The 93,460-nt window shown below is 57.5% G+C and carries 77 protein-coding genes, 1 tRNA gene and 4 pseudogenes (1 of these 82 only partly in view); 29 read left to right on the forward strand and 53 right to left on the reverse strand.

All coding sequences use genetic code 11. From position 1 onward, the window contains the following. Window positions 1–2,005, forward strand: the 3' portion of a protein-coding gene (locus tag JH25_RS0126795; protein WP_081883273.1) for a transporter substrate-binding domain-containing protein. Its footprint begins 1,628 nt before the window's first position; 2,005 of the gene's 3,633 nt are visible here — the last part of the coding sequence; the start codon falls outside the window, past its left edge; its stop codon occupies window positions 2,003–2,005. 11 nt (window positions 2,006–2,016) lie between these two features. On the opposite strand, the gene JH25_RS23180 is transcribed toward JH25_RS0126795, so the two are convergent. The 6 genes from JH25_RS23180 to JH25_RS23160 all read right to left on the reverse strand — a co-directional run bounded on the left by JH25_RS23180 (window position 2,017) and on the right by JH25_RS23160 (window position 9,821). Then, on the reverse strand, window positions 2,017–2,646 hold the full coding sequence (locus tag JH25_RS23180) for a response regulator transcription factor (protein WP_005787308.1): 630 nt from the start codon (window positions 2,644–2,646) through the stop codon (window positions 2,017–2,019). A gap of 148 nt (window positions 2,647–2,794) precedes the next feature. Then, window positions 2,795–3,787 carry a fimbrial protein gene (locus tag JH25_RS27810; RefSeq protein WP_164699492.1) on the reverse strand — a complete coding sequence of 331 codons (993 nt, stop codon included), beginning with the start codon at window positions 3,785–3,787 and terminating at the stop codon, window positions 2,795–2,797. A 111-nt stretch (window positions 3,788–3,898) separates the two neighbouring features. After that, the gene (locus JH25_RS23175; protein WP_081883275.1) at window positions 3,899–6,367 is read right to left on the reverse strand and encodes a fimbria/pilus outer membrane usher protein; all 2,469 of its coding nucleotides are present in this window, start codon (window positions 6,365–6,367) and stop codon (window positions 3,899–3,901) included. Window positions 6,368–6,466: 99 nt separating this feature from the next. After that, complete coding sequence (locus JH25_RS23170) at window positions 6,467–7,186, reverse strand: fimbrial biogenesis chaperone (RefSeq protein WP_032876658.1); 720 nt, start codon at window positions 7,184–7,186, stop codon at window positions 6,467–6,469. Between the two features lie 57 nt (window positions 7,187–7,243). Further along, the gene (locus JH25_RS23165) at window positions 7,244–7,831 is read right to left on the reverse strand and encodes a fimbrial protein (RefSeq protein ID WP_032876660.1); all 588 of its coding nucleotides are present in this window, start codon (window positions 7,829–7,831) and stop codon (window positions 7,244–7,246) included. Between the two features lie 514 nt (window positions 7,832–8,345). Beyond that, window positions 8,346–9,821, reverse strand: coding sequence for an aldehyde dehydrogenase family protein (locus JH25_RS23160; RefSeq protein WP_032876663.1), 1,476 nt, complete (start codon window positions 9,819–9,821; stop codon window positions 8,346–8,348). A gap of 86 nt (window positions 9,822–9,907) precedes the next feature. Here JH25_RS23160 and JH25_RS23155 point away from each other — a divergent pair, with 86 nt between their 5' ends. Next, on the forward strand, window positions 9,908–10,828 hold the full coding sequence (locus JH25_RS23155) for an AraC family transcriptional regulator (protein ID WP_032876666.1): 921 nt from the start codon (window positions 9,908–9,910) through the stop codon (window positions 10,826–10,828). On the opposite strand, the gene JH25_RS23150 is transcribed toward JH25_RS23155, so the two are convergent. From JH25_RS23150 to JH25_RS23135, 5 genes are all read right to left on the reverse strand, one after another. Beyond that, entirely contained in the window at window positions 10,825–11,574 is a 750-nt protein-coding gene (locus JH25_RS23150; protein WP_032876669.1) for an SDR family NAD(P)-dependent oxidoreductase, read from the reverse strand. The two genes, JH25_RS23155 and JH25_RS23150, sit on opposite strands and share 4 nt — an antisense overlap. Window positions 11,575–11,719: 145 nt before the next feature. After that, window positions 11,720–12,535 carry a fimbrial protein gene (locus JH25_RS23145; protein ID WP_164699493.1) on the reverse strand — a complete coding sequence of 272 codons (816 nt, stop codon included), beginning with the start codon at window positions 12,533–12,535 and terminating at the stop codon, window positions 11,720–11,722. A 217-nt stretch (window positions 12,536–12,752) separates the two neighbouring features. Then, window positions 12,753–14,528: a Gldg family protein gene (locus tag JH25_RS0126800; RefSeq protein ID WP_236648019.1), complete on the reverse strand. Its 1,776-nt coding sequence runs from the start codon at window positions 14,526–14,528 to the stop codon at window positions 12,753–12,755. Window positions 14,529–14,592: 64 nt separating this feature from the next. Beyond that, window positions 14,593–15,327 carry a heme exporter protein CcmB gene (locus JH25_RS23140; protein ID WP_032876678.1) on the reverse strand — a complete coding sequence of 245 codons (735 nt, stop codon included), beginning with the start codon at window positions 15,325–15,327 and terminating at the stop codon, window positions 14,593–14,595. Next, on the reverse strand, window positions 15,324–16,247 hold the full coding sequence (locus JH25_RS23135) for an ABC transporter ATP-binding protein (protein ID WP_032876681.1): 924 nt from the start codon (window positions 16,245–16,247) through the stop codon (window positions 15,324–15,326). Before JH25_RS23135 ends, JH25_RS23140 begins: the two co-directional genes overlap by 4 nt. A gap of 238 nt (window positions 16,248–16,485) precedes the next feature. Here JH25_RS23135 and JH25_RS23130 point away from each other — a divergent pair, with 238 nt between their 5' ends. Both JH25_RS23130 and JH25_RS27815 read left to right on the forward strand, forming a co-directional pair. Further along, window positions 16,486–17,232, forward strand: a complete 747-nt coding sequence (locus tag JH25_RS23130; protein WP_032876684.1) for a hypothetical protein — start codon at window positions 16,486–16,488, stop codon at window positions 17,230–17,232. Window positions 17,233–17,480: 248 nt separating this feature from the next. Beyond that, window positions 17,481–18,254, forward strand: a complete 774-nt coding sequence (locus JH25_RS27815) for a fimbrial protein (protein ID WP_164699494.1) — start codon at window positions 17,481–17,483, stop codon at window positions 18,252–18,254. A gap of 25 nt (window positions 18,255–18,279) precedes the next feature. Here JH25_RS27815 and JH25_RS23125 read toward each other — a convergent pair whose 3' ends face one another. The 7 genes from JH25_RS23125 to JH25_RS23105 all read right to left on the reverse strand — a co-directional run bounded on the left by JH25_RS23125 (window position 18,280) and on the right by JH25_RS23105 (window position 29,055). Beyond that, a complete protein-coding gene (locus JH25_RS23125) occupies window positions 18,280–19,272 on the reverse strand; it encodes a fimbrial protein (RefSeq protein ID WP_236648020.1) in 993 nt (330 codons plus the stop codon). 239 nt (window positions 19,273–19,511) lie between these two features. Further along, entirely contained in the window at window positions 19,512–22,529 is a 3,018-nt protein-coding gene (locus JH25_RS23120; protein WP_032876686.1) for a two-partner secretion domain-containing protein, read from the reverse strand. A 73-nt stretch (window positions 22,530–22,602) separates the two neighbouring features. Continuing rightward, window positions 22,603–24,279: a ShlB/FhaC/HecB family hemolysin secretion/activation protein gene (locus JH25_RS23115; protein ID WP_032880994.1), complete on the reverse strand. Its 1,677-nt coding sequence runs from the start codon at window positions 24,277–24,279 to the stop codon at window positions 22,603–22,605. After that, a complete protein-coding gene (locus tag JH25_RS0126805) occupies window positions 24,272–24,973 on the reverse strand; it encodes a fimbrial biogenesis chaperone (protein ID WP_050549307.1) in 702 nt (233 codons plus the stop codon). Before JH25_RS0126805 ends, JH25_RS23115 begins: the two co-directional genes overlap by 8 nt. Further along, window positions 24,970–27,462, reverse strand: a complete 2,493-nt coding sequence (locus tag JH25_RS0126810; RefSeq protein WP_268872675.1) for a fimbria/pilus outer membrane usher protein — start codon at window positions 27,460–27,462, stop codon at window positions 24,970–24,972. Before JH25_RS0126810 ends, JH25_RS0126805 begins: the two co-directional genes overlap by 4 nt. 260 nt (window positions 27,463–27,722) lie before the next feature. Next, window positions 27,723–28,469: a fimbrial biogenesis chaperone gene (locus JH25_RS23110; protein ID WP_032876689.1), complete on the reverse strand. Its 747-nt coding sequence runs from the start codon at window positions 28,467–28,469 to the stop codon at window positions 27,723–27,725. A gap of 25 nt (window positions 28,470–28,494) precedes the next feature. Beyond that, the gene (locus JH25_RS23105; RefSeq protein WP_032876692.1) at window positions 28,495–29,055 is read right to left on the reverse strand and encodes a fimbrial protein; all 561 of its coding nucleotides are present in this window, start codon (window positions 29,053–29,055) and stop codon (window positions 28,495–28,497) included. A gap of 311 nt (window positions 29,056–29,366) precedes the next feature. Here JH25_RS23105 and JH25_RS23100 point away from each other — a divergent pair, with 311 nt between their 5' ends. Further along, a complete protein-coding gene (locus JH25_RS23100) occupies window positions 29,367–30,017 on the forward strand; it encodes a response regulator transcription factor (protein ID WP_032876695.1) in 651 nt (216 codons plus the stop codon). A 132-nt stretch (window positions 30,018–30,149) separates the two neighbouring features. On the opposite strand, the gene JH25_RS23095 is transcribed toward JH25_RS23100, so the two are convergent. The 8 genes and pseudogenes from JH25_RS23095 to JH25_RS27820 all read right to left on the reverse strand — a co-directional run. Then, complete coding sequence (locus JH25_RS23095; RefSeq protein WP_081883280.1) at window positions 30,150–31,508, reverse strand: lytic polysaccharide monooxygenase; 1,359 nt, start codon at window positions 31,506–31,508, stop codon at window positions 30,150–30,152. Between the two features lie 48 nt (window positions 31,509–31,556). Beyond that, window positions 31,557–32,990 carry a carbohydrate-binding protein gene (locus tag JH25_RS23090; protein ID WP_032876698.1) on the reverse strand — a complete coding sequence of 478 codons (1,434 nt, stop codon included), beginning with the start codon at window positions 32,988–32,990 and terminating at the stop codon, window positions 31,557–31,559. A 278-nt stretch (window positions 32,991–33,268) separates the two neighbouring features. Continuing rightward, a complete protein-coding gene (locus tag JH25_RS23085; RefSeq protein ID WP_032876702.1) occupies window positions 33,269–34,924 on the reverse strand; it encodes a BBE domain-containing protein in 1,656 nt (551 codons plus the stop codon). 920 nt (window positions 34,925–35,844) lie between these two features. Further along, a tRNA-Gly gene (locus tag JH25_RS23080) sits at window positions 35,845–35,920 on the reverse strand. Between the two features lie 60 nt (window positions 35,921–35,980). Next, on the reverse strand, window positions 35,981–36,541 hold the full coding sequence (gene pgsA, locus JH25_RS23075) for a CDP-diacylglycerol--glycerol-3-phosphate 3-phosphatidyltransferase (RefSeq protein ID WP_003190391.1): 561 nt from the start codon (window positions 36,539–36,541) through the stop codon (window positions 35,981–35,983). A 32-nt stretch (window positions 36,542–36,573) separates the two neighbouring features. Further along, window positions 36,574–38,397, reverse strand: a complete 1,824-nt coding sequence (gene uvrC / locus JH25_RS23070; protein WP_032876705.1) for an excinuclease ABC subunit UvrC — start codon at window positions 38,395–38,397, stop codon at window positions 36,574–36,576. A 1-nt stretch (window position 38,398) separates the two neighbouring features. Then, window positions 38,399–39,040 carry a response regulator transcription factor GacA gene (gene gacA / locus JH25_RS23065; RefSeq protein ID WP_005786991.1) on the reverse strand — a complete coding sequence of 214 codons (642 nt, stop codon included), beginning with the start codon at window positions 39,038–39,040 and terminating at the stop codon, window positions 38,399–38,401. Between the two features lie 160 nt (window positions 39,041–39,200). Beyond that, window positions 39,201–39,332, reverse strand: a pseudogene (locus JH25_RS27820) (helix-turn-helix domain-containing protein); the annotation flags it as partial. Between the two features lie 82 nt (window positions 39,333–39,414). Between JH25_RS27820 and JH25_RS28565 the strand changes: the two are divergent. After that, a pseudogene (locus tag JH25_RS28565) lies at window positions 39,415–39,477 on the forward strand (DNA-binding protein); the annotation flags it as partial. 39 nt (window positions 39,478–39,516) lie between these two features. Here the strand turns inward: JH25_RS28565 and JH25_RS23060 are convergent. Together JH25_RS23060 and JH25_RS23055 are read right to left on the reverse strand one after the other, a co-directional pair. Beyond that, window positions 39,517–39,948: a GNAT family N-acetyltransferase gene (locus JH25_RS23060; RefSeq protein ID WP_032876708.1), complete on the reverse strand. Its 432-nt coding sequence runs from the start codon at window positions 39,946–39,948 to the stop codon at window positions 39,517–39,519. Then, the gene (locus JH25_RS23055) at window positions 39,949–40,698 is read right to left on the reverse strand and encodes a carbon-nitrogen hydrolase family protein (protein WP_032876711.1); all 750 of its coding nucleotides are present in this window, start codon (window positions 40,696–40,698) and stop codon (window positions 39,949–39,951) included. 619 nt (window positions 40,699–41,317) lie between these two features. Between JH25_RS23055 and JH25_RS23050 the strand changes: the two genes are divergently transcribed. Beyond that, entirely contained in the window at window positions 41,318–42,397 is a 1,080-nt protein-coding gene (locus JH25_RS23050; RefSeq protein WP_032876714.1) for a 3-deoxy-7-phosphoheptulonate synthase, read from the forward strand. A gap of 40 nt (window positions 42,398–42,437) precedes the next feature. On the opposite strand, the gene JH25_RS23045 is transcribed toward JH25_RS23050, so the two are convergent. The 7 genes from JH25_RS23045 to JH25_RS23015 all read right to left on the reverse strand — a co-directional run bounded on the left by JH25_RS23045 (window position 42,438) and on the right by JH25_RS23015 (window position 50,598). Continuing rightward, complete coding sequence (locus JH25_RS23045) at window positions 42,438–42,860, reverse strand: hypothetical protein (RefSeq protein ID WP_032876716.1); 423 nt, start codon at window positions 42,858–42,860, stop codon at window positions 42,438–42,440. A 135-nt stretch (window positions 42,861–42,995) separates the two neighbouring features. After that, window positions 42,996–46,610, reverse strand: coding sequence for a transporter substrate-binding domain-containing protein (locus JH25_RS23040; RefSeq protein ID WP_050549310.1), 3,615 nt, complete (start codon window positions 46,608–46,610; stop codon window positions 42,996–42,998). A gap of 7 nt (window positions 46,611–46,617) precedes the next feature. Further along, window positions 46,618–47,244 carry a response regulator transcription factor gene (locus tag JH25_RS23035; protein WP_032876719.1) on the reverse strand — a complete coding sequence of 209 codons (627 nt, stop codon included), beginning with the start codon at window positions 47,242–47,244 and terminating at the stop codon, window positions 46,618–46,620. A 290-nt stretch (window positions 47,245–47,534) separates the two neighbouring features. After that, on the reverse strand, window positions 47,535–48,251 hold the full coding sequence (locus JH25_RS23030) for an MgtC/SapB family protein (RefSeq protein WP_005786976.1): 717 nt from the start codon (window positions 48,249–48,251) through the stop codon (window positions 47,535–47,537). Window positions 48,252–48,417: 166 nt separating this feature from the next. Further along, window positions 48,418–48,588, reverse strand: a complete 171-nt coding sequence (locus JH25_RS23025) for a hypothetical protein (RefSeq protein ID WP_158254351.1) — start codon at window positions 48,586–48,588, stop codon at window positions 48,418–48,420. Window positions 48,589–49,096: 508 nt separating this feature from the next. Next, window positions 49,097–49,441, reverse strand: coding sequence for an antibiotic biosynthesis monooxygenase family protein (locus JH25_RS23020; RefSeq protein WP_032876723.1), 345 nt, complete (start codon window positions 49,439–49,441; stop codon window positions 49,097–49,099). Next, window positions 49,438–50,598 (reverse strand): cytochrome P450, encoded by a 1,161-nt coding sequence (locus tag JH25_RS23015; protein ID WP_032876726.1) that lies wholly within the window; start codon window positions 50,596–50,598, stop codon window positions 49,438–49,440. The genes JH25_RS23020 and JH25_RS23015 overlap by 4 nt, the downstream gene beginning before the upstream one ends. A gap of 74 nt (window positions 50,599–50,672) precedes the next feature. Here JH25_RS23015 and JH25_RS23010 point away from each other — a divergent pair, with 74 nt between their 5' ends. Beyond that, complete coding sequence (locus tag JH25_RS23010) at window positions 50,673–51,410, forward strand: ArsR/SmtB family transcription factor (RefSeq protein ID WP_032876730.1); 738 nt, start codon at window positions 50,673–50,675, stop codon at window positions 51,408–51,410. Window positions 51,411–51,422: 12 nt separating this feature from the next. On the opposite strand, the gene JH25_RS23005 is transcribed toward JH25_RS23010, so the two are convergent. From JH25_RS23005 to JH25_RS22990, 4 genes are all read right to left on the reverse strand, one after another. After that, window positions 51,423–52,022 carry a GNAT family N-acetyltransferase gene (locus tag JH25_RS23005; protein WP_032876732.1) on the reverse strand — a complete coding sequence of 200 codons (600 nt, stop codon included), beginning with the start codon at window positions 52,020–52,022 and terminating at the stop codon, window positions 51,423–51,425. Window positions 52,023–52,033: 11 nt separating this feature from the next. Further along, the gene (locus JH25_RS23000; RefSeq protein ID WP_032876735.1) at window positions 52,034–52,378 is read right to left on the reverse strand and encodes an FKBP-type peptidyl-prolyl cis-trans isomerase; all 345 of its coding nucleotides are present in this window, start codon (window positions 52,376–52,378) and stop codon (window positions 52,034–52,036) included. Window positions 52,379–52,736: 358 nt separating this feature from the next. Continuing rightward, a complete protein-coding gene (locus JH25_RS22995) occupies window positions 52,737–53,357 on the reverse strand; it encodes a transglycosylase SLT domain-containing protein (RefSeq protein WP_032876738.1) in 621 nt (206 codons plus the stop codon). A 78-nt stretch (window positions 53,358–53,435) separates the two neighbouring features. After that, a complete protein-coding gene (locus JH25_RS22990; RefSeq protein ID WP_032876740.1) occupies window positions 53,436–54,404 on the reverse strand; it encodes a hypothetical protein in 969 nt (322 codons plus the stop codon). A 203-nt stretch (window positions 54,405–54,607) separates the two neighbouring features. On the opposite strand from JH25_RS22990, the gene JH25_RS22985 reads away from it, so the two are divergent. Together JH25_RS22985 and JH25_RS22980 are read left to right on the forward strand one after the other, a co-directional pair. Further along, window positions 54,608–56,104 carry a PAS domain S-box protein gene (locus tag JH25_RS22985; RefSeq protein ID WP_032876741.1) on the forward strand — a complete coding sequence of 499 codons (1,497 nt, stop codon included), beginning with the start codon at window positions 54,608–54,610 and terminating at the stop codon, window positions 56,102–56,104. 103 nt (window positions 56,105–56,207) lie between these two features. After that, entirely contained in the window at window positions 56,208–56,480 is a 273-nt protein-coding gene (locus JH25_RS22980) for a DUF1652 domain-containing protein (protein WP_032876742.1), read from the forward strand. On the opposite strand, the gene JH25_RS22975 is transcribed toward JH25_RS22980, so the two are convergent. Continuing rightward, the gene (locus JH25_RS22975) at window positions 56,443–57,636 is read right to left on the reverse strand and encodes an MFS transporter (RefSeq protein ID WP_032876744.1); all 1,194 of its coding nucleotides are present in this window, start codon (window positions 57,634–57,636) and stop codon (window positions 56,443–56,445) included. The two genes, JH25_RS22980 and JH25_RS22975, sit on opposite strands and share 38 nt — an antisense overlap. 88 nt (window positions 57,637–57,724) lie before the next feature. Beyond that, window positions 57,725–58,033, reverse strand: coding sequence for an RcnB family protein (locus JH25_RS22970; RefSeq protein ID WP_005786954.1), 309 nt, complete (start codon window positions 58,031–58,033; stop codon window positions 57,725–57,727). A gap of 268 nt (window positions 58,034–58,301) precedes the next feature. Between JH25_RS22970 and JH25_RS22965 the strand changes: the two genes are divergently transcribed. The 3 genes from JH25_RS22965 to JH25_RS22955 all read left to right on the forward strand — a co-directional run bounded on the left by JH25_RS22965 (window position 58,302) and on the right by JH25_RS22955 (window position 62,254). Next, complete coding sequence (locus JH25_RS22965; RefSeq protein ID WP_032881000.1) at window positions 58,302–58,859, forward strand: helix-turn-helix domain-containing protein; 558 nt, start codon at window positions 58,302–58,304, stop codon at window positions 58,857–58,859. Between the two features lie 11 nt (window positions 58,860–58,870). Further along, window positions 58,871–60,217 (forward strand): glutamine synthetase family protein, encoded by a 1,347-nt coding sequence (locus tag JH25_RS22960; protein WP_032876747.1) that lies wholly within the window; start codon window positions 58,871–58,873, stop codon window positions 60,215–60,217. Between the two features lie 177 nt (window positions 60,218–60,394). Beyond that, window positions 60,395–62,254: a DUF3857 domain-containing transglutaminase family protein gene (locus JH25_RS22955; protein WP_032876750.1), complete on the forward strand. Its 1,860-nt coding sequence runs from the start codon at window positions 60,395–60,397 to the stop codon at window positions 62,252–62,254. A gap of 123 nt (window positions 62,255–62,377) precedes the next feature. Here JH25_RS22955 and JH25_RS22950 read toward each other — a convergent pair whose 3' ends face one another. Next, window positions 62,378–63,271, reverse strand: a complete 894-nt coding sequence (locus JH25_RS22950) for a LysR family transcriptional regulator (protein WP_032876753.1) — start codon at window positions 63,269–63,271, stop codon at window positions 62,378–62,380. 129 nt (window positions 63,272–63,400) lie between these two features. On the opposite strand from JH25_RS22950, the gene JH25_RS22945 reads away from it, so the two are divergent. The 6 genes from JH25_RS22945 (at window position 63,401) to JH25_RS22920 (ending at window position 71,127) form a co-directional block, all read left to right on the forward strand. After that, window positions 63,401–65,068: a GMC family oxidoreductase gene (locus JH25_RS22945; RefSeq protein ID WP_032876756.1), complete on the forward strand. Its 1,668-nt coding sequence runs from the start codon at window positions 63,401–63,403 to the stop codon at window positions 65,066–65,068. Between the two features lie 87 nt (window positions 65,069–65,155). Further along, window positions 65,156–66,778, forward strand: coding sequence for an MFS transporter (locus tag JH25_RS22940; RefSeq protein WP_032876758.1), 1,623 nt, complete (start codon window positions 65,156–65,158; stop codon window positions 66,776–66,778). 166 nt (window positions 66,779–66,944) lie between these two features. Further along, on the forward strand, window positions 66,945–68,894 hold the full coding sequence (locus JH25_RS22935; RefSeq protein WP_032881001.1) for a DNA topoisomerase III: 1,950 nt from the start codon (window positions 66,945–66,947) through the stop codon (window positions 68,892–68,894). 130 nt (window positions 68,895–69,024) lie between these two features. Beyond that, complete coding sequence (locus JH25_RS22930; RefSeq protein WP_005786938.1) at window positions 69,025–69,465, forward strand: CBS domain-containing protein; 441 nt, start codon at window positions 69,025–69,027, stop codon at window positions 69,463–69,465. 8 nt (window positions 69,466–69,473) lie between these two features. Then, entirely contained in the window at window positions 69,474–70,328 is an 855-nt protein-coding gene (locus JH25_RS22925) for an NAD-dependent protein deacetylase (RefSeq protein WP_032876761.1), read from the forward strand. Between the two features lie 469 nt (window positions 70,329–70,797). Beyond that, window positions 70,798–71,127, forward strand: coding sequence for a hypothetical protein (locus JH25_RS22920; protein WP_003190335.1), 330 nt, complete (start codon window positions 70,798–70,800; stop codon window positions 71,125–71,127). A 55-nt stretch (window positions 71,128–71,182) separates the two neighbouring features. Here the strand turns inward: JH25_RS22920 and JH25_RS22915 are convergent, their stop codons facing one another. Next, window positions 71,183–72,085 carry a LysR family transcriptional regulator gene (locus JH25_RS22915; RefSeq protein WP_032876764.1) on the reverse strand — a complete coding sequence of 301 codons (903 nt, stop codon included), beginning with the start codon at window positions 72,083–72,085 and terminating at the stop codon, window positions 71,183–71,185. 133 nt (window positions 72,086–72,218) lie between these two features. On the opposite strand from JH25_RS22915, the gene JH25_RS22910 reads away from it, so the two are divergent. Genes JH25_RS22910 through JH25_RS22900 form a run of 3 tightly spaced genes read left to right on the forward strand, consistent with a single transcriptional unit; the run spans window position 72,219 to window position 74,801 of the window. Then, complete coding sequence (locus JH25_RS22910) at window positions 72,219–72,917, forward strand: CoA transferase subunit A (protein ID WP_010211319.1); 699 nt, start codon at window positions 72,219–72,221, stop codon at window positions 72,915–72,917. A 31-nt stretch (window positions 72,918–72,948) separates the two neighbouring features. Continuing rightward, complete coding sequence (locus tag JH25_RS22905) at window positions 72,949–73,608, forward strand: CoA transferase subunit B (protein ID WP_005786928.1); 660 nt, start codon at window positions 72,949–72,951, stop codon at window positions 73,606–73,608. An 11-nt stretch (window positions 73,609–73,619) separates the two neighbouring features. After that, entirely contained in the window at window positions 73,620–74,801 is a 1,182-nt protein-coding gene (locus JH25_RS22900) for an acetyl-CoA C-acetyltransferase (RefSeq protein WP_032876767.1), read from the forward strand. Between the two features lie 245 nt (window positions 74,802–75,046). Here JH25_RS22900 and JH25_RS0126815 read toward each other — a convergent pair. Beyond that, window positions 75,047–75,292 (reverse strand): annotated as a pseudogene (locus JH25_RS0126815) (PaaI family thioesterase); the annotation flags it as partial. 85 nt (window positions 75,293–75,377) lie between these two features. On the opposite strand from JH25_RS0126815, the gene JH25_RS22895 reads away from it, so the two are divergent. After that, a complete protein-coding gene (locus JH25_RS22895; RefSeq protein WP_032876770.1) occupies window positions 75,378–76,172 on the forward strand; it encodes a DUF4349 domain-containing protein in 795 nt (264 codons plus the stop codon). Here the strand turns inward: JH25_RS22895 and JH25_RS22890 are convergent, their stop codons facing one another. Continuing rightward, window positions 76,173–77,258 (reverse strand): DUF1615 domain-containing protein, encoded by a 1,086-nt coding sequence (locus JH25_RS22890; protein WP_032876773.1) that lies wholly within the window; start codon window positions 77,256–77,258, stop codon window positions 76,173–76,175. Window positions 77,259–77,495: 237 nt separating this feature from the next. On the opposite strand from JH25_RS22890, the pseudogene JH25_RS0126820 reads away from it, so the two are divergent. Continuing rightward, window positions 77,496–81,306 (forward strand): annotated as a pseudogene (locus JH25_RS0126820) (RNase A-like domain-containing protein). Further along, complete coding sequence (locus tag JH25_RS22885) at window positions 81,303–81,605, forward strand: contact-dependent growth inhibition system immunity protein (protein ID WP_032876776.1); 303 nt, start codon at window positions 81,303–81,305, stop codon at window positions 81,603–81,605. Before JH25_RS0126820 ends, JH25_RS22885 begins: the two are co-directional and overlap by 4 nt. A 76-nt stretch (window positions 81,606–81,681) precedes the next feature. Here JH25_RS22885 and hemB read toward each other — a convergent pair whose 3' ends face one another. The 3 genes from hemB to JH25_RS22870 form a co-directional block, all read right to left on the reverse strand. After that, window positions 81,682–82,656: a porphobilinogen synthase gene (hemB, locus tag JH25_RS22880; protein ID WP_005786915.1), complete on the reverse strand. Its 975-nt coding sequence runs from the start codon at window positions 82,654–82,656 to the stop codon at window positions 81,682–81,684. Between the two features lie 116 nt (window positions 82,657–82,772). Beyond that, window positions 82,773–83,615 carry a PhzF family phenazine biosynthesis protein gene (locus JH25_RS22875; protein WP_032876779.1) on the reverse strand — a complete coding sequence of 281 codons (843 nt, stop codon included), beginning with the start codon at window positions 83,613–83,615 and terminating at the stop codon, window positions 82,773–82,775. A 3-nt stretch (window positions 83,616–83,618) separates the two neighbouring features. Further along, window positions 83,619–84,317, reverse strand: a complete 699-nt coding sequence (locus JH25_RS22870) for a glutathione S-transferase N-terminal domain-containing protein (protein ID WP_032876782.1) — start codon at window positions 84,315–84,317, stop codon at window positions 83,619–83,621. Window positions 84,318–84,569: 252 nt separating this feature from the next. Between JH25_RS22870 and JH25_RS22865 the strand changes: the two genes are divergently transcribed. Both JH25_RS22865 and JH25_RS22860 read left to right on the forward strand, forming a co-directional pair. Beyond that, window positions 84,570–85,271, forward strand: a complete 702-nt coding sequence (locus JH25_RS22865; protein ID WP_005786910.1) for a hypothetical protein — start codon at window positions 84,570–84,572, stop codon at window positions 85,269–85,271. Between the two features lie 58 nt (window positions 85,272–85,329). Continuing rightward, window positions 85,330–86,385, forward strand: a complete 1,056-nt coding sequence (locus tag JH25_RS22860) for a permease (RefSeq protein ID WP_032876785.1) — start codon at window positions 85,330–85,332, stop codon at window positions 86,383–86,385. Between the two features lie 109 nt (window positions 86,386–86,494). Here JH25_RS22860 and mnmH read toward each other — a convergent pair whose 3' ends face one another. From mnmH to JH25_RS22840, 4 genes are all read right to left on the reverse strand, one after another. Further along, entirely contained in the window at window positions 86,495–87,598 is a 1,104-nt protein-coding gene (mnmH, locus tag JH25_RS22855; RefSeq protein ID WP_032876788.1) for a tRNA 2-selenouridine(34) synthase MnmH, read from the reverse strand. Then, window positions 87,598–88,632, reverse strand: coding sequence for a selenide, water dikinase SelD (gene selD / locus JH25_RS22850; protein ID WP_032876791.1), 1,035 nt, complete (start codon window positions 88,630–88,632; stop codon window positions 87,598–87,600). The genes mnmH and selD overlap by 1 nt, the downstream gene beginning before the upstream one ends. A 93-nt stretch (window positions 88,633–88,725) precedes the next feature. Further along, a complete protein-coding gene (locus tag JH25_RS22845) occupies window positions 88,726–89,475 on the reverse strand; it encodes a TerC family protein (RefSeq protein ID WP_005786902.1) in 750 nt (249 codons plus the stop codon). 31 nt (window positions 89,476–89,506) lie between these two features. Further along, the gene (locus JH25_RS22840) at window positions 89,507–89,758 is read right to left on the reverse strand and encodes a hypothetical protein (RefSeq protein WP_005786899.1); all 252 of its coding nucleotides are present in this window, start codon (window positions 89,756–89,758) and stop codon (window positions 89,507–89,509) included. Window positions 89,759–89,892: 134 nt separating this feature from the next. On the opposite strand from JH25_RS22840, the gene nhaR reads away from it, so the two are divergent. Beyond that, complete coding sequence (gene nhaR, locus JH25_RS22835) at window positions 89,893–90,795, forward strand: transcriptional activator NhaR (RefSeq protein ID WP_032876794.1); 903 nt, start codon at window positions 89,893–89,895, stop codon at window positions 90,793–90,795. Between the two features lie 21 nt (window positions 90,796–90,816). On the opposite strand, the gene JH25_RS22830 is transcribed toward nhaR, so the two are convergent. Further along, window positions 90,817–91,971 (reverse strand): MFS transporter, encoded by a 1,155-nt coding sequence (locus tag JH25_RS22830; RefSeq protein ID WP_032876796.1) that lies wholly within the window; start codon window positions 91,969–91,971, stop codon window positions 90,817–90,819. Window positions 91,972–92,212: 241 nt separating this feature from the next. Between JH25_RS22830 and sstT the strand changes: the two genes are divergently transcribed. After that, window positions 92,213–93,433: a serine/threonine transporter SstT gene (gene sstT, locus JH25_RS22825; RefSeq protein WP_032876799.1), complete on the forward strand. Its 1,221-nt coding sequence runs from the start codon at window positions 92,213–92,215 to the stop codon at window positions 93,431–93,433. Window positions 93,434–93,460: the final 27 nt, after the last annotated feature.

Below are 93,460 nucleotides of genomic sequence, written 5' to 3' on the forward strand. Positions count from 1 at the left end.
GATCATCTGCTGCGCATTGCTGGTGCTGCTGATTTCGATCATCCGAATCGTGCAACTGCGCCGTCAGATCCGGCGCCGGGTCGCAGCTGAAAAAGCCCTGAATGATCAGCTGGAGTTTTTGCAAACCTTGAACCATGCCATGCCCGTTCCCGTGTATGTACGCGACCGCGAAGGACGCCTGCTGTCATGCAGCCGCAGCTATGAACACGTCATGAAACTGTGCCAATCCCAGGTGCTGGGTAAAACTGCTTTACAAACGAACCATGGCGATATCGAACTGGCGCCCTCGCTCCACCAGAGTTACCTGCAAGCCATGGAGGATGGCAATGCCATCGAACAGCAACTGCAGATCACCATCGAGGGACAATCCCACTTCATCGAGCATTGGATTCAGCCCTTTCGTGATTCTAATGGCACGATCGCCGGGGTGATCTGCGGCTGGCAAGACGTCTCGCAACATCATCACCTGATCGAACAACTGCAGCAGGCCAAAACCCAGGCTGACGAGGCCAGCCGCGCCAAAACCCAATTTCTTGCGACCATGAGCCACGAAATCCGCACCCCCATGAGCGCGGTAATCGGCACGTTGGAGTTGGCGCTCAAACGCGCCGATCACGGCGTACTGGATCGAGTGAACATCGACGTGGCCTACACGGCCGCCAAGAACCTGCTGGAGCTGTTGGGCAATACGCTGGACATCGTACGTATCGAATCCGGGCACTTGAGCTTCTCGCCACGCCGGGCCAACCTCAAGAACCTGGTGGAGATGGTGGCGCGAGTGTTCGAAGGGCTGGCGCGAAAGAAGAAACTGGACCTGATTCTCGAGATCGACGCCGGCACCACGCTTGATGTCTCCATCGACCCGCTGCGCTTCAAGCAGGTACTGTCCAACCTGGTGAGTAATGCGATCAAGTTTACCGAGCGCGGCCGTATCGTGATCCGTTTAGTTTGCCATGTGGTGGAAGGGCGTACGCTCAGCATGCATCTGCAAGTGCAGGACACGGGCATGGGCATCAGTGAGGCAGACCGGCAAACGCTGTTTCGCCCCTTTGCGCAAGTGACTCAGTCGGACCTCTCGGTCCATGGCGGCAGCGGCCTCGGGCTGGTGGTGTCGCGGTCGCTGTGCGAGATGATGGGTGGCCGCCTGGAGCTCACCAGCACGCTGGGGCAAGGCACAACGGTCAACGTAACCCTCAAGCTCAAGCTTCTGGAACCGCTGCCTGAAGAAGAACTGCCAATGCCCGCGTTTTGCGAGACCACTCCAAGCTGGTCGATGCGAGTGCTGATCGCAGACGACAATACCTTGAACCGTCAAATGTTGCGCGCACAGCTGGAGTACCTGGGCTGCAACGTGATTGAAGCCGGCAATGGGCTGGAGGCGTTGGAGGCGTGGCGTGCCTTCCCGGTGGACTGGCTTATCACGGATTACCACATGCCGGTCATGGACGGAGTAGCACTGACACTGGCGATCCGCAAGGAAGAACAGCAACGTAACGGCGGTGCATTGACGATTTTGGGACTGACAGCCGACGCCCAGCAGGAAGAAATGGACCGCTGTCTTAATGCGGGTATGGGCGACTGTCTGATCAAACCCATCAGCCTGGCCATCCTTGAACAGCGCCTGGCATCACTGGAGCCTGCGGATAAGCCGGCCTATAAAGGCACCAGACCGACGCTGCATCGGCCTGAATTCGACATGAATCTGCTCCAGCCGATTACCGGCGGCAACCCGGCAATCATTCAACAACTGCAAGCTGAATTGATGCGCAGCAATCAACAGGATATCGAGCAGTTGCGTGACTTCAGTGAGACACGGGATCTCGCAGGCATTGCGGAGCTGGCACACCGTTTGAGGGGCAGCGCGGCATTGATGCGCAATGACTATCTGCTTGGGCTGTGCAAAGAACTGGAGCATGGCTGCCGAACCGGCGCCGAGGACGTACCGGCGCAGGTCAGGCAGGTGAAGAAGGAGTTACGGCGCATTCAAAACATGCTCGAGCCCTAGGCTGTGAGCGACTACGCCAAGCCATTGCGCTTGGCCAACTCGCCCAGGGCAATCAGGTTTTCCACACTCAGCTTGCGTTGCAGACGGATTTTATAGGTGCTCACCGTCTTGTGGTTGATCATCAACTCATCGGCGATGGCCTGGTTGCCCATGCCGCGTGCCAGCAGTTTCAACACGGTGATCTCACGATCGGACAGTTGCGCAATCAGCTGGCTTTCCTCGCTGGCGGCCTGGGTATTGTCGCGTAACTGGTGGATGGTGTTGGCCGGGAAATAGCTGTAACCCGACAGCACCGCCTTCACTGCGCCTATCAGTTCGTCCAGATTGTCATCTTTGCAGACAAAACCTGCCGCACCGGCTTGTAACGAGCGCATGGCGAAGTTGCGAGTGTCACCAGAGGTGAGGATCAACACACGGGTGGAAATGCCGATAGCCTTCAAGTGCGCGATGACGGAGAGGCCATCCATTTTCGGAATACTCAGGTCAAGAACGATCAGATCTGGAAGCAATTTTCGGATAATTTCCACCGCGTCCACGCCGTTGTCGACTTCGGCGACAATCGAGTGGCCTTCTTGCTCGAGCATCACGCGCACAGCCATGCGCATCAGGGGGTGGTCGTCGACGATGACTATGTTGCCCATGGTCTGGTTATTCCTGAGGTAATATATTCATAGATAATGCCTTGCATGCAGAGCAAAACAAAGGATTATACGCACAAACGCAAAGAAAGCCTGCTGGCTCAACTTGAACTATTTAGGGAATAAAATAAAGCACACCCAAGAACAAGCATTATTTGTAGGACAACGTAACTGTCACACCTGCCCTCACTGAACCAGGGCGCGCCATGGTCGAGGTTCGTATATAGCGAACGCTCATGGATTTGCTTATCATGCCGCCGCCATTTGGCATACTCCCGAACAGGCGTTTCGACGTAGAACCGAAGTTAACTGGTGTCATGCCATCGACCACCTGTAATGAGACACCCGAGGCCTTTTTCGCCGCATCAGCTAATGTGAGCGTCGAGGAATGGTTGGCTGAATCGTTAACATCGCTCATCGAATAACTGACCTGATAAGCTGGCGTGCTACCGGCACAATTTAACCCCAGTTGAAAGTTGGCAGCCTCATTGCTATCCCCTGGCGTAGAAATTTCCGAGAGATTTACTGATTTCAACTTTAGTTCAGCAGGAATTGCCAATGTGCATGTAGGACCATTCACAAGAAATGAGAAGGCCGACAGGTTCATGCCTGATTCGGCAACGAATCCAGTAGGCCCAGCACTTGTAATCTTACCTTTGACTAACCCAGCGCCATTAATTGTGTATACACCGGGAGTCATGGATTTTAACGTGGAGTAAAACCTGACTTTTACAGTAGCGGGGAACTTGAACTCGATACCTACCGCGGGGAATAGAAAGTGGGAATATGATGTACCAAACGGGCGAAGGATTCCGTCTGGCCCTGCCACACCGCCAAAATAAAAAACATCACGCTCGCTCGTCGTGTATAGCCTGTAAGATACGCCCTCGAACAACTGTGTCTTGCCGGAATCGTTTCCCGCTGGCGTTATCTCATTGCTCATCGAATAAGAACCGCCCCAGCCACTGCAACTAACTTGAAGATCTGCAGTGTGCCATGACTTCGACAACATGCCTCCGGTATTATTGGCTATTGGTGGGAGCGATGGGGTCAGGCTGAATCCAGTCTGTTGAACACACCCAGCAGCTACGACAAGCGGGGTATAAGCAGCCAGCAATAAAATAATAGCTTTGAAAAACCTCACTCATTGATCCTCAACATAATGAATTGCCACGTAAAATTACACCATCCTCCTTAACTACAGCCCACCTGAAACACAAGCGCCACGTATAAAAGAACGTCAAGCCACTTTCGCTCACCGAGACAAACACACACCATTGTACTGCTCGTACATTAGATCCTTATTAACTGGTGGCAGGTCATATTTAACCTCACACGCCAAATCACCCCACTTGACTTTAAATTCACCCACATCCTTCAAGCCAAAAACAAGCAATTTCGAAGCATTATCCACTAATCCAAGAACCTTTCCATCAACGTCATATGCCCGGGCGCCAAATGGTAAATGCGCACCCTTGCTGTCCGTCAAGTTAAATTGAAGCCTACGCCCTGACTCGACCTCAAAGTGAGTTTTAACAACTGCGCCGCGAGTCGGCACTACTTTCCTTGAACTTTCCGCCACTTCGATACTGCTGCCCATTGTACTGGTATCCAAATTAATCCAGTTATAACGGTAGGGCTGCGCATAAGGCACAACTGCATATCCCTTGCTATCGGTTCTTACCGCAGTGGATGAATCAATACCGATACCTTTGGTATCAGGTATTTCGACCAAGGCAAATGTTTCACCCACGGGCTGCCCCAACGTGACACCACCGCTGTGAACGACAACCGAACCTGATGCGCCGACATCCAAATGCTTGTTATCCCGACCCTGCCCATAGTTACCACTGACTTTGGCAGTCGGCGTATCCCAGTTGACACCGAAACTGGCAGAGCTGCCACTGGTTTTACTATGGCTGCCTTGCGCTGAATAATTAAGAGTATTTTCATCATTCAAGTTACCGGACAGCCCTGTCTGAATCGCAGACTCACCCTGGTTTGAGGTGGTAACGCTTGTGTACAGACGCTGCGAGCGGCGAGTGTCGCCAAACGGAATGCTGAACGATGCCGTCATCTGATTATCGGCACCTTGGCTCCCGGCCTGCCCTTCTGTACGGGATACCGCAAAGCTGTAGCTGATATCTGAATAATTGCCGTTGTAGCCGAACTGCCAGCGTCGGGTACTGCCTTGCCTGTTCCAGTAACTGGTTTCGCCGAGGCTCAAAAACAATGAGCCACGACCGTCCAAAGATTGGTTGACGTTTACATCAAAGCGACTTTTCTGTCGGCCATAATAAGGTGTAGCGACCTGCTCTTGTTCTTCAACATGTTGACTGAAGGTGCGATAGGACTCAGTGGAGTAGCGATAACCGACCATCGTAAAGGTGGTATCGGTCTGGCTAAGCGTCTTGGAATAAAGGAATCGCGCACTCTGGCCGACGTTTTTACGCCCGGAACGCTCTTGCGAACTGCTATTGGTGACGTCAAAGGATAATCCACCCCACGGGGAGTTAACCCCGCCCCCCAGGTTCAACGCCTTATACGCCTGGGCCGCTATCAGGCCACCGTAGCCGGTGAAATTGTCCGTCACCCCGTACACCAAGGTACCCTGGGTGAACTTAGGCGCCGCTTGACCTTCATTGGAATACTCACCAGCCGCCAGACTGTAGCGCGTGTTTCCACGACGGGTCATGACAGGGAGATAAGAATAGGCCTGGGAGTATTGGCGCTCGCGCCCGTCAGCCTCAATGATCTTGATGCTCAGGTCACCGTTGGACCCACTGGGGTAGATATCGCTGATCTCGAAAGCGCCCGCAGGGACAGTGGCCGAGTAGATGACGTAGTTGTTCTGGCTGATTTCAACCGTCGCATTCGTTTCCGCAATACCTCGCACCACCGGAGCAAAGCCCACCTCATCATCGGTCAACATGCCCAATTCCGAGGATAGCTGCGCGCCTTTGAATCTCACGCTGTCAAAGATTTCACCCTGGCTGTACAACTCCCCCGCCGCGAGCTTCCCTTTAAGGCTGCGAATGTCGCGCTCTACATAAGTGCGGTTGCTGGTGAATTTGTCACGTACGCCCGTAGAGCCTGAAATCGACGACTCATTGCGCAGGCGCCATGCGCCAATATTAAAGCCGTTGCGCAGACCGACATAGCGGTAATCGCTATTGTAGCCTTGGTTGATATTGCGGCTGAAATTGGTCTGGTAATTTGAGTAGAACGCAGTAATACCGTCATCCCATAATGACGGATCAACATACCCACGAGCCTGGCGCTGGATATACGCTTGAGGCATGCTGATCTGCAAAGCCAATGCCGTGACGTCGAACTCCACACCCGCACCAGGCGCAAGCGACTCTACGTCAATCAATGCTTTATCATCTGCCTTCGCGGCAATCAGCTTTTCCTGCTCCAGGCGAACCACGTTGACGCCCACTGCTTTGAGCACCGAGAGAGGTATAAGCGGCTTGACCTCGTTGTCTTTACCATTGGTAGCAAACTCAATACGCTGGCGCAGTATCAATTGTTGGTTTAGATAGATATCGACATTGTAGTCACCAGGGGCAATCGAACTTCCCTGCTCGAAATACTTCAACTCAACCGGCGCACCCTGTTTATTCAGAAATGCACTATTGAACTCGACCGCAGACGCAACCGAAGGAACCGAGGCGCCGAGGGCAAAAAAACCCGTCGACCCAAGACTTCCGAGCAGTGTCATCGTACGCCGACTCCCCGATCGAAACACCCACATAAGATTATGCCTCACAACTATCAACGTTTGCTCTTAAACGGCAACCGACCAGAAAAACCTGAAAGATTAACCAGCAGCCCCTTCACCCACATAAGCTATTGGTGCGCCATAATCGTTAATCGCTTTGTACTCAACGCCAAACCGCTCTTTGGAGGCCAATGAGTCTCCCGAACCAACGAGGAACTTTAACGTTGCGCCAGGGCCAATCATTTCTGCTTGAACCGTGTAACGCTTGCCTGACTGTTTTAAATAAACCTCTCCAAATGAGATATAAAAGGGCGAAGAATTACTTGCGACAAGCCATGCCTTTCCGGACTCACGAATCAGCTGCCACTTCAGTTGCTTGGCGGCCTCCTCCTCCGAACCTATAAGGCCTGTAGGACGATAGAAAATCTTGATACGTTGGCGAATGGCGATCTGTAACGTATTATCCGATTCTGATTTTTGCGGTATTTCTTGTACGTTTAGCCAAAACACAGACTCTTTATTCGCTGGCAAGCCTTTGCCCGCATAAAAAATGCGCAAACTTTGTTGCTTATTGGCCCCGAGACGACTAAGTGCTGGGGTCAAAGCGAAAGGTACATCTTGTTCGGAAACATTGGTCGCTGGCTCTATCCATGACTGAACCATGATGTCTTTATCACCATCATTTTTGACCATGATTGAAGTTTCTTTAAGCTTCTCCTGATAAACAATACGTGTACCACCCAATGTAATACCCGCACTTGAAACACCACTGAACAGCAACACAAATCCCGTCAGAAAATATTTTGATAGCAGTTTCATTCTATTTGGCCTGTGCAGAAGTTGGAGAAGCACTTACGTGCCTCCCCAACAAATGACTTACTCGTAGGTCAGCGTAAACGGCAGGTTGCCATTGGCCGTACCCGGTACGACAACATCACCGTTGGCGACGTAAGAAGCACGCAAGTTCAAGTTAGCCGAGTACTTAATATCTGGATCAGCACCAGCTGGAATCAAGGGGGCGTCAAATGAACCGTTACCTGCCAAATTGATCAGATTATTGCTGGCGTCATACAGCCCGATCCCCACGCCAGTAGCAGTGCCAGTAGTTTTCAGCAAATTGTTATTCTTAATATCTACGCCGCTGCCCGAATTTGGATCAAACTTCACCCTAACCGTCTTCAAGCCAGCAGCAGTATTACCGCAATCAAGATTGATATTGATCGCCGCACCGGCAACGATTCCGGCCTGGCTATTTTTCAACGAGTCGATACTAACCTTACCCATTTTTACATCAATAACTTTCTGGGTGACACCTGTGACACCGGTGCCGGCACCGGCACTGATACCGCAAGAGGCAGCAGTCACTTCACCGGTAAAATTGATACTACCGTCAGCAGCCATAGCAGATGTAGCGAAAAGCCCAACGATGGACGACGCGAGAATTAGTTTTAATGGAATAGACACGATTGTGTACCTCTAGGTTGGCAACAACAAGTAGATAAGCTCACTCTGTTTAAGAGTTCCTGAATTCTACTCATCTCACATAAGCAGCCAACCGCAGGGATCTATACAAGGCAAAGATATATCTTCATATGCTGTAGGACTAATCCTACACAACGTAAATAATTTTTATCAGCCGACATCTACCCCAGGCGGAGGTAATGAATGAAAGGATACAAGATATGGAGTAGTCGATTAGGAGGGGATGCTGATAAAGAAAAACTGGGCACAGACCGAGAGGGGTCCATTGAATTTCTTCAGATGGTTCACATTCAACTACAAAGTGAGTCACATTAACAGCGGACAAAATACTCAAGCGCACCCGAGCCGAAAAAAATTGGCGCGCCTCAGTGAGGCAACGCCAACTTAAAGTCCTGCATTTTAATCTTGCATATTATCTATAGAATCTAAAGCGCCCGACGGGCTTCAATCACTGCTGAGCGCGAAAAAATTCACGATACAAATGAATCACCTATTTTTACTTTTCGGCAAACCATACGTTTGGCACCCTTGCTTGTAACGTCACAGTTTTGATTTGCGTATAGGCATTCAAGGTTTCCCGACAAAACTCTCGACCAATACCACTATTTTTATAGCCGCCGAAGGCGGTGCCATCGGTAATGTTCGAATAGCGATTGATCCACACCGATCCTGCCTCCAACCGCGCTGCGGTTTCCATAGCGTGCTGCAGGTTGCTGGTATAAATCCCGGACGCCAAGCCATATTCGGTGTCATTGGCCTGGGCAATCATCGTTTCATAATCATCCCACACGATCAGCGACAGTACCGGGCCAAAAATCTCTTCTTGGCAGATGCTCATGTCATTACGCGCAAGTAACAAGGTTGGCTGGATGAAGTAGCCGTGCTCACTACCTGGTACTACTGCGCGACCGCCACCCGCAAGCAGCTCGGCGCCCTCCTCCAAGCCCATAGTGATGTAACTCAACACACGCTCACCTTGTTGTGCGTTGACCAAACAACTGACCCGCGACTCTTCGGACAGCGGAGAACCCACTTTCACACGATTGAACGCGGCAATCAGTTTTTGCTTGAACACTTCAAAAATCGCGGCATGCACAAACAAGCGGGTGCCGGCCAGGCATGACTGTCCGTTATTATGAATAGCTGCGAAGGTGGCGTTATCGACCACCGCATCAATGTCGTCGATATCGGGGAACACAATATTGGCGCTCTTGCCCCCCAGTTCGAGTGTCGCGGGCACCAGACGCCGGGCGGCCACACCGGCCACAGTGCGACCAACTTGCGTACTGCCAGTAAATGAAAGCTTCCTGACCAGAGGATGCTCACTCAACGCCGCACCGACGACCTCCCCCAACCCGGTGACCATATTCACCACACCGGCAGGAAAGATTTTGTTAATCAGCTTGCCTAATTCAAGCGTCGATAAAGAAGCGTTTTCATCGGGCTTCAGGACAACGGTATTGCCGGCTACCAATGCCGGAGCGAGCTTGAACGCAGCCATAATCGCCGGCGCGTTCCAGGGAATGATCTGCCCGCACGCGCCCAAGGGTTCACGTTTGGCGATGGCGTAACCACCGTCGATTTCCCGACCAGTGTCTTCATGAGCCATGATCACTGAGGCGAAATAGCGATAGTGCCGAACGGCGGTAAGATAGTCCTTGCGCACTTCGCTGATGCAACGACCCACGTCATGGGCATCGATCATGGCCAGGCGCTCACTGTGCTCTTCTATCTCGTCCGCCAGCAGATTTACCAGACGTGCGCGCATCTGCTGGCCCAGGGCACGCCAGGCTGGAAACGCTGCATGCGCCGCATTGACGGCGCGGTCGACGTCCGTGGCATCGCAATAGCGGATATAGGCCAAGTGCCTGCCCGTGGCGGGATCGACCGCGGCAAACGAGCGCGACTTATCGTCAGTTTCAAACACCCCGTTGATCAGTGGACCATAAGACGTATCAAAATGGATGTGCATGGAGAACCTCATATTTAAAGGTGAAATCTGGATGAACCCTGATATAAAATTGCAATTACTTTATTTTTCGTCCAATCAGGTGCTGCATGGATCCTCTGTCCGACGTCCTTTCATTGTTGAGAATCCGTAATTACCACTCCGCCACGCTGTCCTTGGGCGGTGATTGGGCCTTCACCTTTCCTGAACGCGAAGGCATCAAGTTCACGGCGATGGTCAAGGGCAGTTGCTGGCTGCAAGTGGATGGCGAACAGCAACCACAGCGGCTGCATCAGGGCGATTGCTTTCTGATGACCAGAGGCATGCCTTTTTCGCTCTACAGCGATATGTCCCAGCCGGTTATGAATTCCGACGGTCACTTTCAAACCCTCGCGGCAGACGAACTGGCCCTGCATTACGGCGGCGATGAAACTCAGTTGGTCGGTGGCCGCTTTGACTTCAGCGGCGTCCCTACTCAATTGCTACTCAGCGGCCTGCCCTCGCTGATTCACGTGCAAGGCAATGAACCGCAGGCCTCGGTCCTGCGCTGGGCGCTGGAGCGCTTCACCTCGGAGTTGCAGCAGAAGCGCCCAGGCCGCTCGCTGATGAACGAACACTTGGCGCACCTGATGCTGGTCGAAGTTTTGCGCACTCACTTGGCAACCCTGGAAAGCAGCGGCATCGGCTGGTTTTACGGTTTGGCCGACCGCAACCTCAGTGTTGCCTTGAGCGCGATGCACGCCGACCCCGCCCATCGCTGGAGCGTCCAGGAACTGGCGCAACTGGCAACCATGTCGCGCTCGGCCTTCGCGTTGCGCTTCAAGCAGGTGGTCGGCGCAGCCCCCATGGAGTACCTGACGTACTGGCGCATGTTGCTGGCCAGTGATCGGTTGAAGAACTCCGATGACTCGGTGTCCACCATTGCATTCTCATTGGGTTATGAGTCCGAAAGCGCATTCAGTACGGCGTTCAAGCGTGTCATGTTGCAGTCGCCTCGCCACTATGTGCGCGAGCACACCGCCCAGGTTTAGTGCAGCCCGCCGCCGATTATCAGAGTTTCACCGGTGATCCAGCCTGCATCCGACGACGCCAGGAAGGCGACGGCGGGTGCAATATCCTCGGGCTGACCGATGCGCCCCAGCGGTGTAATAGCTTCAATTTTTTGCCGGAACGCCTCTTCGAAAAAGCCACTGGCGTGCACACCCTCGGTCACGACCAGCCCAGGATTGACCGAGTTAACGCGGATATTTCTAGGCCCTAACTCGTTTGCCAAAGTACGAGTGATAGCGTCAACCGCAGCCTTGGAGGCGGTGTACACCGCCGAGTTGGCAGGTGTGAACGAGGTGACGCTGGAGCTGATATTGACGATGCTGCCACCCTTAGGGTTGAACACTTCAACGGCTGCCTGGGTGCACTGGATCAGACCCAGGACATTGAGGTTGAACTGGCGATGAAACTCCGCCTCAGTAATGTCGGCCAAGGCGCTGGTCGAGTAGACACCGGCATTGTTGACCAAAATATCGAGGTGACCATGCTCATGCACAATGGTCTTGAACAGCGCCTTGAGGTCGGCGCTGCTGGAGACATCTGCCTGCACTGCATGTGCCCTGGCGCCGGTTTGCAGGATCTGTTCAACCACCCGGTCAGCGTCCTCGCGACTGTTGGCGTAGTTAACGATGACGGTGGCGCCATCCTGGGCCAATTGTTTGGCAATGGCCGCGCCAATGCCCTTGGAAGCGCCGGTCACCAGCGCGACTTTCTTGTGCAACCTTTTCATGTTCACTTCCTTTCTATTGCTGGCTGAAACTCAGTGAATCCAGCTTAAGAGGATGTCAGGAACCGGTTAATAGCCAATACTCCAGAAAAGCTTCTTGATCGTCCAGACGGCAAACTGCACACCGATAACTCGCGCGAGCGACTGACTAATCGTACGTAAATGTCACACTGACCGCCGCGGTTGTTTTTCCGGGCGTGGCGACTTTTTCCGTTCGAATGTACTGAACGCTCATTGCCTTACTGAGAGCTCCATGCGTCAAATTACCCATTGAAGATTTCACCGGTGAGGAAAAAATAACGGCCCGGCCCTCGTCCGATAATTGCAATGCTATGCCGTTCGCCTTCAAAGGTTCAGCAGCCAGGGTTAAGACAGTAGATGTATTCGCTGGATTATAAACGTCAGTCATCGCGTAACTGACCTTGAATGAGGGGGCACCCGCATTACAGGCTAAACTTAAGGTGAACGCCCCCCCTTCTACCGTTGAACCTATCGTAGGAATAGAAACGATGCTTACCTGTTTCAACTTGACGATGGCGGGCGTTGTCAGTACGCACGACGTACCTTTTGCCACAAACGAAAAGCCTTCACTTTGCATAATCCATTTACCAGAATAGACGCCGGGAATCGAATAGTTAATATCACCTCGAACAAGATCTAAAAGATCTATATTGCGCACACCGGAAGACAGGCTCTTGCTGGAGCTATAAAACCTTATTTTAACTAAAGCTTTCAGATCAAATGCCGAGGTCCCGGAACCGGGACCCGTTACTTCCTTGGAACTTACGTAGGTAGCCGAACCGAACTGCTGTTCTGCTCCATCATCTACTGCAAAAGTACCAAAATAGAAAACATCAACAACATTCGTTTTATAGAGCTTGTAACTAACCCCTTCAAACATCACTGAAGTGCCGGCAAAGGCACCCACCGTACTCATCTGGTTAGTATAGGTACCATTGAACATTCCAACACACTTGAGCATCATGGTACCCGTATGCCAAACACTAGATATCATACCCCCACTGTCGTACGGCACCTCCGTGATTTTTGGATATATCTTATTTCCGCTGATTACACAACCTGCCAATGCAGAGCCCGGCAATGCAATCAGTAGACCTACAACAACAACCCAGAGACTTCTTCTGCACCTGCGAAAACCCCACATATAGTTAGTGCCTTTATTAAATATTGCGCTGGCGTTGCGCTCGCTTTCTTAAGCAGGCCACACACAACAACAAACAAGTAATCACCACGGGGACAGATACAAGATTGAGCCATCTCATACGCACACCCAATTGCTCAATCTGAAAGTTAAGATGGCGCGCGACCTGACGCATCTCCTTGTCTATCGCATCTTTTTCATTACTGAACTGATCAAAAGTCGCTTGCTGCTCTGCCGTCCGAGGCGTATCGCGGCCCTGTTCAGCGGCCAACGCAGCGAGGCGCTTTTCAACCAGATCGAGCTTATCTTGCAGCTCGCGTCTCATGTCGCGATAACGCTCGCGGGCTTGCTGCTGCAACTGTTCGACCACAGTGAACGTTCGGCTGTAATGCCCCCGCGAGCGTAAGCTGATCAAGGCATCCGATCCGGACAGGCTGTCCAGCGCATTGAGCACCAACACCGCATTGTCGGCCCATGGCTCCGTGACTGGCCGCCCCCCTTGCTGCTGCACATCCGCCCACAGGTTGTCGCTCAATACGTCTGTATCCGCCACCACCACAACGTTGATATTCTGCGCCTCGGTAAGCGCTCCCGGAGAGTCCAGGAAAGCCGAGCGTGCCGCCCCTTGCAGGCGTACCGCGATCAGGTAACGCTCGCCGGTAGCCTTGAAGCTCTTGGACAACTCATCGGGGTTTCCCAGGTGATCCAGAAGCGCCGTCTTGTAGGGCATAGCCTGCTCTGAACTGTGCAGCAGCGGTGTCAGAGTAGTTGTTGCACCCGGCAAGGCGCTCAAGATACCGGCAGTGGTCAGGTTAAGGCTGCCAATACCAGCAGTAATCACATCCTGTTCATTCATCGCAGAGGGTGACAGCCCCAGGGCGGTCGGTTGCCAGACCGGCTCTACGCCTTGTGCCAATGCCACAAACTGACCGTAGTGGCTGTCGCCTAACACGCTATCGGGTAGAAGCTTGATGCCCCACGCCTTGAACAAAAGCGCGAGGTCAGAAGACTTGTCTTTGCTGGGTATCCCAAAATAGTAATCGCCACGATCCTGCTCGCTATAGGGGTCGACGAACACCAACAAACGCCCGCCACGCAGCACAAACTGGTCAATAGCGCGCAATGTCGTCACTGGTAAACGTTTGGGATGCACGAGCATCAGGACATTGAGTGCACTGTCGATGGTGTCGACATCGGACGCCAGTTCGCGCACTTCAAACGCATTGTCGATCTCCTGCATGATCCGCCAAGGCTGTCGGGTTCGCCCCGACTGCACATCGAAGCCACCTGCCAACGGCAACGAAGACATCAGGCCAATTACCGGTCGCGCAGGCCGAGTCAACGTCTGCAATGTGCGGCTGATGTCGTACTCAAGGAACGTTTGTTGTTCAAGCGCAAAGAAACCGATGCTGGCGTGGTGCGCCTGGGCGTCGACGATGGCCAAACCAAAGTAAACCGCCGCACCCGCCTTGCCGATGGCAGCAGGTTGCAGGCCAAGCTCGACTGCGCGGGCTTCGTCCGTTGAAAACGGCGCAGGGTCAATAATGTGCACCCGTAGTCGGCCATTTGACACACGCTCATATTCACGCAGCAATGCTTTGATGCGCACCGCGTAACCGCGCATGACCGTAAGGTCCCTGGCGGCCTGGCTGGAAAAGTAGAAGTACAGATCGGTGGGTTCCAACACGGCCTGAATGATCTGACGCGACCCCGGGCTGAGGGTGTAAAGCTGCTGCTCGGTAAGGTCCAACCGCATAGACGCCAAACGTGGTGCCAACTCGAAGTTGACCGCCACGAACCCAGCGATAATGACCACGAGGCGCAAGCCGGTACGTGTCATCGATTTGAATGACATGGCGTCACACTGCCTTTTTTAATTCAACCGCAATCACGGTAGCGGCGAGCCAACCAATGATCTGGCTGAAAAAGTACAACACGTCCTGTGGGTCGACCACACCTCGGCATAGTCCCTCGAAATGTGTGAGGAAACTCAACGAAGCCACGCCATCGAGCCAGGGCAAACTTGACCAACCTCGCAAGACATCCAATACCACCGGGAAGCCACAGGCCATGAATGCCAGACATAGTGCCATTGCGGTAAGGAAGGCAATCAGTGGGTTCTTGGTCAGTGCCGACAGGCACCCGCCAATGGCCAGGCAACTGCCAGCCAGCAGCCAACTGGCCAGATAGCCACAAAGGATAACGCCGTTGTCCGGCGCCCCCAGGTAGTTGACTGTAATCACCAGTGGAAACGTCAACGCCAGCGCCAACCCGCTGACCACCCAGGCGGCGAGGAACTTGGCTACCACCGCCTCAGCCGTACCCACCGCGAGGCACATCAACAGCTCGATAGATCCGCTCTGCCGCTCGATGGACCACATACGCATGGCAAGGGTCGGCAGCAGCAACGCATATAGCCACGGCAGATAGTCGAAGAACGGTGCCAGATCGGCCTGGTTACGCTGGTAGAAGTCGCCCAGGTAAAACGTGCTGATACCGCTGAGCAGCAGTAGCAAGAGGGTGAACACATACGCGACGGGAGTGACGAAATAACTGCACAGTTCGCGCTTGAGCACCGGCCAGAACGTCCTCACGGTTGTTGCTCCCGGGTCAGCAGCCGAAAGACTTCCCCCAGCGAGCCCCGCTCGACTTCCTGGCGTGGTACATCCCAGCCACGACTCACAATCAGCGAATTGATAGCCGGTAATATCACCGCTCCAGTGCGCGCCAGCACCCGTACGCTGAAAGGTTCAGGCCCCGCCTCGATACCTGCAACGCCTGGCAGCATGCCAAGGGTCATGACATCCAGAGGCCGAGGTGCGTACAACGTCACAGCCTGGTGATAGCGCGAACGACCTTCCAGTTCCAGCGGCGTGCTGTCGACCAACAGCCGACCTTTATCCATGACCAGCACACGACTGCACAATGCAGTGACCTCTTCGAGGATGTGGGTAGAAATGATGACGATTTTGTCGCGGGCCAACTCCTTGAGTTGCTCGCGCACGCGGTATTTCTGATTCGGGTCCAGACCATCGGTGGGTTCATCGAGGATCAGTATTTTGGGATCATGCAGGAGCGCTTGCGCCAATCCGACGCGGCGCTGAAACCCCTTGGACAGGGTATCGATGGTCTGGCCACGTACCTCCATCAGCTCGAATTGCTCAAGCATGGCCGTGACCCGCGCCGTCTTTTCGCGCCCACGCAAGCCGCGCACTTGAGCAATAAAACCTAAAAAACTCGCGACGGACATTTCGTTATAGCAAGCCGCTGTTTCAGGAACATAGCCGATCAGACGTTGAGCGTGGCGCGTCTGACGGCGTATATCAAAACCAAAGAGGTTGGCGGTGCCTGAGGTGGGCGACACGAACCCAGTGAGCATACGTAGGGTGGTGGACTTTCCCGCGCCGTTGGGGCCGAGCATCCCCAGCACCTCACCCGAGGTGGCCTTGAAAGACACATCGTTTACTGCCAGGGCTTTGCCGAAACGTTTGGTCAAATGCGTTATATCAATCATGGGTGCCCAGTTACCTGCTCAGACGCGGCGAAGCGTCTGAGAGTGCACGCTTCGTTTCGCGACTCACCTTAACCACGGAGTACAGATCATGGAACCTCATCAGAGGTGAATCCGATTACTCCTTGCCGCGTGTCGAACTATCCTCTGCTAAGTAGGATCTATCTGTCAGCCTTGCCGGAGGCACCAGATTATGATGTTCGCCATAACCCCCCCTCATTCGGACTAGGCTGGAATTTCCATGTTATTGCGCACGCTCGAGATACCCGACGGCCACGGCCGATTACTCAATGCTGTCGTACTGCTGGGCTTTTGCGCCACCTGTATCGATCGACGATTTTTGGTGTACAGCCTTAATGAGAAATCAGACGACGAGATGGTTAAAATTTATCTCACCGCTCTCGAAGGTGAGGGACTTACTCTTAATATGTATGACACTTCGCTCGAAGTACTAACAACTGCTACACAGGTGCTCAAAAATATTATACGCGATGGATGTGCAGTGGAAACCAGGCCAACCGACGACACCTATAGCGTAATGGACCTGGCAGATACAAATATTCTGTGCAGCCCCGTAAGCACCCATTACAGCTTGAAAATCAGCGATGCCTGGCTTAATTGCCTTTTACACTACCATAGCGACACTCACGAAACTCCACAGCACGCCCTGCTCGGCGACCTAAGTAATCCGGAGTTTAATGCAACACACGCTGGATCAATTTTCGCAGATGAGCAACTGGCTAACGAGCAAGTGACTTCTAAAATCGAAGCCAGTCTTAAATTGCTAGTCGCCAACATGCTCAACCACAAAGAAAACTTACTGGAAAAATATGTAACCTTGGAAAGTCGCGAAAGGGATCTGGAACTGCGAACACAGCAACTTAAGAATCAAGAAATGATAATAAACCAGCGAGAGGACGCATTAAGAGCAGTCATTGAATCCATGCAACCAGCCGAACAACAACTTAATGCTCTCCTCGACAATTAAAAAACACTCTTACTCTACACCCACTCAAAAAAAACCAGAGCCATGACATCATGAGAATGACATCAATAAACCCATCGCTAATAATCTGCACCTTCTTACTTCTATTACCATTCAGTAATGACCTCCTGGCAGCGTGCACTTACAAGGCTGGAAGCGGCACAAATATATTATCAGTTAGTCCACCTAAGTTTATTACGACACCTCGAGACACGCCCATCGGCTCAACGGTATTTGAATCGGCAACCTACATGCATGCCGACAACACTTTGACCTTATGTACAGGCAACGACTCATGGGGCGTCTTAAATGATCGTGGAAGCAGCCCGACAACCAGCGCCTTATTCCCAATAGGCAATACCGGCCTATCTTGGCAATATATTTACAGAGGGGTAGCAGAAAAAGGGTATGGTTATTTAACAACCGCGGGCAATACCACAACTAGCAGTATGGCCAACACAACAGCTGCTCTACGCATTGTAAAGACAGGTGACGTAGTGAGTGGAGCATCAATTCCGGCCGGGGATCTGGGGGGGCTTAAGTATGGCGGACTTCGCTTGTCCACGATTCGATTAACAGACAGTTTGACGATTACCAGCCCAGCCTGCCAAACACCCAACGTGAATGTCGTCATGGGCCAGCAAAGACTGGGAGACATTCCGACTGATGGCTCGCCTACTAAAGAAAATATCCCTTTCAGCGTTAAACTCAACAATTGCCCTGCTGGTATCAGCAAGGTCATGTATACACTCACGCCCACATCTTCGTCGCCGTCATTAAACAGCAGCCAGGGCATAATCGCACTCAACCAGACCTCAACAGCACAGGGCATAGGCTTGCAAATCACTGATAGTGACCTGACTCCGATCCCCCTAAACGAACCAAAGCTTTTCAATGATTACTCAGCCACCGGCGGGAGCTTCGTAATTCCACTTAACGCGCGCTACTCTCGAATCGCCAGTGGCTCGAAAGTCAGTCCAGGAACCGCCAACGCCGAAATAACATTTGTCATGAGCTATCTGTAGGAAGGTATCGCATCTGCTGCATTCATTATGGAAATGTGAAGGTAAATTCCGCCGTTCCATTAGCGGCGCCTGCCCTCAACGCTTCCTCACTGCTCACTCGAATATAGTGCGCACTCAAAGGTATTTTCGCGCCCTCACCTGCCCGCTTCATCGCATACCCTGCACCGTCATATCGAATCACCTGCTGGGTCAGTTCATTATTCATGACAATCCCGAAACCCCGAGCGCTGGCCTCTGTCGGCTCAAGCGTTAGAACGGTGGAATTCACAGAAGGTCCATACTTGTCATTAAACGTAATCACCGGCTTGGCATTGGCCGCGCATTGGCTCAACTCGATGGCGAAGTGCACAGGCATTGAAGTCGCACCCACCTGAGGAAAATCGTTCAGGCTCATGCGCCCCAGTTGCACCGGTATCGTCTGGTAGGTTTGCACGTCACAGGTATTTGGAATTTCAATCGGGCCACCATTCCCCATATTGATAGCAGCGGGCCCCATCAGCAGGTAAGGCGCGCGACAGATGCCAATCGGTATGTTGTCTGTAGGGACCTCCACACTACTGCCAACAGCAGCTTTGCCCCTGGGTAGATCCACCGCATAAAGCATGAGTTGAGAACTGCCGGCAACGCGATTGACGATCAGTTTTCCGGCAGGAAGTTGGCTGGATGCGACCGTTAGAATCAACTGTTGCATGTAGTTGGTAACCATCGTTGAACCACGCGTTTGCGCTGCGGACGAATCATATTGAACGCGCTCTTTCTCCATCGCGATCGGCAGTGGCGTTTGCAGCAGCGGTCGACGTTGACCGTCCGATGAGTTCACATATATTTTCAGGCCAATGCCGTCAACGTTGGTGGGGGCAATTCCGTCTGTCAGCGGTGTACCGGGTCCCCAATAGCCCATAGAAACCAACTCATGGGCAATGCCGGCAGCCGGGGCAAAGTTGTAGTTGGCATTCAGCGCTACAGCGCGCTCCCATAACACCGAGCCAATGGGCGTATTACTCGTCAAAGGTGTCACTTGTGACCACGGCCTGCCCATACCGTTGCTGAATGTGCAAGACGTCGCAACACTGTCGACCAACGTCCCGGCTTCAGCCGCCACGCCACATATAAACAGCCATATGCCGACGCACGCTATGGCCGACCTTGAACGCCGAACATTTAGTATTGAATTCATATCAGGCATCGCAGAGTCAACAGACGGCCTGACGCATCACCTGCGTCAGGCCGTCTGGGATTAGAAGGAAAGGTTAACGATCAACGAATGGAGCCAAAATTTATGCCATACAAAGGCACAAGCGCAGCCTCTCCGGAGACGCCATTGAATGCCATATCACCGAAGTTAGCCCCGACCAGGCCACCAAAGGTCTGGCCATAATAAGGCGATAACACGGTGAGCTTCCCAGTGGCGACAGACAGGCGAACGTTTCCGGCGTTCGTGCCGACCAAGCCCCCCAGGGTGGCATTGCTGCCACCACTGACCCCGCCAGTTGCCGATGAGTTGGTGATAGAGCTCTGGTTTAGACCGACCAAGCCGCCCACAATCGCACGCACGCCCCCCTGAACGGTGCCACTGGCCATGGCCGATTCAATATGACTGCTGAAGTTGCTGCCATGGGTGCCGACGAGGCCGCCGACATAGCTGCTTTCCCCACCCACCACCGCGCCACTGGCTTCAACCGACTGCAACTCGCCAGCATTGGCCCCTACCAGGCCTCCCACCTGACTTGAAATCGACCCGCTGGTTTTTCCGCGAGCCACGGAATGAGTGATGGAGCCCTCATAGTTGTTCCCCACCAGACCGCCAACCCGAGCATTGCGCCCGCCTGTGACAGTGCCCAAGGCTTGTGCTGTATCAATGGTGCCGGAAATATTATTTCCCACCAAACCACCAACATTCTCCCCAGCGCTATCCCATACATCGCCGCCAGCCTTGACCTCTTTGAGCCTGCTATTCTGGCTAGTTCCCACCAAGCCTCCGGTACCGATGGCGCCGTACCCTGTAACTTTGCTGGTGGAGGTTGACTGGATAATGTCGCCGTTTTTGCTGAAGCCTACCAGACCGCCCACATTACCGGCCCCAGTGCCGCGTACCTCACCCGATGACGCCGTGCGCTCAAGCGAACCGTTGGAGTTGAAACCCACCAGGCCGCCCACATTGACGCCGGCGCCGTTGCCATTTGTCGACCCGGTACTGATGGCATCAGTGATGAAGCCCCCCTGGTTGGCACCCACCAGCCCGCCAACGCCACCCATGGCGTCTCGCTGCATGGCGCCGCCCACCACGGTATTTGAAACCACATGGTCTAAGCGCGCCGTACCGCCTGAGGTCGTAACGTTTTCACCGGCTATACCGCCGATGGCGTGCGTATACGCGTTGCCCGCCACGCGCCCGCTGGACACGGCATTTTTGATTGTGCCACCGTAGTTTTGCCCAACAACCCCACCGACGCTGTTCGCCCCGCTGCTGCCAGCGTTGACCAAGAGGTTGCGGGCAGTCACGTTGGACAATGTACCGACGTTCAGCCCCACCAGCCCTCCGATCGCTGCAAACCCATAGGCTTGCGACCCACCATTATTGATGGTCGCACTGTCCAGTGTCAGATTGCTGATCGTGCCTGAGGAGACCGCGAATAACCCACTGTTACTGCCGGTGCTGGAGATCCACAAGTTGCTCACGGTGTTGCCTAAACCGTCGAAAATACCGCCGAACGCGGCTTTATCACCAATAGCCTTGAATTGAGCTGAACGGCCAACGATGTTATTACCCAGCACGTAATGGCCGTTGAGGTTCGCGTTGATGTTCTGTAACTGCGCAAGGTTCTGGATCACGGTGTATCGATCACCATTGGAGGCGTACGTCGCCCCTGCGCCAGACAAGGTCAACTGACCGCCCGTGCCTAATACCGAATCCCCTACGTGATTCAATGTGAGGTCGCTGAAGAGCCCGGTCAGTGAAACCTTACTGTTTACGTTCACATCACCACCGGCGTTGAGCGCTACACGCGCACCGCTACCGGTCGCATCCACGTTACCGTCGAGGTTGACGTTCCCGGTCGCGCTCAAGGTCAGACCATTGGCGCTGTTCCAGGCTATCGGCCCAGCCAGGTTCAAATCACCGTCGGTACTGACCAGCTCAATATTGGTGCTGGTCAAGTTGCGCGACAACGTGTCGGAGTAGGCGGTCTTCCCCGCTGATGCTGCAGTTGGCTGAATCTGGACTGTCTTGGCGCTGACTTTAAACGTACCGGTCTGACCATTGGTGGCCAGTGTATTGACCTGGGTTCCCAGTTGGGTCTCGACCGTGGCGCCCTTGGCCTCGATCATGCCACCGCTGCCATAGGTATTTTGGGCGTGAGCCTGCAGCGAACCGCCGACCTTGACCGTACCTGCATCGCCGCCATCCAGCGTGATACGGCCAGCTTTGCCGCTCAAGGTTTTGGCTTCAATGGCGCCCTGGTTATTCACCACCGTTTGCAACATCGCATTGGCGCTTTTACCGCTCATCAGCACCTGACCACCGTCGGCCTTGAGCAAGCCACCGTTTTGCGCCAGGGCGTTGATCGCATCGCCGGTGACCTGAAGGTTGAGCAGTTGGTTACCGTCGAAATTGACCGTGAAATCATTCCCAGCGCCCAATGCAACCTGGCCCATCTGGGCCTGGATAACGCCATCGTTGCGCACCTGGTTGCCAAGCAGCGCAATACTGCCGCCCGGTTGCGCGTTGATCGTGCCGCTGTTGCTGATTTCAGCATTGGAAACACCGCTGAAGGTGTATTTGCCCGCGACAAAATCCGCATCCTTGATGTCCTTGGTGGTGGCAATCAAGCTGCCGACGTTGATCTGTGCGCCCTGACCGATCACGATCCCGTTGGGGTTGACCAGAAACACGCGACCATTGGCGTCCATCTGACCTTTGATGCTACTGACATTGGTGCCAATCACTCGGTTGAGCGCGATAGAAGAGGCGTTTGGTTGGTTGAACACCACCTTTTGCCCAGCGGCAATGCTGAAGTCCGTCCAGTTGGTGATCAGCTTATCGGTGTGCTGGTTGATCGACATTTGCGAATTGGATTCAAACCCCAAAATATCGGCCTTGCCGGAGACCACCGTACCGCCTACCGGCAAGGCAAATGCCGGTGCAGCGCTCAACAACGCCAATGCGCCGATGGCCGAGCATTTAGCGCCCGTTTTGCAATGCCGACGAGCCCCTTCGTGAGCAACCTTCCAGCAGCTCATCGCGTGGTTCCAGACCAGTGAGTAAACCTTGTTCACATGAATTTCCTCTTCCTTAAATGACGCCTTGCATAGCGTTGCAAGGCGGTACTGCTTCCAGGCACGAATGTGCTTAGAAATACTGAATGGCGCTGAACCACACGCGCGGGTCCTGATGCGGTGCGTCGTTCTGTTCAGTCCCGTGGATGGGCCATGCTGCGGTGACGCTGAGCTGTTGCCCGACGCCGCGCCAACTGGCGCTAACCCCTGCGGCTGTGAGTGATCGCTGATTGCTTTGCGCGGTCCAGGGCCGCTTGCTGACCGTGATGACGCCCCGGTCAGCGAAGCCGCTCAATTGCACGCCCGGCGCGGCCAGGTAGCGCAGCTCGGTACTGGCCTGCCAGCCCTGGTCGCCGCTGCCGGCGCCCAACGCGTAGGCACGAACACCATTGGGGCCACCGAGGCCAAACTTCTCCGAACTGTCGAGGTTGTTACCCGCCCACTGCGCATTCAATTGGCTGTACAGCTGCCAGCGTGGGCTCAGGTACTGCAAGCGGCCGAGGCTCAGATTGGCGCGTGTGAAATGCCCCGCGGCGCCGGCGCTGAGCCTATCCATGGTGCGGTCGATGGCTTCGCCGATACCCAGGCGCCCGGCGCTGTAGCTGAGCGAGACAAAACTTTGCCCACCGCCCAGCCAGCGATCCTGGCCACTGGCGTTGATGCCCAGGGTCCACAGCTCCACATGCTTGGGGCTGCGCAGGTCGAACAGGTCGATATCGTCTTGCAGTTGCTTGTCGTCGAACTGCAATTGCGCACTGAGGTTGAAAGTGCGGCTGCGAATCAAGGGCTGCAAAGCGAAGAGGCTGCGCACGGTGGCTTGGCCTTTTGCCTCCAGCACTTCTACGTCCTTGCCCAGTTGGTAGCTCATGCGCGAATAGGAAGTGCCAAGGGTGGTCGACCATGGGCCCACGGGCAGGCTGTAGCCGAAGCGGTAGTAACGCTGGTGCTGATCGCTTTGCAGCAGGCGCATGTTAAGGGCATCACCCAGGCGTAGCGGGTTGTTCAAGACCAGGCTGGCGCCGAGGCGATATTCGCCGGTGTAGCGGTCGCCGTAGTTGTCGGCTTCCAGAGTGCCGGCGTACCAGGGGCCAGGCTCGGCGTCGACTACCAGGTCAGTGCTACCGGGTAGAGAACCGGGGCGCAAAGTGCCTTTTACTGCCACGCCCGGAAGATCGCTGAGCAACAACAGGCTTTGCTCCAGGTCTGCGTCGTAGACCGCTTCACCCGCACGCAGTGCCGACAACGGTTGCTGCAACACAGCATCGATCACGCGGGAGCGATTGTTCAACTCGATGCGGCCGTAATACCCCTCCAGCACCTGGATACGCACGATGCCTTGATCGATGTCCTGGGCGGGCAAAAAAGCCCGCGCCAGTGCATACCCGTGGCCCTGGTAATACTGTGTGATGCGTTGTGCAGCGGCGCGTAGCCCGGCGAGGTCCAACGACTGGCCGGGCAAATCGGCCAGCAGTTCAAGCAATTGCTCGCGATTGAAGACCTGGTTGCCGTCGATCTCGAAACCTTTCACTTGCAACTGCATACCGCCGCCAGGCGTTGCCTGAGACGGTGCTGAAGGCGGGGGCATATCGACCTGTACCGGCGCAGAAGGCAGGGGTGCCGGTGCCAGAGATTCAATGTCACGCATCACCCGGCCCGCACTGGGTATTTGTGCCCACACCGAGGGCACGCCAGAGAGCGCCAGCGCGACACCGACGGCGAGCAAGGGCCTTGTCGCGAAACCTTTAATCATGGTGAACCGGCGCCCGTGCATCGATCATTTCTCCCCTGTCAGCAACAAATTGGTAGTGGATAAAAGCGGGTGTCGCCGAAGCCCCGGTAAGGGGGAAATTCGCGCAGGTAAATGGCGCAATCGTGGCGCTGCGCTGAACCTCGTCAGCGGCTCCCGGCTCCAGTCGCTGCGCAGTGAGCGAGACAAAAAACGGTGCCTTATTGCAGGCCTCAAGGACCTTGCGGTGTGCGCGCCAGGTCAACTGTCGGCCCGCCTCTTCCGCGCTACCCGCCAGCCCCGCCGGCCTGAACAGCAGCTTCATGCGCAACCGATACGAAAGCCGCAGCAGATGCGTACTGCGTGGCGGCAGCGGTGACACTTCAAGGAAGTTCAGCCAAAACAGCGACTCGCGGTCGGCGGGCAGCGCTTCGCCGGTGTAGCGGACTTCAAGCGCACTGCGCTGCCCAGGGTCCAAGCGCAACAAAGGACGGCTGACCACGAACGGCACCGACAGGCCTGAGGGGTCTTGATTGATCTGGCCACGGTCCAACCAGCTCTGGGCCAGGATCGGCGCTTCGCCGCCATTACTGATTCGTACCGTCAGCGCACGTGCATCGGCTGCGTAGACGAAGCGAGTTCCCGTCACCGTCAACGCTGCCTGGCTGCTACTGGCATGCGCGCAAATCAGCAGGCACACGGCATAAAGCGACCTCACAACACGCGCTCCTTACCTGCAGGCCGGGCGTCTATGTCGTGACACACCAGATTGAGCAGCTCGAACGCGCTGCCTTCACGGGCGTGGCGCTCGGGCAGTGCATAATTCACTTGGCATTGCTGGTCGGCATCGCTGCCCCACTCCACACGAATCGAGCCTCGCTCTTTTTCGCTGCGCACTACCAGACGGCTGCCCTGCCCCACCGCACCAATGACTTGGCCGCTCTGCACATCAATGGCGGAGGCAGCGAACGGCAAGCGCTGGCCATTGCTGCGTCGGCTGTCGATCAACAACGGGCGGGATTTACGCGTCGGGAAATCCAGCATCACCACGGCGCCGGCACGGGGGGCGACACTGCGCGAGCTGACTTGAAGTTCGACGTCGTTGGGCACGCCCTGCGGATCGACATCGATCTGGTTGAGCTGATAGGGGCTCAAGCTGGTGATGACCGCGTAGCCATCCTTGCCAATGCTCGATCCTGCATAACCGACCCTGGCGCCTTCGGCGTCAAGCGCTCTGACCACGCCCACTGTCTCGCCAAGGGTTTGTGCGAACGTCGCGCCGCCCGGATGCAGGACTACGGCACCCGATGCACTGAGTGATTGCTGGTGGTAGTCCGCCCCCTGAGAAAGGCTTGCACCGAACGCACCTTGAGGCAGGCGGTAGTTGACGCTGGCATTGCTGGAGGCGCCGCGTTGCTGGTCGGCATGGGCGACCGAAACGGCATAGGACGCATCGCCGCGCTCACTGAAGGCGCCGGATATACCGGTAGACATCTGCCGGCCTGAGCGACGGTCATGGCTGGCATAACTGTTGATCACCGCACCGCCATGCCCATCGCGGCCCAAGGGAATCGACAATGTGAAGGTGAGCTGCGTGTCGTCTTGATCCCCTGCATATCGCAGCCCTCCCGGTGAGGCGCTATGGGTACGCTGAGCCGCAATCGAGTAGAAATTACCGCGCCACTGATTGCTGTAACCCATGGAGAAACTGAGGGTCCGCCCCGCTTGCTGCCAGTACTGGCTTGAGGAAGTGTTGAGATATACGTTGCCTCCATCGGTGCCCAGCCCCTGGCTGATATTGGCGTCGAACCGAGCGCGTACGCGGGCGAAGTCGGTGGCGCGCCCGGACTCGTTGCGCATCCGATCCTGAAGCGCTACCGCATCGTGAAGCCCCAAGTACCCGGACGTTGAATAGCGATAGGCGAGTAACGAGAAATTCGTGCGGCTATTGGGCAGGTTCTTGCTGTACGACAGGCGCAAACTGGAACCCTGCTGGGTCTGCCCTGCGGGGAGTTCGGTGCTGGCTGCGGTGAGGTCGGCGGCGAAACCGCCGAACCGGGTATTAAGCGCCATGCCTGCCAAGCCGGATACATAGCCGGGGGTCAGTGCGGTGCCGCCGTAACCGGTCAGGTTGTTGTCCAGGCCGCGTTGCAGGGTGCCTTGCAAGACAACTGGCGGTCGGCCGTGCAAACCGGGATCCACCAACTGACCGGCCACCAGGCTGTAGCGCGTAGAGCCCGGGCGGAGTAACTGCACGGTCGTGGCAAATGGCACGACGAACCCGTGTTCGCGACCATCGGCTTCGGTGACTGTTACCCGCAGGTCGCCGCCGAAACTTGCTGCTTGCAGGTCGGCGATTTCGAAAGAACCCGGCGCAACGGTCGTTTCATAGACCAGATAGCCACGCTGATAGATCGAAACCTTGGCGTTGGAGGTCGCAGTGCCACGTACCACCGGAGCGTAGTAACGCTGCGTATCAGGCAACATGCGGTCGTCGCTTTCAAGCTGGACGCCGCGAAACGACACGGCATCGAACAGCTCACCACTGGTCGTGCTCTCGCCGACCAGTAACTGTGACTTCCAGCCCGTGAGGTCGACCTGACCATAGGCGTAACCGCGCTGGTAACGCCCACCCAATGTGGGCGACCAGGTCAGGCTGGCGTTATGCCGCAGCCTGACACCGCCCAGGTTCAGGCCCATGTTCAACCCTGAATAGGCATGCGTGTCGCGGCGCCCTTGGCTCTGAACGCTGAACAGATTGGCGTCGTAGTTCAGCAAGCCGGCTGTTACGCCACTGTCCCAACTGGACGGGTCGACATAGGTGCTGGTGGCGGGCCGTTGCAGGTAGTACTGCGCAACGGTGATGTGCAGTTTCTGTTCGGGCAGGTCAACACGGATGGCAGCGCCCGGCACGAAACGCTCAAGCGTTTCGCAGGTCAGTCCTTGCGGGAGGACCGCGCTCTGTTGATCACTGCCACGCCCCCTGCGACTACGCTTAAGGTCTATGCCAACACGCGTGAGTAGTTCGGCGCTATAGCACGGTTGTGCGTCCACCAGCCCGGCGACCGCCCGTAACTCGATCTCCTGGGTCGCACGCCATTGACCATTGACCAGGATATCCAGGCGATAAGTCCCAGGAACATTGCGGTCCGGCTGTTCAAAACGGGTGGTATCAATGGCCATGCCGGACGCTCCTTGCATTAACATCTGTGAATCGAAAATGATCGGTTCATCAAACTGGCTGGGCGTGACAGGCGTTGCCGTTGGCACATCCTGAGCCCATGCCTGAAGTTGCCCTCCCAACAGGACGGCAATGAATAAAAACAGTGTCCAAGGACGACTTTCATTCGCCCATGGCATAGCCAGACCACCGAATGCTCTCGGTCGAAATCGAACAGGTAAAAACATAGTCAGTCCCATGCCACGGCTGTGTGCCGGAACCGGAAAGAAGCGCGAGGCCTGTGGCGTTATTGGCCTACGGGCTGCTCGAACATCCGCCTTGCGCCATAGTCATTGATGGCTTCGTAACGCACTTTTGGCCCACTAGCGTGGCAGTTAAAGCGGGTTGAGGTTGTGAGCACTGTCTTGCCGAACGGTGCAACCATCCCGGTTTTGACGGGAAACGCCTGGCAATCGCAGTCAACTTCGACATGGCCGAAGGACACGTAATACGGCGTCGGATTCGCAACCTCCAGGTTCGTCGCTTCAGTGCTTTTGGGCGTCGCCACAACCGTCCATTTGAGCTGCTCGGGAGCAGCGTCTACGCCCGCTGCAAGCGCGGTCGGACGGTAAAGCAGCTTGAGTCGCGTCCTGAAGGCAAACTGCAACACCGCATCATCCGAAGCTCTGCGTGGCGGGGTTTCCAGCACATTGAGCCAGAACAACGATTCGCGGTCGGCGACAGCGATAGATTGGGTTCGACTGATCCTCAACACCGCGCCACCACTGGGGTCAATCCGGCTGACCGCAGGCGCGACAACAAAGGGAACCTGGACATCCTCAGGGGCCATCTCTGCATGCCCATCATCCACCCAGCTTTGCACCAGTACCGGCTCACGACTTGAATTTGCCAGCCTGACCGTCACGTCATCCACATTGGCAGGGAAAATCACTCGAGTGCCTTGCACCACAATGGCTGCCTGGGACGCTTGCACAAACAGCCCGAGGAACACAGCGCCGATGGCGAGAGAATACGTACGCGCTATCGGCGCCATGAACCACCTCCTGCATCGTCAGCGGTTATTGATAGGCCAGCGTGTAGCGTACGAACGAAATGCCAGAACCCGGAGTGACAGCAGGCGCGGTCGATACGTAAGACGCTTTGTAGGACAAGGTCGCAGTATTGCCTTTGACCACTGCCACCTGAGGCGTTGTTTCCCTTTGGCCCAGCTGGATTTTCTTGCCATTGGCCGTATCGTTGAATACTTGAATCTGCACGCCTGTTGCAGGTGCACTGCCGATCAGCTTGAGATTGCCGGTAACCGAATCGATATTTTCAACTTGATCAAAATCGATCGAAACCTTGGCGTCGTTAGTGCATTGCGCACCCGACAATTGCAGCTTGAACGGCACAAACGGTGACGCGTTGCCTATCGCGGCGAATGTACCTGGCGCGATCCGCCCCAGTTCCACATTGGTCACGTTGCCCTCCCCTGGCGCCTGGCCGTTAATGTCGCAAGTCACATCTGTGATGCTGCCTGAAAAGTTCACAATCCCATCCGCCGCATAGGTCAGCGAAGGCGCAACTAAAGCACATAGAAAACTGGTTACAACCAGCTTTTTCAACGAGAAATTTTTCACATCATATCCTTATCAATTAAGTTCACGACCATGCAAATAGCAAGTGCAACGCACGATGGTGCGACCACTTAGTTATATACCTACCGACATCTACCGGAAGACCAGAACAACGATACAGGAAGCCCGTTCTATTTTTTTATAGATCATTCCTACAAGGGCTAAGGACATTTCGTATTGACGATATTTTCTTGCCAATATCTCTAAAACCATATTTAAGTTAGTGGCACCTTCATCGCGTGAGACCTGTATTACTTGCGATGGACTTGGCCCTGCGTAAGCAGTTGGAACGTTACCCTAAAAGGATTTTACGGATGAGCACCATTGTTATCGCCGACAACCATGCGCTGATGCGTTATTCGATCAAGAGGCTACTGGAACAAAACGGCCACACCGTCGTCGCCGAAACAGAGAATGGGCAGGAAACCCTACACATGGTGAAGATGCTTGAGCCACACCTGCTAATAATGGAACTAGACCTGCCAGAAATACACGGATTGGACGTCATTTCTGTACTGACCCTGGGTAAATGCTCAAGCAAAATACTCGCACTCACCGCCTATGACGCCGAGAATTATTTAATTCGTTGCTTAAAAGCCGGCGCCTCCGGATTCATCTCAAAAACTGCTGAATTGAGTGAAATACAATTCGCTATAAGAGCACTGCTAATAGGCAAGAATTACTTCCCCAACGTCACTCTAAAAATGGCAAAATCCATCAAGCGCACGTACTTGTCTCGTGAACAGAAGCCAATAAAATTGACGAGACGCGAAATAGACATATTAAAACTTTTAGCGAACGGCCATAACAATCAGGAGATCGCCAAGCTGTTAATGATCAGCCATAAAACTGCGAGCGCCTATAAACTCCGCTTGCTATTTAAATTCAATACTTCACACCTGCTTGGCATGATTGACGCTGCGCGTCGAGAAGGGCATTTAACCGAAGGGGGCGCGGCCTCATGACTACTGACGCGTCCTGCACGCCTTGCTGACTAAGGGGCGTAGCATGTGTCGACTAGACTCTTGATCAGTCATGGTATTGCAAGCCGGAACCTAAGAAGGTTCCGGCTTACACACTTTATTTGACAACCTCAGTTAAACCAGCAACCAAAGAATATTTACTGTCTCTGCAGGCGTCCAACCCGCGTTAGAGATATGTGCCTGGAAACACGCGTACTTAACCCCCTGATAGATGACTTTATCGCCCACCTTGTAGGACTCACCTAATTTCCACTCCGGCGTCTCGCCCCCTTCGCCGGTAGAGGTGGTGACACTTAGCACGTTGCTAGGCACCGACAGTTGCCCTTGAGTATCTTCGGCGGCCACAAAAAAACGATACATTGTTGCGGCAGTCAGGCCGCTGTCGGTATAGCTGGTTTGCGAAGCGGGGATCGTCGCAACCTGCACCCCATCGCGATAGAAATTATAGTGTTTCAACGGATAACCACCTGTCGACGCTCCCCACATCAATGACACAGTATTTGCGGTGGTATTCATAGAGTGCAGGTTGACCGGTGCCGTTGGAGGGGCCGTACCACCACCTTCAGCTTGAGTTCTAACCTGAATCGCCGTACTCGGTAGTGACTGGTTGCCTCTGTCATCAATAGCGGTCACAAAATAGCTATAACTGGTCCCCGGTAACACGCTGTTATCAGTCCAGCTCAACAACGGAACATAGACATCAACAGTGGTAGAGCCATCACGGGTAATGCGATAGGACGCGATAGAAGAAGATCCGGTTGAAGCGTTCCAGGTTAAACGAACCTGCTTATCGGTTATGTCACTGGCTTTTAGGCCGGTTGGCGTGGTTGGCCGCCCACCGCCGCCCTCCCGCTCTACAAAATCAAGGTCCACAACCTGATAGAACGCCGCTGCGGTATCTGCAACTTCCCAAATTGCCAGCAAAACGTGATACCCCTCGCGGATTGGCAGTGGCATTTGATGAACAGTGGGTGAAGGTGGTTTCATCGCATCGCCATGAGACCAGTAAGGTTTCAGATTAATCTGGACAGTATAAAAAGGCTCCGCTTCAAACTGATCACGGGACAGCACCTGGCTCGGGTCCCAAGCCTCTTTAGTGATGAAGTAGTTCCAGCGGCGGGTTACATGGTTAGCTGTAAAGTGCCACGAAATATCCAGCATCTCGCCACCGCGCACCTCATGTTTTTGCCAGTGGCTACCGGGTTGATCGAGGAACAGCCCGGTAGCCTGATTGGCACTGGCAATTTTTCCATCCGGCGGCGGCGGCGAGTTCGCTACATCTTCAGGGGCATACACGTCCAGCAACCCTCCAGCGACGGCGGGGAAAAACTTGCCCGATTCACGCTGGTTGAGTGCCCCCTCATCCAAGTCACCTGCCTGCCAAGCAAAGTAAGCACGGGAGGCGGGAGAAAAAATATGACCGTGACGTGGAACTATGTTCTTGCTGATAGGATTCGCTATATGTTTAGACATGATGAATCTCCATTTCTTTGTTTTTCCGTCTGTAGCTTCAGTATTCGGTTATGCGCGCTGCCAAAGGGATGTAGCCTTGTCTGGTGCCCACCAAGAAATCGAGGTGTGTACCATCACGCAGATATAGGTAACGCCCTTATGAGTGACGAGGTCACCGTCCTTGTACCGGGAGCCCGTGCCCCATTCCGGCGGGGTTCCACCAGATGACAAGGTACGCACGGTCAATGTTGTACTTAGGCTGGAGTTGCCACCCTGACTGTCTTGCGCGCTCACCTGATAGCGATAGTCGGTATCGGGCTTTAACCCGCTGTCGTTAAAGGTAGGTGTAGCTGTTACGCCGATTGACACTCCGCCCCTATACACCTGATAGCTTTGGATCGGATGAACACCTGAAGCAGGTTGCCAACTAAGCAGTATTGAAGACGGTGTTTGAGAGAGGGAAGTTAACCCGGTCGGTACTGACGGCCCTTCTGGTACCGGCGTCTCTCCGCCAGTAAGGTAACCATAGCGATTGAGAAACTCCCAGTTATAAAGCTTGCCGTGCTTATCTCTGCCATTATCCCAGTTAACTGACCATGTCATGAGACCACGAACAGGGTTGCCGGCTTTTTCCAGATCCGACAAAGCTTCAATAGCGTTTAGGGGGTCTACCACATAACCCGTCGCGGCGGCATCAATATTGGAGGGCAAGCCTATTACCAGACGATTGGCCGCGATGCTAGAAAACCCGCGCGTACCATGAATCAAACTATCGGTAAGATAGTAGAGAAACTCTTTCTTGTAAGTATCGCTATTTTGAGTAACCCATAAATTAAGCTCGTCCACCCAAATACCATCACCGCCCTGATTGTAATACTGCGGCGCGATGAAGTCATAAATATCGTCTAACGCTGTAATATAATCGAGGTAGATTCCGTTAGTGCGCAAATAAGGAAACTCTGGAGCCATACTGATTATAAAATGCTTACCTTCCTTCTTATAATACTCACGTACCCTTCGTAGCGCCGCCGGTATCACTATACGATTATCCGCGTGAGTAATCGCCAGTTGTTCAAGATCGATATCCAGACCGTCAAAACCGTAGGTCTCTACCAATCGAACTATTTCATAGGCCAGCGCCTCTTCCTGCCCAGCATGAAGCTCGATATGAGCATCAGCCCCACCCAGAGAGATCAGTACAGCACGTCCCTGCGCATTCAGTACTCCAACCTGGCGGCGGAACTCAAGATCACTGTAGGCATCGGGTTTAAAGGTAGGAATACCGCTGCCTTTCATAAACGCGACAGCAATCACGTTATAGTTTTCCGGGATATCCGTGAGGGCCATTTCAGCAAACAGGCCTTGCTGATAACCCTGCCCGGCCTCAGCTTTCCAGTTATGCCAAAAACCCATCAGGATGTTTTTAGAAGAGATATCTGGCATCACTGAAGCCGCATCATGGATACGGTTTCCATATTGATTTATAACTGTCTGTTTCAGCATGATTTCTTAGTCCTTTAGTAGCGGAGGTGCAGACATCTAAACTGAATCGCTGCAAGTCGCTTTAACGAAGGAATCCTAACTGCTCACCCGCACAGTGCGCACCGATAAAGCCCTAGCACACATGACATGATCTATTTCAAACAGAAAGAGTCCTCGATACGGCTGCTTGCGTTAGCCAGCGTACTCAGTGTTGATAATGGTACATATACTGTATTGACTTCAGCCGTAGAGCTCGCTCAAACAAACAGTAATAGAACAAAACGTTTATCAGAGCATCCCTAAGGATGCGCTAATGGTATGGACAGTTCACTGCGGAAAATGTTTTTGGGGTCAAATTTAAGCTTAGTCCTAATGAGCATTTGCCGTTTATCACCATAATAAAGCTCCAACCATCGCGTATCGACCACCGCATGACTATCGTCCGTGTACTTCATATCGATATCTGGATAGTTTATATAACACCCTTGATAGCGCTGATTATCTTGAAAAGGTTTGCCGCCTTGCTGCTCAAAAAATGCCTTGTAAAAACTTCGACACCACTCAATACAGTGGTGCTCATGCATCGGATTACTCCAATAAACCTGAAGCTGCGCTTTCAGAATTGAGCGTCTCTGATAGACGGAAGTCGGGCACTCCTGTTCATCCTTAGCATTGATACAGCCTCCATAAGAGTCAATCTGCAACAATGCCTGATTAAGAACAGCATCGCCTGCCTGATTGAAGTACTGCCAAATAGCATTAACTTCCACATCAGAGAAATCACCAACCTGATAAAATGACTTATATTTACCATGTTGATTATTGCCGGAACCATTTAACATCTGGGTTACATACAACCAATCCATCAACCTAGCATCCTGCAAGATATTACTTAGCTTCGGCTCGTTTGAATGGCGCTTTCTTATCGGGCCGAATAAATTATCTTGCGTCGTGACAAACGCATTCTCACCGGCCGCTTGATTCATATGCGTGACAAAATCGATCAGCGGCTCGGTTTGCCTTTCACCATCGACTCGCCCATCCATTCCAGTATACTGAACAAGCAAATTGATATCGCCAGTTGAGCGGTGTTGCAATTTAAGTAATGCAAACAAGCCACCATTGGCTTTAGACAGGTCATCACTGTTCCAATGCTCATCATTTTTACTAAACCAGCGCCAGTACTCATTCAGGAAATGACTAAGCTTATCCTTACTATCAAATGCACTCCACGGCCATGCTAAAGAGAGCAGATAAGCTTGCTGCGGCGCTTGTGGCAGCTCTTTGAAGTAGTAATTAAGAATAATACCAAAATTCCCGCCGCCCGCCCCTCGACAGGCTATAAACAGGTCGCGCTCCCCATCCGATTCATCACTACCTTCGTGAACATGCCTGACCTCCAGCGCGTCTCCGGCCTTGCTCGGCACTAAAATATCCACGCCGCTTAACCAGTCCACTGTCAGGCCATGCATACGCGATAGCAATCCATAACCGCCGCCGCTAATGTGCCCTCCTGCACCGACCGAATAGCATGAGCCACCCGGGATCGTACGATTAGCTGTTTTATAGAGAGCCGAAAAACCATCCCAGTTCTGGTTTCCCGAAGCTATACGAAACTTGTATATTACGCTTTCATTATAGTGAGAGCGCAAACGCCCTTGTTCATCGAACTCAATACCTGCCATCAAACCAAGATCGATAATAGCAAGCCTCTGACTTCTTTGAGACGCCAATTTATTCGTCACAAATCCTTCGTAGCAATGGCCACCACTGCGCACTGTAATGCGATAATTTTTTTTCAAAGCATCGTTAGCCGCTGCCCATACCGAGGCCGGACTATTACAGATATAGATGAAGTCGGCGCCCTGCCCATTACCGGGCCAGCGTAAATTGAAGCCTTTTTTTAGCGTTTCATAACGGCGATCATGATGATTAATAAGAGTGTACTTTGACATGGAAATCCTCCTTGATAACCCAAGAGCATTGGAATAAATGCTTGACATTAAAATCACTGGGCACACCTTGAAATTCCGCTAAAGCGAAATCCTGGCCACCCACTTTAGGCCTTTCCCACGCAATCTAAAAACTCAATCAGCAACGTATTACGCCAACATCCATGCTGCGTCACACTCACTAAACTTTTTCTCATGTAAAAACAGCATAGCCCCTATCTTGCCAATGTCCAGTCGAAATCTTTTAGAACATCACCATTTTCTTGTAAACTGCTCGGAAGTAGCGAGAGCAACTTTCTCTGATTAGAGATAATTCTTACAGACACCGTTATTCCGTGACCATCGTACCGTGGTACCATTTAAAGCGACGCGCATCGATATTTTATCAATACTCTTATTTTTTTCAGTCTCATTGAACATTAAAGTGCGCTCCCAGCGGTTGTTTTTTACCCCCGTGCGCGCCTGTATCGACACGCCGACATCCAGGAGTTCAAAAGTGCGAACAGCGTCACGTTTGCGCGGTGTTTTTAGCCAGGCCGTAAAGCGAACACTTACGTAGCAAAACGGCCGTTTTATCATCCAGAATGACTGCTCGGCCTCGCTGCGAACTTGTGCCTTGGCCTTCTCAGAATAGATGGGCCGCCAGCCAGCAATTTTCGAATTTCATCGAGTCGTTCGATAGCTTGCTTGAGTCAGATTCGAGGATAGTGAGCACCGGATGCTCGCCTTTAGGACCGAGGAGGCCAGTCAAGATAGGGACTCGAACTGGCACGAGATATTGAACTCAATCTTGTAGTGTTCGTACCGGACCAACCTGGATCTCAATGGTTTTGTGCACAAACAAAAAAAGACGCCTAAGCGTCTATTCCGTAAATCACAGGCAAAAAAAAGCCACTCGTTAGAGTGGCTTTTTCTTTTATGCTTGGAGCGGGAAACGAGACTCGAACTCGCGACCCCGACCTTGGCAAGGTCGTGCTCTACCAACTGAGCTATTCCCGCTTGGTGATGCGCATTCTATAGAATCCTCAGCACCCGTCAACCCCTTGATTCAAAAAAGTTTTATTTCTTTTCAACGGTGGTTCGCAGATGGGGCCAGGCGGCGCGCAGATATTGCAGCATGGACCACAGGGTCAGGCCAGCGGCGACCAGCAGCAAGGCGTAGCCCGTGAGGACCCAGAACGAAAAGTCCGACGGGTTGGCCAGCAGAATGACCAGCGCGAGCATTTGTGCGGCGGTTTTCCATTTGCCCATGTTGGAGACGGCCACGTGGGCCCGGGCGCCGATTTCGGCCATCCATTCGCGCAGGGCCGAGACGACGATCTCGCGGCCGATGATGACAGCGGCCGGTAGGGTCAGCCACAGATTGCCGTGTTCCTGCACCAGCAGCACCAGGGCAACGGCCACCATGAGTTTGTCGGCCACGGGGTCGAGGAACGCGCCGAACGGCGTGCTCTGTTCCAGGCGGCGGGCCAGGTAGCCGTCGAGCCAGTCGGTGGCGGCTGCGAAGGCAAATACCGAACTGGACGCAACGTAGCTCCATTCATACGGCAAATAGAACAACAAAATGAAAATCGGGATAAGCAGGACGCGTAGTACGGTGATCAGATTAGGGATATTCATCGGCACAACTGGCTACGAGGTGAGAAGGCATTCTATTCGCTGTGCAGATTGGCATAAATCAATTCAGCGAGCTTTTTACTGATACCGGGTGCTTTGGCTATTTCGTCAATGCTGGCACGGGAGAGCTCCTGCAAGCCACCAAAATGTTTAAGCAAGTCGCGACGCCGCGTCGGGCCAACCCCTGCCACCCCTTCCAGGGTTGAGGTTCGCCGGGTTTTGCCACGGCGCGCGCGGTGGCCGGTAATGGCGAAACGGTGGGCTTCGTCACGGATTTGTTGAATCAGGTGCAGCGCAGGCGAGTCGCCCTTCAACGTGAACTCATGGGCGGCATCATTCAAGTACAACGTCTCGAAACCGGCCTTTCGCGTGGTGCCCTTGGCGACGCCGAGCAGGATCAGGTCGGGCACCGCCAGTTCGTTGAGCACGTCTCGCGCCATGGACAACTGGCCCTTGCCGCCGTCTACCAGCAGGATATCGGGCAACTTGCCCTCCCCGTCCTTCAACTTGCTGAAACGCCGCGTGAGCGCCTGGTGCATCGCGGCGTAGTCATCGCCGGCGGTAACGCCTTCGATGTTGTAGCGCCGGTAGTCGGACTTGATAGGCCCTTCCGGCCCGAATACCACGCAGGAAGCAACCGTGGCCTCACCGCTGGAGTGGCTGATGTCGTAGCACTCCAGGCGCTGGGGCGGCTCGTCCAGGTTGAGGACCTCGGCCAGGGCGTCGAAGCGTGCGGCAACGTGCTGTCGATTGGCCAGGCGCGCGCTCAGGGCCTGTTCGGCGTTGGTCACGGCCAGTTGCTGCCAGCGGGCACGGGTGCCGCGTACGCGGTGGCTGATGTCCAACTCGCGACCGCGCAGCTCGTGGATCGCTTCGATCAAGGTGGGAAAGTCTTCATGCACCACGTTGACGATCAGCTCCGACGGCAGGTCGCGCTCAGGGCTACTGACGTAGTACTGGCCAAGGAACGCGGCCATCACTTCTGCAACGTCTTCGTCGATACCGGTCTGCGGGAAGAAGTTCTTGCTGCCCAGCACCCGCCCGCCACGCACGCTGATCAGGTGCACACAGGCGCCGCCCGGATTGACGAACGCGGCGATCACGTCGACGTCACCGGTGCCGCCTTCCATGCTTTGCTGGTCCTGGACGCGACGCAGCAGAGAGATCTGGTCACGTAGCTCGGCAGCCTTTTCGAAATCCAGGGTGCTGGCCGCCTGCTCCATGGCCCCGGACAGCTCATCGGTGAGCGCATTGCTGCGCCCTTCGAGGAACATCACCGAGTGGCGCACATCCTCAGCGTACTCTGCCGGCTCAACCAGGCCCACACAGGGCGCCTTGCAGCGCTTGATCTGGTATTGCAGGCACGGCCGCGTGCGGTTCTTGTAGAAGCTGTCTTCGCACTGGCGTACAAAAAAGGTTTTTTGCAGCAGGCTCAGGCTTTCACGGATCGCACCTGCGCTGGGATAAGGCCCGAAGTACTTGCCCTTTTGTTTTTTAGCCCCGCGATGAATGCTCAGGCGCGGGAAGTTGCCATCCGATAAAAACACGTAAGGGTAGGATTTATCGTCACGCAGCAGGATGTTGTACGGCGGCCGCCATTCCTTGATCAGCGTCTGCTCAAGCAGCAGCGCCTCGGTTTCATTGGCGGTGATGGTGGTTTCGACCTGGGCGATACGTGCCACCAGGGCAGCGGTTTTCGGCGCAAGGCCGGACTTGCGAAAATAACTCGCCAGCCGGTTCTTGAGGTTCTTGGCTTTGCCCACATACAGCAGGCGTGCCTCGCTGTCGAACATGCGGTACACGCCGGGGCGGCCACTGCAGGTCGAGAGAAAGGCACTTGGATCAAACGGCGTAGTCATGTCAGGCGCTGGCGTCCACCATGCCGTGGCGCACCGCGAGCAGGGTCAATTCAACATCACTGCTGATGGCGAGCTTCTCGAAGATGCGATAGCGGTAGGTATTGACGGTCTTGGGCGACAGGCACAGCTTGTCGGAGATCGACTGCACTTTCTGGCAACCGACGATCATCAAGGCGATCTGGATTTCCCGCTCCGACAGCGTATCAAAGGGCGAATCGCTGGTGGGCTGGAAGGATTTGATCGCCAACTGTTGGGCGATCTGCGGGCTGATGTAACGCTGGCCGGCAAAGACCAGGCGAATGGCCTGCACCATCTCCGCCAGGCCCGCGCCTTTGGTCAGGTAGCCCGCAGCACCGGCCTGCAGGAGCCGCGTCGGAAACGGGTCTTCCTCGCACACCGTCACCACCACGACCTTGATGTCCGGGTGGCTGCGCAACAGCTTGGTCGTGGCACCAAGACCGCCGATCCCAGGCATCTTGACGTCCATCAACACCACATCGGGTTTCAATTCCCGAGCCTTGATCAGAGACTCCTCCCCTGACTCAGCCTGGCCGACTACTTGCAGGCCGTCGATGTCAGCCAGCATTCGTGTAATGCCTGTACGAACGAGATCATGATCATCGACTACTAGCACCCTAATCAAGCAGACACCTCGCGATATGGTCTTATAGATTGCTGAACACCTTAGCAAAAAAGCTGGGCACAGACCTAGCCGCAAGCGTCATATATATGGAGTTTGCCTGCCCGGTAGTCGTCCAACGGGTGGTGGACGACCGAATTTATTGGGCAAAAGGTCAGAAATCCTGGGGCGCACACCCGCCGCTTTCATATTTGCCTTGAGCGTTGGCTTCAACGCCTCCGATTTCACCAAAAACTTTCTGCGACAGGCCGAGTCGCTCTCTTTCTTGCCTTAAACGCGAACCGATTCCACTCATTTGGATGCATGATCCCATTTTGCACACATCAAGAGGTGACGCCCTCATCTCTTCGTCGAACGAACTTGAACGGTTTTGAACCATGCCCGGAATCCGCACCGCTGCACAAGCCAAGGCCTGGCTGGAACATCAAGGGAAGTCGGTTCCTGAATCAGTATGCGCTTATTAGGATTTTGTACAGGGTTTAGCGTACGCGACAGACACGCTCCATCCGCCAGAAACCATCCTCCTCGCCAACAATGCTGAACCCCATGCGTTGATAGAGCCTTCTGGCCGGATTGGTCTTGAACACGGTCAACCGCAACAGCCCAAGCGCCTGCGCCTTCAGCGCTATCTGCTCCAGCACCCAAGTGCCTGCGCCCTGCCCGCGATACGCCTGGAGCAAATGCAACTCACGGATGTATAGAGCGCCACCGTCGCGACTGAGGCTGATAAATCCCAACGTGTGGTCATCTCGGCAAATCAGCCAGTTTTCCCGACCGGCCCAGGCCGTGTCGAAGCCGGCATTGGACCAAATCAGCTGGTTTTGCACGTAGTAGCGGTTCATCGCCTCGTGGGTCAGGGCCCGCGCAAACGACAGATCCTGTTCTGTGGCAGCACGCAGGTGAAAAGCCATTTACACGGCCACCACTTGGCCCACCCAATGCTCGCCGTCGCGACGGGCAATCACCAGCGCTTCGCCGACACCGGGCACCGCTGCAAGCAAACGGCCATCCGCGGCCCAGATCGCACTGCGACCTGCACAGGCCCAGCCACCCGAGGGGCCACCGTGGTTAGCCATCAGCACCAGCAGACGATGCTCCGCGGCATAGCCCTGCAGCAGCGCGCTGTCTTTTGCGTAGCCGCCTTCGCTGATCAGTACGCCTGCTGCGTAGACATTGGCGCCCGCTTGCGCCGCATGACGTGGATGACTGGCGTGGGAGAAGTCGGCGCAAACCGCCAGGGCAATACGGTCATTGCCCCATTCGAGTGCCTCACCACCCTGCCCGGCCGCAAACGCCACGTCTTCGCCTGGATGCAGATGCTGCTTGGTGTACACCGCCAGTGAGCCGTCGGCCCCCAGCACCAGGGCGCCAATCAAAACATCCGCTTGCGGGGCCAGTCGGATCGGCATACCCACCACTGCCGTCAGCTGCAACTCGCGCGCCATCTCGCGCAGGGGCGCCAACACTGGCGCATCGGGAGCGATGGCCAAGTCAGCGGCCAGCGTGGGTTCATAACCGGTCAAAGACAGCTCCGGAAACACCAGCAATTGCACACCCTGCTCTGCCGCAGCCTGCATGAACACCCGGTGCCGTGCGATATTGGCTTCAACGTCGCCGGCAATGGAAAGGGTTTGCGCCGCAGCAAGGGTCAAGGCAGTCATGGTCGCGTCCTGGCAATCATCGTTTATGAGCCACCAGCATAGCGACACTCACCCCATAGCCGTAAGTACCCTCAAGCAATAGAAATTACTGATTGAATCCACCCGTGCGCCTCTAGTAAGCTCCCCCCATCATTTGGAGAGCCACCATGTTGCAACTCACCCACACTCAGGTTTGCCCTGCTGCCAGCGCCTTGCGCTTGGTGTCGGCTACCCGCGTGAACGGTTCGAGCGCACTGGCCGGCTTTTATTTTGGGTATTGGTTTAGCCACTGGCGCGCCTGATACCTGAAATCGGCGCCCACTACTCAAGGGGTCGCCTACCAGAGAAATCTAAACCCCCGGTCGGCTCCCCGACCGGGGGTTTTGTTTTTCAGCCGCTAACCATTTTGTTTGTTCAAGAACACTTAAAGGAATCACACCATGAACTACGCCACTTATTACCGCTTCGACACTTGCACTGCATGGCGATTTAGCCAGCTCCGTTCGGGACAGCCTGCCGCCTCCGATCGGTCACCTATTGGTGGCAAACCAACACACGTCGCCAGTACGGCCAATTGTCGAACACCCCAGTAGGCCAAGCGCGCGGGAACAACCCGCCGCTTGCCCAGGAAGCCTTGAATATGAACTCCTCCGTCGCCGCTTTGCCCGTCTGCACCCTCAACAGCGCCAATGAAGCCCTGACCCAGCGCCTGCCCAGCTCCCTTGAGCTGAAACACCAGCTGCCCCTCAGCCCGTTCCTCCATGAACAGATCCACGCCCATCGCCAGGCCGTGCGTGCCATCCTCAATGGCGAAGACTCGCGCTTACTGGTGATTGTCGGCCCGTGTTCGATCCACGATCCGCAATCGGCCATGGAATACGCACGCAACCTGAAGAAACTCGCGCTTGAAGTCAGCGATCAGATGCTGCTGGTGATCCGCGCCTACGTCGAAAAACCGCGCACTACCATCGGCTGGAAAGGCCTGGCCTACGACCCGCACCTGGACGGCAGCGATGACATGGCCGCCGGCCTGACCCTGTCCCGCGAACTGATGCGTGAAATGCTGCGCCTGGGCCTGCCGGTCGCCACCGAGCTGTTACAACCCATGGCTGCCGGCTACTTCGATGACCTGCTCAGTTGGGTCGCCATCGGTGCACGCACCACCGAGTCGCAGATCCACCGCGAGATGGCCAGCGGCCTGGGCATGCCCGTAGGTTTCAAGAACGGCACCGACGGCGGCGTCGCGATTGCCTGTGATGCCATGCGCTCAGCGTCCCACCCGCATCGCCATTTCGGTGTCGACAGCCAAGGCCATCCCGCCATCATCCAGACGCCAGGCAACCCCGACACACACCTGGTACTGCGCGGCGGTCACCGTGGGCCAAACTACGATGCACAGAGCGTGGCCCAGGTGAAACATGACCTGGCCAAGGCCAAAGTGGCGGCGCGGATCATGGTCGATTGCAGCCACGCCAACAGCGGCAAGGACCCACTGCGCCAACCGGCAGTGTTCAATGACGTAGTGGAGCAGCGCTTGCAGGGTGATACGTCGCTGATCGGCATGATGCTTGAGAGCCACTTGTTCGAAGGCTGCCAGCCGCTGAGCGCGTCAATGCAATACGGCGTGTCAGTAACCGATGGTTGCCTGGGTTGGGACGGAACCGAGCAGTTGCTGCGCAGTGCGGCCGAACGCCTGCGCGCCTCTCACAAAACCAACTGACGGGTGTGGATCAACATGCGGCAGCAGCGTTGAAGCGAAGCTAGGCCCGGGCCACCCGCGCCCGGGACAACTCCCGTAGCCACGGCAGTACCCGCAGGCCATGGGCAGCCTCGGATGGGTCGACGATGTCCATGAAGTGTTCGAGGCTGACGTTGTCCGGCACGCCCGGCAGACGCACCCGCACCGCTGACGCTGCACCGGCAGGCTCGCCCAGGTCGATGTGCTCGTATACCAACACGTGGTGCACTGACTGCTGGAGCCCAATGGCATGGTCCAGCAACCCGGCATTGATGATGAGCGCATCGAAGGGTTCGGCTGGAATGGAGGTCAGAATCTGGACTTCTTCGAGCGTTTGCACCGGCACAATCCGGTAATACCCCAACTGGTTGAGCATTTTCTCGATGTACAGGCGTCGCAGATGCTGTTCATCGGCAATCAGGACAGTCAGTGCTTTGTTTGGCATGGCAAACCCCTGGGGCAGGCAGTGCTCGGCAGTGAGCGTCGCCCATTTTCCAGACATATGCCGACGACAAAATCAGGCATTTTCCCCGTTCACGTAAGAGTTTTCCCAAATCGCCTGAATGGTGATCAACCGCGGTCAAGGCCGATTGCAATACGCGTTCAAGCCTTGCTGCAAAATACCAATCGCTTCACTGACGCCATCAACCGCAGGGCCCAATGCCAGGCGGTCCCGCTGTTCACACACCGCCTCCAATGTTTCACAACACGCGACCAACCCCTGCGCCTTGACCATCCGTGCGCCACCCTTGGCGCGATGGGCCAGGTCGTGCAGCTTGGCAAAGTCGGCCTGGCTTGACAGCTGTGAGAGCAAGGCACGGTCCGTTTCCAGGCTGTCGAGCAACGGCACCAGCAACTCGATAAGCGCGGGGCGATCGTCCCCCGTCAATGCGACCAGGGTGCTCAAGTCAAACGCCTGCATTTGTGGCGGGCCCAACTCGGCTGAACGCGAAGCCAATGCCGAGCGCAAGTCGTCCAGCCCGGTGGGTTTGAACAGGCAGCCGTCCATGCCGGCTTGCCGACAGCGCTCGGTTTCCTCCGGCTGGGCGTTGGCGGTGAACCCCAACAGCAGGCAAGGTGCCTGACCCCGTTCACGTTCTTGCGCACGAATCTCGCGCGCCAACTGGTAGCCATTCTTGAACGGCATATTGCAATCGGTGATCACACCGTCGAATTGTCCCGCCCGCCACTGCTCAAACCCTTGGACGCCATCTTCGGCCGTAGTGATCTGGTGGCCCAGGAAGGTCAACTGGCGCGCCAGCAGCAAGCGGTTGGCCGGGTAGTCATCCACCACCAGGATGCGCAGTGCGCGGCCCTCTGGCACGGCATCAGCAGTGTGTGCGGCATGGGTCGGCAAGCTGTCCGTCAGGGCCAGCGCCAGTGTCACATCCACCCGGGTGCCCTGCCCCAACACGCTGCTCAAGTGCAACTGGCCGCCCATCATTTCGCACAAGCTGCGGCTGATCACCAACCCCAGGCCAGAACCGCTGCGGGCCGACTGCTGGTTATTGCTGCCCTGGATAAACAGGCTGAACAATCGCTGCTGATCTTTGACGCTGATCCCAATGCCGGTGTCTTGCACCCATAGCTGCACATTCAACCGGTCGCCCTCGACTACCGCCCGCGCCCCGAGGCTTACCTGGCCGCTGGCGGTAAACTTGATGGCATTGCTCAACAGGTTCGACACCACCTGTTTGAAGCGTAGCGGGTCGACCAGCACCGTCCGCTCAACCAAGGACTCCAGCTGGACTTGCAGCGCCACCCCCTTGGCTCGCGCCAATCCCTCGAACACGCGCGCCACCGATGCCAGCAGCTCACGCAGATTGGCCGGCTCCAGGGTCAGCGACAAATGCCCGGACTCGATCCGCGCGATATCGAGAATGTCGCCAATCAACTCCAGCATGCCGCGCGATGCCACGGATGCCACTTCCAAGGCATCACGGTCGGCCCGCCCCTGTTCGGCATTTTTCAAGGCCAACTCGATCATGCCGATCACGGCGTTCATTGGCGTGCGGATTTCGTGGCTCATGGTCGCCAGGAAGGTAGTCTTGGCGCGGTTAGCGGCGTCGGCATCGTCCTTGGCTTCCTGCAATTGGCCCAGCAAGCGATGACGCTCGCTGACATCCACCCAACCGGCAATCATGCCCACCACCTTCTCGTCGCCGTCGCGATACGGCAGCATCCATTGGTAAATGGTCAGCACGTCGCCGTTGGGCACCTTGAGTATCCGGTCATGAATCTGCGGTTCACCGGCGGCCATCAAGCGCAGGTAATCCTCATGAAACGACTGGGCCTGTGGAGGATTGTTGACGTCGGTTTCCATCACCGTCTTGCCGATCACGTCTTCAAGCTTGTAACCAAACACATCGAGGTACGCATTGTTACAGGCCATCAACCGACCCTGGCGGTCGCGTACATAAATCGGATGCGGGGTGCCGTCGATCAATACGCTCATGAACCGCATCTGATCGCTGAGCGCCCGCTCGGCTTGCACGCGCTTACGAATCAGGCTGCGCAAGTAGATGATCCAACCCAGCGTGACCACCAACAACAGTGCGGCCAACCCGAAGCCCTGAATGATCACGTTGCGATAACGCAGCCAGTAGCTGTCCTCGATGATGACTTCGCTGCGCCATTGGCCAATCAATTCATCCATTTCCTGCGGTGTGATGCTCAGCAGTGCCTTGTCCAGGATCGAATACAGCTCCAACTGACTGCGGTTGACCCCGAAGGTCACGCGCGCCGGTTCAGTGCCGACCGTACTGGTGATACGCAAGCGGTCACGGTAATGCCGGGTGATCAGATAGCGCGCACTGATCAGCGAGTTCACGGCGCCCTCGGCGTCGCCATTGGCCACCAGCGCCATGGCTTGCAGCGGGTTTTCAACGTCGATAAACGCAACCCCTGGAAAGTTTTGCGCTATCTCATCATGCAGGCCATTGCCGGTCACCATGGCCAGGCGTTTGCCAACCATATCCTCCAGCGTGAGCGGGCTATCAGGGCTGTCGCGGGTCACCAGCACAAACGGGCTGGTCAGGTAGGGCCGAGTAAAGCGCACTTTGTCGGCACGTTCCGTACTGGGGGTAACCACCGCCAGCATATCCGCCGTGCCCGCACTGACAATATTGACCTGGCGCGGCAACGAACTGCCCGGGACCACATCGAACTTCAAACCGGTGCGCAAGCTGATGCGCGACAGCACCTCCGCACTCAGCCCTTCGAATTGCCCCTTTTCACCGATAAAAGACAATGGCAGAAAGTCGTTTAGCACCGCGACTCTGACCCGTGGATTTTTCTGCACCCAGCGTTGTTCATTGGCACTCAAGTGCAGCCGGTCGATGCCCACGATGCCCAGGTTGCCACCGCTCCAGCGGCGCAGGATTTCCATGTGCTCACTGGCGGGAATGGCCTCCAGCGCCGCATTGATGATCTGCAGCAGCCGCGTATTGTCCCGGGTGACGGCAAACGCAAACGGGTTGACCTCCAGGGTGGAAAAATCAGCCATGCGTACATTGTTCAGGTGGTTGCGATTGATCAGGTAATTGCTGCTGATGGCATCGCCCAGGTATACATCGGCGCGACCAAACGCCACGGCGCCAATGGCCTCGAAGGTCGAGGCAAAAAGCTCCAACTGTGCACGGGGGTAAAATGCCCGGACAGCGTCGGGCTGCATATAGTGATACAGCATTGCCACCCGCTTGCCTGCCAGGTCGTCACTCAACGCTTGGCTGTCACCGCTGCGAGTCACCAGGGTCGGTTGATCGTTGGCGTAGGAACGAGACAACTGCAATTGCTTGTCGGCAGCCTCATAGCCATTGGCGGAACCGAGAAAATCCACGTCACCCTGCTTCAGGGCCTGGACCACATCATCACGGGTTTCGTAACGCCGAACCTCGATGGAGATATGCAGGGCCTGGCCAATCAGCGCGGCAAAGTCGGCCGTGATACCTTCGAGTTCGTCGTTGTTATTGGTCAGGTCAAAAGGCACGTAATCGGGGGCAGAAATCCCCATGACCAATGTGCGCCGCTCGCGTAGCCAGCGCCAATCAGCCTCGGTCATCTCTACTTTGGGGATTTCGAGGTGGGAGTGCCCCAACAGTTGCAAAGCCTGGGGCTCTTCAAAGGCCACCGCGATCAGGGGTAATAGGCTCATCCAAAGGATCGCGACGAACCTGGTCAACGCGGTGGTGATCATTTGCAGCTCAGATCAGATGGTTGCGCTGGGCAAACTTGGACAAATGCACCACCGAGGACATACGTAACTTCTCCTTGAGTCGAGTCTTGTAGGTGCTGATGGTCTTGTGGCTCAGCAGCATTTTCGCGGCCACTTCCTTATTGCCCAGCCCCAGGGCCAGCATCTGCAATACGGTCAATTCACGGTCCGACAATGACTCGATCATTTGTCGTTCCGTTTCCTGCAGGTCATCACGGCGTACCGAACTGGTCGGCAAACTGGGGAAGCAGCTGTAGCCCGACCTGATCGCCCTGATGGCTTTGATCAACTCGTCCAACTCCCCGGTCTTGGCCACGAACCCCATCGCTCCGGCACGCATACAGCGGGTAGAAAAGAACACCGCCATGTAAGAGGTGAGCACCAGAATCTTGCACGGCAGGGCCAGTGCCTTGACCCGGCTGATAACCTCCAACCCACCCAGTTTCGGCAGCGCAAGGTCGAGAATGATCAGCTCGGGACGTTGCTCCCTGGCCAACTGCATTGCATCTGCCCCATCCCCTGCTTGGTAGATTTCAGTAAACCCTTCCGATTTCAGAAGGTGTTTGACCGTCGCGCAGATAAATGGATGGTCATCCACAATTAATGCTTTGCTCATAAAACTTCCCTATGTGGACAAAATACCCTTACACATAACACCGGGACTGGATACCTGTGAGAAATGACAGTTCCGACGAGCGGCACTGCATACCCTCATGGCGATAACCAGGCGATGTCTGGCCCCTTCAATTAACTCAGCATAACCACGGACGCCGGACCACAACGACCCAACAGCCGCAAGTGCCCAACCTTACCAACGCCAAGATGTTTCAATTGAAGGGATATTCCTGACTATATGTAGGATTTTTCCACAACTAAGCTTAGCCAATCCTGGCGTGCCCAGAGGGATCAGTCGGTGGTACTCGGGCTCCAGAAGGCCTGTACCACCAGGGTTGACGTGGAGATGCGCGTCACCAGTGCATCCAGCTCATCGCCATCGACCGACGTTGCGGCCAGAGTGGCCTCGATTTCCACTTCTTCACTGCCGAATGGTCGCACGTCGACATCGCTGGCCGGGTAGTTACAGCGTGCCAGCTCGGCTTCCAACAGGACCATCACTGCCTGTTGCTGGCTGCGCCGCGCAATCACGTAAAGGATGTTGGTGACCTCTGCCGATACCACGTCCAGTGGCTGACGGTTGATGTTGTTGACGATCGGTCGCAGCAAGGTGTTGGCCGCCAGCACAAACAGCGTGCCCAGCAATGCCTCAAGGATCAAGTCGGCACCGGCACAGGCGCCCACCGCCGCCGAAGCCCACAGGGTGGCCGCCGTATTGAGGCCGCGCACGTTGCCTTCTTCACGCATGATCACACCGGCCCCCAGGAAGCCGATGCCCGACACCACGTAAGCGACTACACGCACAGCGCCTTCCGCACCACCGAGGCGGTTGGCCATGTCGACAAAAATCGCCGCGCCCACCGCCACCAGCACATTGGTACGCAAGCCCGCGGTGCGCTGGCGGTACTGGCGCTCGAAGCCGATCAAACCACCCAGAATAAACGCCGCGCTGAGGCTGACCACGGTATCGATCAGGGAGTTGAGGTTGATGTTGTTGATTGCCTGCATAAAAAAATCTCCATGAATGCAGTGGCAAATTGGAAGCACCGCAGGTCCCTGTGGGAGCTGGCTTGCCTGCGATAGCGGCGCGTCAGCCAATGAATCAGGCGACTGATACACCGTCATCGCGGGCAAGCCCGGCTCCCACAGTTTTTGCGGTGTTGCATAAAACGTATTACTGCCAGCCAAACTTGCGGATGTAGTAGCCCTTCACCGCTTGGATCAGCACCATGTACGCCAGCAAAATCGCGGGCAAAAATACGAAGTACAGCGACGCCAGCGCCTGCAATGTGAAGTAGTGCGCCAGGCTGGGCGGTACTTCGCGGCTGACACTGGCGTCAGTCACAGTCTCAAGCATCTCCAGGCGGAGAAAATGGCCCGCCGGCCGTAAAAGGCAGGCGCGTCCGTAGCATCCAGGCGTTACCCCGGTGCTGGTCAGCGTCGATGAGAGGGATTCAGGCAGGCGCCAGGACGGGCCACTGCCGGGATACCGCTTCTCGCTTTGTGAGGCGAGACAACGGCATCTGGAAAATGCGCGTTACCTTGCCAAGTAGATGCCGGTTACCGAAACCGGCCGACGACTGTCACTCGAACAAGTACCCACTGAGGGTCTCCGCTATTAATGAAAACGCGCGAAGCTTACGCCCCGATGGTGGCCGAGTAAACCGTAGGAAGGTGCCCACATGGAGAACACGAAAATTCTTCAGGATGGGTTCAGGAATGCCTTTCTCAACCCCATCTGCCAGCAAATGTGGGAGGGGGCTTGCTCCCGAAGAGGTGTGTCAGCTACGCATTCACTGCCTGACACACTGAATTCGCAGATACGCCCCAGCTATGGGCCAGGTGCTGTGCTTTCATTCATGAGCTTGCCTGCTATCGGCCGGCGCTTGGACACGATCTTCGAGACTGTAATCGCGCACTACCTGAGCAATACGCAGGTGGTAGTCAGCAAAAACCTGCCGACGGCCTGCTGATTGAGCTGCTCGATGTAGCTCAAGGCTGCGCCACTGCTGGATTGCTTCCTCGTCACGCCAGAATGATAGCGACAGCAGTTTTCCAGGTTCACTCAGGCTCTGGAAACGCTCAACTGAAATGAAACCATCGATTTGAGCCAGCAGGGGCTTGAGTTCGGCAGCGAGGTCGAGATAACGCTGGTAGTGCTCCTCGTGCGGCCAGGCTTCAAAAATAACAGCGATCATTGTTGAGTCTCCTCATCACGGCAGAACTGTGGGATACGGCCATTCAGGGAAGGCAAATAACGCCAGCGATAATCACGGGCAGAAGCGTTGGGCTGTCGATGCAAGAATGCCGAAATCACTTCTGAGGCAATAGCCAATGCCAAGGGTTGGCCTGGACATTGATGTCTGCCTGAGCCGAAGCTGAAGGTTCGTCGTCGCGCCCGCTTGAGCAAGAAGCTGTCGGGGTCTGGGTTGGCGCAGGGGTCTTGGTTGGCAGCAGCGAGCAATAATAAAATGGTATCGCCCGCCTCTAAAACGCTGTCGCCAATCTTGCATCGCCTGGCAACAAACCGCCGAGTGTTTTGTACCGGTGAATCGTGGCGCGCGACCTCTGCCACCCACTCAGCGACAAGCGTCGGTGTGGCTTGCATGCCTTCAAACAGCTCAGGCTTACGTTGGAGCGCTATAAGGGTGTTGCCGATCAGCCCGGCGGTGGCTTCGCAGGTCTGTGACAATAGCCCGATCAGATTCGCGATCAATGCATCATCGTCTTCCCAGGCTGAAGCGTCGTAATCGCTATAAAGACGGCCCAACACACCACTACCTTTATCATCGTTACTCAGCAGCGTTTGGAACATTTGGCTCAGCCGTGCCGCCGCGCAATGGGCTTTACCGAGTTGAGCCTCGTCACTTAACGGCGACAGACAGGCAACAAAATCCCGTGTCAGCTGCACGACTTCCTTTAGCTGGCTGGATGTGAAACCTATCAAGGATGCAATGACCGAAACCGGCAACGTGAACATCCACTCATTCGGGTTATCGCCCGAGATATCAAATGTCTCGACGACCTGCGCCACGAGGCCTGCGATGTTTTGCGTGCCCATCGAGGCCAGGATGGGCTCGATAACCCTGCGCGGGCACTGATGTTGCGTCCCCTCGTTCATGCGCATCAAACGACCGAAAACATGGCCTGCGGCGCCTTGCGCAAGGGCAGTTGGAATCGGCTCGTGCAGTGGACGTACAAGGCAGTCGGGATGTTCCAGAATGGCCTCGACAACGCCGGCGCCACTGGCAATCCATACACCAAGATCTGCATCGAACAACAGTTCCCTTTGCTGCCTGAGGCATGAGTAATAAACGTAGGGATCGACATGAGTAGCGGCTTCAAACGGCGTCATTTTGGCAGTCCTTTTCACAAAGAACGGCTACTATCGAGCAATCGTCCCCCCCACAATTCGCTCAGGAACGAAATATGGATTCCCAAAGCAATGACACTGCTATTTCCCGTGTCGCAGGCGCCATTGCGGAGCCCGCGAGGACGAAAATGCTTTGTTCGCTGATGGACGGTCACGCCCGTACCAGCACCGAATTGGCAGTCATCGCCGATGTCAGTGCATCCACGGCGAGCGCGCACTTGGCAAGGCTCAAAGAGGACGGTTTGATAAAACTGCACACGCAGGGCAGGCACCGCTACTTCAGCCTGGCAGACGCGCACGTGGCCCAAGCTATTGAAGCTCTCATGGTGATCAGCCGAAACGCGCAGACCCAGTTCGTTTCGACGGCCCCCGGTCGATTGCAGTTGGCGCGGACCTGTTATGACCACATGGCAGGATCCCTGGCTGTACAACTGCACGACTATTTCATCGACGCCGGCTGGTTGAGCATGCCAGTCGCTGGTGACGGTACGTATCAGCTCAGCGTGGAGGGCGAAAAAGCGATGACAGGGCTCGGTGTCGAGATAGAAACCGTAAGGGCACAGCGACGTCGTTTCGCTTGCTCATGTCTGGATTGGAGCATGCGCCGCCCTCACCTCGCCGGCGCACTGGGGGCCGCGGTTCTACAAGCCGTTATAAGCCGCAAATGGGTGATCCAGGACCTTGATAGTCGAGCATTGGCCTTGACGCCCAAGGGGCGAAAGGAGCTGTACGGCAGATTTGGAATCACGGTTGAAAGCAAGGAGCTGGAGAAATCAGGCACCGCGCGCCCATGAGACCGGTACGTGCTACAGGGTGATGGGTCGGTCCCGTTCAACCAGCGTCAGATAGCCCGCAATGGTCTCGTTGCCGAGAGGTTTGATCTGGATGGACACCCTGTTCACCTGACGCCCCATCCTGATGCCCTCGCGAGTTCGCACCTGTACATACCCAAGCCTGGGCCAAAAATGCTCGGCCCTGGTATTGCCCATCACCACCGTCAGCCGCAGCCATTGGGCACCCTTCGCCGCCGCCCATGCCTCAAGGTCCGAGTGCAAGCGCTGCGCCAGCCCGCTGCCGTGCCAGCGCGAATGCACCAGCAACAAGCCGATATGCCACACCCCCGCGGCGAGCAAATCTGCGGCGATATTCACCACGGCGACCAGTTGATCCTGCGTATCGCGGTAGCCCAGCCAGTACATGCGGCTGCACTGCCAGCCAGCGGGTAACTGACCGTGTAATTCTTCCCGTGCTTCGCTCGGGGTAGCCGGCTCGCCATTCACCGCGATGAAGTAATCCGGTGCCTGTTCAAAAAACTGCTGCAGCTCAGCCTCATCGCAGCCAAGCAGCTCAACCACCCGAATGTCTTTGAGGGAGCAGCCAGGCAACACCTGTGGATTAACGTCCATGCTCAATCTCTTCAATCATCCCGGGTCAGCACTTCCAACAATTCAATTTCGAAACGCAGGTTACTGTTGGGTTTGATATGCGCGCCCATGGAACGCTCGCCATAGGCCAGGTGCGCCGGCACATACAACGCACGTACCCCGCCGACCTGCATCCCCATCAACCCCTGGTCCCAGCCCTTGATCACGCGACCGGTGCCAATCACGCACTGGAACGGCTTGCCCCGCTCCCACGACGAATCGAACACCGTGCCATCTTCCAGGGTGCCGGTGTATTGGGTGGTGATCAGCGCGCCCTTGACCACGGTTTTGCCGGTGCCCAGGCGGATGTCGGTGACCTGCAGTTTGTCGTTGCTCATGGGGGTCTCATTGAGGGGTGAAAGGCTGGGCTTTTCCCAGATTCGGCTGGGTTTGGCAAGTGTAGGAACAGTCGGAACAATGACATTTCCCTTTAACTTGAAGGACGCTTCCGAGTGAATCCCAACCGCTTGCGCCGTTCGAATCACGTGGCTAGTCTTCGTTGGTCACTGCCAATTAGATAGCCGTCCGCTGTCAGGCTGCCAACAGCCTCGCCACAGAACCAGCGCCGTACCCCAATCTACTGTGGGAGGGGGCTTGCCCCCGATGGCGGGGCAACAGCCCCTGCATCATTGACTGACACCCTGCTATCGGGAGCAAGCCCCCTCCCACATATTGATTTGCGTGCAGCCCCGGTTTCTACAACCAATGCCAAAACCGGCTCCAGAAGCCTCGCCCCAACTCATCCTTGCACCCGGCATATTGCCGCGCATACATCTGCGAACGCGCCTGCACCTTGCTCGCCACCGGTAGCAACCAGGCTTTGCTGGCGTAGGTGCGCTGGCGGTAGCCGCCCCAACCTTCGTGGTAGTTCAGGTATTGACCATAGGCGTCGTATTTGTAGACGCCATTGATGGTGTAAGTCTTGTCCATGTACCAGCCGATAAAATCGATGGCGTCGTCGAAGTCTTCGCGATCAGCGCCGCTGCGGCCGGTGGCTTTGCGGTAGTCGTTCCACACTTCATCCTTGGCTTGGGCGTAGCCCGCAGCGGTGGACACTCGGCCCCAGGGGATGATCCACAACAGGTATTTACGCGGGGTCTTGGCGTCGTAGCGAAAGCCCGACTCCTGATACATGATCGCAAACGGCACCTGGATCGGCACGCCCCAGCGCTTTTGCGTGACCTTGGCGGCGTCGTACCAGTCATCTTTTTCGCGAAAGATGCCGCACAGGTCATTGGGCGTGCGTGGCGGCGAGGTGCCACACGCCGCCAACAGAGAAGTGAGTAATAACAGTCCAACGGCTTTGCCTGCGCTCAAGGGACACCTTTGCGGGATACGGGTAAAAGGCCAGCATTTTACCCGTTCCCACAGGCGGCGTCCTTGCCGCAGACAGTTTTACGCCAAAGGCACGCGACGGGTAGTCAACGCGATACGACCAATAAAGAAGCTCAAAGCCGCGCCCAACAGCAGCATGGCCAAGGTGCTCCATGCAGCGCGGGACAATTGCTTGGCGGCCACTTCACCGGCTTCACGGGCTTTTTGTTCAGCCTGTTTTTTCAGCTCATCGACCTTCTGCATGGCTTGCTGATAAGCCTGGGCATAGTTGTCGACAATCTGGGTGGCTTCTTCTTTGCTCTTGCCGGTACGGGCCGCGACGATGTTGACCAGGGCTTCTTTATCCGCTGCATTCAAGGCTGGCTCGCCGGACGCTTTCACGCGTTCAAACCACTGCTTGAGCTCGTCACCGGCCTGGGCAGGGTTGGTCGCTGCATCGGTGGCCGATTGTTTGCCATCGGCAGCCGCCTGGTCGGCTTTTTGCTCAACGTTGGCCGGGTCCAATTCCGCCTTGCCGCTTTGCTTGAGCAAGGTATCGAGTTGGCCTTGCAGGCTGTTCCAGTCCAGCTCGATCCCCTGCTCGTTCAACTGCTGCTTGATGCTGCTGCCGATCCCCGGCGCTGCGGCCGCAATGCCACTTCCGGCAGCAGACAAGCCTTTACCCACGACGTTGCCGGCGGTGCCGACGACGCTGGAAGCCAAGCCTGCCAACAGCCAGGTGGTCAGCAAGGTGGTCAGGGTCCAGGTCAGCACCCCGTGCAGGCCGCCGCGATCCGGCGCCGTGCGTCCAGCCACAAACGCACCCAACGCAATGGCGACCAAGGTCGAGACAAACAACCAGATACCCGCACCCGTGCCGAAGCCGCTCAACGGGTTACCTGCTTCCATCGGGTCAACGGCGCTGGCGCCGATAGCCGTACCCAACACACTCAACACCAGGTAGGTCACCAGTGCGATTGCACTACCGGCCAATACCGAGCTCCATGACACACGAAATAGCGATCGATTGGTTTCATAGACAGTGGTCATACAAAGGTCCTTTTCAAATTTAGAAGCAAGGCAATGCGCCTTGTTGAGTGTGAGTGTGGCGAAACGACATACGTTCAGTCCTGGCTCATATGCACCAGGCCGGGTGGTGCATTCGCACTCCTCCCAAGGCAAATTCTCTGCACTATCCTGAAGCCGGGATGTCGTACTCGAATGCACTCAAGCCTCGCCCCTTCGGAGACGTTATGACCCACGATGTTCTCGCCAAAGAAACCAATCGCCGCCAGTTGCAGCAGATCATTTCCGGGTTGTCCGACGGTGTGATTCTGGCCGAGGTCGACCAGACCATCCTCTGGGCCAATGACGCTGCCTTGACCATGCACGGGGTCAGCGCCGTCGAGGACCTGGGCGCCAATACCGAGGCCTACGCCGAGCGTTTCGCCTTGCGCTATCGCAATAACCATCCTTTACAGCTGGACAGCTACCCGTTAAGCCGCGTGGCCGCTGGTGAAGAGTTCAGCGATGTGGTGGTGGAAGTCACCCCTGCCGCCGACGAGAGTCGCTACTGGGTGCACCGCTTGCGTAGCCTGGTGCTGACCGACGCGCAGGGTGAGCCGGAGTTGCTGGTGCTGATCCTCAGCGACGCCACCGAATGGGCGAGCGCCGAGCAACGCTTTGAAAAAACCTTCAACGCCAACCCCGCACCCGCCGTGATCTGCCGCCTCAGCGACCTGCGCTACATCAAGGTCAACCAGGGTTTTCTGGAGATGACCGGCTACAACCGTGACCAGGTCATCGGCAAATCCGTGTATGAACTGGACGTGCTGGAACAGGCCGAGCGCAAGGACCTGGCGATCCAGCGCCTGGGCGAAGGCGCAACTATTCCGCAGATGCAGGCCGAACTGAGATTGCCCGAAGGTGGCAGCAAACTGGTGATCGTCGCCGGCCAACCGTTGGACATGAACGAGGAAGACTGCATGTTGTTTTCCTTCACTGACCTTGAGCCGCGACGCAAAGCGGAAATTGCCCTGCGCCAGAGTGAAGAGCGCTTCGCCAAATCCTTCCGCCTGACGCCAGTGCCGACCCTGGTGTGCAGCGCCGACAACCGCCAAGTGGTGGATGTCAACGAAGCCTTCATGACCATCACCGGCTACATCAGCGAGGAGTTGATCGGCAAATCCATCGAAGACATCAACTTTATCGACAGCCCCCAGGCCGGCGCGCAGTTGTTCGCCACCCTGGAAAAAGCCGGCAACCTGGACGGCCAGGACCTCAAGGTGCGCAAGAAAGGCAACGAGGTGATCGACTGCGTGGTGTCAGCCGACACGGTGATCATCCAGGACGTGCCCTGCTACCTGATGGTGCTGATGAACATCACCGAACGCAAACGTTCGGAGTTGGAACTGGTGGCGGCCATCGAGGAAGTCATGCAGGACGCGTCCTGGTTCAGCCAGACCCTGATCGAGAAACTGGCCAACGCCAAGAGCGTCAACAGCCCCAACCTGCCGAACGTCTCATTCACCGACCTGACCGCCCGTGAGCGTGATGTGCTGGGCCTGATCTGCGAGGGCCTGGCAGACAAGGAAATCGCCTCGCGCCTGAAACTGGCGCCCAATACCGTACGCAACCACGTGGCCACGGTGTATTCCAAGCTGGGGGTGCACAGCCGCAGCGCGGCCATCGTGTGGGCCCGTGAACGCGGGCTGTTCGCCGGTGAATTGCGCCTTAAAAACAAACCCTGACCCTTGCAAATGCACTAGTCCACCTAGTGCGAATTCGCCTTATGGCGCGAGGGTGCACGCCATAACCTTCAAGGGATCGTATTTATGCCTTGAAGGAATCTGCATGTTTACCCTCTCTCAACTGCGCAACTGCATCGAAGAAGGCCTGTCACCGCTGACGTGCGAATTCACCCTGTGCCGGGATGCGTCCTTGACCCTCAAGGTCTACGACGCAGAAACCGGCCGTGTCGACCTGGTGGTTACCGGCATCAGCACCAATCGCCTGCAAACCCCGCAGGAAGTGGCGAAGATGGTGGATGAGTTGCGCTACGAACTGCAAAGCAACAACGTCGGCAAGCTCACGCTGGATGATTTGCCTTCATCGCCGCCCCCATGAAATAGAACACCCCGCCGCCAATGATAAACGCCCCCAGCATATAGAACATGTAGTGGGCCGGCAGGCTGGCCAGCACCAGCCCACACAGCACCGGCCCCAGCGCGGCACCGAGATTGGACAGGTTCTGCGCTCCGTAATACATGCCCCGCAGGTGGTCCGGGGCGATTCGGTCGATAAACATGTACTCGGCCGGGAACACGATGATTTCCCCTACGGTAAACACCGCCATTGCCAATACCCACCACAACACGCTGGTGGACAGCGCGAAACCGATCAACCCCAGCATGAACATGCTCAAGCCCGCGATCAGCCATTGGCTGAGATAGCGATGCGAAATGCGCCGACCAATCAGGTACTGCAAGGCAATCACCAGCACGGCGTTGGTGGTCAGCACTGCGCTGATCACGGTGTAGGTGTATTCGGCGGTGGTGGTGGTTACCAGGTATTGAGACAGGTAGGCCGTGAACTGGCCGAACACCACCGCACTGAGCAAACCGCCGAGGGTGAAACACACCAGGCGACGATCTTGCAGCAGCACACGGGCGACGGCCAGAAACGGCACCGGTTTTTGCGTGGCATCCACAGTGGCCAAGGTGCGGTCGCCCCACCGCCAATACAGCAGGAAAAAACCGAGCCCCAGCAGTGCCGACAGGATAAACGGCAGGCTGATATCCAGCTTGGCCACCATCGCCCCGAAGGCCGGCCCCACGGCATAACCGATATTGGTGAGGGTGTATTTGATGGAAAACACTTCACTGCGTGCGTCTTCGGGCAGCAGGCTGGCGAAGCCGGCTTTCACCGCAATGTCGATGACCGCGTAGGCCAGGTTGATCAGGATCAGGCAGCCATAGAACGCCCAGATATCCTGCGCCAACAGCGTGCCGATAAACCCCAGTACAAACACCAGGCTCAATGCGAGCAACAGCCGATAGCTGTTGATGCGGTCGACCAGGAAGCCGCCGTACACGCTGAGCAGCGAGCCGACGATCAGCGAACTGCCGATCACCAGGCCAACCTGGGTAATGTCCAGGGCGAAGTGGCTGGTGAGGTAGATCACCAGGTAGGGAAAGGTGATGGCCTTGGCCAACGTCAGCAGCAAGGTGGCGCACAGCAGCAGATTCACCGTGCGGGGGTAGGTTCTTATTGTGGCAAGCATCCTGCTTCTTTCCTGTGAAGGTAACGCGACCATTGCGGTCGGTTACCTTAACGCATGAACCACGAAACGAGCAGGTGGCCCGGCAGAATTATTTCTTGACCGGCGTAATCTCAAGGATGGTGCCGTTGGTGGTCTTGAGCAGGACGTACTTGTCGCCTACACGCGCCCATTGGCTCTCATCCTCAGGCTGTTTGAGGCCGCGCTTTTTCCAGTCTTTAATCGCTGATTCCTCGCGCATCAACATGTCCGGGGCGCGATCACCTTCTTTCAAATCACGGGCGTTGATGTTTGAAGGTTGCACGGTTTCCTGAGGGGTATCGCCGGCCTGCACTACAGCGCTGGCGGTGGAAAAGCTGGCAGCGACCAGCAGGCAAGCGGCTAAGGTTTTCGACTTCATGGGTGCTCCTTCAATTAATGGTGCGTACCCAGGTTCCGACCGCGGCGGCGCAGAATCATTCAGCCCGCTCAGTTTCCCCTGTGGCCAGCTCGGCCTTGCTGACCCATAAAGTCCGGCCAACAATTGTCCCACCCGATCCGCATCCGATCGCGTGCTACACCCCTGCAGCTCCTGTTCCAGCAAGAATAAATACGCTTCAAACTCCCTCCCGATTGCCTCCATGAAATTAATCATGTAATTTTTCATGAAATTATTCGAACTAAATTTCATGAACCAGCAACAAGAACTCGCCACTCTCGCGACCCTGATCCACGACCTGCGCAAGCACAAGAAACTCACCCTGGCGCAATTGGCGCAAAAGATCGAGCGCTCGGTGGGGTTTGTGTCCCAAGTGGAACGCGGGTTGTCGCAACCCACCGTCGCCGACCTGACCGCCATCAGCCACGCCCTCGATGTGCCCACCACCTATTTCTACAGCCTGCCCAAACCCAAGGCGGTGGACTGGGTGACCCGCCCCAACGAGCGGCGCACGGTGTATTACGCCAATGGCATCACCGACATCCTGGTGTCGCCGAGCATGAACGGTGCTTTCTCGATGCTCGACAGCTTGTTGGCCCCCGGTGCCAACAGCGGCGAGCAAAGCATGAGCGATCGCGCCGAGCAGGCTGGCTTTGTGCTGGAGGGCGAGCTGACCCTGTGGGTTGAGGGTGAGTCCGATGCAGTCACCCTCTACGAAGGCGACAGTTTCCACCTGGCCAGTTTCGCCCACTGCCGCTACGCCAACCTGACCGACCTGCCCGCCCGCGTCCTGTGGGTTTACAACTAGGAGCTGCACCCGTGAAAAGCCCATCTGCAACGTTGCTGGCCGAAGTACGGACCTTTCGCCAGAACCACCCCGACGTGCGTTATGTCGACCTGATCGCCCTGGACATTCCCGGGCATTTCTACGGCAAGCGCTACCCGGTGGAGATGCTTGAAAAAGTCGCCGCCGGCAGCCCGTTGAAGTTGCCGCAGAACGCGGTATTGCTGGGGGCTCAGGGCGGGTTGTTCAAGATTGGCGACTACTGCTTCAACGACGGTGACCCGGATGCCAATCGCCGCCTGGTGCCCGGCACATTGAAGCCGGTGAGCTGGGAATCGCAGCCCTTGGGGCAAATGCTCATCACCTCGGACGGCACCGCAGCGCCGATCGAGTTCGAGCCCCGCGAAGTATTGGCCAAGGTGCTGGAACGCTTGCAGCACAAGGGCATCCACCCGGTGGTAGCGTTTGAGCTGGAGTTCTATCTGTTCGATAAGAAGCTCGACAACGGCCTGCCGCAATTTGCCCGAGACCCGCTCAGTGGTGACGCCGACGACCAGCCCAACCTGCATATCGAGCGGCTCTCGCGCTTCAGCGAAGTGCTCGACGACATGGCGCAAACCGCCCAGGAACAGGGTATCGACATCACCGTGATCACGGCCGAGATTGGTCCCGGCCAGTTCGAGATCAACTTTGGCCACTGCGACGACGGCTTGCGCGCCGCCGACTGGGCCGCACTGTTCTGCCGCAGCACCCGGGGCGTGGCACTCAAGCACGGTTACCGCGCCAGTTTCATGGCCAAGCCCTACCTGCAATTTCCCGGCAGCGGCATGCATGTGCATGTCAGCCTCTACGACGCGGCGGGCAATAACCTGCTTGCCGCTCATCAACAGCAACCGCTGCGCCACGCCGTGGCCGGTTGCCTGGAGCTGCTGCCGCATTGCATGCCGATCTTCGCGCCCAACCACAATGCCTTGCGCCGCCTGGGTGGCACCGTCAACGCCGCCACCCGCGCCAGTTGGGGCTTTGAAGACCGTGACGCGTGCGTGCGCATCCCCGAGTCCGACCCGCGCAACCTGCGGATCGAGCACCGCCTGGCCAGCGCCGACGCCAACCCCTACCTGGTGCTGGCGGCGATCCTGATGGGCCTGGAGCATGGGCTTGAGGCCAAGCGCGAGCCGATCACATCGCTGAACGAAGACCGTAACAGCGGTACCGATTTCCCGGTGGAGATGCTCGACGCCGTGCGCGCCATGCAGCAGCAACCGGTAGTGCGCGACAAGCTGGGCGCGGAATTTGTCGATGTATATTGCGAGAACAAGCGCCAGGATCACTTGGCTTTTCAGCAAGAGATTCATGCGCGGGAATATCGCTGGTTTCTTTAAAACCGCCGAAACTGACTTGCCAAAAACCTGACTTAAATCAAAGAAAGGCTCTAGCACGGGCCTTTCAGACGGATAAATTGTCGAACAATCCTGGCTTTTGCCGTTGAGACCCATTATCATCCGGCGCCTTCTCGCTACCCGCCGGGTAGCTGTTTCAATGTGTCACCCGAGGCGCCCATGTACCGTTTTTCGTTTCACCGCCCTTTGATTGCCATCAGTCTGGGGCTTGTTTCCCATTCCGTCAGCGCTGCCCTGCAACCTATTGCCGAAGCGCCGTTGGCCAACGACACCGAATTGCACTGCCACTTCAACCGCGACGCCAGTACCGACTGCACCACCACTTACCGCTACACGATCCTCAAGCCCAACGGCCGCGAAATGCTTTCGCGCATCGACTTCGATTACTCCGAAGGCGATACCTTTGAGGTGATCAGCGCACAGTCCACCCAGCCTGGCGCCAAGCCGGTCCCCCTGGCGGCCACTCAAATCGACACGCGCAGCGCGCCCAACCCGGACCAGGGCTTCAGCCGCGACAAACAAACCTCCCTGGCCTTCCCCAACTTGCGCGTGGGCACAAAGATCCGCTACACCGTACGCCAGCACTACCCGGCCAAACCGCTGATGACCCAGTTCCATTACGTGCTCAAGTTCGGCCCCGGCGCGGCCCGCCGTGATCGCTTCAAGGCGCGCTTTACCGCCGAACGCCCGATCCAGTGGCGCAGTGAAATGTTCGACGCGTTCAACGTGACCCCTTCGAGCAACGGCAAGACCCTGGACGTGGCGCTTAAAGCCCCGATCTACCTCAACTACATCAATGAATCCTCCGCTGCCGCCCTGCTGCGCATCCCACGCCTGGAAGTCGGTAGCGCCGTGGAACGCCAGGCTTACTTCGGTGATTTCGCCCAGCGTTACAACCAGATTCTCGGCGCCAACCTGCCGGCGCAAGCCGCCGCCGCCGTGGCCGCCGCACGCAGCCTGGCACCGGCCGAGCAAGTGGCTGCGCTGATGCAGCACATCAATGATCACTACCGCTACCTGGGTGACTGGCGGGCCAGCGAGCGTGGTTATGTGCCATTCAGCCTGGCGGAAATCGAGCAGCATGGCTACGGCGACTGCAAGGACCTGGCGACGCTGCTGACGGCCATGCTCAAGGCCAGTGGCATCAAGGCCGAGACCGCGTGGGTGAGCCGTGGCGATGTGGTCGACTCCTTGCTGATTCCGGGTACCCAGGCGCCTAACCACGCCATCGTGCGTGCCGAAGTGAATGACCAGGTGTGGTGGCTTGACCCGACCAATCCGGTCTTCGCCCCGGGCCAGATCATGCCCGACATTCAGGACCGCTGGGTGCTGGTCAACGACGCCCTGGGCCACGTGCGCGAAGAACACATTCCATTGGAACGGCCCGAAGTCTCGATCCGCCTGGACAAACAGGTGCAGTACGGCAAAGAAGGAGATGGCGCGGTGAAAGCTACTATCACCTTCAGCCGCCTGCCGCTGATGCAAATGAGCGTCGCCGACCGCCAGCAAGGCACCACCGCCACCGACCAGAATATCTGCGCCAACTTCGGCAACGACATCAGCGACTGCCAGATCACCCGTGAACCTACCGGCTTTGTGGTGCATGACGGTTATAGCGTCACCGCGCGCATGAATGATCAGCGCGCCCTGGAAAAACTGGCCAATGACTATGTCTACACCGACCCGTCGTTGAAAGACCGGTGGGAGGGCTACATCAACTATCGCCGCCAGGGGCAGCAGGCCGACCTTTACTTGGGCAACCCGGAAACCTACGACTACACCTACACCCTGACAGGCGGGAAGATGGAAAAAGCCATCCCCGGCTGCACAGTGCGCTCGCCCTGGTACGACCTGGACCTGGACGGAAAACTGCAGGATGGCTCGCTGCGCTACCACTATCGCCTGAGCCAGAAGAAACGCTGGCTGACCCATGCTGAAGTGGCCAGTGATGCGTTCGGCAAGATGATTGACGAGGCTCGGGCGTGTGCCGAGCAGGTGCATCAGGTAGTCAAGCTCTAAAATCAAACTCAGATCAAATGTGGGAGCTGGCTTGCCTGCGATGGCGGCGGGTCAGCTTGCACATGCGTGACTGATACACCGCCATCGCAGGCAAGCCAGCTCCCACCTTTTAGTCCGTGTGTGTCAGCGGGATTCGCCGAGTAGTAAATGCTGCTCCCGTGCACACAACTCCACCACATAATCCCACAACACCCGCAACCGCACCGACTTGTGCAACTCCCGACGCGAGCTGATCCAGTAGCTGCGCTGGATGCTCTCTGCCGGCAGCAACGGCACCAAATCCTTGTCGCCCGCCGCCATAAAGCATGGCAACACGGCAATGCCCAACCCCGAACGCGCCGCCTGGTGCTGGGCGATCACGCTGGTGCTGTGGAACACCACCTTGGGGTTGCGACAGAAGCTGTTGAGGAACTTCAGTTCCTGGCTGAACAGCAGGTCATCGACGTAATCGATCCAGGCATGGGCGGCGAGGTCTTCGCGCTTTTCGATCGGCGGGTTGCGCGCAAGATAAGCGCGGCTGGCATACAGCGCCAGACGGTAGTCGGTGAGTTTGCGTGTCACCAATTGATCGACGCTGGGGCGTTCCAGGTGGATGCTGATCTCCGCTTCGCGATTGAGGATGCTGACAAAACGCGGTACGGCCACCAGCTCCACTTCCAGACCTGGGTAACGCTCGAACAACCCGCCCATGCGCCCGGCGAGGAACATCACGCCCAGACCTTCGGCCACCCCCAGACGTATCTTGCCCAAGGGCGCGGCTGAGTGGGTGAGTTCGTCTTCGGCCAGCAGCGCCACGTTCTCCATGACTTCGGCATGTTTGAGCAGCGCCTCGCCCGCGGGTGTCAATTCGTAGCCTTGGGCGTGTTGCACAAACAGCGCGGTGCCGAGGCTTTTCTCGATGGCCTCGATATGCCGGGCCACGGTGGCATGCGTGGTTTTCAAGCGTTGCGCGGCGGTGAGCAGGCGGCCACTGCGCTGCAACTCGAGAAAAAACCGCAGGTCATTCCAGTCGAACATATCGCCTCCATTGCCTGAGCCCGGACCGCGCTGTTTAAAAACGCACAGCAGCTGGGTAAAAACTAACATTTTTAAGACGAAAACTAACAACTAGGATGGGGCCAACAAGAAAAACAAGCGAGCCCCCAGATGCCCATTGCAACTGCTGAATACGATTACATCGTGGTCGGCGCCGGCCCCGCCGGTTGCCTGCTGGCCAATCGTTTGTCCGCCAACCCGGCCCACCGCGTCCTGCTGCTCGAAGCCGGTGGCCGCGACAATTACCCCTGGATCCATATCCCCGTCGGCTACCTGTTCTGCATCGGCAACCCGCGCACCGACTGGTGCTTCAAAACCGAGGCGCAAGCCGGCCTGCAAGGTCGCGCCCTGAGCTACCCACGGGGCAAAGTGCTCGGCGGCTGCTCGTCCATCAACGGCATGATCTACATGCGCGGCCAAGCCCAGGACTACGACGGCTGGGCGGCAGCAGGCAACCCGGGCTGGGCCTGGAACGATGTGTTGCCGCTGTTCAAACACAGCGAAAACCACTTTGCCGGTGGCTCGGAATTCCACAGCGATGGTGGCGAGTGGCGCGTCGAGCAGCAGCGCCTGTCGTGGCCAATCCTCGATGCGTTTCGTGAGGCGGCAGCCCAGAGCGGCATCGCCAACATCAATGATTTCAACCAGGGCGACAACGAAGGCTGCGGCTACTTCCAGGTCAACCAGAAGGCCGGGGTGCGCTGGAATGCGGCGAAGGCGTTTCTCAAGCCGATCCGCCAACGCCCCAACCTGACTGTGTTGACGGAGGTGGAGGTCGACCGTGTGCTGCTGGAAAACGGCCGGGCCTCCCAGGTTGTCGGGCGCCAACACGGCCGACAGCTCAGCTGGAAAGCGCGCAAGGAGATCATATTGTGCGCCGGTGCCGTGGGCTCGCCGGGCATTCTGCAGCGTTCCGGGATCGGCCCCACCAACGTGCTCAAACCGTTGGGCATTGATGTGGTGCATGAACTGCCGGGCGTGGGCGGCAACCTGCAAGATCACCTGCAACTGCGCCTGATCTACAAACTGGAAAATGCGCGCACCCTGAACCAGATCGCCGGCACGCTGTGGGGCAAGATGGGCATGGGCCTGCGCTACCTGTACGACCGCAGCGGTCCACTGTCGATGGCGCCCAGCCAGCTTGGCGCATTTGCCCGCTCCGGGCCGGAGCAGACGTCGGCCAACCTTGAATACCATGTGCAGCCGCTGTCCCTGGAGCGCTTTGGCGAACCGTTGCACGGCTTCCCGGCGTTTACCGCGTCGGTCTGCGACCTGCGCCCGCAAAGCCGCGGCCGCGTGGATATTCGCTCGGCCAACCCGGCGGATGCCCCGCTGATACAACCCAACTACCTCAGCCACCCCGAGGACTTGCGCGTGGCCGCCGACGCCATCCGCCTGACCCGGCGCATCGTCGCCGCGCCCGCCTTGAGCCAGTTCAAGCCGGTGGAATACCTGCCTGGCGATGCGCTGCAAACAGAAGCACAACTGCACGAAGCCGCGGCACGCATCGGCACCACCATTTTCCACCCGGTGGGCACCTGCCGCATGGGCGATGACAAGGACGCCGTGGTCGACAGCCAACTGCGTGTGCATGGCATCCCCGGGCTGCGCATTGCCGATGCGTCGATCATGCCGCGCATCACCTCCGGCAATACCTGCTCACCGACGCTGATGATCGCAGAGAAGGCCGCGCAGTTGATCCTTTCACCGAACAATGTAGGCGCGAGCTTGCTCGCGAAAAACCCACCCGCACCGCGCACCGCAGGGCACCCCGCGTAATCGTTGACGATATATGAAGAAAAACAGCGGCGCCGAAGTTGGCGCCGACAGTGGACAACAATAAATAATCACTGTGAGGGACACCCAATGTCAGAACATGCTCAACCCCTGGGCTCGGCGGCCAGTGCAAGCACTGCCAGCGAATCAAGAAAAGTCATCTTCGCCTCGTCTCTGGGGACGGTGTTCGAGTGGTATGACTTTTTCCTCTACGGCGCCCTGGCGGCGGTGATCAGCAAGCAGTTCTTTGCCGGGGTCAACGACACCACTGCGTTTATCTTTGCCTTGATGGCCTTCGCCGCAGGCTTCGTGGTGCGCCCGTTCGGAGCATTGGTGTTCGGCCGCCTGGGCGACATGATCGGGCGCAAGTACACCTTCCTGGTCACCATCATTTTGATGGGCGTGGCAACCTTCTGCGTCGGGCTGCTGCCGACCTACGCCAGCATCGGCATCGCCGCACCGATCATCCTGATCGTACTGCGTATGTTGCAGGGCCTGGCGCTGGGCGGCGAGTACGGCGGCGCGGCCACCTATGTGGCCGAACATGCGCCACCCGGCAAGCGCGGCCTGCATACCAGCTGGATTCAATCCACCGCCACCCTCGGCCTGTTGCTGTCGTTGCTGGTGGTGCTGGCGTGCCGTTACTTCACGGGCGATCAGTTCGAAGTGTGGGGCTGGCGCATTCCGTTCCTGTTTTCCATCGTGCTGCTGGGCATCTCGACCTGGATCCGCATGAGCCTGCACGAGTCGCCGGCCTTCCTGAAAATGAAAGAAGAAGGCAAGGCCAGCAAGGCGCCGATCCGCGAATCGTTCGGTAAATGGGAAAACCTCAAGGTCGTATTGATCGCGCTGTTCAGTATCAACGGCGGGCAGGCCGTGACCTTTTACGCGGCGCAGTTCTATGTGCTGTTCTTCCTGACCCAGTTCCTGCGCATGGACCCGGCCCTGGCCAATATGTTGCTGATCATCAGCGTGGTGATTGGCGCGCCGTTCTTTATCCTGTTTGGCTGGCTGTCGGACAAGGTCGGGCGCAAGCCGGTGCTGATGCTCGGCCTGCTGCTGGCGACCGCGCTGTACTTCCCGATCTTCAAGGGCCTGGCGCACTACACCAACCCAGCGATGGACCAGGCCAGCCGACAGGCGCCGATTACCGTGCTGGCCGACCCGGCCACCTGTACTTTCCAGTTCGACCCGGTGGGCAAGGCGCGTTTTGACAGCCCATGCGACAAGGTCAAGACCTTCCTGGTCAAGCAGGGCCTGCCCTACAGCAGTGCCGCCGCTCCGGCAGGCAGCCCGGTGCAGGTGAGCGTGGGCGATGTGCGCATCGACGGCTTTGACGAGGCGGCACTGCGTGGCGCCGTGACCCTGGCCGGCTACCCGTCTTCGGCGGACGTGGCCCAGGTCAACAAGGTGATGGTGGTGGTGCTAATCGTCGTGCTGATCCTGATCGCGGCCATGTGCTACGGGCCATTGGCAGCGCTGATGGTGGAGCTGTTTCCGACGCGTATCCGCTACACCTCGATGTCCCTGCCCTACCATATCGGCAACGGCTGGTTTGGCGGGTTCCTGCCGACCGTATCCTTTGCCCTGGTGGTGTACACCGGCGATATCTTCTATGGCCTGTGGTACCCGGTGGTGGTGACTGGGGTGAGCTTGATCGTCGGTTTGTTCTGCCTCAAAGAAACCCGGCATGTGGATATCGATAACAACTGAGTTCGTTTGAACACCGAAGATCCCTTGTGGGAGGGAGCAAGCCCCCCTCCCACATTTTGGTTGTTGTTGCTCACACAAATTGCTGTACATCCATACAGATAATGGTTGCTCAAATCCTTTTGACTAAGCATCCTGCAAGGCATCAACCCGATCTGATGTGATGACCATGCGGCTGTACCTCTGTGAAAAACCCTCCCAGGCCAAGGATATCGCGGCCGTGCTCGGCGCCACACGCCGCGGCGACGGCTGCTGGCTGGGCAACGGGGTTACTGTCACCTGGTGCATCGGGCACCTGTTGGAAACCGCCCCGCCCGACGCCTACGACGCCAAATACAAACGCTGGGTGCTGGCCGACCTGCCGATCGTTCCGGAAAAATGGAAGATGCTGGTCAAGCCCAAGACCGCCAGCCAGTACAAGGCGGTCAAGCGCTTGCTGGGGGAAGCCCAGGAGCTGGTGATCGCCACCGATGCTGACCGTGAGGGCGAGATGATCGCCCGTGAACTGGTGGAGCATTGCCGCTACCGTGGGCCGATCCAGCGGCTATGGCTGTCGGCACTGGACGAGGCCTCCATTCGCAAGGCCCTGGCGGCGCTCAAGCCGGGCGCCGAAACCTTCAGCCTGTATCACTCGGCCCTGGGCCGCTCCCGCGCCGACTGGCTGATCGGCATGAACATGAGCCGCCTGTTTACCCTACTGGGGCGCCAATCCGGCTATCAGGGCGTATTGCCAGTAGGCCGGGTGCAAACCCCGACCCTGCGCCTGGTGGTGGACCGTGATCGCAGCATCGCCGATTTCGTGCCGGTGGCGTACTGGGCCATTGATGTCGACCTGCGCCACGAGCGCATGACCTTTACCGCCCAGTGGCGCGCCCATGAAGATGCCTGCGACGACCAGGGCCGCTGCCTCAACACGCAACTGGCGCGGGACGCGGCCGACGCCATGGGCAACGCGAACACGGCGCGGCTGGTAAAGCTGCGCACCGAACGCATGCGCGAAGTTGCCCCCCTGCCCTTTGACCTCGGCACACTGCAGGAAATCTGTTCCAAAAAGCTCGGCCTGGGCGCCCAGGAAACCCTGGATATTGCCCAATCCCTCTACGAAACTCATAAGGTCATCACCTACCCGCGCAGCGATTGCGGCTACCTGCCGTTGAGCCAGCACAGTGAGGCGCCAAAGATCCTCTCGGCGCTGGGCCGTGCGGATGCGGCGGTCAACGAATTGATGCCGCACATCGACCCTCAACGCCGCTCGCGGGCCTGGAATGACGCCAAGGTCAGCGCCCACCACGGCATCATCCCCACTGGGGCGGGCAAGGATTTAAGCCAACTGACCGGCAAGCACCGTGCGGTCTACACCTTGATACGCGCGCGCTACCTGGCGCAGTTCCTGCCCAACCATGAATACGACCGCACCCAGGCAGATTTCGACTGTGCCGGCCAGGCGTTGCGTGCGGTGGGCAAGGTCATCATCGAAGCGGGCTGGAAACGCGCATTGCCCGAGGCACTGGCGCCCGCCAAAGGCCGTGAAGCACCCGCCCCCCAGGCCTTGCCGACGCTGGTACAGGACCAGGACTACGCCGTGGCCAAGGTCAACCTCAAGGACCTGTGGACCCAACCGCCCAAGCCCTTTACCGAAGGCGACCTGATCAAGGCGATGAAAAACGTCGCCAAACTGGTGCAAGACCCGCTGCTCAAGCAAAAGCTCAAGGACACCACCGGCATCGGCACCGAAGCCACTCGCGCCGGGATCATCCAGGGCTTGCTGGACCGCGGTTACCTGGTGAAAAACGGCAAAGCCCTGTCGGCAACCCCAGCCGCGTTCAGCCTGATTGACGCGGTGCCCCGCGCCATTGCCGACCCAGGCACCACCGCCATCTGGGAGCAAGCGCTGGACATGGTACAAAGCGGCGAAATGAGCCTGGAAGAATTCGTTGCCAAGCAGGCGGCGTGGATGAGCAAGCAGGTGGCGCGCTGTAACGGTATGCGCATGACCATCACCGGCCCCGCCAGCCCGGCAGGTCGAGGTGCTACGCCCTGGAAGAAGAAACGCAAGAGCGCTCCACGCAAGGCTGCGGCCAGTCCAAAGCGCACAAAGAAACCGACAACGGCGGGCTAGAACGCGTAAAAATCCGGCAAATGACGTTTTTCGACAGGTTTAACGCCGCTTTGGGTCTTGCCCTGCCGCAGGCCGTCTAGGATTCTTTAGGGGACCCTGACTACCTAAGAACAACACCGGAGTGGCCGCCATGAAAACCGTCGCACAATTGCTCAAAGCCAAGGATCAGAAAAACCAGGACGTCCACACCATTCAATGGGACCACACGGTGTTCGAAGCGCTGGTGCGGATGTCGGAGAAAAACGTCGGAGCCTTGCCAGTCGTCAAGGAAGGTGTAGTCGTAGGGATCATCAGCGAGCGTGATTACGCACGTAAACTCATTCTCAAAGGCCTGTCGTCGGTGACCACTCGGGTCGACGATGTTATGAGCTCTCCCGTCATCACCGTCGACACCCATAAAAGTGTCGAGGAATGCATGAACATCATGACCGACAGTCACCTGCGCCACCTACCGGTGGTCGAAGACGGCGAACTGTTGGGCCTGCTGTCCATCGGTGACTTGGTAAAGGAAGCCATCGCCGAACAGGCCGATCTGATCAAACAGCTGGAGCAATACATCCGCGGCGAATAGGAGACACCATGCTCGACACGCTGGAACATCAGGCGGACCACCTCGAAATCCTGCACCGGGCTATGGCTGAACGACGCTTTTTAGCCTTGACCGGCGCAGGCATCAGCACCTCGTCGGGCATCCCGGATTACCGCGACAGTGAAGGTGTACGCCGGGGCAAAGCACCGATGATGTACCAGGAATTTCTTGCCACCCCGGATGCGCGACGCCGTTACTGGGCGCGGGCGATGCTGGGTTGGCCGCGTGTGCGCATTGCGCAGCCGAACAAGGCTCACCTGGCACTGGCGACACTGCAACACCATGGCCATATCAGCGGGCTGATCACGCAGAACGTCGACACCCTGCATGACCAGGCCGGCAGCCATGACGTGATCGAGTTGCACGGCAGCTTGCATCGGGTGCTGTGCCTGGATTGCCAACTGCGCAGCGAGCGCGATGTGATCCAGCGGCAAATGGAAGTTGATAACCCGCATATGGCGCAGGTTCACGCCGTGCAAGCGCCGGATGGCGACACCTTGCTCGATCCGGCGTTTGAACAACACTTCCAGGTGCCCCACTGCCCCCATTGCAACGGCGAGCGGCTCAAACCTGACGTGGTGTTCTTTGGCGAGAATGTCGCACCGGCGACGGCGCTGAAGGCGATGGCGGCGGTAGAACACGCTGAGGGCCTGCTGGTGGTGGGGTCGTCACTGACGGCCTATTCGGCGTTCCGATTGTGCAAGGCCATGGTCGAGCAGCGTAAGCCGGTGATTGCGATCAATCTGGGCAAGACACGCGGGGATGAGCTGCTGCAGGTTAAAATCCAGGCCTCCTGCGAGCAGCTACTGCCGTTGCTCGTCGACCGGCTCCTACAGGAGGGTTGAAACGCCCGACCTGCACCTCCAAAAAATGACGCCCAAGTCACGTTTTCCCGCATTCCCCCGCCCCCACAACAAATTATGTAGTGATCAAAAATAATCACTACATAATCGTTGACGTAACCTTTTTGTCCTTGCATGATCTAGACGTCTCCCGGATCGGGAGCGTTGGTAACAAGCGTTTTGAACAGGCTCGTCTGACCGCCGAGCTGTTTTTCCGGATGTGCACTGCCCACAAGGCAGATTGATGAAGCTGACCAGCCCCGAAAGGGTCCGGTACAAGGAGCTAAAACGCTGCTTGTCTTCGTTATGAAAGCGTTGCGTAGCAGTTCATCAGCAAGACTACATGCATCAGGTTCAAGACCCTGCCCGTATTCGGCAGACCGTCACTGACGCCCGGTTTTCGGAACCGGAGACAACTACGCAGTTTTAACGAATCAATTGATAGATCGCCAACTGGTCAAGGGGCTTACACATGAATCTGAACAACCAACCAACTATCGATGAATTGGCTGAGATGTTCGCAGCGCAGAAAGACACACTCGACGACCATATCCTGTGGATTGGCAAATCGGGCGAAGTGCAAATTGACTGCCTGGCGCCCCATACCGAAGAAGCCGAGTTCGACCGCAATAACCGTGAACTGGCGGCGCGCCTGAAGATGTACCGCCGTGGCCAGGGCTATGTCGGAAAGAAGGCTGCGGCTGATCGAAACTTTATCGAGCAGGTGTTCGATACACTCAACAATGCCTGGGCATCTTTCAAAGACAGCTCGCAAGTTAAAGTGATCGACCGCTACTACTAAGTATTACTCAATCAATGCGGGAGTTGGCTTGCCAGCTCCCGCATTTTTTATAGCGTTAGAAAGTTGGAAACCTGCCCTTCCCCGCCTCATCCCGAAAAATATCGAACAACACTTGCGCCGCCGCCGACAACTCATGCCCAGGTTTGGTCAACACGCCAATTGGCCGCTCGATCACCGGGCCGGTCAAGGTAATGCAATGAGCACCCGCCTCCTCCATCTGCCGGGCACATAACGCTGGCACGGCGCTGACGCCCAGCCCGCTGGCGACCATCTTCCCCACGGTCGCCAGTTGATGGCTTTCCAACGCTACGGGCAATTTCATCTGCAAGGCACCAAGGTGTTCTTCCAACATCACCCGTACCGTGGAGGGGCGTTGCAACGTGATAAACGGTTGCTCCAGCAAGGTTTTCCAATCGATCTCGGCACGCTGAGCCAACGGCGAATCCCCTGGCACCACGGCGATAAAGCGATCCAGATATAACGGCGTAAATGCCAACGATGACCCTTCGGACGGCTCGAATGCAACGCCCAACTCCACCTGACGGTCGCGCACCATCTCCAGCACTTGCTCGTTGATCAGGTCATGCACCGTCACGTTCACCTGAGGGTAACGTGCGCGGAATATCTTCAGGATCGGCGGCAACAGGTTACCGGCAAACGACGGCATGGCCGCCACCGTCACGCGCCCGCGTTGCAGGGTAAAACGCTGGCGCAGTTCGTCCTCGGCGTTGTCCCAGTCGGCAATCAACCGGCGCGCCAGGGGCAACAGCGATTCGCCCTCGGGGGTCAGCGCGACGTTACGGGTATTGCGGCTGAACAGGCGCCCGCCCAACCCTTCTTCCAGCCCCTTGATGGTCAAGCTCAGTGCCGACTGAGAAAGGTGCAGGCGCTCGCAGGCAGCAGCAAAACTCAGACTCTGAGCAACGGCGAGAAAGGCACGCATCTGTTTGACGGTCATGAGGCAGCTCCAGACAGCAGTTGGACTATGCTGTTTTCTAAATCAATCAACCTTAAAAAACAACTTAACAAATCAATCCACTGGCGCAACACTCAACGCACTGGCTGGACCACAAACAATAAAAGAGGTGCATATGGCAGGTTTCGATAAACGCGTGGCGTCCTATGAAGAAGCACTGGCAGGCCTGGAAGACGGCATGACCGTGCTCTCCGGCGGTTTTGGCCTGTGTGGCATTCCGGAAAACCTCATTGCCGAGATCAAGCGCAAAGGCACCCGCGACCTGACGGTGGTTTCCAACAACTGCGGCGTCGATGGCTTCGGCCTGGGCGTGCTGCTCGAAGAAAAACAGATCAGCAAGGTGATCGCCTCTTATGTGGGTGAAAACGCCTTGTTCGAGAAGCAGCTGCTCAGCGGCGAAATCGAAGTAGTCCTCACCCCCCAGGGCACCCTCGCGGAAAAAATGCGCGCAGGCGGCGCCGGCATCCCGGCCTTCTTCACCGCCACCGGCGTCGGCACCCCAGTTGCCGAAGGCAAGGAGACCCGCGAATTCAACGGCCGCCCGTATTTGATGGAAGAGTCCATCACCGGCGATTTCGCCATTGTCAAAGGCTGGAAAGCCGACCACTTCGGCAACGTCATCTACCGCCACACCGCCCAGAACTTCAACCCGCTGGCCGCCACTGCGGGCAAGATCACCGTGGTCGAAGTCGAGGAAATCGTCGAACCGGGCGAGCTGGACCCGGCGCAGATCCACACCCCTGGCATCTACGTCGACCGGATCATCTGCGGCACCTTCGAGAAGCGCATCGAACAGCGCACCGTCCGCAAATAATCCCCGTCCAGAACAATAAGAGGAAACAACCATGGCTCTTACCCGCGAACAAATGGCTCAACGCGTCGCCCGCGAAATGCAGGACGGTTACTACGTGAACCTGGGCATCGGCATTCCGACCCTGGTGGCCAATTACATCCCCGACGGCATGGAAGTGATGCTGCAATCGGAAAACGGCCTGCTCGGCATGGGACCGTTTCCTACCGAAGAAACCATTGATGCCGACATGATCAACGCCGGTAAACAGACTGTGACCGCGCGCATCGGTGCTTCGATCTTCTCCTCCGCCGAATCCTTCGCGATGATTCGCGGCGGGCATGTCGACCTCACGGTACTCGGCGCGTTTGAAGTGGACGTACAAGGCAACATTGCCTCGTGGATGATCCCCGGCAAGCTGGTCAAGGGCATGGGCGGTGCGATGGACCTGGTGGCCGGTGCGGAAAATATCATCGTGATCATGACCCACGCGTCCAAGGACGGTGAGTCCAAATTGCTCAGCCAATGCAGCCTGCCGCTGACCGGCGCCAACTGCATCAAGCGTGTGCTGACCGACCTTGCGTACCTGGAAATCGAAAATGGCGCTTTTGTCCTCAAGGAACGCGCACCTGGCGTCAGTGTTGAAGAGATTGTGAGCAAGACCGCCGGTAAACTGATCGTCCCGGACCACGTTCCAGAAATGCACTTCCAGTGAGGACAGATTCCATGCAAGACGTCGTGATTGTTGCTGCCACCCGCACCGCCGTGGGCAGCTTCCAAGGTTCGCTGGCGAACATCCCGGCCCCGGAACTGGGTGCCGCCGTGATCCGTCGCCTGCTGGAGCAGACCGGCCTGGACCCGGCCCAAGTCGATGAAGTGATCCTCGGCCAGGTGCTCACTGCAGGCAGCGGCCAGAACCCGGCGCGCCAGGCTTCGATCCTCGCCGGCCTGCCCCACGCCGTGCCGAGCCTGACCCTGAACAAGGTTTGCGGCTCGGGCCTCAAGGCCCTGCACCTGGGCGCACAGGCCATTCGTTGCGGCGACGCCGAGGTGATCATTGTCGGCGGCATGGAAAACATGAGCCTGGCACCCTACGTACTACCCGCCGCGCGCACCGGTTTGCGCATGGGCCACGCGAAGATGATCGACAGCATGATCACCGACGGCCTGTGGGACGCATTCAACGACTACCACATGGGCATCACCGCCGAGAACCTGGTAGACAAGTACGGCATCAGCCGTGAAGCCCAGGATGCGTTCGCCGCCGCCTCCCAGCAAAAAGCCGCCGCTGCCATTGAGGCCGGACGTTTTGCCGACGAGATCACCCCGATCCTGATTCCCCAGCGCAAAGGCGACCCGGTGGCTTTCGCGGTGGACGAACAACCCCGCGCCGGTACCACGGCCGAGTCCCTGGCCAAGCTCAAGCCGGCGTTCAAGAAAGACGGCAGCGTCACCGCCGGCAACGCCTCCAGCCTCAACGACGGCGCCGCCGCCGTGCTGCTGATGAGCGCCGACAAAGCCCGCGCCCTCGGCTTGCCTGTACTTGCGCGTATCGCCAGCTACGCCAATGCGGGCGTGGACCCGGCCATCATGGGCATCGGTCCGGTATCGGCCACTCGCCGCTGCCTGGACAAGGCCGGCTGGCAGTTGGCAGACCTGGACCTGATCGAAGCCAACGAAGCCTTCGCTGCGCAATCTTTGGCAGTGGGCAAAGAGCTGGAATGGGACGCCGACAAGGTCAACGTCAATGGCGGTGCGATCGCCATCGGCCACCCGATTGGCGCCTCAGGCTGCCGCGTGCTGGTGACCCTGCTGCATGAAATGATCAAGCGCGACGCCAAAAAAGGTTTGGCGACGCTGTGCATTGGCGGCGGCCAAGGCGTGGCCCTGGCACTCGAACGCAACTGAATCGGATCGCTATTGTGGCGAGGGAGCTTGCTCCCGTTGGGCTGCGTAGTAGCCCCATGCCAATAAGAGCAACACAGAAAAGGCCCGGTTCCACGAAAAGCCAGGCCTTTTCTTTTATCGATTCCCTACCTGTAAGCACTCGGTCAGACGGTGGGAGCTGGCTTGCCTGCGATAGCGGTGTGTCAGTCAAATTATTGCTGACTGACACACCGCTATCGCAGGCAAGCCAGCTCCCACATTTGATCTCATTGCCTGTCACCCTGTGGCACCGCAAACACCGCACTCGCACGCAGCACAATGCGCTCCTGCACTTGCAAACTCAGCGTCGCAAACGCCATCTGCCGCCCGCGCCTGTGGCTTTCCAAACGTACCACCATCCACTCCCCCACCTGCACGGCGCCCAGGTAGTCCACGGTCATGCTGGCAGTAATCAACGACAGCGGTGGCTCACTGGAAAACGCCATGGCGTATCCCATGCCAATATCGGCCAGGCAAATCCCCGGCAATGCTTTGCGTTAATGGACCAGACCGGCTTTAATCGCGATCAATTTCTCCTGCACATTTCAAGGAAACGTAATGCGCCACCTGGACGGCAATTCCCACCCGCTTCGCGCGCCGCTGTTGATTTTGCTCGCTGGCCTGGCCTTGGCCGGTTGCTCACCCAAGGACCACTCTCGCGCCACGGTCATCAATGGCGAACAGGGCAAGGCCGGGGCGCAACTGGCCTATGAGCATGAACTGACCCTGGCCCTGCCCGGCGCCCTGCTCGCGCCGCGTATGCAGGCCACCCGCGAGGCGTGTGAAACGGCACGCTTTGGTGCCTGCAATATCCTTGGCATTACCGAAGACAGCAACGGCGGCCAGATCATCCTGCGGATCGCACCCACGGGTGTGGAACCGATGGTCGCCCTCGCGGCTGAAGGCGGCAAACTCGGCCAGCGCATCACTACCGCCGAAGACCTGGCCGATGCGGTCGACGATGTGCGCCGCCGCCAGCAGCGCCTGCAAGCCCAGCAGCAACGCCTCGACGAACTGGCCAAGCGCAAGGATATCAACGTCAGTGACTTGATCGTTCTGAGCAAGGAGCAAGCAAGTATTGAAAATGAGTTGCAGGCATTGGCCCAGGTTGCCGCCGGCCAGCAACGCCGCCTCGATACCAATCGCGTGACCCTGAATTTCCGCTCTTCTGACGGTGCGAACCAAGCGTCACGTTTCAGCCGGATGTTCAGCCACCTGGGAGACAACCTGGTGAACGGCACGGCAGACGCCCTGGAGCGTGCCAGCTATGTGCTGCCGTTTGTGATCCTGGCGTTCCCGGTGGTGTGGCTGTGGGTTGGGTTGTGGCGCCGGTTCGTCAAGCGTCGCAGCTGATCAGCGCTTGATACAGCGCTGATAGCGCTCATCCACACGCTTGGCAAACCAGGCCGTGGTCAGGTTGCGGGTGATCTTCGGGCTCTTGAGCACAATGCCCGGCAGGATCGACCGTGGCAGCGGTTTGCCGGCCGCCTGGTCGGCCAGGCTGAAGACGCGCTTGTATAACGTAGTGTCCTCGAAATCCAACTGATCGCCCTGCTCCAACTGGCTGCGGATGCTCGGGTTGCGCATGTCCAGCTTCGCCCCCAGTGAGCGCACTGCCAGTTCGGTGGTGCCGGGCAGCAGGGAGCCATAGCGGATCAAGTCCCCATCCAGCGCCAGCTCTTTGCCCGTCACGCGGCTGACCGCGGCCTGGAACGCAGCATTGCGGCTGGCGTACCAACCGGCATTGAAATCGGCAAAGCGGTACAGCGGCTGGTCGTAGCTCACCGGGTAGCCGAGCAAATGGGCGATGCCGAAGTACATACCGCCGCGACGGGTGAACACTTCACGGCGAATCGTACCGTCCACCGTGTAGGGATAACCCCGCGCCTGTTTTTGTGCAAAGTCGATACTGACCTGCATCGGGCCTGCGGTGTGCACCGGGTTGAAGCCGCCAAACAAGGTATTACCCAGGGGCACCATGCTGATGAAGTCATCGAAGATCGCGCTCAAGTCCTTCTCCGTGCGTGCGGCATTCAAGCGGTCGGCGTAGGTTTTGCCGGTGGGCGAACGCAATTGCAGGGCGCTGCGTACCACGAACGCGGGCACATGCACCTTGCCGGCGCGACGCAGGATTTCATCCTGGGCGATCTTGCCCATGCCCGGCACAGGCGGGTCGACCTGATAGGTAGACTCCTGCTCGGTCACCGCCAGCACGGCGCAGATGTTTTCGGTGCTGGGGTAGATTTTCTGGGTGTCGAAGGCGGTGTAGATGTCCTGGGCCCAACCGTTGCGGTCCGACACCTTGGCCGGCAGCAGGCGCACGATCTGCGCCTTCACCTCGGCCTCACTGCGCTCGGGTTGCTGCGGGCCACGGGAGGTGGAACAGCCGGCCAGCACCAGCAAAGGCATGAGGCAAAAGAACAGACGACTTGGATACATGAGGCTTCCTTGGTTAACGACAGGCCGGGCAGTGCTGATATCGACAGGTAAGTCTAACCGGGGTTCGTCGGTGAGCCGAAGCGGATGCCTAGCCTTAGCTGAAACATCCCACATAACTGCCGGATAAGCGCTACTCCCCTGCCCTGTGAACCGCTGCAAAGTCCCTCGCCTGATTGAACAGTGCGAGGGATTGCAGATGGTTGTTTTCGTTACCCCCCCGGTTGATGGGGTTGGCGCTTGAACCCGGTCATTGGCAGGCTGGCCCTGACCCCAATGAACGTGAAAACGGTCGACGTTGAAGGCGTCTTCCGTGACTTTCGCGATTGCTTGAACACCTTTGACGATTGGGCCAATAGCTTCTGGAGCTTCTCGGCGCTGGAGCTTGAGCAGGTGTTCAAGGTCGGCGATGAGGTAACGCTCGTTGCCCCGATCAATCGCTCCCTGTTTCCCAGCAGCACCGTCGCCACCTGCCGGGCCAACGGTACGTTGACCCTGGTGCATATGTTCCAGAGCACGCGGTTCGTGCCGATCGGCGACACAGCGGTGATGCTGCAACGCGTTGATCCAAACGGCGGTCCGCTGGGCGAGCCCATCCACAAGACCATCGGCCCGAGCGGCATCCTTGAGATCACCGAGTGTGATCGCAACCAGCAATATCGGGTGAGCTTTTACCCCAACGTTTCCCAGGATCACCTCAAGGCGCTGTATGCCTCCTACCAGTCGGTGATCGCAGCGCTGGAAGCCCGGCTGCGCAAAGAGTGGACCGACACTTTCCAAGCCCAGTGGAAAAGTTACGCAGACGCTCGCCCGCTTGAGCGGCGCCGCCTGCTGGAGGCGGCCTTTGCCAGCGGCATGGTCAAGGCGCTTTACAGCCTGTGGGACAACATTGGCGAGCTGTCGGCGCTGCTGGCGGACCTCAAGCCCAACAGCGAAAAACTGCTGCAATACCTTTCTCAAACTGAGCTCGATGAACTGCTGACACTGAGCAGTGACGCGATCGCCCAGGGCTTGCTGGTGCTCAGTGATGAGCCGCTGTTGTTTATCTATCTATCGGCGCTGGTCAGCTGGATGCGCATGCTCCCGCCGCCGGAGATGGCTGAACTGTGGGGCGAAATTACCGGTGAGGTCCTGATCAATCTGCTGCTGATTCGCGTCTTGGGTGCGATGGGCGTAGTGGTGCGATTGGGGGCTGGTGTGCTCAGTCACGTCAAATCCGGGCGCGCACGAGCGTTGTTGGAATTGCTGGCCAAGCAAGTAGTGGGGCCAGGGTTGGGGCCGCATGTCGAGGTCGCCAAGCCGGTGTTACTGAGCAGTGCCGCGACACCGGTCAAGGCCGTGCCGGTGGTGCCGTTGAAGGCAGGCGATACGCTGGTTTCGAACCCGGTGTCGATGGTGCGCAGCAAGACCCAACGCACCACGTTGGTCCGCCAGGAATCGGTGGATGATGCGCCTGCCGTGGCGTCGAATCCGAAGGGAGATGCGGCGGCTCCAGCAGATAAGACGGTCACTCATGGTTGCCCGGTGTCGATGGTCACCGGCGAGGAATTGCTGACCCTTACCGATGGCGCGCTGGACGGGATTTTGCCGTTTGAGTGGACGCGGCTGTATCGCACCAGTGCGGTGGAACTGGATTGCGGGTTGGGGTTTGGCTGGAGTCATGCGCTGGCGCACAGGCTTTGTGTGTCGGGCGATTCGGTGGTGTGGACCGATCATGAGAACCGCTCGACTACCCTGCCCTTGCCGACTTCTGCTCGGCCTGCGATTACCAACAGCCTGGCGGAAGCGGCGATCTACTTGGGCTCGGCTCCTGATGAGTTAGTGCTGGCCCAGGCGTCGCGGTTCTATCACTTTCGCGACGGTGTACTGACTGCGATCAGCGATGCGTATGACAACCGCCTGCGCATTTGCCGTGATCCTTCCGGGCGGATCGAGCGGCTGGATAACGGTGCTGGTCGCTCGCTGCTGCTGCGTTATGAGCTGGATCGAATCGTGGCGGTGGACTACCAGGTGCATCGCGCCAAAGGGCGTGAGCCCTACGTCTGGGAAACCGAGCAGAACGTTGTTTCGACGGACGACTGGTTTGCGCGACCAATGCCGTCGGTGAAAGCGAGCGTTATCGGTACGACGATCAGCACGTCATTGTTGAGCGGCAGTTGGCCGGTGGGGCGAGTTTCTTCTGGGCGTGGGAAGGCTCCGGCAAGGCGGCACGTTGCGTCCGGCATTGGGCGAGTTTTTCGCAGATGGACACGCGTTATGCCTGGGGGGATGACGGCCGTGTCACGGTGCATAACGCCGATGGTAGCCAGGAAGTCTATGTCCACGACGACCGGGCGCGGTTGGTGCAGCGCATCGATCCGGACGGCGCGCAGCATTTCAAATCCTACGATGCCAAGGGGCGGCTGACCGTCGAACAGGATCCGCTGGGCGCGGTGACGGCCACTGGGCGTTGGCCTACGAATACGACCGCCAAAACCGCCTGACCGCCGAACACCAAGGCTGGGGCACCTTGCGCTACGGCTACGACGCCTGCGGCCAACTACAAAAACTGCGCCTGCCCGACAACAACCGCCTCACCTTCAACCATGACAAGGGAGGCCATCTCGCTACGGTCGAGCTCAATGGTGAGGTGCTCACTGCACATTTATTCAAGAGCGGCCGCGAACACCAACGCCAACAAGGTCAACTGCTCAGCCATTACCACTACGACGACCAAAACCGCCTACACGCCCACGCCGTTACGCAGCAGCAAAACTACCTCTACCAACGCCAATACGACTACGACAAAAGCGGCACCCTCACCCGCCTGCTCGACACCCGCAAAGGCGAACACCTTTACCGCTACGACCCACTGAATCGTCTGACCCGCGCCGATCATTCCCAAGACGTCCAGGAACGCTTCGCCCACGACCCGGCGGGCAACCTGCTGATGCAAGACCGTCCCGGCCCGGACATCGTTGCCGGCAATCGCCTGATGATCCAGGGCGACCGCCATTACGACTACGACGCCTTCGGCAACCTGATCCGCGAACGGCGCGGCAAAGGCCATCAACTCGTCACGGAATACCGCTACGACTGCCAGCATCGGTTGATTGGCGTCACCAAACCCAACGGGCAGACCGCAAGCTATCGGTATGACCCGTTTGGGCGGCGTGTCAGCAAAACCGTGGATGGCGAGACCACCGAGTTTTTCTGGCAAGGCGACAAGCTGGTTGCCGAGCACCATGCGGAACGCCATCGCAGTTACCTCTACGAGCCCGAAAGCTTCCGCCCATTAGCACTGCTGGAAGGCTACGGACCACAAGCCACAACGCCCTACCACTACCAACTCGACCACCTCGGCACACCGCAGGAACTGACCAGCCCCGAGGGCGAAATCGTCTGGTCCGCCCACTATCGCACCTACGGCCAGATCGCCCGGTTCGACGTAAGCAAAATCGACAATCCGCTGCGTTTTCAAGGTCAGTATTTCGACGCGGAAAGCGGCCTGCATTACAACCGCCATCGCTACTACAATCCGGATATTGGTCGTTACCTGACGCCGGATCCGGTGAAGTTGGCGGGTGGGATCAACGCGTACCAGTACGTGCCCAATCCCACAGGGTGGGTGGATCCGCGGGGACTAAGCTGTAAAAAAACAAGCTGCCCTGAAGGGCCTTATAGCGCAATCGTTCCAGGAGGAGGTTTAGCCGCACATGAGGCGGCAGGAGGACATCTTATGGAAAAGCATGTCGGTAGAACGGATCAACAATTGCTTGACCGCTTGAGGCGGGAACCACATATCCCGGCAGCCTCTACTTTTCATGATCGCGCAACAGCTGAACTCGCCGTTTCAAAGGTATTGGATAACAATCAAGACAAAATCAAAGACTTCCTACAAGGAAACAACCAGCAGATAGTCATCACTCAACCATCCCAAGAGCCAATAGGCACAAGTTTCAGAAAGAACACTACGACATCTGTACCCGGAAAAGAAATTTACTTAATTATTCGCAGAGACCAAAAAATGCATACTGGATATCGAATTCACACAGGCTTTCCAAACCCATGAACAAAGACTACCCCGAGCTACAGCAATTTCTTGCTGGGTACTTCAATCAAGATTGGGTTGATGATCACAAAAGCGCAAACGACGTAATTGATTTTTTTATTTCGGAATCGTCTGAAGATACGATAGCAATAGTGCTATTAGAGCTAGAAAACCTGGTATCAGCCAAAAAAACAGAGAAAGAGCTTCAAGACTTTTTACTCTCTGATATCGGCTGTTATTACTATTACCCTAATGAATGGAATGATGGGGAAACGTGGTTAAACCATGTTGCCATAGCATTAAAGAACGCCATTAAATAATTTTCTGGCCGAGATACGGGGCTGCTAGGCAGCCCCACGCAAGCAAGCTCACTCACCACAGGTGTACTCGGCTCCTTTAGATCCCCGCCAACGCCAAATCCATCGCAAAGTAGGTAAAGATCAAATCCGCCCCCGCCCGCTTGATCGACCCCAATGTCTCGCGCACCACCCGGTCTTCATCAATCGCCCCCGCCTGTGCGCCAAACTTGATCATCGCGTACTCACCGCTCACCTGATACGCCGCGACGGGCAGGCGTGACGCCTCGCGGATGTCGCGGATGATGTCGAGGTAAGCCCCGGCTGGCTTGACCATCAGCGCATCGGCACCTTCCTGTTCGTCCAGCAGCGATTCGCGCACGGCTTCGCGGCGGTTCATCGGGTTCATCTGGTAGCTTTTGCGGTCGCCCTTGAGGGCGCTGCCGCCCGCTTCGCGGAAGGGGCCGTAAAGGGCCGAGGCGAATTTGGTCGAGTAGGCCATGATCGGGATGTGGGTGAAACCGGCGTCGTCGAGGGCACGGCGGATGGCCTGGACCTGGCCGTCCATGGCGGCGGACGGAGCGATCACGTCGGCGCCGGCGCGGGCAGCGGCCACGGCTTGTTTGCCGAGGTTGACCAGGGTTGCGTCATTGTCGACATGGGCACCGTGCATCACGCCGCAATGGCCGTGGTCGGTGTATTCGCAGAAGCAGGTGTCGGACATCACAATCATTTCCGGCACTGCGTCCTTGATGATCGAGGACATGCGCGAAACCAGGCCGCGCTCTTTCCAGGTATCGCTGCCGTTGGCGTCGAGGTGGTGGGACACGCCGAAGGTCATTACCGACTTGATGCCGGCACGGGCGTAACGCTCGATCTCGCCGGCCAGTTTCTTCTCCGGGATACGCAGCACGCCCGGCATACTGGTAATCGGTACGAAATCGTCAATTTCTTCTTCAACGAAGATCGGCAACACCAGGTCGTTAAGGGTGAATTCGCTTTCCTGGAACAAGCCACGCAGTTGCGGGGAGCGGCGCAGGCGACGTGGGCGGGCTTGGGGGAACTGACTGGTCATGGCTTTCCTGAAAAATGGCTGAAATCTTTGGGGCCAAAGCTTATGCCCCCAAGTCCCGGCAACACAAATGCCAAGGGGCCAATAGTGTATTGCCAGGCGCGTAACAATTTATTGATCTAGAGCTGTAGCTGCCCTTGGATACACAGCGCTACGGCGCCGCCGACCCACACCTCATCGCCCTGGCGCTCGATGTGAATACGCCCTGCTCGCCCCATCGCCGTGCCTTGGCTGACCACATAACGGCTGGGCGCCAAGCCCTCGGCGAGCAGCCATTGGGCAACACCTGCGTTCAAACTGCCGGTGGCCGGGTCTTCAGGGGCGCCGTCGCCAGCGATAAAGGCGCGCACTTCAAATTGCGCGTCTACCGCGTCACGCACCGGATCACAGGGAGCGATCACCCCCACGGCCAGGCCCAGCAGTTGCGCATAGTCCGGTTGCAACGCGAGCACCGCGTCACGATCAGCCAGCATCACCGCCAGCCACCCGGCACCATTGTCGACCCACTGGCTGCGCACAATCGCCTCGGGCGCCAGCTTCAATGCCAGACGCACGCGTTCCAGCAACGGAGCCTCCACGGCCCCTGCACGCAACAACGGCGGCGCGATAAACGCCAGTTCATCACCTTGGCGGCGGATGCGCACCAGACCGATTTCGCACTCCTGAACAATCTCCTCGCCTCGGGGTACGCCACCGGCCTGCAACCAGGCGTGGCAACTGCCCAACGTCGGGTGGCCGGCAAACGGCAGTTCCGTGAGGGTGGTGAAAATGCGTACGCGGTAGTCGGCCCGTGGATCCCTGGGTGTCAGCAAAAACGTGGTTTCGCTGAGATTGGTCCAGTTGGCAAAGTCCGCCATCTGTTGGTCGGTGAGGCTATCGGCGCCGAGCACCACGGCCAACGGGTTGCCTTTAAGCGGTACGCGGCTGAATACATCCAGTTGTTGGAACTCGAAAGTCGACATGCTTCAGCTCGGAATATTCAGGCCACGGATGACCGCCGGACGTGCGACAAAGCCGTCCAATGCGCGCAGTACGTTAGGGAAATCGGCAATGCCCACCAGGTCGCCGGATTCGTAGAAACCGATCAGGTTGCGAATCCAGGGGAAAGTGGCAATGTCGGCGATGCTGTAGTCATCGCCCATGATCCAGGTGCGGCCCAGCAGGCGTTTTTCCAGAACGCCCAGCAAGCGCCGGGCTTCAGCGGCGTAGCGGTCACGCGGGCGCTTGTCTTCATAAGACTTGCCGGCGAACTTGTTGAAGAACCCCACCTGGCCGAACATCGGGCCGATCCCGGCCATCTGGAACATCAGCCATTGCAGGGTTTCATAGCGGGTGGCCGGGTCTTCGGAAAGCAACTGGCTGGTCTTTTCCGCCAGGTAGATCAGGATCGCGCCGGACTCGAACAGCGCCAGCGGCTGCCCGCTCGGGCCGTTAGGATCAATGATCGCGGGGATCTTGTTGTTGGGGTTCAGGGACATGAACTCCGGGGACATCTGATCCTGAGTGTCGAAACTGACCTTGTGCGCTTCATAGGGCAGCCCCAGTTCTTCGAGCATGATCGACACCTTGACGCCGTTGGGCGTGGGCAACGAATACAACTGCAGGCGATCCGGGTGCTGGGCAGGCCATTTGCTGTTGATCGGGAAAGCGGCGAGTGCGTTCATCGAGAACCCCCTGGACGGAAAGCCCTCATGATAGTCATCTGCCCGCCACCGTGCATGGGTCATCGTTGCGCAACATTTGCCCACTAGTATCCCCTCTGGGCGAACCAAAACGCCCGATTGCACTCTTAAGAGCGCCCGAAGGGTGAATGGAGGCACCTTGCTATATCGACAGGGAATACCGCAGGACGCTTGCCGCGTCACTGGGGCCGGGCCTGTCCGCCTTAACCCGACGCACGAAGACTCGAACCTATAATGAAGATCAAGCCTCTGCGCCTTGTGCAACGATTCAAACGTTATTCATACATGATGTTGCCGCTGCTGCTGGTCAGCGCGGCCATCGTCACCGCTCTCGACGCCCGTGAAAGCCGTGCCCAACCCGTGGACGGCGTGCAAACCCTGGTATTCCTGCGCCACGGCGAAAAACCGGCCGGTGGCCTGGGCCAGCTCAATTGCCAGGGCCTGAACCGTGCCATGAACCTGGCTACTGTCCTGCCGGAGAAGTTTGGCAAGGCCAACTACGTGTTTGCCGCCAACCCGACACGCAATGTCGAGGAAGGCGAACTGGACAATTCCTACAGCTACATTCGCCCACTGATTACCATCAGCCCCAGCGCGATCAAGCTTGGCCTGCCGGTGAACATCGAATTCTCAGCGAATGACACCAGCGCCCTGGCCGAAGAACTGGTCGAGGACAAGTACCGCAACGCGACGATCTACACGGCCTGGTCCCATGGTTACCTGCCGGAGCTGATCAACAAAGTCGCCAGCGAAGCGTCCGGAGAAAAGCACACCCTCACCGATGACTGGTCTGGCAATGACTATGACTCCCTGTACGTATTGACGCTGACCTGGCACAACGGCAAGGCCTCGCTGCTCAGTCGCAACTATAAGCAGGGGCTGAATAACGGCGATGAAACCTGCCCGGATCCGACCCAGGTCAGTGCAGATATCTGAAGCGTGAGCCGCAGGGGCGTATGATGCCCGGCTATCGACTCACCTGCGGATCCTCTTCATGTCCAACCTCGCGTCCTCCCAGCCCAATCGGGGCTGGTCGTTCTGGTACAAGCCTGCCCTGTTTCTGCTGGTGGCCTGCATCGGCCTCTACTATGTGAAATGGTCGCCCTACTACCTCAAGGCGTTTGTAGCGGCGGACAACCACAGCATTGGCGCCTCGATTCTCAATGACCAGCAAAGCTCGCCCCTGACAGCGGCGCTGGCCTACGCCCAAGTGTATTTCCTGGCGATCTGGAAAGCCGCAGTGCTGGCGGTGATCCTCGGTTCATTACTGCAAGTACTGATCCCTCGCGACTGGCTGCTGCGCCTGTTTGGCCGCGCCGGGCTGGGCTCGACCCTGCGCGGCGGGCTATTTGCCTTGCCGGGAATGATGTGCAGTTGCTGTGCAGCGCCAGTGGCGGCGGGCATGCGCCGTCAGCAGGTGTCGGTGGGCGCGGCGCTGGCGTTCTGGATTGCCAACCCGGTGTTGAACCCGGCCACGCTGGTGTTCATGGGGTTTGTGCTGGGCTGGGACTTTACCGCGCTGCGGCTGGTGGCCGGGATTGTGTTGGTGGTGGGGGTGTCTCTGGTAGCGCAGCGTATCGCGCGCCCTGATCAAGTGCCGGAAGCGGCGCTGGAGGCTGTCGCCGAAGTAAGCACCCTGGAGTCGCAACCCTTCCTGAGCCGTTGGTTGCGCACCTTGTGGCAACTGTTCTGGAGCACCATCCCGGTGTACATTCTGGCGGTATTGATCCTCGGTGCAGCAAGGGTGTGGCTGTTCCCCCATGTGGACGGGGCGATGGCCAACAGCCTGGTGTGGCTGGTGCCGCTGGCGATCGTCGGTACGTTATTCGTGATTCCTACAGCGGCAGAAATACCCATCGTACAAACCATGATGACCCTGGGCATGGGCACCGGCCCGGCCGTTGCCCTGCTGATGACCCTGCCGAGCGTGAGCCTGCCGTCGCTGCTGATGCTGCGCAAGGATTTCGATGCACGGGTACTGGTGACGGTGGCCGGGTTGACCATGCTGGTGGGAGTGGTGTGTGGGTTGATTGGGGCGGTGATTCTTTAGATTTTCAGTGGGGCTGATGGCCTCATCGCAGGCAAGCCAGCTCCCACCTTTGTATGTATTCACACTTCAAAAGGTGGGAGCTGGCTTGCCTGCGATGGCGTCCGAAAGATCACCCCACCCGAGCTGCTCGTTCACGCAAATATTCCACCACCGCCTCTTGCTCCCCGGCAAACTCGATCCGAGCGCCTTTGCTCTCGCGCTGGAACGCATACATCGGGTCGTAATACTCGCGCAACAAGCCTTCGATCCACACGCGGTGCAGGTCCACTGCACCGCTGCGCGCCTGTTCCGCCAGGGCGTCCTGCAAAATCGCCTGCAGCCGCTGGAAACGTTCGCCGCCCAGACGCTTGTGAATATTGGCCAGGCTTTGGGTCAGGCGCTCGGCAAATAATAGCTGGCCGCGTTCACCAAACACGTCAATGAACTCGGCGCACAGGTCGACCACGTAATCCTTCAGGATGCGCTCGACGCGGCCCTCAACGCTGTCTTCCAGCCACACCATCGCAAACGTCTGCATCCCCTTGTGCAATGGCAGTGGCAGCGCACAGCTGCCGATCATGCGGCTCTCGTCTTCGACCACGAACTGGCCAATGCCCGCTGCGCGTTTCTTCAACAGGTCCACCGCCAGGCGGTTCTCGAAGTCGATATTGGACGGTTGCGCGGTGGCACGCTTGCCGAAGCTGGAACCCCGATGGTTGGCATGGCCCTCCAGGTCCAGGGCGTTGCGCAGTTGACCCAATACCTCGGTCTTGCCGGTACCGGTCATACCGCCAAGCAGCACGAAATCGCATTCAGCGGTCGTCTGTTCCAGGGTCTCCAGCAGGAACGTACGCATTGCCTTGTAGCCACCGCCGACACGCGGATACTCGATGCCCGCTTCGGTTTTCAACCATTGCTGCACGATCTGCGAACGCAGCCCACCACGAAAGCAGTACAGGTGGCCATCCGGATTAGCCTGGGCAAACTGCGCCCATTGCTCGATGCGCTCGGCCTTGATCGATCCAGAGACCAGCTCATGGCCCAGGACGATTGCAGCTTGCTGGCCTTGCTGCTTGTAGCAGGTGCCCACCCGCTGGCGCTCGTCGTCGGTCATCAGCGGCAGGTTGACCACCCCGGGGAACGCGCCCTTGACGAATTCGACCGGCGCGCGGGTATCCATCATCGGCCGGTCATTGAGGAAGATGTCGCGGTAATCGGTGATGTCAGTTGCCATCAAATCACCTCTACCGCGTTGGTCTGTCGCTCAAGCAGTTCGCCGATTGGCTCAAGGTTCAGGCCCAGTTCGGCGGCTACCGCGTGAAACTCGCTATCGCCTTCGGGGGTGACGGCGATCAGCAGGCCACCGCTGGTCTGTGGGTCGCACAGTACGCGCTTGTGCAACTCCTGCACGCGCCCGAGCTTGCTGGCGTAGCTCTCGAAGTTGCGCAAGGTGCCGCCCGGCACGCAGCCCTGGTCCAGGTAGTACTCAACCCCTGGCAGACGTGGGACTTTTGCATACTCGATGCGGGCCGTCAGGCCACTGCCGTCAGCCATTTCCACCAAGTGGCCGAGCAGGCCGAAACCGGTAACGTCTGTCATCGCAGTGACACCGGCCAACTTGCCGAAACGGCTGCCAGGCTTGTTGAGGGTGCACATCCAGTCACGGGCCAGGCCGACGTCGGCCTCGCGCAACTTGCCCTTCTTTTCGGCGGTGGTGAGGATACCGATGCCCAAAGGCTTGGTCAGGTACAGCTTGCAGCCGGCAGTGGCAGTGTCGTTGCGCTTCATGTGGCGCTTTTGCACGATCCCGGTAACGGCCAGGCCAAAGATCGGCTCCGGGGCGTCAATGGAATGCCCACCCGCCAGCGGGATACCGGCAGCGTCGCACACCGAACGGCCCCCGCGGATGACTTCGCGGGCAATCTCCGGCGCCAGCACGTTGACCGGCCAGCCAAGAATAGCGATGGCCATCAAGGGGTCGCCGCCCATGGCATAAATGTCGCTGATGGCATTGGTGGCAGCGATGCGGCCGAAGTCGAAGGGATCGTCGACTATCGGCATGAAAAAGTCCGTGGTGGAGACCACGCCGCGCTCGTCGTCAATGGCGTATACCGCCGCATCATCGCGTGAAGCGTTGCCCACCCACAGGTTGGGGTCCAGGTTCTGTGCGCCACTGCCGGCAAGGATCACCTCCAACACCTGGGGCGAAATCTTGCAGCCGCAACCCGCACCGTGGCTGTACTGGGTAAGGCGAATCGGCTCGTTCATGGAAGACCTCAAGCTATCAAGTGGGCCGATTCTAACAGACAGCAAAAGGCCGGCTGGGCTCTTGTGAGCGCAGCCGGCCTTTTGGGTCAGCGGTTACTCGCGGGCAGCGAGCAAACGCTTGTGGCGATTACGCCGTGCGATGTTCAGGCATTCGATAGCCGCCGAGAACGCCATGGCCGCATACACGTAGCCTTTTGGCACGTGGGCGCCGAAGCCTTCGGCGATCAGCGTCATGCCGATCATGATCAAAAAGCCCAGCGCCAGCATCACCACGGTCGGGTTGTCATTGATGAACTTGGCCAACGGTTCGGCCGCCACCAGCATCACAATCACCGAGGTCACTACGGCAATGATCATGATCGGCAAGTGCTCGGTCATGCCCACGGCCGTGATGATGCTGTCGATGGAGAACACCAGGTCGAGCAACAGGATCTGCCCGATGGCCGCCGCGAAGCCGATGGCAACGGTGTTGCCAACCGTTGCTTTCTCTTCAGGCTCCGGGTCCATGCTGTGATGGATTTCGGTGGTTGCCTTCCACACCAGGAACAGGCCACCGGCGATCAGGATCATGTCCTTCCAGGAGAACGCCTGGCCGAACACTTCAAACACCGGCGCCGTCAACTGCACGATGAAGGCGATGGTGCTCAACAGGCCCAGGCGCAATACCAGCGCCATGCTGATACCGATGCGCCGCGCCTTGGCCCGGTGCTGCTCGGGTAGTTTGTTGGTGAGGATCGAGATAAAGATCAGGTTATCGATGCCCAGCACGATTTCCATGACGATCAAGGTAGCCAGTGCGACCCAGGCGGTGGGGCTGGCGGCCAGTTGTAAAAGGTAATCCATAGGTCAGTCCTGACGTGGTAGTGCTTGGAAATTAGGTTTCTTGGGTGTTCGATTCAGCGTCTTTTTCTTCCTGATCATCTTTCTTCTGCGGATTGATCAAGCCCTGGGTCGCTTCACTCAATGCCTGTTCGGCAGCCTTCTGGGTGTCATCGATCGCTTGCTTGGCCGATTCGCTGGCTTTGCCCAACACTTGCTGCGCGCTTTTCTCGACCTGATCACAACCGCCGATCATCACCAATGAAAGCGCAAGCAGCGACGCCGCGCCCAGGGAATTGAGTTTCATGCTGTATTCCTCATTAGAACCATTGGGTCCAAATAGTGGCCCCGCGATAGCGATGCATTCTATGCAGGTGAACAGTTCAGGAAAATTCGTATTTTTCTCGCGTATACTTCGATTTTTACGAAGTGTAGACCCCGATGCTCAATTATCGACAACTGCATTACTTCTGGGTGGTGGCCAAGACTGGGAGCATCGTGCGTGCCTGCGAACAGCTGAACCTCACGCCCCAGACCATCAGCGGGCAGATCAGCCTATTGGAGCAAACCTTTGGCATTGCTCTGTTTCAGCGGGTGGGGCGCCAGCTTGAGCTGACCGAAGCCGGGCGCCAGGCGCTGCCCTACGCCGAGCAGATGTTCCAGACGGGCAACGAACTTGAGACGATGCTGCGCGCCCAGCCCGATGAGCAACAGATCCCGTTCAGGGTCGGCGTGGCGGATGTGGTGCCAAAATCCATCGTCTACCGCCTGATCGCCCCCACCATGGAGCTGAGCGAACCGCTGCGCATCACCTGCCGCGAAGACAAACTCGAACGTTTACTCGCCGACCTGGCGATCCAGCGTCTGGACCTGGTGATTTCCGACAGCCCGATGCCGAGCCATCTGGACATCAAGGGCTACAGCCAGAAACTGGGGGAATGCGGCATCAGTTTTTTCGCCACCCAGGCGTTGGCTGACCAGCATGGCGGCGATTTCCCACAGTGTTTGCACGGTGCGCCGTTATTGATTCCGGGGGCAGAGACCGTAGTGCGCAGCCGGTTGCAGCGCTGGTTTGCCGAGCAGCAGATTCAACCGCGGATCATCGGTGAATTCGACGACAGTGCGTTGATGCAAGCGTTTGGGCAATCCGGCAGCGGAATTTTCATCGCCCCCAGCGTGATTGCCGATGAGGTGGTGCGCCAATACGGCGTGGCGCTGATCGGCCAGACCGACGCGGTGACCGAGTCGTTCTATGCGATCTCGGTGGAGCGCAAGGTCAAGCACCCCGGCATCGTGGCGATTACCGAAGGGGCAAGACGCGAGTTGTTTACCGCCCTGCCCTGAAAAAACTGCGCGCCCCTTTGATCAGGCGCTGGCCGCGCGAGGTTTGGCGCTCATCAGCCACAGTGCGAGCAGGATCGACACCAGGATGAACCCTGAGGCGGCAAAGCCCAGGCTGCCCAGGCCCAGGGTGTCAATCACATGCCCACCCACCATTGCACCCAGGCCAATGCCGAGATTGGCCCCGGCGATATTCAGCGAGGCGGCAAACGCCGGCGCGTGGGGCGCCGCCTTCATCAATCGCACATGGCTGACCAGGAACATCGCCGCCTGGGTCACGCCCCATACCGCCATCGCTGCCGCCAGGCCAATGGTGGAATGAATCGCCGGCACCACTGCCACCATGCCCGCGATCATAAACCCGCAGAACACTATGGACGCAATCAAGGGGTGACGATCCACCGCGCGCCCGCCGAGGGAATTGCCGATCAGCCCGACCGCGCCGAAGCCCATCAGGCACCACCCCACCAGCGTGCCGTCGAACCCTGCCAAGCGCTCAAGGATATCCGCCAGGTAGGTATAGGCGGTGAACATGCCGCTGAAGACCAGAATCGACAGCAGGATGTGGCCCTGCATCACCGGGCTGCGCAGGATCTTGAATTGCGAGCGCAAGGTGACTTGCTCGTTCTTTGCCTGGGTGACCGGCAGGTAGATGTACAGCAATAACGCTTTGGCCAGGGCAATCACCGCAAGCACTGCAAAGGCGGTGCGCCAACCGAACATATCGGCAATCAGCGTGCCTACCGGAATCCCGAACACGGTGGCGCAGACGATGCCGAAGCCGATTTTTTCAATGGCACGCCCGGCGAATTCAGGGCCGACAATGTCCACCGCCGTTTCGCTGGCCAAGGCCCAAAACACCGGCAAGCCCAACGCCGGAATCAAGCGAGCCAGGGACATTATCCAAATATTGGGCGCCAATGCCGCCACGGTATTGGCCACCGCAAACATGATCAGGATGCTGATAAACAGACGCTTGCGCTGGAACCGCGCGCAGTAGGCGGTCAGGAAGGGGCCGAACGCCGCCACGGTAAACGCGAAGAGCGTCACCAGCAGCCCGGCCTGGGACACACTGACATTCAGGTCCCGGGCGATCGAGGGCAACAAGCCGACGATCACGAATTCTGTGGTCAGCACGGTAAAACCGGCTGCCGACAGCAGCAAGATAGGGAACAACATGCAAACTCCAGAAACAGCGACATCAACGACAGCCCGAAGGGCTCGCTGATAGAGAGGAAAGATGAGAGGGGTGAATCTTAACAGAACATGTCGGGACTTGACCAAATCCGACGTAAACGGGTGACGGAATGCCGCAGCGAACGAGACGCGTCCTACAGCATGCTAGACTTCGCGCCTGCTTCCTACAGTACTTTCTGCCTGCAATGCTGTGCCCTACTAAAAAAACTAGAGACAACTCTTTATGACTGCTGCCCCTTCCCTGTTGCAACGTTTAATGCGCGTCAGCCTGGTCACACAAATTGTCATCGGCCTGATCGCCGGGATCGTGCTGGCCTTGCTGTTCCCCGAGGCCGCACGCGCCACGGGCTTTATCGGCAAGGTGTTTGTCACGGCGCTGAAGGCCGTTGCGCCGATCCTGGTGTTTGTGCTGGTCATGGCCTCGATTGCCAACCATAAGCATGGCCAGGAAACCCATATCCGCCCGATCCTGTTCCTGTACCTGCTCGGCACCTTTTCCGCCGCCGTGGTCGCAGTGGTCGCCAGCATGTTGTTCCCCTCCTCTCTGGTACTGGCCACCCATGACGCCACGGTGAGCGCTCCCGGCGGCATTGGCGAGGTGCTGCAAAGCCTGTTGCTCAGCGTGGTGGATAACCCGGTCAGCGCACTGATGAATGCCAACTTCATCGGTATCCTGGCCTGGGCCATCGGCATGGGCGTTGCGATTCGCCATGCCGGTGAAACCACCCGCACGGTGCTGGACGACCTGTCCAACGGCGTGACCCTGATCGTACGCGTGGTCATCCGCTTCGCCCCGCTGGGCATCTTCGGCCTGGTGGCCTCGACCCTGGCCACCTCCGGTTTCGGCGCCTTGCTCGGCTATGCGCACCTGCTGGTGGTGTTAATCGGCTGCATGGTGTTCGTGGCGCTGGTGATCAATCCCGCCATCGTGTTCTGGAAACTGCGCCGCAACCCGTACCCATTGGTGCTGATGTGCCTGCGTGAAAGCGGTATTACTGCATTTTTCACCCGCAGCTCGGCGGCCAACATTCCGGTCAACCTGGCGTTGAGCAAGCGCCTGGGCCTGCATGAAGACACCTATTCGGTGTCGATCCCGCTCGGTGCCACCATTAATATGGCCGGTGCGGCAATCACCATCACCGTGCTAAGCCTGGCGGCCGTGCACACCCTCGGGATTGCCGTGGACCTGCCGACCGCGGTGCTGCTCAGCGTGGTCGCGGCCATTTGCGCCTGTGGGGCCTCCGGTGTAGCGGGCGGCTCGCTGCTGCTGATTCCACTGGCGTGCAGCCTGTTCGGCATTCCAAGTGAAATCGCCATGCAGGTGGTGGCCGTCGGTTTCATCATCGGCGTATTGCAGGATTCGGCGGAAACGGCGCTGAATTCGTCTACCGATGTGTTGTTTACAGCGGCGGCCTGCCTGGGCAAGGAAGAACAGGCAGCTTAAACGCCTCGCAAAAAAACGCCGTGCGTC

Origin of the sequence: Pseudomonas sp. BRG-100 (assembly GCF_000737955.1) — a bacterium.
GTDB classification, from domain to species: domain Bacteria; phylum Pseudomonadota; class Gammaproteobacteria; order Pseudomonadales; family Pseudomonadaceae; genus Aquipseudomonas; species Aquipseudomonas synxantha_A.

What these genes read in the sequence shown, in the direction of transcription:
- JH25_RS23180 (WP_005787308.1), bottom strand. Translation starts at nt 2,646, where the DNA reads ATGGGCAACATAGTCATCGTCGACGACCACCCCCTGATGCGCATGGCT.
- JH25_RS23175 (WP_081883275.1), bottom strand. Translation starts at nt 6,367, where the DNA reads ATGACACTGCTCGGAAGTCTTGGGTCGACGGGTTTTTTTGCCCTCGGC.
- JH25_RS23170 (WP_032876658.1), bottom strand. Translation starts at nt 7,186, where the DNA reads ATGAAACTGCTATCAAAATATTTTCTGACGGGATTTGTGTTGCTGTTC.
- JH25_RS23160 (WP_032876663.1), bottom strand. Translation starts at nt 9,821, where the DNA reads ATGCACATCCATTTTGATACGTCTTATGGTCCACTGATCAACGGGGTG.
- JH25_RS23155 (WP_032876666.1), top strand. Translation starts at nt 9,908, where the DNA reads ATGGATCCTCTGTCCGACGTCCTTTCATTGTTGAGAATCCGTAATTAC.
- JH25_RS23150 (WP_032876669.1), bottom strand. Translation starts at nt 11,574, where the DNA reads ATGAAAAGGTTGCACAAGAAAGTCGCGCTGGTGACCGGCGCTTCCAAG.
- JH25_RS23145 (WP_164699493.1), bottom strand. Translation starts at nt 12,535, where the DNA reads ATGTTCAATGGTACCTATACTAACCAGATGAGTACGGTGGGTGCCTTT.
- JH25_RS23135 (WP_032876681.1), bottom strand. Translation starts at nt 16,247, where the DNA reads ATGATTGATATAACGCATTTGACCAAACGTTTCGGCAAAGCCCTGGCA.
- JH25_RS23130 (WP_032876684.1), top strand. Translation starts at nt 16,486, where the DNA reads ATGTTATTGCGCACGCTCGAGATACCCGACGGCCACGGCCGATTACTC.
- JH25_RS27815 (WP_164699494.1), top strand. Translation starts at nt 17,481, where the DNA reads ATGCATGCCGACAACACTTTGACCTTATGTACAGGCAACGACTCATGG.
- JH25_RS23115 (WP_032880994.1), bottom strand. Translation starts at nt 24,279, where the DNA reads ATGATTAAAGGTTTCGCGACAAGGCCCTTGCTCGCCGTCGGTGTCGCG.
- JH25_RS0126810 (WP_268872675.1), bottom strand. Translation starts at nt 27,462, where the DNA reads ATGTTAATGCAAGGAGCGTCCGGCATGGCCATTGATACCACCCGTTTT.
- JH25_RS23110 (WP_032876689.1), bottom strand. Translation starts at nt 28,469, where the DNA reads ATGGCGCCGATAGCGCGTACGTATTCTCTCGCCATCGGCGCTGTGTTC.
- JH25_RS23100 (WP_032876695.1), top strand. Translation starts at nt 29,367, where the DNA reads ATGAGCACCATTGTTATCGCCGACAACCATGCGCTGATGCGTTATTCG.
- JH25_RS23095 (WP_081883280.1), bottom strand. Translation starts at nt 31,508, where the DNA reads ATGTCTAAACATATAGCGAATCCTATCAGCAAGAACATAGTTCCACGT.
- JH25_RS23090 (WP_032876698.1), bottom strand. Translation starts at nt 32,990, where the DNA reads ATGCTGAAACAGACAGTTATAAATCAATATGGAAACCGTATCCATGAT.
- JH25_RS23085 (WP_032876702.1), bottom strand. Translation starts at nt 34,924, where the DNA reads ATGTCAAAGTACACTCTTATTAATCATCATGATCGCCGTTATGAAACG.
- pgsA (WP_003190391.1), bottom strand. Translation starts at nt 36,541, where the DNA reads ATGAATATCCCTAATCTGATCACCGTACTACGCGTCCTGCTTATCCCG.
- uvrC (WP_032876705.1), bottom strand. Translation starts at nt 38,397, where the DNA reads ATGACTACGCCGTTTGATCCAAGTGCCTTTCTCTCGACCTGCAGTGGC.
- JH25_RS23060 (WP_032876708.1), bottom strand. Translation starts at nt 39,948, where the DNA reads ATGGCTTTTCACCTGCGTGCTGCCACAGAACAGGATCTGTCGTTTGCG.
- JH25_RS23055 (WP_032876711.1), bottom strand. Translation starts at nt 40,698, where the DNA reads ATGACTGCCTTGACCCTTGCTGCGGCGCAAACCCTTTCCATTGCCGGC.
- JH25_RS23050 (WP_032876714.1), top strand. Translation starts at nt 41,318, where the DNA reads ATGAACTCCTCCGTCGCCGCTTTGCCCGTCTGCACCCTCAACAGCGCC.
- JH25_RS23045 (WP_032876716.1), bottom strand. Translation starts at nt 42,860, where the DNA reads ATGCCAAACAAAGCACTGACTGTCCTGATTGCCGATGAACAGCATCTG.
- JH25_RS23040 (WP_050549310.1), bottom strand. Translation starts at nt 46,610, where the DNA reads ATGATCACCACCGCGTTGACCAGGTTCGTCGCGATCCTTTGGATGAGC.
- JH25_RS23035 (WP_032876719.1), bottom strand. Translation starts at nt 47,244, where the DNA reads ATGAGCAAAGCATTAATTGTGGATGACCATCCATTTATCTGCGCGACG.
- JH25_RS23030 (WP_005786976.1), bottom strand. Translation starts at nt 48,251, where the DNA reads ATGCAGGCAATCAACAACATCAACCTCAACTCCCTGATCGATACCGTG.
- JH25_RS23020 (WP_032876723.1), bottom strand. Translation starts at nt 49,441, where the DNA reads ATGATCGCTGTTATTTTTGAAGCCTGGCCGCACGAGGAGCACTACCAG.
- JH25_RS23015 (WP_032876726.1), bottom strand. Translation starts at nt 50,598, where the DNA reads ATGACGCCGTTTGAAGCCGCTACTCATGTCGATCCCTACGTTTATTAC.
- JH25_RS23010 (WP_032876730.1), top strand. Translation starts at nt 50,673, where the DNA reads ATGGATTCCCAAAGCAATGACACTGCTATTTCCCGTGTCGCAGGCGCC.
- JH25_RS23005 (WP_032876732.1), bottom strand. Translation starts at nt 52,022, where the DNA reads ATGGACGTTAATCCACAGGTGTTGCCTGGCTGCTCCCTCAAAGACATT.
- JH25_RS23000 (WP_032876735.1), bottom strand. Translation starts at nt 52,378, where the DNA reads ATGAGCAACGACAAACTGCAGGTCACCGACATCCGCCTGGGCACCGGC.
- JH25_RS22990 (WP_032876740.1), bottom strand. Translation starts at nt 54,404, where the DNA reads ATGACCACTGTCTATGAAACCAATCGATCGCTATTTCGTGTGTCATGG.
- JH25_RS22985 (WP_032876741.1), top strand. Translation starts at nt 54,608, where the DNA reads ATGACCCACGATGTTCTCGCCAAAGAAACCAATCGCCGCCAGTTGCAG.
- JH25_RS22980 (WP_032876742.1), top strand. Translation starts at nt 56,208, where the DNA reads ATGTTTACCCTCTCTCAACTGCGCAACTGCATCGAAGAAGGCCTGTCA.
- JH25_RS22975 (WP_032876744.1), bottom strand. Translation starts at nt 57,636, where the DNA reads ATGCTTGCCACAATAAGAACCTACCCCCGCACGGTGAATCTGCTGCTG.
- JH25_RS22970 (WP_005786954.1), bottom strand. Translation starts at nt 58,033, where the DNA reads ATGAAGTCGAAAACCTTAGCCGCTTGCCTGCTGGTCGCTGCCAGCTTT.
- JH25_RS22965 (WP_032881000.1), top strand. Translation starts at nt 58,302, where the DNA reads ATGAACCAGCAACAAGAACTCGCCACTCTCGCGACCCTGATCCACGAC.
- JH25_RS22955 (WP_032876750.1), top strand. Translation starts at nt 60,395, where the DNA reads ATGTACCGTTTTTCGTTTCACCGCCCTTTGATTGCCATCAGTCTGGGG.
- JH25_RS22950 (WP_032876753.1), bottom strand. Translation starts at nt 63,271, where the DNA reads ATGTTCGACTGGAATGACCTGCGGTTTTTTCTCGAGTTGCAGCGCAGT.
- JH25_RS22945 (WP_032876756.1), top strand. Translation starts at nt 63,401, where the DNA reads ATGCCCATTGCAACTGCTGAATACGATTACATCGTGGTCGGCGCCGGC.
- JH25_RS22940 (WP_032876758.1), top strand. Translation starts at nt 65,156, where the DNA reads ATGTCAGAACATGCTCAACCCCTGGGCTCGGCGGCCAGTGCAAGCACT.
- JH25_RS22935 (WP_032881001.1), top strand. Translation starts at nt 66,945, where the DNA reads ATGCGGCTGTACCTCTGTGAAAAACCCTCCCAGGCCAAGGATATCGCG.
- JH25_RS22930 (WP_005786938.1), top strand. Translation starts at nt 69,025, where the DNA reads ATGAAAACCGTCGCACAATTGCTCAAAGCCAAGGATCAGAAAAACCAG.
- JH25_RS22925 (WP_032876761.1), top strand. Translation starts at nt 69,474, where the DNA reads ATGCTCGACACGCTGGAACATCAGGCGGACCACCTCGAAATCCTGCAC.
- JH25_RS22920 (WP_003190335.1), top strand. Translation starts at nt 70,798, where the DNA reads ATGAATCTGAACAACCAACCAACTATCGATGAATTGGCTGAGATGTTC.
- JH25_RS22915 (WP_032876764.1), bottom strand. Translation starts at nt 72,085, where the DNA reads ATGACCGTCAAACAGATGCGTGCCTTTCTCGCCGTTGCTCAGAGTCTG.
- JH25_RS22910 (WP_010211319.1), top strand. Translation starts at nt 72,219, where the DNA reads ATGGCAGGTTTCGATAAACGCGTGGCGTCCTATGAAGAAGCACTGGCA.
- JH25_RS22905 (WP_005786928.1), top strand. Translation starts at nt 72,949, where the DNA reads ATGGCTCTTACCCGCGAACAAATGGCTCAACGCGTCGCCCGCGAAATG.
- JH25_RS22900 (WP_032876767.1), top strand. Translation starts at nt 73,620, where the DNA reads ATGCAAGACGTCGTGATTGTTGCTGCCACCCGCACCGCCGTGGGCAGC.
- JH25_RS22895 (WP_032876770.1), top strand. Translation starts at nt 75,378, where the DNA reads ATGCGCCACCTGGACGGCAATTCCCACCCGCTTCGCGCGCCGCTGTTG.
- JH25_RS22890 (WP_032876773.1), bottom strand. Translation starts at nt 77,258, where the DNA reads ATGTATCCAAGTCGTCTGTTCTTTTGCCTCATGCCTTTGCTGGTGCTG.
- JH25_RS22885 (WP_032876776.1), top strand. Translation starts at nt 81,303, where the DNA reads ATGAACAAAGACTACCCCGAGCTACAGCAATTTCTTGCTGGGTACTTC.
- hemB (WP_005786915.1), bottom strand. Translation starts at nt 82,656, where the DNA reads ATGACCAGTCAGTTCCCCCAAGCCCGCCCACGTCGCCTGCGCCGCTCC.
- JH25_RS22875 (WP_032876779.1), bottom strand. Translation starts at nt 83,615, where the DNA reads ATGTCGACTTTCGAGTTCCAACAACTGGATGTATTCAGCCGCGTACCG.
- JH25_RS22870 (WP_032876782.1), bottom strand. Translation starts at nt 84,317, where the DNA reads ATGAACGCACTCGCCGCTTTCCCGATCAACAGCAAATGGCCTGCCCAG.
- JH25_RS22865 (WP_005786910.1), top strand. Translation starts at nt 84,570, where the DNA reads ATGAAGATCAAGCCTCTGCGCCTTGTGCAACGATTCAAACGTTATTCA.
- JH25_RS22860 (WP_032876785.1), top strand. Translation starts at nt 85,330, where the DNA reads ATGTCCAACCTCGCGTCCTCCCAGCCCAATCGGGGCTGGTCGTTCTGG.
- mnmH (WP_032876788.1), bottom strand. Translation starts at nt 87,598, where the DNA reads ATGGCAACTGACATCACCGATTACCGCGACATCTTCCTCAATGACCGG.
- selD (WP_032876791.1), bottom strand. Translation starts at nt 88,632, where the DNA reads ATGAACGAGCCGATTCGCCTTACCCAGTACAGCCACGGTGCGGGTTGC.
- JH25_RS22845 (WP_005786902.1), bottom strand. Translation starts at nt 89,475, where the DNA reads ATGGATTACCTTTTACAACTGGCCGCCAGCCCCACCGCCTGGGTCGCA.
- JH25_RS22840 (WP_005786899.1), bottom strand. Translation starts at nt 89,758, where the DNA reads ATGAAACTCAATTCCCTGGGCGCGGCGTCGCTGCTTGCGCTTTCATTG.
- nhaR (WP_032876794.1), top strand. Translation starts at nt 89,893, where the DNA reads ATGCTCAATTATCGACAACTGCATTACTTCTGGGTGGTGGCCAAGACT.
- JH25_RS22830 (WP_032876796.1), bottom strand. Translation starts at nt 91,971, where the DNA reads ATGTTGTTCCCTATCTTGCTGCTGTCGGCAGCCGGTTTTACCGTGCTG.
- sstT (WP_032876799.1), top strand. Translation starts at nt 92,213, where the DNA reads ATGACTGCTGCCCCTTCCCTGTTGCAACGTTTAATGCGCGTCAGCCTG.